The organism is Nocardia albiluteola (genome assembly GCF_018860155.1).
In the GTDB taxonomy this organism is placed as follows: Bacteria; Actinomycetota; Actinomycetes; order Mycobacteriales; family Mycobacteriaceae; genus Nocardia; species Nocardia albiluteola.
Window position 1 is genome coordinate 288,713 of record NZ_JAHKNI010000002.1, and the last position, 115,343, is coordinate 404,055.

The 115,343-nt window shown below is 69.3% G+C and carries 85 protein-coding genes (1 of these 85 cut by a window edge); 53 read left to right on the top strand and 32 right to left on the bottom strand.

The window, feature by feature from the left end:
- Positions 1-104 precede the first annotated feature (104 nt).
- Positions 105-674, bottom strand: a complete 570-nt coding sequence (locus KO481_RS07325; protein ID WP_215916225.1) for a TetR/AcrR family transcriptional regulator — start codon at positions 672-674, stop codon at positions 105-107.
- Positions 671-1,897, bottom strand: coding sequence for a cytochrome P450 (locus tag KO481_RS07330; RefSeq protein ID WP_215916226.1), 1,227 nt, complete (start codon positions 1,895-1,897; stop codon positions 671-673). Before KO481_RS07330 ends, KO481_RS07325 begins: the two co-directional genes overlap by 4 nt.
- A 227-nt stretch (positions 1,898-2,124) precedes the next feature.
- Between KO481_RS07330 and KO481_RS07335 the strand changes: the two genes are divergently transcribed.
- The 7 genes from KO481_RS07335 (at position 2,125) to KO481_RS44265 (ending at position 11,127) form a co-directional block, all read left to right on the top strand.
- On the top strand, positions 2,125-3,351 hold the full coding sequence (locus KO481_RS07335; RefSeq protein WP_215916227.1) for a GlnX family signal transduction membrane protein: 1,227 nt from the start codon (positions 2,125-2,127) through the stop codon (positions 3,349-3,351).
- Positions 3,348-4,319, top strand: coding sequence for a glutamate ABC transporter substrate-binding protein (locus KO481_RS07340; protein ID WP_308166401.1), 972 nt, complete (start codon positions 3,348-3,350; stop codon positions 4,317-4,319). The genes KO481_RS07335 and KO481_RS07340 overlap by 4 nt, the downstream gene beginning before the upstream one ends.
- Before the next feature lie 5 nt (positions 4,320-4,324).
- On the top strand, positions 4,325-5,503 hold the full coding sequence (locus KO481_RS07345; protein ID WP_215916228.1) for a hypothetical protein: 1,179 nt from the start codon (positions 4,325-4,327) through the stop codon (positions 5,501-5,503).
- A 152-nt stretch (positions 5,504-5,655) separates the two neighbouring features.
- Complete coding sequence (locus KO481_RS07350; protein ID WP_372451975.1) at positions 5,656-8,136, top strand: serine/threonine-protein kinase; 2,481 nt, start codon at positions 5,656-5,658, stop codon at positions 8,134-8,136.
- A complete protein-coding gene (locus tag KO481_RS07355) occupies positions 8,133-9,167 on the top strand; it encodes a PP2C family protein-serine/threonine phosphatase (protein WP_215916230.1) in 1,035 nt (344 codons plus the stop codon). The genes KO481_RS07350 and KO481_RS07355 overlap by 4 nt, the downstream gene beginning before the upstream one ends.
- Entirely contained in the window at positions 9,164-10,450 is a 1,287-nt protein-coding gene (locus tag KO481_RS07360; RefSeq protein WP_215916231.1) for a vWA domain-containing protein, read from the top strand. The genes KO481_RS07355 and KO481_RS07360 overlap by 4 nt, the downstream gene beginning before the upstream one ends.
- Entirely contained in the window at positions 10,450-11,127 is a 678-nt protein-coding gene (locus KO481_RS44265) for an FHA domain-containing protein (RefSeq protein ID WP_215916232.1), read from the top strand. Before KO481_RS07360 ends, KO481_RS44265 begins: the two co-directional genes overlap by 1 nt.
- Positions 11,128-11,147: 20 nt before the next feature.
- Here the strand turns inward: KO481_RS44265 and KO481_RS07370 are convergent, their stop codons facing one another.
- Positions 11,148-11,786, bottom strand: a complete 639-nt coding sequence (locus KO481_RS07370; protein WP_215916233.1) for a DJ-1/PfpI family protein — start codon at positions 11,784-11,786, stop codon at positions 11,148-11,150.
- Between the two features lie 27 nt (positions 11,787-11,813).
- Entirely contained in the window at positions 11,814-12,791 is a 978-nt protein-coding gene (locus KO481_RS07375; RefSeq protein WP_215916234.1) for a GlxA family transcriptional regulator, read from the bottom strand.
- A gap of 208 nt (positions 12,792-12,999) precedes the next feature.
- Here KO481_RS07375 and KO481_RS07380 point away from each other — a divergent pair, with 208 nt between their 5' ends.
- Complete coding sequence (locus KO481_RS07380; RefSeq protein ID WP_215916235.1) at positions 13,000-14,439, top strand: amino acid permease; 1,440 nt, start codon at positions 13,000-13,002, stop codon at positions 14,437-14,439.
- 77 nt (positions 14,440-14,516) lie between these two features.
- On the opposite strand, the gene KO481_RS07385 is transcribed toward KO481_RS07380, so the two are convergent.
- The gene (locus KO481_RS07385; protein ID WP_215916236.1) at positions 14,517-15,635 is read right to left on the bottom strand and encodes an amidase family protein; all 1,119 of its coding nucleotides are present in this window, start codon (positions 15,633-15,635) and stop codon (positions 14,517-14,519) included.
- Entirely contained in the window at positions 15,632-16,714 is a 1,083-nt protein-coding gene (locus tag KO481_RS07390) for an acetamidase/formamidase family protein (RefSeq protein WP_215916237.1), read from the bottom strand. Before KO481_RS07390 ends, KO481_RS07385 begins: the two co-directional genes overlap by 4 nt.
- 294 nt (positions 16,715-17,008) lie before the next feature.
- On the opposite strand from KO481_RS07390, the gene KO481_RS07395 reads away from it, so the two are divergent.
- A complete protein-coding gene (locus KO481_RS07395) occupies positions 17,009-18,304 on the top strand; it encodes an amidohydrolase family protein (RefSeq protein WP_215916238.1) in 1,296 nt (431 codons plus the stop codon).
- The gene (locus KO481_RS07400; RefSeq protein WP_215916239.1) at positions 18,297-18,839 is read left to right on the top strand and encodes a DUF1097 domain-containing protein; all 543 of its coding nucleotides are present in this window, start codon (positions 18,297-18,299) and stop codon (positions 18,837-18,839) included. The genes KO481_RS07395 and KO481_RS07400 overlap by 8 nt, the downstream gene beginning before the upstream one ends.
- 235 nt (positions 18,840-19,074) lie before the next feature.
- Here KO481_RS07400 and KO481_RS07405 read toward each other — a convergent pair whose 3' ends face one another.
- Together KO481_RS07405 and KO481_RS07410 are read right to left on the bottom strand one after the other, a co-directional pair.
- A complete protein-coding gene (locus KO481_RS07405; RefSeq protein WP_215916240.1) occupies positions 19,075-19,971 on the bottom strand; it encodes a DMT family transporter in 897 nt (298 codons plus the stop codon).
- A 337-nt stretch (positions 19,972-20,308) separates the two neighbouring features.
- Complete coding sequence (locus KO481_RS07410) at positions 20,309-20,689, bottom strand: nuclear transport factor 2 family protein (protein ID WP_215916241.1); 381 nt, start codon at positions 20,687-20,689, stop codon at positions 20,309-20,311.
- An 88-nt stretch (positions 20,690-20,777) separates the two neighbouring features.
- On the opposite strand from KO481_RS07410, the gene KO481_RS07415 reads away from it, so the two are divergent.
- The 4 genes from KO481_RS07415 (at position 20,778) to KO481_RS44695 (ending at position 25,007) form a co-directional block, all read left to right on the top strand.
- The gene (locus tag KO481_RS07415; protein ID WP_215916242.1) at positions 20,778-21,338 is read left to right on the top strand and encodes a TetR/AcrR family transcriptional regulator; all 561 of its coding nucleotides are present in this window, start codon (positions 20,778-20,780) and stop codon (positions 21,336-21,338) included.
- 191 nt (positions 21,339-21,529) lie between these two features.
- The gene (locus KO481_RS07420; protein WP_215916243.1) at positions 21,530-22,306 is read left to right on the top strand and encodes a ParA family protein; all 777 of its coding nucleotides are present in this window, start codon (positions 21,530-21,532) and stop codon (positions 22,304-22,306) included.
- Positions 22,307-22,329: 23 nt separating this feature from the next.
- Positions 22,330-23,181, top strand: a complete 852-nt coding sequence (locus KO481_RS07425) for a hypothetical protein (protein ID WP_215916244.1) — start codon at positions 22,330-22,332, stop codon at positions 23,179-23,181.
- 1,223 nt (positions 23,182-24,404) lie between these two features.
- Positions 24,405-25,007 (top strand): C40 family peptidase, encoded by a 603-nt coding sequence (locus KO481_RS44695; protein ID WP_215916668.1) that lies wholly within the window; start codon positions 24,405-24,407, stop codon positions 25,005-25,007.
- Here the strand turns inward: KO481_RS44695 and KO481_RS07435 are convergent.
- The 5 genes from KO481_RS07435 to KO481_RS07455 form a co-directional block, all read right to left on the bottom strand.
- Positions 25,004-26,233: an amidohydrolase gene (locus KO481_RS07435; protein ID WP_215916669.1), complete on the bottom strand. Its 1,230-nt coding sequence runs from the start codon at positions 26,231-26,233 to the stop codon at positions 25,004-25,006. The genes KO481_RS44695 and KO481_RS07435 overlap by 4 nt on opposite strands.
- 188 nt (positions 26,234-26,421) lie before the next feature.
- On the bottom strand, positions 26,422-27,912 hold the full coding sequence (locus KO481_RS07440; RefSeq protein ID WP_215916245.1) for an aldehyde dehydrogenase family protein: 1,491 nt from the start codon (positions 27,910-27,912) through the stop codon (positions 26,422-26,424).
- Positions 27,909-29,531, bottom strand: coding sequence for a GMC family oxidoreductase (locus KO481_RS07445; protein WP_215916246.1), 1,623 nt, complete (start codon positions 29,529-29,531; stop codon positions 27,909-27,911). Before KO481_RS07445 ends, KO481_RS07440 begins: the two co-directional genes overlap by 4 nt.
- A gap of 143 nt (positions 29,532-29,674) precedes the next feature.
- Positions 29,675-30,187, bottom strand: a complete 513-nt coding sequence (locus KO481_RS07450) for a MerR family transcriptional regulator (protein WP_215916247.1) — start codon at positions 30,185-30,187, stop codon at positions 29,675-29,677.
- Between the two features lie 103 nt (positions 30,188-30,290).
- On the bottom strand, positions 30,291-30,659 hold the full coding sequence (locus tag KO481_RS07455; RefSeq protein ID WP_215916248.1) for a VOC family protein: 369 nt from the start codon (positions 30,657-30,659) through the stop codon (positions 30,291-30,293).
- Positions 30,660-30,742: 83 nt separating this feature from the next.
- Between KO481_RS07455 and KO481_RS07460 the strand changes: the two genes are divergently transcribed.
- Complete coding sequence (locus KO481_RS07460; RefSeq protein WP_215916249.1) at positions 30,743-30,943, top strand: hypothetical protein; 201 nt, start codon at positions 30,743-30,745, stop codon at positions 30,941-30,943.
- Between the two features lie 13 nt (positions 30,944-30,956).
- Here the strand turns inward: KO481_RS07460 and KO481_RS07465 are convergent, their stop codons facing one another.
- Entirely contained in the window at positions 30,957-31,448 is a 492-nt protein-coding gene (locus KO481_RS07465) for a SixA phosphatase family protein (RefSeq protein ID WP_215916250.1), read from the bottom strand.
- Between the two features lie 244 nt (positions 31,449-31,692).
- Here KO481_RS07465 and KO481_RS07470 point away from each other — a divergent pair, with 244 nt between their 5' ends.
- Positions 31,693-33,360, top strand: a complete 1,668-nt coding sequence (locus KO481_RS07470) for an FAD-dependent oxidoreductase (protein WP_215916251.1) — start codon at positions 31,693-31,695, stop codon at positions 33,358-33,360.
- 36 nt (positions 33,361-33,396) lie between these two features.
- On the opposite strand, the gene KO481_RS07475 is transcribed toward KO481_RS07470, so the two are convergent.
- The gene (locus KO481_RS07475) at positions 33,397-34,170 is read right to left on the bottom strand and encodes an acyl-[acyl-carrier-protein] thioesterase (protein WP_215916252.1); all 774 of its coding nucleotides are present in this window, start codon (positions 34,168-34,170) and stop codon (positions 33,397-33,399) included.
- 950 nt (positions 34,171-35,120) lie between these two features.
- Between KO481_RS07475 and KO481_RS07480 the strand changes: the two genes are divergently transcribed.
- Positions 35,121-35,546 carry a hypothetical protein gene (locus KO481_RS07480; protein WP_215916253.1) on the top strand — a complete coding sequence of 142 codons (426 nt, stop codon included), beginning with the start codon at positions 35,121-35,123 and terminating at the stop codon, positions 35,544-35,546.
- 423 nt (positions 35,547-35,969) lie between these two features.
- Here KO481_RS07480 and KO481_RS07485 read toward each other — a convergent pair whose 3' ends face one another.
- Both KO481_RS07485 and KO481_RS07490 read right to left on the bottom strand, forming a co-directional pair.
- Positions 35,970-37,091, bottom strand: a complete 1,122-nt coding sequence (locus tag KO481_RS07485) for a lytic transglycosylase domain-containing protein (protein ID WP_215916254.1) — start codon at positions 37,089-37,091, stop codon at positions 35,970-35,972.
- Positions 37,088-37,375 carry a hypothetical protein gene (locus KO481_RS07490; protein WP_215916255.1) on the bottom strand — a complete coding sequence of 96 codons (288 nt, stop codon included), beginning with the start codon at positions 37,373-37,375 and terminating at the stop codon, positions 37,088-37,090. The genes KO481_RS07485 and KO481_RS07490 overlap by 4 nt, the downstream gene beginning before the upstream one ends.
- A 139-nt stretch (positions 37,376-37,514) precedes the next feature.
- On the opposite strand from KO481_RS07490, the gene KO481_RS07495 reads away from it, so the two are divergent.
- Positions 37,515-38,489, top strand: a complete 975-nt coding sequence (locus tag KO481_RS07495) for an NADPH:quinone oxidoreductase family protein (protein ID WP_215916256.1) — start codon at positions 37,515-37,517, stop codon at positions 38,487-38,489.
- Between the two features lie 45 nt (positions 38,490-38,534).
- Complete coding sequence (locus KO481_RS07500) at positions 38,535-39,647, top strand: winged helix DNA-binding domain-containing protein (RefSeq protein WP_215916257.1); 1,113 nt, start codon at positions 38,535-38,537, stop codon at positions 39,645-39,647.
- Between the two features lie 7 nt (positions 39,648-39,654).
- Here the strand turns inward: KO481_RS07500 and KO481_RS07505 are convergent, their stop codons facing one another.
- Positions 39,655-40,170, bottom strand: a complete 516-nt coding sequence (locus tag KO481_RS07505; protein ID WP_215916258.1) for an Lrp/AsnC family transcriptional regulator — start codon at positions 40,168-40,170, stop codon at positions 39,655-39,657.
- 137 nt (positions 40,171-40,307) lie between these two features.
- Between KO481_RS07505 and hppD the strand changes: the two genes are divergently transcribed.
- The 9 genes from hppD to KO481_RS44700 all read left to right on the top strand — a co-directional run bounded on the left by hppD (position 40,308) and on the right by KO481_RS44700 (position 47,888).
- Complete coding sequence (gene hppD, locus KO481_RS07510; RefSeq protein WP_215916259.1) at positions 40,308-41,492, top strand: 4-hydroxyphenylpyruvate dioxygenase; 1,185 nt, start codon at positions 40,308-40,310, stop codon at positions 41,490-41,492.
- Positions 41,493-41,532: 40 nt separating this feature from the next.
- Positions 41,533-42,066, top strand: a complete 534-nt coding sequence (locus KO481_RS07515) for a DUF3558 domain-containing protein (protein WP_215916260.1) — start codon at positions 41,533-41,535, stop codon at positions 42,064-42,066.
- 5 nt (positions 42,067-42,071) lie between these two features.
- Positions 42,072-42,620 (top strand): DUF3558 domain-containing protein, encoded by a 549-nt coding sequence (locus tag KO481_RS07520; RefSeq protein WP_215916261.1) that lies wholly within the window; start codon positions 42,072-42,074, stop codon positions 42,618-42,620.
- A gap of 306 nt (positions 42,621-42,926) precedes the next feature.
- Positions 42,927-43,301, top strand: a complete 375-nt coding sequence (gene rpsL, locus KO481_RS07525) for a 30S ribosomal protein S12 (protein ID WP_215916262.1) — start codon at positions 42,927-42,929, stop codon at positions 43,299-43,301.
- Between the two features lies 1 nt (position 43,302).
- Positions 43,303-43,773: a 30S ribosomal protein S7 gene (rpsG, locus tag KO481_RS07530; RefSeq protein ID WP_215916263.1), complete on the top strand. Its 471-nt coding sequence runs from the start codon at positions 43,303-43,305 to the stop codon at positions 43,771-43,773.
- Positions 43,774-43,934: 161 nt separating this feature from the next.
- On the top strand, positions 43,935-46,040 hold the full coding sequence (gene fusA / locus KO481_RS07535; protein WP_215916264.1) for an elongation factor G: 2,106 nt from the start codon (positions 43,935-43,937) through the stop codon (positions 46,038-46,040).
- Positions 46,041-46,171: 131 nt separating this feature from the next.
- Positions 46,172-47,362, top strand: a complete 1,191-nt coding sequence (gene tuf, locus KO481_RS07540; protein WP_215916265.1) for an elongation factor Tu — start codon at positions 46,172-46,174, stop codon at positions 47,360-47,362.
- Positions 47,363-47,394: 32 nt separating this feature from the next.
- Positions 47,395-47,709: a DUF433 domain-containing protein gene (locus KO481_RS07545; RefSeq protein WP_245400541.1), complete on the top strand. Its 315-nt coding sequence runs from the start codon at positions 47,395-47,397 to the stop codon at positions 47,707-47,709.
- Entirely contained in the window at positions 47,706-47,888 is a 183-nt protein-coding gene (locus KO481_RS44700) for a DUF5615 family PIN-like protein (RefSeq protein WP_215916266.1), read from the top strand. The genes KO481_RS07545 and KO481_RS44700 overlap by 4 nt, the downstream gene beginning before the upstream one ends.
- Positions 47,889-48,162: 274 nt before the next feature.
- Here KO481_RS44700 and KO481_RS07555 read toward each other — a convergent pair whose 3' ends face one another.
- The gene (locus KO481_RS07555) at positions 48,163-48,921 is read right to left on the bottom strand and encodes a hypothetical protein (RefSeq protein WP_215916267.1); all 759 of its coding nucleotides are present in this window, start codon (positions 48,919-48,921) and stop codon (positions 48,163-48,165) included.
- Between the two features lie 541 nt (positions 48,922-49,462).
- Between KO481_RS07555 and KO481_RS07560 the strand changes: the two genes are divergently transcribed.
- Positions 49,463-49,915, top strand: coding sequence for a hypothetical protein (locus tag KO481_RS07560; RefSeq protein WP_215916268.1), 453 nt, complete (start codon positions 49,463-49,465; stop codon positions 49,913-49,915).
- Positions 49,916-50,678: 763 nt separating this feature from the next.
- Here KO481_RS07560 and KO481_RS07565 read toward each other — a convergent pair.
- The 4 genes from KO481_RS07565 to KO481_RS07580 form a co-directional block, all read right to left on the bottom strand.
- On the bottom strand, positions 50,679-51,659 hold the full coding sequence (locus tag KO481_RS07565; protein WP_215916269.1) for a type IV toxin-antitoxin system AbiEi family antitoxin domain-containing protein: 981 nt from the start codon (positions 51,657-51,659) through the stop codon (positions 50,679-50,681).
- Between the two features lie 136 nt (positions 51,660-51,795).
- Entirely contained in the window at positions 51,796-53,010 is a 1,215-nt protein-coding gene (locus KO481_RS07570; RefSeq protein ID WP_215916671.1) for a lipase family protein, read from the bottom strand.
- 167 nt (positions 53,011-53,177) lie between these two features.
- On the bottom strand, positions 53,178-53,807 hold the full coding sequence (locus KO481_RS07575; RefSeq protein WP_215916270.1) for a TetR/AcrR family transcriptional regulator: 630 nt from the start codon (positions 53,805-53,807) through the stop codon (positions 53,178-53,180).
- A complete protein-coding gene (locus KO481_RS07580; protein WP_215916271.1) occupies positions 53,807-54,154 on the bottom strand; it encodes an SPW repeat protein in 348 nt (115 codons plus the stop codon). Before KO481_RS07580 ends, KO481_RS07575 begins: the two co-directional genes overlap by 1 nt.
- A gap of 209 nt (positions 54,155-54,363) precedes the next feature.
- Between KO481_RS07580 and KO481_RS07585 the strand changes: the two genes are divergently transcribed.
- Entirely contained in the window at positions 54,364-55,599 is a 1,236-nt protein-coding gene (locus tag KO481_RS07585; protein WP_215916672.1) for an NAD(P)/FAD-dependent oxidoreductase, read from the top strand.
- 69 nt (positions 55,600-55,668) lie between these two features.
- Positions 55,669-56,445, top strand: a complete 777-nt coding sequence (locus tag KO481_RS07590; RefSeq protein WP_215916272.1) for a glutamate racemase — start codon at positions 55,669-55,671, stop codon at positions 56,443-56,445.
- A gap of 31 nt (positions 56,446-56,476) precedes the next feature.
- Here the strand turns inward: KO481_RS07590 and KO481_RS07595 are convergent, their stop codons facing one another.
- On the bottom strand, positions 56,477-57,550 hold the full coding sequence (locus tag KO481_RS07595; RefSeq protein WP_215916273.1) for a ferredoxin--NADP reductase: 1,074 nt from the start codon (positions 57,548-57,550) through the stop codon (positions 56,477-56,479).
- 58 nt (positions 57,551-57,608) lie between these two features.
- Entirely contained in the window at positions 57,609-58,232 is a 624-nt protein-coding gene (gene mftR2, locus KO481_RS07600; RefSeq protein WP_215916274.1) for a mycofactocin system transcriptional regulator MftR2, read from the bottom strand.
- A 459-nt stretch (positions 58,233-58,691) separates the two neighbouring features.
- Here mftR2 and mftF point away from each other — a divergent pair, with 459 nt between their 5' ends.
- Positions 58,692-60,068 (top strand): mycofactocin biosynthesis glycosyltransferase MftF, encoded by a 1,377-nt coding sequence (mftF, locus tag KO481_RS07605; protein ID WP_215916275.1) that lies wholly within the window; start codon positions 58,692-58,694, stop codon positions 60,066-60,068.
- Positions 60,069-60,286: 218 nt separating this feature from the next.
- Here the strand turns inward: mftF and KO481_RS07610 are convergent, their stop codons facing one another.
- Positions 60,287-61,210, bottom strand: coding sequence for an esterase/lipase family protein (locus KO481_RS07610; protein WP_215916276.1), 924 nt, complete (start codon positions 61,208-61,210; stop codon positions 60,287-60,289).
- Between the two features lie 781 nt (positions 61,211-61,991).
- On the opposite strand from KO481_RS07610, the gene KO481_RS07615 reads away from it, so the two are divergent.
- From KO481_RS07615 to KO481_RS07630, 4 genes are all read left to right on the top strand, one after another.
- On the top strand, positions 61,992-62,276 hold the full coding sequence (locus KO481_RS07615) for a hypothetical protein (RefSeq protein WP_215916277.1): 285 nt from the start codon (positions 61,992-61,994) through the stop codon (positions 62,274-62,276).
- 34 nt (positions 62,277-62,310) lie between these two features.
- Positions 62,311-63,027: an NUDIX hydrolase gene (locus KO481_RS07620; protein WP_215916278.1), complete on the top strand. Its 717-nt coding sequence runs from the start codon at positions 62,311-62,313 to the stop codon at positions 63,025-63,027.
- Positions 63,028-63,196: 169 nt separating this feature from the next.
- Entirely contained in the window at positions 63,197-65,347 is a 2,151-nt protein-coding gene (locus KO481_RS07625) for an ArnT family glycosyltransferase (protein ID WP_215916279.1), read from the top strand.
- A 207-nt stretch (positions 65,348-65,554) separates the two neighbouring features.
- Positions 65,555-66,208 (top strand): hypothetical protein, encoded by a 654-nt coding sequence (locus KO481_RS07630; protein WP_215916280.1) that lies wholly within the window; start codon positions 65,555-65,557, stop codon positions 66,206-66,208.
- Between the two features lie 22 nt (positions 66,209-66,230).
- Here KO481_RS07630 and KO481_RS07635 read toward each other — a convergent pair whose 3' ends face one another.
- Positions 66,231-67,454: a TetR/AcrR family transcriptional regulator gene (locus KO481_RS07635; RefSeq protein WP_308166410.1), complete on the bottom strand. Its 1,224-nt coding sequence runs from the start codon at positions 67,452-67,454 to the stop codon at positions 66,231-66,233.
- 544 nt (positions 67,455-67,998) lie between these two features.
- On the opposite strand from KO481_RS07635, the gene KO481_RS07640 reads away from it, so the two are divergent.
- Positions 67,999-68,442 carry an SRPBCC family protein gene (locus KO481_RS07640; protein ID WP_215916282.1) on the top strand — a complete coding sequence of 148 codons (444 nt, stop codon included), beginning with the start codon at positions 67,999-68,001 and terminating at the stop codon, positions 68,440-68,442.
- Positions 68,443-68,509: 67 nt separating this feature from the next.
- On the opposite strand, the gene KO481_RS07645 is transcribed toward KO481_RS07640, so the two are convergent.
- Both KO481_RS07645 and KO481_RS07650 read right to left on the bottom strand, forming a co-directional pair.
- Entirely contained in the window at positions 68,510-68,836 is a 327-nt protein-coding gene (locus KO481_RS07645) for a glycine zipper domain-containing protein (protein WP_215916283.1), read from the bottom strand.
- 161 nt (positions 68,837-68,997) lie between these two features.
- Entirely contained in the window at positions 68,998-69,594 is a 597-nt protein-coding gene (locus tag KO481_RS07650; protein WP_215916284.1) for an SACE_7040 family transcriptional regulator, read from the bottom strand.
- Between the two features lie 94 nt (positions 69,595-69,688).
- On the opposite strand from KO481_RS07650, the gene KO481_RS07655 reads away from it, so the two are divergent.
- The 8 genes from KO481_RS07655 to KO481_RS07690 all read left to right on the top strand — a co-directional run bounded on the left by KO481_RS07655 (position 69,689) and on the right by KO481_RS07690 (position 79,494).
- Positions 69,689-71,275 carry a carboxyl transferase domain-containing protein gene (locus tag KO481_RS07655; RefSeq protein WP_215916285.1) on the top strand — a complete coding sequence of 529 codons (1,587 nt, stop codon included), beginning with the start codon at positions 69,689-69,691 and terminating at the stop codon, positions 71,273-71,275.
- A 23-nt stretch (positions 71,276-71,298) separates the two neighbouring features.
- Entirely contained in the window at positions 71,299-73,365 is a 2,067-nt protein-coding gene (locus KO481_RS07660; RefSeq protein WP_215916673.1) for an acetyl/propionyl/methylcrotonyl-CoA carboxylase subunit alpha, read from the top strand.
- Between the two features lie 91 nt (positions 73,366-73,456).
- Positions 73,457-74,617, top strand: a complete 1,161-nt coding sequence (locus KO481_RS07665; protein ID WP_215916286.1) for an acyl-CoA dehydrogenase family protein — start codon at positions 73,457-73,459, stop codon at positions 74,615-74,617.
- Positions 74,614-75,123, top strand: a complete 510-nt coding sequence (locus KO481_RS07670) for a MaoC family dehydratase (RefSeq protein ID WP_215916287.1) — start codon at positions 74,614-74,616, stop codon at positions 75,121-75,123. The genes KO481_RS07665 and KO481_RS07670 overlap by 4 nt, the downstream gene beginning before the upstream one ends.
- Positions 75,120-75,935, top strand: a complete 816-nt coding sequence (locus tag KO481_RS07675; RefSeq protein WP_215916288.1) for an HpcH/HpaI aldolase/citrate lyase family protein — start codon at positions 75,120-75,122, stop codon at positions 75,933-75,935. Before KO481_RS07670 ends, KO481_RS07675 begins: the two co-directional genes overlap by 4 nt.
- A gap of 97 nt (positions 75,936-76,032) precedes the next feature.
- A complete protein-coding gene (locus tag KO481_RS07680; RefSeq protein WP_215916289.1) occupies positions 76,033-77,976 on the top strand; it encodes an acetoacetate--CoA ligase in 1,944 nt (647 codons plus the stop codon).
- 115 nt (positions 77,977-78,091) lie between these two features.
- Positions 78,092-78,739 carry a type IV toxin-antitoxin system AbiEi family antitoxin domain-containing protein gene (locus KO481_RS07685; protein WP_215916290.1) on the top strand — a complete coding sequence of 216 codons (648 nt, stop codon included), beginning with the start codon at positions 78,092-78,094 and terminating at the stop codon, positions 78,737-78,739.
- On the top strand, positions 78,736-79,494 hold the full coding sequence (locus KO481_RS07690) for a nucleotidyl transferase AbiEii/AbiGii toxin family protein (protein ID WP_215916291.1): 759 nt from the start codon (positions 78,736-78,738) through the stop codon (positions 79,492-79,494). Before KO481_RS07685 ends, KO481_RS07690 begins: the two co-directional genes overlap by 4 nt.
- Positions 79,495-79,551: 57 nt before the next feature.
- Here the strand turns inward: KO481_RS07690 and KO481_RS07695 are convergent, their stop codons facing one another.
- A complete protein-coding gene (locus tag KO481_RS07695) occupies positions 79,552-80,280 on the bottom strand; it encodes an ABC transporter ATP-binding protein (protein WP_215916292.1) in 729 nt (242 codons plus the stop codon).
- Positions 80,281-80,306: 26 nt separating this feature from the next.
- Positions 80,307-81,356 (bottom strand): ABC transporter permease, encoded by a 1,050-nt coding sequence (locus tag KO481_RS07700; protein ID WP_215916293.1) that lies wholly within the window; start codon positions 81,354-81,356, stop codon positions 80,307-80,309.
- 129 nt (positions 81,357-81,485) lie between these two features.
- Here KO481_RS07700 and KO481_RS07705 point away from each other — a divergent pair, with 129 nt between their 5' ends.
- From KO481_RS07705 to KO481_RS07715, 3 genes are all read left to right on the top strand, one after another.
- Positions 81,486-82,835 (top strand): sensor histidine kinase, encoded by a 1,350-nt coding sequence (locus KO481_RS07705; protein WP_308166413.1) that lies wholly within the window; start codon positions 81,486-81,488, stop codon positions 82,833-82,835.
- The gene (locus tag KO481_RS07710; RefSeq protein WP_215916294.1) at positions 82,832-83,449 is read left to right on the top strand and encodes a response regulator transcription factor; all 618 of its coding nucleotides are present in this window, start codon (positions 82,832-82,834) and stop codon (positions 83,447-83,449) included. Before KO481_RS07705 ends, KO481_RS07710 begins: the two co-directional genes overlap by 4 nt.
- 254 nt (positions 83,450-83,703) lie before the next feature.
- Positions 83,704-84,129 carry a PPOX class F420-dependent oxidoreductase gene (locus KO481_RS07715; protein WP_215916295.1) on the top strand — a complete coding sequence of 142 codons (426 nt, stop codon included), beginning with the start codon at positions 83,704-83,706 and terminating at the stop codon, positions 84,127-84,129.
- A gap of 2 nt (positions 84,130-84,131) precedes the next feature.
- Here KO481_RS07715 and KO481_RS07720 read toward each other — a convergent pair whose 3' ends face one another.
- Positions 84,132-84,728, bottom strand: a complete 597-nt coding sequence (locus KO481_RS07720; protein ID WP_215916296.1) for a TetR/AcrR family transcriptional regulator — start codon at positions 84,726-84,728, stop codon at positions 84,132-84,134.
- 337 nt (positions 84,729-85,065) lie between these two features.
- Here KO481_RS07720 and KO481_RS07725 point away from each other — a divergent pair, with 337 nt between their 5' ends.
- The 5 genes from KO481_RS07725 to KO481_RS07745 form a co-directional block, all read left to right on the top strand.
- Positions 85,066-85,422, top strand: a complete 357-nt coding sequence (locus KO481_RS07725; protein WP_215916297.1) for a YidH family protein — start codon at positions 85,066-85,068, stop codon at positions 85,420-85,422.
- Entirely contained in the window at positions 85,419-85,739 is a 321-nt protein-coding gene (locus KO481_RS07730; RefSeq protein WP_215916298.1) for a DUF202 domain-containing protein, read from the top strand. Before KO481_RS07725 ends, KO481_RS07730 begins: the two co-directional genes overlap by 4 nt.
- A 46-nt stretch (positions 85,740-85,785) precedes the next feature.
- Positions 85,786-87,687, top strand: coding sequence for an alkyl/aryl-sulfatase (locus tag KO481_RS07735; RefSeq protein ID WP_215916299.1), 1,902 nt, complete (start codon positions 85,786-85,788; stop codon positions 87,685-87,687).
- 330 nt (positions 87,688-88,017) lie between these two features.
- Positions 88,018-88,773, top strand: coding sequence for a precorrin-4 C(11)-methyltransferase (gene cobM, locus KO481_RS07740; protein ID WP_215916300.1), 756 nt, complete (start codon positions 88,018-88,020; stop codon positions 88,771-88,773).
- A 450-nt stretch (positions 88,774-89,223) separates the two neighbouring features.
- Positions 89,224-115,343 carry the 5' portion of a non-ribosomal peptide synthase/polyketide synthase gene (locus KO481_RS07745; RefSeq protein ID WP_215916301.1) on the top strand. The gene runs 25,354 nt beyond the window's last position, so 26,120 of the gene's 51,474 nt are visible here — the first part of the coding sequence; its start codon is at positions 89,224-89,226; the stop codon falls past the right edge of the window.

The window sequence follows — 115,343 nt, forward strand, 5'->3', positions numbered from 1 at the left end:
ACCACCCCCGCTATGCCCCCACCCGCCCTCTCCGGGGGGGCGGGGGGCGCCCCCCCCCCCCCCCCCCCCCCCCACCGCTCGCTCTCGCGGGTGAGCCGGCGCGTTCAGGGCTGGGCGGGGATGAAAAGCGGGGCGATGAAGCGGCGCAGCATCTCCCGCTCGTGCGCCTCGTCGTGGCCCGGGACCGTCAGCAGCGAGACGATCACCCGGGTCAGCCAGCGCGCCAGCATCGACAGCTCGCCCTCGTCGGGCAGGGCGTCCGTGCCGAACAGCGAGGCGGCGATGCCCTCGATGACCTGCGAGGTCTGCGCGATCTCGAGGGTCAGGCCCGCGTCGTCGGGGCGGAACCAGGCGATCAGCAGCGGATCCGCGCGCACCTCCCGCAGGCTGGCCGCGATCCCCGCGACGGCCCGCTCGCCAGGATCGGCGATGTCCCGGATCTCCTGGCTCACCCGGGCGCCGACGCGACGGGCCTCGCGGTGCACGAAGGCCAGCTGCACCGCCTGGCGGCTGTCGAAATAGCGGTACAGCGTCGCGCGCGAGCAGCCGGCGGCCTTGGCGATGTCGGCCATCTGGGTGGCGGCGACCCCGCGTTCGGCGAACAGCCGCGCCGCGGCGTCCAGGATGCGTTCGGCCGCGCGCAGCGACCGCGGTTCGCCCAGCCAGTCCGTCATGCGGCAACCGTAAACGGCACGCTGATCGGCCACCGCACGTAACTGCCGTCCGAATACCGCACATTCTCGATGTCGACGGTGAAATCCGGGCAGCGGGCCAGCAATTCGGTCAGCGCGATCGTGGCCTGCATGCGCGCCGCGGCCGCGCCGAGACAGTGATGGTTGCCGTTGCCGAAGGTCATGATGTTGCGCGGGTTCCGGGTGATGTCGAGTTCGGCCGCGTCGGAACCGAATTCGCGCTCGTCGCGATTGGCCGAGGCGTAGAGCAGCAGCACCCGCCGGCCCGCGGGGATGACGCCGTCGTCGAGCTCGACGTCGCGGGTCGTGGTGCGCGCCAGGCTCTGCACGGGCGAGGTGAGCCGCAGGAACTCGTCGATCGAGCCGGGGATCAGACCCGGGTCCGCGAGCAACCGCGCGCGCTGTTCGGGGTAGCGGGTCAGCAATTGCACCGCGCCGCCGAGGTTTCCGGTGGTGGTGTCGTTGCCGCCGCTCACCATGGTGAAGGCGAACCCGATGATCTGCAGGATCTCCCCGATGTCGCCGTCCGCGCCCAGCCCGGAGGCCACCAGGTGGGAGATGGTGTCCTCGCCCGGCGCGGCGCGGCGCTTGTCGATCAGTCCCGTGAAGTACTGCATCAGCTCGGTCACCGCGGCCTGCGCGTTCAGCACGCCGTCCGGTCCGGTCGCCGACGCCGCGACGATCGCCTCGCTCCACTCGTCGAACTTGGCCCGATCCTCCTCGGGCACACCGAGATAGTGCGCCACGACCATGGTGGGCAGCGGTTTGAACAGCTCGGCGGAGATGTCGCCGCCGCCCGCGGCGCGCAGCCGCTCGATCCGCTCGACGACGAAATCCCTTACCGCGGGGCTGATCTCCTGGACCTGGCGCGGGGTGAAGCCCTTGGCGACGCGGCGGCGGAATACGGTGTGATCCGGCGGATCGGTGAATACGAACGGCCGGTTGTCCCCGAGGCCGATCTCGCTCAGGTTGTTGTAGTCGACGGTCAAACCCTGTGCCGAGGAGAAGGTTTCGGGATCTCGCACGGCCTCGTAGATGTCGCGGTAGCGCGACAGCACGTAGTAGTCCTCGTTCTCGCGCCCGGTGGGGACGACGTGATGTACCGGATCGTGCTCCCGCAGCGCGGCGTACATCGTCCAGGGGTCGTGCCAGGTGTCGCCGGAGCGCAGCTCGAAGCGCGCTCCGTGAGACAAAACATCACTCATGTCTCGACGTTAAGGCAGATGACATCATCTGTCTACAGTTGAAATCGTTCGGCGAACCCTCAGCCGCTCCCGTACGATCGCGTTCGAGACTCCGGCGCCGGGCGGGGAGCCGGATGACGCGATCGTCCGGCCTGCCCTCGGATCCGGATGTCGCGCACGGCATGTCAGGAGGGGGAGGGAGCTTGGGACCTCGTCTACCAGCACCGGTTCGCAGGGGTGCGAACTGGTTGCGGCGGATCGCCGCGACCACCCCCGGGGTGATCGTGGCAATCGCCGCTGCCGCGGTCGTGCTGTGCCTGGTCACCGGCCTGGTGTGCGCCAACGAGCTGAGCGGTAAGATCAGTCGCCGCGACACCACCCTGGCTCGCTCCGAGCCGCTGGACAATGCGGCGCAGAACCTCTACGTGGCGCTGTCGCAGGCCGACGCCTCCGCGGCCACCGCATTCCTAACCGGCGGAATCGAATCCCCGCAGATCCGGTCGCAGTACCAGCAGGCCCTCGCCGACGCCGCCGATGCGCTGGCCACCGCGACCGCCGGGGCGAACGACCCGCAGACCCGGCGCATCGTCGGCGAGATCGACGCGGACCTGCCCGCCTACGCCGGCCTCGTCGAATCGGCGCGGGCGAACAACCGGCAGGGCTTCCCGGTCGGTTCGGCGTACCTGCGCGAGGCCTCGGGGCTGATGCAGAAGTCGCTGCTGCCCAGCGCCGCCGAGCTCACCACCGATCGTTTCGCCGCGGTCCGCGCCGACCAGCGCGCCCTCACCGGGCTGCCGTGGCTGGCGATCGGGCTGCTGATTCTGGTGCTCGGGGGCGCGGTCCTGGGCACCCGAATCCTGCAGCGGCGCACCAACCGCCTGTTCAACCTCGGCCTGCTCGCCGCCGCGGTCGCCGCGGCGGTGGCGCTGCTGTGGATCGTCGCGGCCACCCTCGTCTCGACCACCTCGGTCGACACCGGAGGGTCCGGCCCCACCACGCGCACCGAAAATCTGGCCCAGGCACGAATTCTGGGGCAGCAGGCCCGCACCGACGAGACCCTCGAGCTGATCACCCGCGGCGATACCACGACCACCGAGGCCGACTTCACCGACAAGACCACCCAGCTGCGTGCCCGGCTGACCGCCGGAGCCGGGGCGAGTTCGCCGCTGCTGGGCCAGCTCTCGGACTGGATGACGGGGCACGGCAGACAGGTTACGAGCTACAACGCGGCGAACTTCCCGGCCGCGGTCGACCAGGCGATCGGCGCCGCGCCCAAGGCTTCGGTCACCACCTTCACCACCCTGGACACCTCCGTGCGCGATCACCTGGACCAGACCCGGGTACAGCTGCGCGGGCAGATCTCCGCGGCCGGAGACGCCTGGATCGGCAGCGCCGAGGGCACACTGGTGTTGATGATAATCGCGGCCGCCGCCGTCGTCGCCGGACTGTGGCCGCGGTTGAAGGAGTTCCAGTGAGGCGCGCACGACTGGGCCGGTCGGTGGCCGCGCTGGTGGCCACCGGGCTGCTGGCGGGCTGCGGCGCGTACGCGGCGGTGCCGAACAACCCGTCGATGGCGCCGGTGCGGCCGCTGCCGCCCGACAGCCAGCCGATCACCCCCTCCGCCGACGCCGGCGGACACTGCTCGGATTTGACGGCCAGCTACCCGCCGACCTCGGGCGACTTCGCGCCGGACAGCACGATGGCGCGGATCGTGGCCAAGGGCCGGCTCACGGTCGGGGTCGACCAGAACACCTATCTGTTCGGGTTCCGCAATCCTGCCACCGGACAGCTGCAGGGCTTCGACATCGACCTGGCGCGCGAAATCGCCCGGGCCCTGTTCGGCGACCCGAACCGGATCGAGCTGCGCTCGGTGTCCACGGCCCAGCGGGTACCCTCGCTGACCGACCATCAGGTGGACCTGGTGGTCCGCACGTTCTCCGTCACCTGCGACCGGCGCAACGACGTCGACTTCTCGGGTGTGTATTTCACTGCGCCGCAACGCATTCTGGCCGCGCGCAATTCCGGCATCAACTCCGCGGCCGATCTGAGCGGCAAGCGGGTGTGCGTCACGGTGGGTGCCGACTCGGCGGATCGGCTGTTCGCGCTGCATCTGCCGAAACCGCCGAGCGTGCTGGGCGTGACGAACTGGACCGACTGCCTGGTGGCGCTGCAGCAGGGCCAGGTGGACGCGGTCAGCACCGATGAACCGATTCTCGCCGGGCTGGCCGCGCAGGACGGCAACCTCCAGATCGTCGGCGGCGCACTGGGATACGAGGACTACGCGGTCGGGGTGCCGAAGGGCGAGCGGGACATGGTCGGCTACGTCAACGGCGTGCTCGACCGCCTGCGCGGGAACGGCACCTGGCAGCGGCTGTACGATGCAGACCTGAGCGCGCTGGGCCCCTCGCCCGGCCCGCCCCAGCCCGATTACAGCCGGCGATGAGACCGATGAACGCGCTGACGGCCATCGAGATCGACAACGAATTGGCCGCGCGCGGTAGGGAAATCGAGGCGATCACCGCCACCCTCCTGGAACTGGACAAGCATCCGGGGTTGGTATTGTTGCGCGGATTTCCGCCCACCGGCGAGACCCAGCGGCGCTGGCGCCCGATCGAGCAGGCGCTGGAACTGATGTGGGAGGACTTCGGCCGGGTGCGGGATATCCTGGAGGCCGCGCGCGCGATCCGGGCCCGCCGCCACAAGCCCACCGATGCCGATCGCACCGAACTCACCCGCCTGCTGCGCGATCGCCCGCACGAGGTGTCGCGGACCCCCATCCCCATGGCACAGCGCACCCTGACCGGGCCCACGGAGCAGGTGCTCTTCGTCGGCATCGCCGACACCCTGGACCGCATGCGCACCACCTTCCCGGAGATCGCGGAATTCCTCGACGCGGTCGACGCGGTCAATACCCGTGTGCTGGCCGCGCTGACCCCCGTGCAGACCAGGCTGGACGAATTCGGCGGCGTCACAGCCGAATTGCGTGCGATCGCCGAGGGCGTCACCGATCTGCTGGGCCGCTCGGCGACCGACCCACTGGCGCTCACCCCGGACCGAATCGATGCCCGTGCGGCGGAGCTGGCGCGGCGGCTGGATCGAGAGGCCCGGGGCCTGGCCGAGCTGCGCGAGCTGAGCGCGGACTGGCCCGCCGCGATTGCTCGGACCCGGTCTCGCCTGGATTCGATCGGGGACGCGGTCGAACGGGCCGCACGGGCTCGGGAGCAGGCCCAGGAGAAGATCCGCACCGCGCCACTGCCCGTGCCCGCCGACGAGACCGGCACGCTGCGCGCCGAACTCGACGCGCTGGCCGCCGGGCCGTCCGGCGGGCCCGCCGCGCTGTCCCTGCTGGAGTTACGCCGCCGGATCGATGCGGCGCTGGCCCGCGCCGAGGGGGCGGTGGACCTGGCGCAGGGCCTGTTGGACCGGCGCGCAGAACTGCGCGGCCGGCTGGCCGCCTACCAGGTCAAGGCCGCCCGCCTGGGGGTCAGTGAACAGCAGGATGTGTTGTCCGCCAACAGGATTGCTGCGGGCCTGCTCGATCGCCGACCCTGTGATCTGGCGGCGGCGACCAGGGCGATCACGGATTATCAGCAGGTCATCGCGGAGGTATCGGGGAGGCCGGGATGAGTCGGAGGGGCAGGAAGAGTCCGGGCGGCGGGTCGAACTCGCGCCCCGGTAGCGGCCGCCGCAGCGGTGAGCGGGAAACCGGTGGCGGTCTGCGGGCGGGCGGAATTCCGACGGGTCCGACGAAGTGCGCCGAACTCGGTTGTGGGGGAACGATTGTCGGGGGCTATTGCGATGTCTGCGGCACGGCGCCCGAGTCGGCCGCGCCGCACGCACCGCCCGAGCCTGCCGCGGCGGGCCGGGCTACCGCACCGGCACACGGTGCCGCCGCGGCGGGTGAGCGTTGCGGCGAACACTGTTGCGGCGGAACGATTTCCAACGGGGTGTGCGATACCTGCGGGATCGCGGCTTCGACCAGTCGGCCCGGCGGCGGCGTGTCCACCCCGGCGACCGGGGGGATCGCTGGGGCCGGACGCACCGGCACCAGAACCGTCCACACCCGATCCACCACGTCCCGGTCTCGCCGCGGCCGTCTCGGCGCCGGGATGGTCGAGGTGCCGCGGGTGCCGCGGGTCGACCCGTCCACCGCCGTGCTCGCCGACCCCCGGGTGCCCGAGGGCAAGCGCTTCTGCTCGAATTGTGAACGCCCGGTGGGGCGTTCGCGGGACGGCACGCCCGGCCGTGCCGAGGGATTCTGCTCGCACTGCGGCACCCGGTACTCGTTCACCCCGAAACTGAGGCGCGGCGAGCTGATCGGACAGCAGTACGAGGTCCTCGGCCCGATCGCGCACGGCGGGCTGGGCTGGCTCTATCTGGCGGTGGACCGCAACGTCAGCGACCGCTGGGTCGTGCTCAAGGGCCTGCTGAACTCGCAGGATCCGGACGCCATGGCCGCGGCGCTGGCCGAGCGCCGGTTCCTGGCGCAGGTCGAGCACCCCAATATCGTGAAGATCTTCAACTTCGTGGAACATGCGGGGCCGGAGGGGATTCCGGTCGGCTACATCGTGATGGAGTACGTCGGCGGCGCATCCCTGAAGCAGCTGCTGCGCCGCCGGCGCGAGGCCACGGGCGCGTTCCTGCCGCCCGAGCAGGCCATCGCCTACATCCTGGAGATGCTGCCCGCGCTGGGATACCTGCACGCGCTGGGCCTGGCCTACTGTGATTTCAAGCCGGACAACGTGATGCAGTCCGACGAGCAGTTGAAGCTGATCGATCTGGGTGCAGTCATCTCGATGGACGACCGGGACAGCCCCCTGTACGGCACCACCGGATATCAGGCGCCCGAGATCGCCGAGACCGGGCCGACGATCGCCTCGGAGGTGTACACCGTCGGGCGCACCCTGGCGGTGCTGATGCTGGCCGTGCCCCAGCGCGACGGCCATTTCGCGGAGTTGCCGGGTCCGTTGTCCGAGCCGCTGCTCGAGGCGCACGAATCCCTCCACAGATTCCTGGTGCGCGCCACCGATGCCGATCCCGAGGCGAGGTTCGCCTCCATGGAGGAGATGGCCGATCAGCTGACGGGCGTATTGCGCACGGTGCTCTCGGCCACCAGCGGCGTGCCGCATCCGGGATTGTCGGTGAACTTCGGTCCGCCGCGCGGGGTGTTCGGCGTCGATGCCGGCGCCGACGAGAATTCGAATCTGACCGCCGCCCGGGCTGATTCGCCTGCTCGATCTGCTGTCGAATCCTTCGGTGGCGGCGATGCGGGGCGCGGTGCCGCAGTCCTGGGAGGTGAGGCTCCGGCCGGACTCGGTGCCCGCGATGTCGTTGCGGCGCTGCCCGTTCCGCTGGTCGACCCCTCCGACAGCGGCGCGGCGCTGCTGGCCACGACGAGCGGGGTCACCCCGGCCGAGCTCGGGCCCGCGCTCGAGGCGGGCCTGCGCGCGGTGGTGACGGGGGAGGGCGAGTCGGTCGAGATCCCGCTGCGGTTGATCCGTGCCGCCCTGGAGACCGGCGATGCCGTGGACGCTCAACGCCGCATCGACGAACTGGCCGCGCGGATCGACGAGGACTGGCGGCTCACCTGGTACCGCGGCCTGGCCAGGCTGCTGGTCGGTGAATTCGATGCCGCCGCAGCGGAATTCGACGCCGTGCACGGTGCGCTTCCGGGGGAGACGGCCCCGCAGCTGGCACTGGCCGCCGCGGCCGAGCTCTGCGCCGCCGCCGATATCGACCCAGATGTCGAATCGGCGAGGGCCGCAAGGTATTACGAATCGATCTGGCGCACCGATCACGGCTTCGTCAGCGCGGCCTTCGGCCTGGCCCGGCTGCGCCGCGCGGCCGGGGATCGCGAGGCGGCGGTCGCGGTGCTCGATCAGGTCGACCCCTCCTCGGCGCGGCACACCGACGCGGCGATCGCCGCGGCACAGACCCTGTTGGCGGGCCGGGATCCGGCCGATATCACCGAAGAGCTGCTGCGTGAGGGCGGCAGCCGAGTCGAAAGGCTTGTCATCGAATCTAAATATCGTGCGGCACAGGTACGCCGGGGGGTGCTGGACGCGGCACTGGACTGGCTGTCCGCGGGTAATGCCGCCACCGAGCCCGCTCCGCTGCTCGGCCACGCTCTGACCCACGCCGGCGTGCGCACCGGACTGGAGGGCTGCTACCGGGATCTGGCCCACGATGCCGGTGACATGTGGGGCCGGATCGCACTGGTCGACCGCGCCAACCAGGTTCGGCCCAGGACGACGTTATGAGCGCGATGGTGGGGCTGCACTGCCCGGGCTGCCGGTCCAGAATCGGTGTCGCGGACCGGTTCTGCGAGGAATGCGGTCGCGAACTGACGATCAGCCGCGCGTTGCTGCCGGATCGCAGCATCGATCCCGCGGCGGCCTGCGCCGAATGCGGCGCCCGGGATTTCGACGCCGACGGCTACTGCATCGCCTGCGGCGCGCTGCTACGCCCGCCGGACCGCAGCGAGTCCGATCTCGGTGCGGTGCAGCTGATCACCGATCGCGGCCTCGTGCACGCGCGCAACGAGGACGCCGTCGCCGCGGCAGTGCTCGACGACGCGTCCGGCCCCGCGATCGTGATCGCCGTGTGTGACGGGGTGTCCACCTCGGAGGATCCGCAGCTGGCCGCAACCGCCGGCGCGCGCGGCGGCGTCGATGCCTGTATGGCCGCGCTGGCCGCCGATCGCGCCGCCCCCGACGCCGTCATGGCGGGACTCGAGGCGGCCTTCGATGCCGTGCGGGGGACCTCCCGCGGGGCCGGGCACGCCCCGTCCTGCACCTACGTTGCTGCGGTGCTGCGGGCCAGCGGCCCAGGGGAATTCGAGATCACCGTCGCGAGTGTCGGTGACAGCCGGGCGTATTGGTTGTGCCCGGACGAGGCCCGCGGCATGCCGCCCTCGCGCCGGCTCACCGTGGACGACTCGTGGGCGCAGGCCCTGGTGGCGCACGGGGCGATGGATGAGGCCGCGGCCATGCAGGATCCGCGCGCGCATGCGCTGGTCCGCTGGCTGGGCGCCGATTCCGAGCACCGGGCCGCCGACACCGCGGTGACCACCGTGCAGGTGCGCGGCCCCGGCGTGCTGCTGCTGTGCAGCGACGGGCTCTGGAACTACCTGTCCGATGCCGTCGGCCTGGCCTCCATCGCGACGGCCGCGCCGGCCCGGCAGGCGGCCCGGGGTCTGGTCGAGTACGCCCTGCGCGCCGGCGGCGGCGACAACATCACCGTCGCGCTCGCGCCCGTGGGTATGTCGGAGTGGCGAGGAGTGGAAAGTTGAGTTCGGAAGCAACCAAGGGGATTTCGGTCGACATCGACCAGAACCAGTATCTGGCCGAGGGCGTCGACACCGTCGATGCCATCGTCACGGTGCAGGTCGGTGCCGACTTCTCCGCGCCCGCCCCGGTGCAGGAGCGCCTGGAGATCATCATCATCGACTGTTCGGGGTCGATGGCCGCGGGCGACCGGTTCGCCGGTGCGCGCGAGGCCACCCTCGCCGCCCTCGACGAGATGGCCGAGGGCACCCTGTTCGCACTGGTGAAGGGCACCCACGAGGGGGAGGTGATCTTTCCCACGCGCGGGCCGCTGCGGCGCAAGGATCCCGAATCCGTCTTCGCCGCCCGGCATGCCCTGGACACGCTGCGCCCCTACGGCGGCACCGCCATGGGGAGCTGGCTGGGGGTGGCGCGCCAGGTCGCCGGCCAGTATCCGCAGGCGATGGCACACACCATCCTGCTCACCGACGGCAAGAACGAGCACGAGGAGCCCGCGCATCTGGACGAGGAGATCCGGTTGTCGCAGGGCAAGTTCACCTGCGACTGCCGCGGCGTCGGCGGCGGCGACATGGTCAAGGAGCTGCGCACCATTTCCTCGGGGCTGCTGGGCGGCTACGACGTGATCAAGACGGGTTCGGAACTCGTGGCCGACTTCCGCGCGATGATGCAGGTGTCGATGGGCCGCGCGATTCCGGACCTGACGCTGCGGGTGTGGAATCCGGCAGGGGCGACGGTGCGCTTCGTCAAACAGGTCGCCCCGAACATCGAGGACCTGACGGGCCGCCGCACCGAGACCGGGGCGCAGGTGGGGCAGTATTCGCTGGGTGCGTGGGGTGCGGAGGATCGCGACTACCACGTGCAGGTGCGGGTCGACCCGGCCGCGCCCGGGCGGGAGAAACTGGCCGCGCGCATCAGCGTCGTCGCCGGCGACGAGGTCATCGGCCAGGGCCTGGTGAAGGCGACCTGGACCACCGATTCGGAGCTGTCGGCACGGATCAGCCGCCGCGTCGCGCACTACACCGGCCAGGCCGAGCTCGCGCAGGCGGTGCAGGAGGGGCTGGCCGCGCGCAAGGAGGGCGATCTGGATACCGCGACAGCCAAGCTGCAGCGGGCGGTGGAGCTGGCCGCGGAGTCCGGAAACGAGGGCACCGCAAAGCTTTTGCGCAACGTCGTCGAGGTGGACGACCACACCGGAACCGTCCGGCTGCGCCGCAATGTCGACACCTTCGACGAGATGGCCCTGGACGCGCGATCGACCAAGACCGCCCGGGTTCGAAAGGAGTCCTAGTGCTCACCTGTCCCGACGGCCATCAGACCACCGCCACCGACTACTGCGACGTGTGCGGCGCGGCGCTCGGCGGTGCGGTGCAGGCAGCGGCGCCGCAGGCCGCGGCGCAGTGCCCGGCCTGCGGCGCGGCGATCTCCGGGCGGTTCTGCGAGGTGTGCGGGCACGATTCGGCCCTGCCCTCGCCCGGGAGCGTCGTCGCAAACGCCGTCGCCGAGACGGTGATCGCGCATCCGGACGGTGAGGTGTCCGCGGATCCGTCGTCGGCCACAGCGGGCTGGATGGCCACCATCGCCGCGGACCGCGAATTCTACGAGCGCGTACTGGCCCGCAAGGGCCCCGACGCCGAGCGCGTGGAGTTCCCCGGCTACTACCCCGAACGCCGGATTTCCCTGCAGGGCACCGATTTTCTGATCGGCAAGCGCAGCGTCTCGCAGGGCGTCGAGCCCGACATCGACCTCGGCATCGCCCCGGTCGATATCGGCGTCTCCCGCTCCCACGCCCGCATCCACCTCGCCGCCGACGGCCTCACCGTCACCGACCTGGGCTCCACCAACGGCACCAGCCTCAACGGCACCGACGACCTGATCCCGCCCCGCACCCCGATGCCCCTGCGCAGCGGCGACCGCATCCACGTCGGCGGCTGGACGACGATCACGGTCACCGCCGAGCCCGGCTGAGATCGGCCCGTTTCGACGGCTCAGGACATGATGAAACGGCTTGCGGCGCGGGCATTCTCGACCAGATGGGCGGGCGCCTTCAGCGGCGACCCGGCGTCGTACGGCGGCTGCGGATCGTATTCGGTCAACAGCTGCACGGCCATGGCATGGTCGTCGCCGCAGATCCGGCCGAGCAGCGCCAGACCCATATCGATCCCGGACGACACCCCGGCCGCCGTCACGTATTTGCCGTCGAACACCACCCGCTCGGAGGTCGGGGTCGCGCCGAATTCGGGGAGCGTGTCCAGTGCGAGCCAGTGCGAGGTGGCCCGGCGGCCGTCGAGCAGCCCGGCGGCGGCCAGCAGCAGCGAGCCGGTGCACACCGACGTGGTCCAGGTGCTGGCGGCGTCGGCGGCGCGCAGCCAGTCCAGCAGGCGAACGTTGTCCATCTGCGCGATCTGCCCCGGTCCGCCGGGGACCAGGACGATGTCGGGCCGGTCCACCTCGTCGAGCGTGCGGTCGGCGACCAGGCCCAGGGTACCGCCGTTGTCGTTGCGCACGGGACCGGCCTGCTCGGCCACGAAAACCGTTTCCGCGCCGGGGATCCGGCTGAGCACCTCGTAGGGGCCGACCGCGTCGAGGGCGGTGAACCGGTCGTAGAGGACGATGGCGATTTGCATGATTGTCTCCCGGTTGGGTTGTGATTTCTAAACCGCTGTAGGACTGTGTGATTCGGTGTTCGGATGCATCGGCCGGAAGCGGCGGCGATACTCGGCCGGCGCGGCGCCCAGCGCCCGAACGAACGCGCGTCGCATGGCCTCGGGCGTGCCGTACCCGCAGGCGCGCGAGATTGCGCCGATGCTGTCGGTAGTGTCCTCGAGCAGCCGGCGGGCGTGCTCGAGCCGGATCCGCTCGACGTACCGCCCGGGCGTCATCCCGGTCTCGTGGTGGAAGGCGCGCGCGAAATGACGCGGGGACAATCTGGCGCGGGCGGCCAGGGCCTCCACCGACAGATCCTCGCCGAGGTGGTCCCCGATCCAGTGCTGGACCTCGCGCAGCGGCTCCCGGTGCGCGGTCTGCGCGGTCAGTCGCGCGCTGAACTGGGACTGGTTGCCGGGCCGGTGCAGGAAGACCACGAGGTGCCGCGCCACGGTCAGCGCAACCTCGCGGCCGAGGTCCTCCTCGACCAGCGCCAGGGCCAGATCGATGCCGGCGGTGACCCCGGCCGAGGTGGCGATGTGGCCGTCGCGGACGTAGATCGGCTCGGGGGCGACCCGGACACGCGGATAGGCACGCGCGAGTTGGTCGCACTGCGCCCAGTGCGTGGTGGCCCGGCACCCGTCCAGCAGGCCGGCCGCGGCGAGCAGGAACGCGCCGCTGCACACCGAGACGAGCCGCTCCGGCCGCCGCTCCCGGAGCCAGTCGATCAGCCGCGGATCGGGCGTCGATGTGCCCTGACCGCCCGGAACCACCAGCGTGTGCGGGGTTTCGGCCGCGGCGAGCGAGATGTCCGGCACCAGCCGCAGGCCGCTGAAGGTGCGGACGGGCGCACCGTCGAGCGAGGCGGTGCGGATCCGATAGCTGCCCGGAACCGCGAGCTCGGCGCCCGCGAACGTCTCGAGCGGGCCGGTCACGTCGAGGCCCTGCACGTCGTCGAAAAGCACGATCAGGACGGTGCGCGTCATAAGTCGATCGTCGATCGCCGCACGGATGTCCGCAATGACGAAGTTCCCACCTTTCCTGCCATCGGAGGACGGCACGCCACGCACAGTCGTAGGACGTCATGCTTGTCCCGTCGGACGAAATCGTGCGAATTTATTCATGAACCCGGACAATCTGGGTGCTATCGCTCACACTTACACTGCCCCGAGCAGGTAGTACAAGGAGCAACGCATGCCAGGTAGTTCAGCAAACAGCGCTCTCTTCCGGCGCAAGCCCATCGATCAGATCGAGGAGCAGGAGTCCAGCGGGCTGCAACGGGTCCTAGGCCTGTGGCAGCTGACCGCGATCGGCGTCGGCGGCATCATCGGTGCGGGCATCTTCGCGCTGGCCGGATCGGTGGCCCACGGCACGGCGGGTCCGGCCGTGCTGATCTCGTTCCTCATCGCCGGCGTCGCCAGCGCCGCGGCCGCACTGTCCTACGCCGAGTTCGCGGGCCTGATCCCGAAGGCGGGTTCGGCCTACACCTACGGGTACGCGGTGCTGGGCGAGCCGGTCGGCTGGTTCATCGGCTGGGATCTGTTGCTGGAGTACACCGCGATCGTCGCGGTGGTCGCCATCGGCATCTCCGGATATATCGAATATCTGTTGGAGCAGCTGCACGTTCACCTGCCTACGGCGATCCTCGGTGCGCCGGGCACGGGCTCCGGGCACAAGGTGGACCTGTTCGCGGCGCTGCTGTGCCTGTTGATCGCCTTCCTGCTCAACATGGGCATGAAGGCCGCGGCGAAGTTCGAGACGGCCGTGGTGGCGATCAAGGTCGTGGTCGTGCTGATCGTGATCGCGGTCGGCGTCTTCTACATCAAGTCCGGCAATTACCACCCGTACTTCCCGTTCGGTTTCGGTGGTGCGGTGACCGGAGCCTCGACGGTGTTCTTCGCAGTCTTCGGTTACGACGCGATGTCCACCGCGGCCGAGGAGTCGGTGGACGCCAAACGCCATCTGCCCAAGGCGATCATGTACTCGCTGGGCATCTCGATGGTGCTGTACGTGCTGGTCTGCCTGGTGCTGACCGGTATGCAGCACTACACGGACATCAACCCCAAGAGCGGGCTGTCCACGGCGTTCAAGTCCGTCGGACTGAGCGGTCTGGGCAGCCTGATCGCGGTGGGCGCGATCGTCGGCATCACCACGGTGTTGTTCACCTTCATGCTCGGCGTCACCCGCATCTGGTTCTCGATGAGCCGTGACGGCCTACTGCCGCAATGGTTCGCCAAGACCCACCCGACCCGGCACGTGCCCACCCGCATCACCTGGATCGCGGGCGCGGTGTCGGCGCTGATCGCCGGGTTCATGCCGATCGGGTCCGCGGCCGAGCTGACCAATATCGGCATTCTGCTGGCCTTCGTGGTGGTATGCGCGGCGGTGATCGTGCTGCGCTACCGCCAGCCGAATCTGCCCCGTACCTTCCGCACCCCGCTGATGCCGATCGTGCCCCTGGTCGGTATCGCCTTCTCGATCTGGCTGATCACCTATCTGCAGCCGATCACCTGGATACGGTTCGCGGTCTGGTTCGTGATCGGCATGATCATCTACTTCGGTTACAGCCGCCGTCACTCAGTGCTGGCGCGCAACGATGCGCCGGGGACGCCGGAGACCACCACGGTCTCCTGAGCCGTTCCACAACGGCCCGCCGCGCGAATCTCCTTCGCCCGGTGGGCCGTTGCGGTGCGCGGGCCGCAACGGCCTGCTCAGCTCAGGAGCTCCGCGGTGGCGAGCAACGATTCGTCGTGCCCCGGCGGAGCGATCAGCGAAAGCCCCAGGGGCAGGCCGTCGATGCGGGCGACCGGCAGGCTCAGCGCTGGTGCACCGAGAATCGGTGCGAGGCAGGTGAGCTCGACCACCGCGGCGCGGCCGGATCCCGGATCCTCCAGCAGTGGTGCGGGATACGGGGTGGCGGGCAGCGCCAGCACCCGGTCGTCGCCGAGGGCGCGCAGGACGCGGTCCGAGGCCGCGCGCAGTACCGAGCGCGCCTCGCTCGCCATCCGCGCGGTAACCGCCGAGGCCAGCTCGAGGCGCGCGGAGACGTTGCGGCCGAAGATCGGCCGCTCCCGGCGCACCCAATCGCCGTGCTGCTCCCACACCTGGGCGGCCTGCGCCGTGCTGAACGCGGCGCGGACACGGTCCCAGCCGCCGGCCTCGAACAACGGCGCGGTCGTGAGCTCGAATCCCGCACCGACCAGCCGGGTCAGGGTGCCGCGCAGCACCTTTCGCACCGGATCGGCGACCGGGATGTCGGCGGGCCACCAGATGGTGTGTGGCCGGGTGTCCGCGCCCGTGCCCGCGAGCAGTAGCCGGGCGCCCGCCCGCAGCGTGCCCAGCTCGCGGGCGAGTAGCGCGGGTACGTCGAAGGACGGTGCCAGCGGGACGATTCCGTCGTGTGGTGCGCGAGAGTGCGTGGGGCGCAGCCCGAAAATGCCGGTATAGGAGGCGGGTACGCGGATCGACCCCGCGGTGTCGGTGCCCAGGCCCAGATCGGCCAGCCCGGCCGCGACGACGGTGGCCGCGCCGCTCGACGAGCCACCCGGCATCCGGTCCGGCGCGGCCGGATTCACCGGCGTCCCGTAGTGGGCGTTGGTTCCGGTCAGGCTGTAGGCCAGCTCGTCGGTGTGCGTCTTGCCGACGACGGTGAATTCGGCGCGCAGCGCGCGCACCGCGGCGGCATCGCGCTGCGGAATGGGATGCGTGGCCAGCCAGCGCGGATTGCCCGCACCGGTCGGCATGCCCGCGACGTCGAAGACGTCCTTCACGGCCAATCGCATGCCCACGGGCGCGTCGATGACCGGTAACCAGGATACGAAGCCGTTCACAGTCCCTCGAGATCGCTCTTGCGGATGCAGCAGTGCACGCCCTTGACGAGGTCGACGACCTGGGAGATGCGGAAATCCGCCGTGGCCGACAGGTAGGCCAGCGCGACGGGCGCCGGAATGCGGTGCCGCTCACCGAGATACGCGATCGCGTTGCGGGTGGCCTGCGCGACGGCCGCGTCCAGGTCGCGGTCCAGCCCGATCAGCAGGTGATCCTCGCGGGTCTCGGCGAACGGGGTCGCCAGCACCTTCGCCAGGGTGCGCATCTGTGGATCGCTGTGCACACGCAGCCGAACCGTCGCGCGCAGCGGCGCCTCGAACGCGGTCAGCGCGACCTCGCCGTCGCCCATCGCGAAGTGGGGATCCCCGGCGTAGAACATCGCGCCGGAAACCTGTACCGGCAGATACAGCTTCGCGCCCACGCCCAGCATCCGGATATCGAGGTTGCCGCCGTGCGGGCCCGGCGGGACCGAATGCACCGGATCCTCGGTCGCGGCGGCCACGCCCATGATGCCCAGGAACGGGTTGAGCGGGAACCGCAGCGAGCGCCCGTCGCCGATCGCGATGACGCCGCGCTCGGCCTCGTCGACCGTGGCGATCGTGCACACGGGCGGCACCGGCTCGCCGGGGGTGTGACCGGCCGGCGCCAGCGGGTATTCGCCGGGCAGCGCGCCCCGGCCGTGCCGGTTGCTGATCACCCCGTAGTCGGTGCGGCGCAGCAGCTCGAGTACCTCGACCTCGAGCACGTCGCCGGGCCGGGCGCCGGTGACCGCGATCGGCCCGGTGAGTACGTGCGGCCCCTGTGTGGCCGGGTCGTGGCTGCGCGATGCGGCGACAATGGCTGTGTCGGAGAGGATTTCGGCGATACCCGCCGCGGCGAAGAAGGCCGCCGGGTCGCGGCCCTGATCCTCGAGAATGCCCTCGTGGCTGATCGTGTCCAGGCACACCGCGGTGCCCGAGTCGACGGTCAGCACCGGCTCGGACAGGGCGTTGGGCAGCAGACCCCACGAAATCCGATCGGGATCGGCGTCGAGGTAGATATCGCCGGAGCGGGGACCGGAGCGGGGCTGCACGAGAGTCATCGACCATCCTTCGAGCGCGGCGGGAAGAGTGGGTCGTATACAACCATCGCGAACCGGGGCACCGCTAGGTCCTGTGAATAGTCCCACCCGGTAGATAGCTGGTGAATTGCCATCTCTCCGAAAGGGGTGCACGCATCCAGTCGGTGAATCGGCATATGCCTGATGGACGCCCCGTTCGGCAAATATCCGGCCTGCCCGGGGAGGACTTGGTAACGCGCCGGACAAATTTCCGGCGGGCGGGCGAAACACGGCCTTCATATACAGAACGGGCCCCTGCTCTTTCTGGAGGTTCTCATGGCGGATCTCGTACTCCGCACCGCCCGCATCGCCGACGACACCGGTCCGGTCGATATCGCCGTCGACGATGGGCACATCACCGAAATCGGTCCAGCCCTGGCGATTTCGGGCGACGCCGAGATTCCGTGCGATGGCCGCGTGGTCATCCCCGGGCTCGTCGAGGCGCATCTGCACGTGGACAAGGCGCTGCTGGACCGGGAACGGGCCGATCCGGACGGCACGCTGGCCGGTGCGATCGCCGTGACCGGGGAGCTCAAGCGCGGCTTCACCCCCGAATCGGTGTGCGCGCGGGCCCGGCAGGTGCTGGATCTCGCGATATCCCACGGCACCACCGTGATTCGCGCCCACCCGGACGTCGATCCGATCGTCGGCCTGCTGGGCGTGCACGTCCTGCTCGAGCTGCGCGAGGAATACCGCGACCGGCTCGATCTGCAGATCGTGGCGTTCCCGCAGGAGGGCATCCTGCAGGCGCCCGGCACCCTGGAACTGCTGCGCGAAGCGCTGCGCCTGGGCGCGGACGTGGTGGGCGGCTGCTGCTATAACGAGGCGGATCTCGCCGGTTGCCATCGGCACATCGATATCGTCTTCGAGCTGGCCGCCGAATTCGGTGTGCCGATCGATATGCACGCCGATCTGGCCGACGACGACGCCGATCCGCGGTTCGCGCTGGCCGACCGCATCGCCGAGATCACCGCGCGGACCGGCATGTCGGGACGAGTCGCGCTGGGGCACATGACATCCCTCGCGGGCCGCCCCGCGGCCGAACGCCGGGCGACGATGCTGCGGCTGTCCGAAGCCGGAGTGGCCGTGGTGCCGCTGCCCGCGACGGACATGCATCTGGGCGGCCGCCGCGACACCGTCGCCGTCCGCCGCGGCGTCGCGCCGGTCCGCGAGCTGTGGGAGGCCGGGGTGCGTACCGCGGTCTCGTCCAACAATGTCCGAAATGCGTTCACGCCCTTCGGCAATGCCGATCTGCTCGACATCGGGCTGTTTCTGGCGCAGACCGGGCATCTGTCGGGGGAGCGGGATATGGCCGGGGTGCTGGCCATGGTCACCGAGGGACCCGCGCGCATCCTGGGCATCGGCGACCGGTACGGACTGCGGCCGGGCGCGGTGGCCGATCTGGTGGTGCTGTCCACGCGGCGGGTGTCCGATGCACTGCTGGACCGGCCGGACCGCTGTTACGTCATCAAGCGCGGCCGGGTGGTGGCGCGCACCACCGTCACCCGGGAGCTGTTGCGCCCCAGTTCTGTTACCACTGATCTCGATTCCGGAGTGCTGTCCCATGCGTGAACGCGTCCCCCACGAAATCGCCGCCTCCCTGCTGGCCGGGCTGACCGCCTTCATCGGCGGCACCGCGCTGAATCTGCCGCCGTGGGCGATATTCATCAGCTGGGCGGGCACCTTTCTGGCCGGCGGCCCGTCCGTGGCGGTGGCGCGCCGGCTGTGGGCCGCCATGCCCGCCGGATCCACGTTCGCTCTGCTCATCGTGCTCGTCGATCAGCAGGTGGGCACGGCGTTCGGCCACTCGCGTATCGCACAGGACGCGGTGCTGGCCCTGATCATCCTGGTGGTCAACAGCGCGCTGATGTACACCGGCAGGCTCGGCCCGTTCTCCCTGATACCCGGAATGTTCTTCGGATTCGCCTCCTACTTCGCCACCTATTTCGGCGGATTCGGCTTCCACGGCGGCAATCCGCTCGCCGCCTGGGTCTCGGTCGTCGCCATGAACTTCCTCGGCCCCGTCTTCGCCTACCTGTCCACGAAATTCACCTTCCCCCGCCGGGCGGCCGATCCGGCGCCCGCCGCCGTGCCCGAACCGGCGTAATGCGGACCCGCACCCAGCTCCGTCTACCGCTCCGATCCACTTCGTGAGCATTCGCGCATCCATGAGGGGACACGCGAATGCCGGGCGCCACCTCGGCCCTGCTGGCGGTGGCGGCCGCTGGGTGTCCACCCCGGCAGCATTGGCGGACCACATGATCGGCGGGGCAGGACCGGGCGGCCGGACAGCTCGCTGCAGCGGGCCGGACCGAAACGCCCGACGGCATGGCCCGGCTCGATCAGCGGCGTGAGGTAACCGCCAGGGCGGCGATCAGCAGGGCCGCCCCGCACCAGCCGAGTACGGTCAGCCGGTCGCCGAGCACCACCGCCGACAGCACGGCCGAGGTGAGCGGCTCGAGCAGCGCGGCGATGGCGGCGAAAATGGGTGCCGCCGTGCGCAATCCGCGAAAGTAGGCGGTGTACGCGATTGCCGTTGGCACGCTGCCCAGGTAGGCGGCCGTCGCCAGCGTGCCGGGATGCAGGGGGAGGGCCATCCCACCCGCAAGTCCTGCCGGCAACAGCAGTAGGCCACCGGTGAGCATGCCGAATGCGGTGGTGCGCAAGGGATCCAGCCCCTCGACCGGTGTGGGGGTGAGCAGGGTGAGCACCGCGAATCCCGCCGCCGCCAGCAGTGCGAAGCCTACGCCCGCAACGAGTTTCCAGCCGCTGGCGATGCCGCCCGGCGACCAGGTGATCAGGACCAGTCCGGCGACCGCGGCGGCGATCGCCGCGAGCGTCGCGGCGTCTGGTCGCCGCCGGGTGCGTATCGCGGTGCCGAGGGCGACGAAGACGGGCAGCGTCCCGATCGTCGCCATCGTCGCGATGCTCACCGAAATATAGTGCACCGCAACGAAATAGCTGCCCTGAAAGAATCCGAGCAGCGCCCCGCTGAGCAGGATCCGGCGCAGTGCGGCCCGGGAGCGCGGCAGCCCGCGCAGCCCGCCGGATACGGCGAGCAGCGCGATCGCGATGACCCCGCCCAGCAGCAGTCGATAGGTCGCGACCGACAGTGGCTGCAGATGCGCCTGCCGAGCGAGCAGCGAACCGGCGAGACCTCCTGTGCCCCAGAGTATTCCGGCCGCGATGAGGGAAATGGCTGATCGGTCGCGCGTGGGCGCGACGAGATCGACGGGCATGATGTGTTGTGCTCCTGCGTCGAAGAGAGGGAAGACTTCTCGGCGCGGGGCAGTTGTCACCCGGGTTCGTGTGATGAACCGGTATCAGGAATCAGCCGGGCAGCCTCGACGGCCCGGCCGGTGAACCACCCCGCTCAGGAGGCAGGGGGCGGAGTGACGGTGAAGATTCGGTGCACGCAGTCACTGTACCCGGCGCGTTCCCGGCGTCGACAGGCATGCCCGGCCCCCGGATCGGTTCGATCGTGTGGGACACGAGTTCTTGCCGCCTGATGCCCGCTCGCCCCGATCCGCACTGTCGGCATGGATGAGTGCGGGCGGGGTGCGGTTCGTGGTGGGCTCAGACGAAGAACGCGTTCATGCCGGGCACGTCCGACAGGTAGGTCTCGATCGCGGCGATCTTGCCTTCGCGCAGGCGGCACACCGTCGACAGGTACTCGTCGAGCACGGCATCCCCGCGCCGGGCGGTGTTGTGCAGGGACAGGGCCACGTTCTCGCGGCTGACCAGGATGTGCAGCAGCTCGAAGTGCAGTCCGTAGCCGGCGATCGTGCGGGCCCGCTCGACCACTGCGTCGCCGCCGACGGCGATACCCGAGACGGTGTTGTCGCCGGGGAGGGACCAGATGGCGTCGTCGTGCAGCAGGGCTCGGATGGCGGTCCAATCGCCGGTGGACAGTGCCGCGTGGAACTGCTTGCCGAGGGCGTAGGCGGTGTCGGTCATGAGATCTCCTTAAAACAAATATGTTTGCTTTAGTGACCATACGACGGGATTTTAATTAATGCAAACATCTTTGCGTTAGGATGGCTGGGTGAACGCCGAGATCCGCACCCGCCGCCCAGGGGGCCGCAGTGCCCGGGTGGGGGAGGCGGTGCATCGGGCCGCGACCGAACTGGTCGCCGAGCTGGGGGCGGACCAGGTGACGGTTCCGGCAGTCGCCGCGCGCGCCGGGGTCACCGCCAGCACGGTCTACCGCCGCTGGGGTGGTCTGCCCACACTGCTCGCCGAGATCGCCACGCGGCAGTCCGAATCGGCCCCCGAACCGATCGGCGAGCTGCACGCGGACCTGGCCGGCATTGCGGTATGGACACTGGCCGACCTGAGCCGCCCGGGCGGTATCGCATTCTTCCGCGCCGAAGTGGCCTCCGATATCGATGAGCGCCGGGCCGGAATGCGGGAATGCCTACGCCGGGTGAGCGATCGTTTCGAACCCGTTCTGGTCGCCGCCCGCGAGCGCGGCGAGAATCCGCCGTCGCTCGACACGGTGCTGGACCGAATCGTCGCGCCGCTGTATTTCCGGGTGGTGTTCTCGGTGCCGGGTACGAACGAGGAATTCGCGCGCCGACTCGTAGACGCACTACTCGACGATTGATTCGCGGTGACCGCCCGGGATTCGGATCGGACCCGGCTGTGTCCAATTGGATACACCGGAGCGTTCGTTCGGGTGTGGTGCGGCAGTACATCGTGTCCAATTGGACACGCCGCGTAAATCGAACGTTCCGGAGTTCGCGGGTGTAAGACTGCTCCCGCACAGTTTTACTCCTCACTACGGGAGGACCGTCCATGACGAATTCTGTTGCTGAACTCGATCTACCCAAACCCCTGGTGGTGACGCTGGGGAATCTGAAGGGCGGAGTCGGTAAAACCACGTCCGCCTTCTTTCTCGCCGGATATTTCGCGCGGGTGCATCGCCTGCGCGTGCTGGTGATCGACGCAGACCCGCTGAGCCAGACCGGATATTCCTGGTACCGGCGCCTGAACCGCGCCGAGGTGGATATGCCGTTCGCGCTCATCGCATTCCCGTCCCGGCACGTCGCCGATTGCATCGCCGACAATGCCGCGGACTACGACGTCGTGATCGTGGACGCCGGGGGAGAATCCGCGGATATCTTCAAGGCCGCCATTCCGTCGACCGATGAGCTCGTCCTGCTGACGAGCGTGAGTCCCTCGGAGGTGAAACGAGTGCCCAGCACCTATCGGGCCGCCGAGGAGGCGGCCGCCGACGCGGCGCGGGAGATCCGGGTCCGGGTTCTGATGACGAAGGTCCCGGTGACCATGAAGAACGGTGTCAACGTCTCCACCGAATATCGCACGCAGCGCGCACATCTGGAGAACGCCGATTACGAGGTGTTCGAATCCTATGTGAGCGCCTGGAAATGGTACCGAGAGGCCGCCGATGGGGAAGTCGGCGAAGGCGCAGAGAATCCGCTGCTGGATCTCGGCGAATACCGGCGGGTGGGCGACGAACTCGTGGCGCCCTATCGCGTCGCGCTGGGCTTACCCGCCCCGCCGGTTCCGCAAGCTTCACCGGCTCTCCATCCCCGAGGGGTGCCCGCCTGATGCCTCCGCAACGCAGGAAATCCATGATCGGCGGGTCCGCGCCCGCCGCCAATCCGCTGGCCGATTCCGCCGAGCACACGCCCGCGGTATCGCCGCTGCGCGATGCCGAGTGGAGCCGGCAGGTCCGTTCGGGGGCCGCGCTGACGGCGGTGTCGAAGCTGGGGCTGTCCGGGGCGGCGTTGGAGATCATTGCGCCGCAGCCCGATTCGGATGCCAATGTGCTCACCATGCCGCTGCCCGCGGCCGGGGCCGGGCCGCTGTCCACCGGCGAGCAGACGCAGCTCTCGGCGTGCGAGTCCTCGATCGGGACGTTGCGTATCGCCTTCTGGGCCGCCGGTCGGGCACTGCAGATCGTGCGCGACGGCCGCCTCTACCGCAACGCGTACGCGAGTTTCGACGACTATGTCGAGCAGCGGTGGGACATGCAGCGTTCTTACGCGCACAAGCTGATTCGCGCCTGGCCGCTGGCCGCACGGCTGCATCCGATGGCGCCGGGCATCAACGAGGGGCAGATCCGCGAACTGCTGCCGATAGCGGCCGAGCACGGCGAGGACGCCGCGGTCGCGGTCTATGCCACGCTCGCGAGCGGCGATGTGAAGATCACCGCCGGCAAGCTGCGCGAGGCCGTCGCCGTGCTGCCGGGGGAGTTCGACACCGAGCGCGCGGTGCAGCGGCTGCAGGCCTGGTTGCGCGGCGAACTGACCGGTGAGCCGGCCGAACGGCCCGTCGACGTGTTCAGCACCGCCGAATCCCGGCTGGCCGCGCTCACCCGCCGGGTCGTCCAGGGGTCCGGCGGCGATCCCGCCGCGGCCCGCGAATTCGCCGCGAAGCTGCGCGGGCTGGCCGAGCAGATCGAGCAGCAGATCAGCGCCTGAAATATCCACTGAAATGCCCCCGTGATGCAAAGAAAACGCATTACGGGGGCCTTTCATATATATGATTCGGTTTTCGAATGTTTATAGTCCCGTTATCGTAAAATGGTGTGTCCGGCTTCGCATTTGTTTGTTCGCGGAGGATCGTCTTTCCTCGGATCCGCTCCAGCGTGGTGTTTTTCGAATCTGTTCGAGGAGTTCGGCGGGAGTCACTCGCGTCACATGGCGCGGGGTCGCAAGGCCCCGACCGACCCTCGGTGTGAGGATCGGAGGACCGCAACATGAGTGCAGGAACCGACGAAGTTAGATATATCCGCTGTCTGCGGCGAATACTCTGGTTCATGCTGGCCGCAGGGGCGGCCACTCTCGGCGCGATCGGCGCCATGCTCGTTACCACCGGCCAGGCCTTCGCGCAGCCGGTGACCGTTCCCGGAATCGGCGTGATCGAGGTACCGCACTCGAGCGATGTGCCGCGCGCCGGGCTCCCCGGCGCAGCGCCCGCAGTCGAATCATGCGGCCCGGCGCCCACCCGCAACGTGCTCGGCATCGAATCCTTCGGCCCCGCACCGTCGCCCGCCGCATCCGCGCCCCCGCGCGCCACGGTCCTGCCGATTCCTGCGGCTTCCGCACCCGCACCCACTTTCGTCGTGCCCGCAGTCGAGTCGGCCGTGCCCGTCCGCGAGGCGATTCGGTCCCTCCGGCCCTCGTTCGAGGCGACCCTGCCGGTGCGCGAAGCGATTCTGCCCGCGCCCGCCGCTGTTGGGCCCGCGGCCGAGTCGGCCCTGCCCGTCCGCGAGGCGATTCGATCCGCACGCCCCGCGGCCGCGCGCACTGCGGTCCTGTCGATTCCCGCGGCGTCTTCGCCCGGGTTCGCTTCGGTGGTCACCGCGCTCGATTCGGTTCTGCCGCTTCCCGCGCAGTCACGTGCGTCGGTGCTTCCGGCGCTCGAATCGGCCCTACCTATGCGCGAGGCGATTCTGCCCGCACCCGTTTCGGTTGTGCCGGCGGCCGATTCGGCGCGGCCCGCACACGAACCGACGCTGTCCACACGCGCTTCGCTTGTGCCCGCCGCTGATTCGATCCCGTCCGCACGTGAGGCGATTCGACCCGCGCAGGCAGCGATGGCGGCCTCGGTCGAATCGGTCTTACCGACCCGCGAGGCGATCCTGCCCGCACGCGCAACGGCTGTGCCCGCTGCCGAATCGGCCCTGTCTGATCGCGAGGCGATGGCATCCACGCCCGCCTCGGCGCGACCCATTCCCGCTTCGGTTGTGCCCGAGCTCAACTCGGGCCTGCCGGCCCCGGCCGAACTGCCGGCGGTCGTGGATTCGGCGCGCAATGCCATCGCCTCCCTCGCGGCCGCCGCGCTCCGGCAGCCGCTCACCCTCCCGCAGTTCGATGGGCGGGCCGCGGCGACGCTGGCGAGCATTTTGCACTCGGCTCCGCTCGCGCCGCCGGCCTCGGCCGTGCACGTCGCGCCCCGCAAGACCGTCGGCGAGCGGGCCGCCGAGGCCGCGAAGTCGAAGATCGGGGCCGCCTACGAGTATGGCTCGGCGGGGCCCAACGCCTTCGACTGCTCCGGCCTCGTGCAGTGGTCCTACAAGCAGGCCGATGTCGATCTGCCCCGCACGAGTTACGCGCAGCTCCGCTCCGGCACCCCGGTCTCGATGAACGATCTGCAGGAGGGTGACATGGTCTCCTTCTACGGCGGCGAGCATTCGGCCATCTACATCGGCGACGGCAAGGTCGTGCACGCCTCCACCTACGGCCGCGGCGTGGAGGTCTCGCCGCTCTCGGAGATGCCGGTCTGCGGCGCGCGGCGGTTCTAGTGAGCGAGCTTGCCGCGGGCCGCAACCACCAGCGCGTTGATCGCCGGGCCGAGCGCCCGGTCCGGATCGGGCGCGAACCTGGGGGAGTGGTTGGAGGCGGTCCCGGCGGGCAGCACCATCTCCTGGTGCATCCGCCCCAGATCGTCGGCGCTGTACCGATCCAGGTCGAAGCCGCCGATGTGCCAGAACACCGACGGACAGCCCGCCGCGGTGGCGAAGGCCCCGAAATCCTCGCTGCCGGTGACCGGATTGGGCAGCGGGATCGCCAGGAAGCCGCTCGCGGCGAAGGCGCCGAGCAGCCGGGTGGTGTCCTGCTCGGTATTGACGGTCAGCGGAAAGCTGTCGAACACCTCGACGATCGGATCCTTCGGCGCCCCAGCGGATTCGGCCTCGGCGGCGGCCATCCGGCGGATGCCCGCCAGGACGGTCTCGCGCGAGGTCTCGGTGAAGGTCCGCAGGCTCAGCAGCAGTTCGGCGTCCTCGGCGATGATGTTCGCGCGGGTGCCCACGTGCAGCGATCCGGGCGTGAGCACCGGCGAGGCCGGCAGCGAGGACTGCTGGGCGGCCAGGCCCTGCAGCCGTTGTACCAGCGAGGCGGCCATGATCAGCGGATTCACCGCGGCGTGCGGCATCGAGGCGTGCCCGCCCGCGCCGAACAGCCGCACCCGGATCGAATCGGACGCCGCCATCAGCGCCCCGCCCCGGCTGACGATCACCCCGGCGGGAAGTGGGGCAACATGCTGGCCCAGCACGATCCCCGGGCGCGGAAAACGATCCAGTATCCCGTCGGCGATCATGCCCTCCGCCCCGGAGCCGACCTCCTCGGCGGGCTGGAAGACCGCGACGACGGTGCCGGACAACGCCGGTTCCACGGCCAGCCGCGCGCACGCGCCCAGCAGCGCGGTGACGTGCACATCGTGCCCGCACGCGTGCATGACACCGGGATTGCGCGAGGCGTAGTCGAGCCCGGTCTCCTCCTGCACCGGCAGCGCATCCATATCCGCGCGCAACCAGACCACCGGCCCGGGCCCGCCGCCGAGCACGCCGACCACCCCGGTACCGCCCACGCCCTCGGTCACGTCCCAGCCCGGCATCGCCCGTAGCTCGTCCGCGACCAGCTTCGCGGTATCGAATTCGGCATGGGACAGCTCGGGGTGCGAATGCAGCTGCCGATAGATCTGCTGCCAGTGCTCCTCCGCGGCGGGCATGGCATCGATGCCCGCCATCGCCGCGCGTAGGGCGTCATGGATTTCGGTGGAGGTCACTTGTGGCGTCTCCTTCGCTGCTGACGGGCGTTCATGCCTGCGCACACTCACGGTGTATTCCTCCCGAGGATATGGGAGCGTGATTCGGGCTGCGGTGCGCCGAGGATGGGCGCACCACCCGGGATGCGGGTGGTGCGCCGAGTCCAGCTCTATTTCCTCCCGTGCAACAGCGTCAGCATCTTGGCGACCTTCTGATCGGTTTCGGCCGTGCGGGCGAAGGTGGTCAGCGCCATCAGCGGCGCGAAGCGCTGCCGGGCCACCGCGTGCGCGTAGGTGAACTCGCGCAACCCGTCCGGGCCGTGGATGCGGCCGAATCCGGAATCCCCGACGCCGCCGAAGGGGAGCGAGGCGATGGACGGGAAGTTGAAGACGGCGTTGACGCTGACCATGCCCGTGCGCAGCCGGTCGGCCAGCTCCCTGCCGCGGCTCTTGGAGAACACGGCCGCCGACAGTCCGTACCGGGTGGCGTTGGCCCGGGTGACGGCCTCGTCCATGTCCCGCACCTTGGCGACGGTCAGGGTGGGACCGAAGGTCTCCTCGGTGATCGCCGGCGCGTCCTCGGGCACGTCGACCAGCACGGTCGGCTGCACCACCTGTCCCTGGATCTCGGCGCCGCCGACCAGCGCCCGGCCGCCGCGTGCGAGCGCGTCCTCGATGTGGTGGCGGATGACCTCGACCTGCTTGGGCATGGTGATCGGGCCGATCTTCGCCTCCGTATCGACGCCGGCCCGTAGCTCCCCGGCGCGCGCGACCAGCTTGTCCAGGAAGGCGTCGTAGACCCGTTCGTGCACGTAGACCCGCTCGGTGCCGATGCAGGACTGTCCGGCGTTCGCCATCCCCGCCCACACCCCGGCCTCGGCCGCGGCGTCCAGATCGGCGTCGGCGTCGACGATCAGCACATCCTTGCCGCCGCACTCGGCGACCAGCGGCGTCAGCGATTCCGCACAGACCGCCATGACCTTCTTGGCGGTCGCGGTCGACCCGGTGAACGCGATCTTGTCCACGCCGGCCCGGCACAGCGCCGCGCCGGTCGACCCGTCGCCGGTGAGCAGTTGCAACACCGGCCGTTCCGGGACGATCTGGGCGAACATGTCGACCAGCCACCGGCCGACGCCGGGGGTGAACTCGCTGGGCTTGAACACCACGGCATTGCCCGCTGCCAGCGCGTAGACGATGGAGCCTAGCGGGGTGAACACCGGATAGTTCCACGGGCCGATCACCCCGATGACGCCCAGCGGCTTGTGTTCCACCGAGGCGGCATTGTTGATACTCAGCAGGCCGACACGAGAACTCTTGCGGCCCAGCACCTTTCGTGCATTCTTACCGGCCCAGACCAGATGCTCGATGGCAAGGGCGGCCTCCAGGCTCGCGTCGGAGTAGGGCTTGCCGGTCTCGTCGTGGATGAGCGCGGCCAGCTGCTCCAGCCGGCGCACGATCAGCCCGGCGAACTTCGAAAGCCGTTCCGCCCGTTGTGCATAGGTGAGCTCGCACCACCAGCCGAAGGCCTCGCGGGCGTGGTCGACCGCCGCGACGGCCTCCTCCTGGGTCTGGATCGGATAGGTCCCGACGACCTCGCCGGTACCCGGGCTGTGAACATCGAAAGTTGCTGTGGCAGTGGTGATTTCATGTGTAGCGGTCATCGGTTGCTCTCCTTCGCGGCAGCGGCGGACACGGGCTCGGAGTGACGCCCGCGGATGAGATCGGCGGCCTTCTCGGCGATCATCACCGTCGGCGCATTGGTATTTCCCCGCACGACGCGCGGCATGATCGAGGCGTCCACGACGCGCAGCCCATCAATCCCTCGCACGCACAACTCCGGATCCACCACCGACAGCTCGCCCGTGCCCATCGCGCAGGTGCCGGCGGGATGGAACAGGGTCTGGGTGAAGCGCTCGACGTGGGTGCGCAACGCATCTTCGGTATCCGATTCGGGGAGGTGCATGCGCTCGAGGTAGCGGGAAAGCGGTGCGTGCGAGGCGATCTCGACGAGCTGGCGACACGCCGCGACGAGTGCGTCCATATCGCGCGGATCGGACAGGTACGCCGGATCCAGGGCCGGTCGCCACTGCGGATCGGCCGACCGCAGCCGCAGCCGGCCGCGGCTGTGCACCTCGACGAGCGTCGCCCCGGCGGTGAACGTCGCGGCCGTGCGCTCGTTGAATCCGTTGTCGTAGAACTCCGTCGGGGCCACGTGGTACTGCATGTCGGGGGCCTCGAGACCGGCGCGGGTGTGCACGAATCCGCCGCCCTCGCCGATATTCGACGTCAGCGGCCCGCGCCCGCCCAGCTGCCACTGCAGCAGCCGCAGCGGGGTCTCGAAATCGCCCAGGTCCGAGATGCCCTGGGTGCGCCACAGCATCGGCGTCACCGGATGATCGTGCAGATTCTCGCCGACCCCCGGCAGGTCCAGCGCCACGTCGATGCCGAATTCGCGCAGCTGCGCGGCCGGGCCGATGCCCGAAAGCAGCAGCAGCTGTGGCGAATTGATCGCTCCGCCCGACAGCAGCACCTCGGCGCCGGCCCGCGCGGTGTGCGCCGCGCCCGCCCGCAGATAGTCGACGCCGATCGCGCGGCCGCCGTCGAGCACCACCCGGGTGACGAGCGCGTCCGTGTGCAGGGTGAGGTTGGGCCGGGACAGCGCCGGGCGCAGATACCCGTCCGCGGTGGACCAGCGGCGTCCGTTGCGGTGGGTCACCTGGAAGCGGCCCGCGCCCTCCTGGGAGGCGCCGTTGAAATCCTCGGCGCGGGGCAGCCCGGCGGCGACGGCGGCATCGACCCACGCATCGGTGAGGGGGTGGGTGTACCGCCGGTTCTCCACATGCAGCGGGCCGTCGGTGCCGTGATACTCGGAGACGATGCCGGTATTGGTCTCCGACTTGCGGAAGTACGGCAGTACCTCCTCGTATCCCCAGCCCTCGGCGCCGAAATCGCGCCGCCAGCCGTCGTAGTCGGCGCGATTGCCCCGCATGTAGATCATCGCGTTCATCGAGGAGCAGCCGCCCAGGGCCTTCATGCGCGGCCAATAGACGGGCCGGGAGTTCAACTGCTTCTGTGGGGTGGTCTCGTAGCGCCAATCCCAGCGGGTGCTCAGCAGCTTGCCCCAGGCCGCCGGAATGGTGATCTCGTCCGCGGCGTCGACCGGACCCGCCTCGAGCAGCAACACCGACACCGCCGGATCCTCGCTGAGGCGGTGGGCCAGAACGCATCCGGCGCTGCCCGCGCCGACGATGATGTAGTCGAAGGTTTCCCGGTCGGGCACGGCGGCCTCCAGACGATGTGGTTCAGGGTTATCGATCAGGCCCCAGTGTTCGCCACATCGCCTGCCCCCACAGCGTTTTCACGTTACTGCCGGTTCGATATATCGCCGCGCCGCCGGGACGACGCGGATATGCGGTTGCGGTATCAGACCGTCGCCATGGGCGCGGCGGACGGGATGGCAGCCGACGGTGCACAGTTCGCCACGCTCAGATCCATGCACCCCGCCGCGGCCTGCTGTTCTGTCGGCACATTGCTCTCGTACAGCGCAATCTTGCGGTCCAGCACCGCCACGGTCTGCTTCAGCTCTTCGATCTGGGCCAAAACCTCGGCCCGGGTGTGCCGGAACATCTCGAGGCGCTCGGGATAGGTGGCCTCCCCGGCGCGGACCAGTTCGGCGTACCGGATCATGTCCGCGACCGACATCCCGGTGAGGCGCAGCCTGCCGATCAGCGACAGCCAATTCAGGTCCCGATCGCTGAATCGGCGCTTACCGGTGTGATCGCGGCCCACCGAGGCGAGCAGGCCGATCCGCTCGTACCAGCGCAACGTGTCACGGGTGAGGCCGGACAGCTCGGAGGCCTCACCGATCGAGTAACGCGGCCGCTCGTAGTCGGGATGACCGCTCTCGGTGATCGTGTCCCACGTGGCCACGCCCATAATTCGTCCTTCCCTCGACCCCACCACCGTAGTCACCTGGAGTGCACTCCAAGCAACGTCCAGCGCCGCCGGACTTGTTCCGGACCGCCGGGGAAGCGGCGGCTCAGCCGCGCTGGGGGATCTCCTGGACCGCCCACTTGTTGCCGTCGGGGTCGGCGAAGTAGGTGAACAGGCCCCAGCCCTCGTCCTTGACCGGAGAGGCCTCGACGCCCGCGGCGATCAGCTGCTGATAGGCCTGCTCCGCACTGGAGACGACCATCTGCATGCCGACCACGCTGCCCGGTGCGGCATCGGTGATGCCCTTGCCGAGGCAGATCGAACAGCCCGACCCCGGCGGGGTGAGCTGGACGAAGCGGATGTCCTCGGTGGGGGTCTCGTCGAAGTCGGCATTGAAGCCGATGGAGGTGTAGAAGCTCTTGGCGCGATCGACGTCGGTGACGGGGATCGCGACGAGTTCGATTTTCCAGTCCATGGGCATCAGCATGGCACCGGGCACCGACAAGTTCGGGGTCTTCACCCATGCCCAATCGGGGGGTGCGCGCCTACCCTGAAGACATGTCCAAAGAGATCGATCGGATCAGGGCGCGTTCGGCGCTGGAGACACTCAGGGAGAGCCCGGTCATCGCCGCGATCGCGCTGCTGCCGGTGCTCGCGGTCCTGGGGGTCGTGTGGTGGCTGACCAACTGGTTCGTGGCCCTGGTGCTGCTGATCGTGCTCGGCGTGGTCGTCGTCGTGCGCGGCCGCCTGCTGCACTGAGGCCCAGCCGCGCCTAGCGCGGCACGTGAAACGTCACCAGCTCGCCGGTTCCCGTATCCACCCGCGCCCACGGCAGGTCGAACGTGAGCACAGCCAGCGCCGAGGTGGGGAACTTGCGGCTCAGCTCGGTGGCGGCCGTGCCCGTGCGGTCCGCGGCCAGTTCCCATGCCGTCTGCGGCATTCCCGGCGCGTGTCCGATCAGCAGTAGCGTGCCGACCTCGTCATCGGTGAGCTGGATCAGCTCGAGCAGTGCGTCCGGCGTCGCGTCGTAGATGGAGGACTCGAATTCCACCGGCGCGGTGATACCCGTCGCGGCGAGTGTCTGGCGGGTGCGGACCGAGGTCGAGCAGCGCACCGCATCGATCGGCGGTTGCGTCGCGCGTAACCACTCTCCGGCCAGCCCGGCCTCCCGCCGCCCGCGCGGGGCCAGCGGGCGCTCGTGGTCGATGACACGCTCGGGGTAATCCGACTTGCCGTGCCGCATCAGAATGAGGGTCCGCGCCATGGCACTACCGTAGGCCGCCGTCGCGAACACCCAAGGTAGGCATCGGCGTTTCTCGGCCGCTCGGGCGTGCCCGGGGTGTCGCCGACCCGCCCCGGGCACCTCCTGATGAGAGATCGCGCTCACTCTCGAGGCACACTGGGAGTGACGTCACGTCCATTGCTCATGGGCGAGGGGTGTGACGCATGCCCTGCTCCGACCCCGGGGCGGGGATCAGCCCGAGGATGTTTTCGAGGATCTGCGAGATATGGCCTATGTGATCACGCAGCGTTGTTGCAACGATGCCAGCTGCGTACCCGAGTGCCCGGTCGATTGCATTCGTCCGACTCCGGAACAACCCGAGTTCGCGACGACCGAGCAGCTCTACATCGACCCCGACACCTGCATCGACTGCGGCGCCTGCGTGGATGCCTGCCCGGTGGAGGCCATCTTCTCCGAGGATGATCTGATCGCCTCCCTGGGCCGGTTCAGTGACATCAACGCCGCGTACTTCCAGCGCCATCCGCTCGAGTCGAATTTCGATCCGCTGGTGACGCCCGCGCGCCCGCCGAAGGAACTGGGCACGCTGCGGGTCGCGATCGTCGGGGCCGGTCCCGCGGCCTGCTATGCGGCCGACGAGCTGCTGCGCCGCGCGGACGTCGAGGTGGAGATGTTCGACCGGCTGCCCACGCCGTGGGGGCTGGTGCGCGCGGGCGTCGCGCCCGACCATCCCGGTACCAAGGGGGTATCGAGCATGTTCGAGAGCGCATTCCGCCGCGACACCCTGCAGTACCACCTGAATGTCGAGGTGGGGAAGCATATTTCGCACGAGGAGCTGCTGGAGCACCACCACGCGGTGATCTACGCGGTCGGCGCCTCCACCGATCGCCACCTGAACGTGCCCGGTGAGGATCTGCCCGGCAGCCATTCCGCGACCGAGTTCGTGGCCTGGTACAACGGGCATCCCGACTACGCCGAGCGCACCTTCGACCTGTCGGGCGAGCGTGCGGTGATCGTCGGCAACGGCAACGTCGCACTGGACGTGGCGCGCGTGCTCACCCTGTCCCCGGACGAGCTGGCCAAGACCGATATCGCCGATCACGCCCTGGATGCGTTGCGGCAGAGCAACATCCGCGAGGTCGTCGTGCTGGGCCGCCGCGGCCCGCTGCAGGCCGCGTACACCTCCTCGGAGTTCCTGGCGCTCGGTCACCTGAAGGGCATCGACGTCGTCATCGACCCCGCCGAGCTGGAACTGGATCCGGAAAGCCGAGCGCTGCTGAATGATCCGGAGATCGAGCCCTCGCAGCGCCTGAAATACGAACTCGCGCAGGAGTATGCCGCCAAGGCGGCGAATCCGGCCAACAGGCGCATCGTCTTCCGCTACCTGACCTCGCCGACCGCGATCACCGGCGCCGACCACGTCGAGGGAATCGACTTCGTCCACAACGAATTGGTCAGCGAGAACGGGCAGCTGGTGGCCCGTGCCTCGGATCGCACCGAGTCACTGCCCGCCTCGCTGGTGCTGCGGTCGATCGGCTACCGCGGTCAGCCCGTCGGCGCGCTGCCCTTCGACGAGCGCAGCGGCACCATCCCGAACGAGCACGGCCGGGTCGTCGCGGACGGCTCGCACCTGGCGGGGATCTACGTCTCCGGCTGGATCAAGCGCGGCCCGCGCGGCGTCATCGGCTCCAACCGGGTCGATGCCACCGAGACCGTCGAGCAGCTCCTCGCCGATTTCACCGCGGGCAAACTCGAGGCGCCGCAGGGTGATCGGGCCGCGCTGAAGGTGCTGCTCGAGCAGCGGCAGCCGGAACGGGTGGACCGCGAGGGCTGGAAGGCCATCGACGCGGCCGAGAAGAGTGCGGGCAAGTCCGGCGGGCGGCCGCGGGTCAAGCTCACCTCTCGCGAGGATCTGCTCAAGGCCGCCCGGGGGTAAATCGCCCCCCGGCCGGCCGGGAATGGTCGTGCTCGCTCAGGCCGGGAGCGGGCCGATCCGCACCACCGTGGTCGTGGTGCCACCGACGACGAACCACAGGCGAAGGGCCGGATTGCCGGTGTGGTCGCCGGATTCGAAACGGCTGCGCACGTTGATGTGCTCGCGTGCCAGCACCGGCGCGACGTATTCGATGACCGCCCGATGTGGCCCGGCCACGAGCTTGGGGTGGTCGATCAGGGAGTGCTCCACGGCCTGCCAGTAGACGGCATTGTTGACGTGGTTGAACTGGTCGATGTCGGTGGCGCGCACCGGGAACGGCAGATCGACATCCGATTCCGGCGGTGTCGCGTCGGTCAGCCACGGCCGCCAGCGCAGCCGCGTCTCGGTGGTGGTGCGGGACAGGTGCGCCAGGCCCTCGTCACTGATCCGCGTGGGCATCATGGTCGATTCGTTCAGATTGATCCAGAAACCCTCGGTCTCGATGAGACCGCCGTTCTCGCTGGTGATCCGGACCCGCATATTGGTCCACCGCGTGGACATCGCCGAGCACCAGCGCCGAAGCTCCACCCGGTCCGGCCACAGAATCGGCCGCACCACATCGATGACCGTGCGCCGCACCACCCACACCGGGTCCGTCCGCTGGAAGAAGCCGCTCTGCAACTCCTCCCACGCCACGTCCTGCAGGTACCGCGCGACCGCGTCGAGCCGTAAACGGTTGTAAGGATCCACATCACCAGCCCGGATGGGCCACGCCGTGGCGAAGCCCATGCCCTCCTGGGGAAGCGGGGCGAGTGGCTGATCGAGTGACACTGGTGCTCCTCGCGCTGCACGGTGTGCCGCGTTCTTCATGCGGTGCTACTTGTGAATGACTTTACGGCTCGCACCCCACTTCGTTACGCCGAGATCTCCGTACTCGCCCGTAGGGGATGTCCGATTTGCCTCGATGTCGAGGGGAGGTGTGCGGATGCCCTGGGCTTGGCGGCTGCCGATCGGGCTGAGCGCGATCATGGAGGTTACTGCGGCGTAGCGACGGCACATCGCGGCCTCCGTGACGCGCGGGTGGCGTGATCGGGCCTCGGCGCATCGAGGCACAGCCGGCTGCCGGACCGGATTCTATGGTGACGGCTGATCGCGTCGCGAAGGCTCATCGCAGCCGCGTTGCTGAGCGTGGACGTGGCGCCTGAGGTGAGTGGTTCTCGTGACCGTGTGGTGGCCCGCCCAGCCCCGGGCGCTACGGATCGAGCGCTCGGCCGCGCCCGCCTGTCCGATCGCGGGGTCGCCGCCCAGCTATGGAAGCGGGACATGATCACTTCGATCCCCGTGACGAGTTGTCAAGGCGTACAGTGCATTTACTGGGGATACCGAGTAGCCGGTATCAACAGCACATTTCGTGATGCTCCACCGAGGGGGAGCATGGATTGCTGGGGGACGGATGGCATTCCGTTTGTGGCGTCGCGTGGTGTCCGATAAGCGAGCTCGGGTCGTGCTGTGCGCCGTGATCGCGGTGCTGGCGATGGCTTTGACCGTTCGGGTCGTGCAGGTGCTACTCACGCCGACGGCGGCGAGCAGGCACGGGATCGATGCGGCACGGCGCCTGCCGGTGCTGGCGCCGGTGAACAACCCGAAGCCGTTGCCACACGGTCCAGCCCACCCGGCGCCACGGGCCGATGCAGTTCTACGAAAATCAGCAACCCATACCAAACCCATATGGATAGCTGAGGTTCCTGCAGCTTCTAGATGAAACTTTGAAAGGGTGCGTGATGAAGATTGTTCCAGGTGAGCTGCCGATTGGATTCGGTCGAAAGTTTCATTTGAGTTACATTGGGAGCCATGCTCAATTATTGTTTCGCAGCGGCAGGGGCGGCTATCATCAAGGTTGCACTTTGAAGTACGATTCGGTTGTTGATGTTCTGTTCAAGAATGTCGGCGCTATTGCAGTTGCGGAAAATTACATGCCCTTGAAGGTGTCCCTTGCTGACGAGGCTGAGACCGAAGAGTTCATCCGATTTCTAAACTGCGAGATCGGCAACCGGAAGCTATATGTCTTGCGGGGTGGCGACGAAATCGGTTATGTGCTCGCTGGCGCGCTATATTGGGTCGACGATCATGAAGGGTCCACCGAAGAGCCCGGTGTTCTCATTGCAGCGCCGCAGCGTTCGGATGACCTGGTGGTGATGAGTGCATAATCCGGTGGGTAGATCCGATTCGGAGCACCAGCCGATTTCACTGCCATATGATGTTCACTAGTGCTATCCGCCACCCCATAGGTCGTCGATTGGTATGCGTATGAGCGTGTTGTGGACGCCGGGCATCTTCGAGCGGTTGGGCGGCGTGTCGTCCGTGCTGATCGCTGGTGCCGGTGGCGGGTTCGATGTTTATGCCGGGCTGCCGATCTATTTTGCGCTGCGAGATTCGGGCGTGACCGCGCATCCGATTTGCAGAGCAGTGGGAGTGAGGATCAGGGGGGCTGCGGGCGAGGCTTTGACAGCCAGGAAGCGCACTACGGTGGCGAGGTCGGTGGGATCGAAAGCGCGCTTAGGAACGATGTAGGCGCGGTGGGGTGAGAATCCTGGAATTCTCGGTTTGTGTGATCTCCACGGAACTCTCTGTCAGTAGCCGTGGTATCCGTTGCCGTTCAGGTAGGAGACCACGCCGGGGTGTTCGAGGGTGCCGTATCTGCCGATCGAATAGCGGGCCCCGGCGACGATGTTGTCGACCGGGTTCCAGATATCGGTGTGGCCGGGGGCGGCCCACTGGTTGAAGGTGCTGTCGATGGTTTGCATCAGGCCCTTGGAGGGGTGGCCTGCCGCGGCGTTACTGTCGTAGTTGTTGATGGCGTTGGGGTCGCCGCCGGATTCGCCCTGGATGATGATCTCCAAGGCCTGTTCGTTGATCTGATCGGGGGAGTAGCCCATGGAGATCAGGATCTGCTTGGCCTGTTCGATCCATTCCTTCTCGGTGCCGGACGGTTTGATCGTCGGGGCGTTACCGCTGGAGGGGGTCGAGTAGGAGATGTTGCTGTTGTGGGTGCCGCCGTGCGAGGTCGTGCTGTTGCCGTTGGAGGTGTACTGCGAGGTGTCGTTCGCGGTTGACGGGGCGGTGACGGAACTCGGGACCGTGGGAGCTGGAACCGTCACGCCCAGGCTGGGATCCCCGAGCCCGTTGTAGGCCGCGTCCACCTTCACCTTGGCGTCGTTGACGGCCTTGACTGCGTCGTTGGCGGCCGATTCGGCCTGCGCCAGCGCGCCGACGATCGCAAGGTGATGGTTCGCGGCGAGGAGGTCCTGAATCCATTTCTGTGTGGACTTCTCGTCGTCTCGCAGGTTCTTCTGATTGTCGAAGTAGGTCTTTCGGGCGGTCGCGGTGACCTCGCCGGTGTCGGCGACCTCGAACGGATCCGAGGGCACCGCCTCCTTGCCCGTGGGATGGATGGCCGCGTCGCGCGCGTCCAGCACCGCCTTCTTCGTGTTGTTCAGCTGGTCCACATGCAGATTCAGCGCCTTCTGCAGGTCCAGCAGCGCGGCGCTCACGGGAGATGCGCGCGTCTTCTCCGTGTCCATGCGGGTGCGGGCGGCCGCGGCCGCGTTGCCGTCCCACTGCAGGTTGGTGATTGTGTTGTAGGCATTGCCTATCGCCGTGTCGAGGCTCGTGCTGGTGGTGCCGACGGTTCCGCTCGCCGTACCGAGCTTGGACGGGTCCCACTTCTCGACATCGGAAACTGTGAGTGTCATGCGTGCATTCCGATCTTGCTCAGATCGTCGGCGAACTGCTGGTCCGTCATCGTGAGGGCCTTACCGGCCTGCTCCACCGAATTGGCGAGATTGGTCACGCGGTCCGAAATACGGTGCAGCGCATTGTCAACGGAGGTCTTGGTGGCGGTGCACGTCGTTTCCCAGTCGGTTCCCGGAAGCGCTCCGACGGCTTGGTCCAGACCGGGATTCAGCTTGCCGATCGCGCCCGCCTCGTCGGTCAACGCCTTGGCGAAGTTGCTCAACGCGGTGATATCGACGTTCATCGAAGGTTCCGGTGCCAAGACATCCCCCTTGTTCACAGTTCGGCGGGCCCAAGCGTAGCAAAAGGCGGTCCCGTGGACAGCCCGCCGCGAAGAGCGGTTAACTTGATTTCCACACCCCGCGGATGTGAGGAGTCGATTCATGCGTGCAGCCCAGGTGAGCAAGCTCGAGGGGCCCGAATCCATCGAAGTGGTCGAGATCGCGGAGCCGCAGGCCTATGCCGGTGGCGTGGTGATCGACGTGCACGCGGCGGGGGTGGCGTTTCCGGACGTGCTGATGACCCGGGGGCTGTATCAGATGAAGCCCGAGCTGCCGTTCGTGGTGGGCGGGGAGGTCGCCGGGGTGGTGCGGTCCGCGCCCGATGATGCGCACGTGCGGGCCGGCGATCGGGTGGTGGCGTTGACGCTGCTCGGCAATGCCATGGCCGAGGTCGCGGTGGCGCCGACGCAGATGGTGTTCGCGCTGCCGGACAACATTTCGCTCGAGGCCGGCGCCGGAATCCTGTTCAACGACTTGACTGTGCACTTCTGCCTGCGCAACCGCGGGCGGCTGGCCGAGGGCGAGTCGGTGCTGGTACACGGCGCGGCCGGCGGCGTGGGCACTTCGACGCTTCGACTGGCCGCGGCGCTGGGCGCGGGCCGGGTGATCGCGGTGGTCAGCACGCCGGAGAAGGCGGAGGTGGCCCGGGCAAACGGCGCGACCGACGTGGTGCTCACCGACGGATGGCTGGCCGCGGTCAAGGAACTGACCGGCGGGCGCGGGGTGGACATAGTGCTGGATCCCGTTGGCGGAGACCGCTTCACGGACAGCATTCGCAGCCTCGCCGCGGGCGGGCGGTTGCTGGTGGTCGGCTTCACCGCGGGGGAGATCCCGACGGTGAAGGTGAACCGGCTGCTGCTGAAGAACGTCGAGGTCGTCGGCGCGGCCTGGGGCGAATGGGTGATGACGCATCCCGGCTACCTACAGGAACAGTGGGCCGAGGTCGCGCCGCTGCTGGCCGCCGGGAAGATCGCCCCGCCCACGCCGGTGCTGTACCCGCTGGATCGGGCCGCGGAAGCCGTTGCGTCGCTGGACAACCGGACGGCCACCGGCAAGGTCGTCGTCACGCTGCGCTGACGCCTCGGTGTGCCGGTCGGACCCCCCGACTACCGTGAGCGAATTATGAAGCTGTCCGAACGAACCCTGAACCGGACGCTGCTGACCCGGCAGCATCTGCTGGAGCGCTCGAAACTGTCCGTTCCGGACATGTGCGCCCACCTGGTGGGCCTGCAGGCGCAGGACGTGCCGCCGCCGTTCATCGGATTGTGGAGTCGCATCCAGGATTTCGATCCGGCGACGGTGTCCGGGGCGCTGCTGGATCGGTCGCTGGTCCGGATCACCCTGATGCGGGCGACCATTCACATGGTCGTCCCCGCGGATGCGCTGCGCATCGCGCCGCACATCCAGCCGGAGCTGGAGAAGATTCCGTTCCGCGCGGGGTTCAATTCCGGCGCGATGCTCGGGCTCGATCCCGAGGAGGTGCGCCGCCGGGGCGAGAAGGCCCTCGGCGACGAGCCGTTGACGGCCGCGGAGCTGCGTTCGATCGCCGCGCGGGAGTTTCCCGACCGCAATCCGTCGGCGGTGCTGCAGACCTGGCTCTATCAGCTGCCCGTGCTGCAGACCCCGCCGCGCGGCCTCTGGAAGAACAACAGCCGCCCGGTGTGGTCCCGTATCGAGCCGTGGCTGGGTGCGCCGCTGGACGACGGTTATCCGCTGGCGGAGTTGGTCATTCGCTATCTGCGCGCATTCGGTCCCGCGACGACCGCCGACGTGCAGGCCTGGTCCAGGCTCACCGGCATCGCCGAGGCCGTCGCGCAGCTGGGTGACCGGGTCCGCACCTACACCGACGAGCGCGGTCGCACCCTCTACGACCCCGCCGACGCCGAACTCGCCGATCCGGACCTGCCCGCCCCCGTGCGGTTCCTCGGCTGGTACGACAACGCCATCCTGTCCCACAAGGACCGCAGCCGCATCGTCCCCGACGGCGCCGCACCCCCGCTGCAGCACATGGCGGCCCAGGTCTCGCCCATCCTGCTCGACGGCTACCTCTCGGGCATCTACAAGATCTTCCCCGACCGCGGGCGCGCCCGCCTCCGAATCGTCCCGGGCCGCACCTGGTCCGCGGCCGAACGCGCGGCCGTCGAGGCGGAAGGTGCCGCGCTGCTTGCCTTTGTGGAACCGGACCTCGACCCGAACATCGAAATACTCACTCAGGGAGCGGATCTGCGCATCTGACGTCGGCCTACGAATGCCGGTACGCCGGAGCCTTGCTCGTCCCGGCGGGCGTCAGCGTCCGCAACAACGGCAGCGTCCGCGGCGCGACGACCGTCGACAGCACGATCACGCTGTGCGAGCGCACCACTGCCGCGCTGCGGTCGATGCTCAGCAGCACCGTCTGCAGCCCAGCATGCGAGTCGGCGCCGATGCGGCACAGCACATCCTGCGAACCGGTGGTGGCATATGCCTCGAGCACACCGGGGATCGCGTCCAGGTCGGCGGCCACCGCGTCCAGCGCGCCCTGTGCGATCTCCAGGGTGACGAACGCCTGCACGTCGAACCCGGCGGCGGTGACGTCGATGTGCGGATCGTAGGAGGCGATCACCCCCGCCTCCTCCATCCGTGCGATGCGGGACTGGACGGTGGCCCGGGCGACGCGGGTGCGCCGCGACAGCTCGAGGATGCCGGCCTTCTGGTATTCATGCATGGCGGTCAGGATCGCCAGATCCAGCTCGTCCAGCCTGGTCTCGGTGCGGCTCATCGATAGTCTCCCCTTCGATCCGGTGTTCTAGGCAGATTGTCCAGCATTTCTGTGGTTTTGGTGGCGTATTTCACCATCGTGTTCAGAGAATTACGGCGATATTGCTCAGTCTCACCGGTCGGCGATTACCTGGGGACATGACTACCGAATACGCGACCCGTGAGACCGAGCCGTCGGACACCCAACTGGTCGGCCTGATCGACCACGACTCCGAGCGCGACCCGTTCCCCGTGATCGGCTGGGACGCGCTGGTCTGGGTGGTGGGCAACGCCACCCAATTCGCCCACTATCTGCAGTCGGCATTCGGGATGCGGCTCGAGGCCTACTGCGGCCCCGAAACCGGCGTCCGCGACCGCAAGGGCTTCGTCCTGCGCAGCGGCAGTGCGCGTTTCGTGGTCACCGGCGCGGTGGATCCGGACAGCCCGCTGGTGGCGCACCACAATCACCACGGCGACGGCATCGCCGACATCGCGCTAGAGGTGCCGGACGTGGACCGTTGTGTCGAATGGGCCCGCACCCACGGCGCGACGATCCTGGTCGAACCGCACGACGACACCGACGAATTCGGCACCGTCCGCTCGGCCAGCCTGGCCACCTACGGCGACACCCGCCACACCCTCGTGGACCGCTCCCGCTACGAGGGCCCCTATCTGCCCGGCTACGTGGCCCGCACCTCCAGCTTCGTACCGCGCGAGGATGCGCCACGCAGGCTCTTCCAGGCCGTCGATCACGTCGTCGGCAATGTCGAGATGGGCGAGATGGACACGTGGGTCGATTTCTACCGCCGCGTCATGGGTTTTCAGAACATGGCCGAATTCGTCGGCGACGACATCGCGACCAACTATTCGGCGCTGATGAGCAAGGTCGTCGCGAACGGCAACCACCGGGTGAAGTTCCCGCTGAACGAACCGGCGGTGGGCCGCAAGCGTTCTCAGATCGACGAGTACCTGGAGTTCTACCGCGGCCCGGGCGTGCAGCACATCGCGCTGGCCACCGGCGACATCCTCACGACCGTCGACATGCTGCGCCGCGAGGGCGTGGAATTCCTCGACACCCCCGACGCCTACTACCAGGACGCCGAGCTGCGCGAGCGGATCGGTCACGTCCGCGTCCCGGTGGCCGAGTTGCAGTCCCGCGGCATCCTGGTCGACCGTGACGAGGACGGATATCTGCTGCAGATCTTCTGCCGTCCGCTTACCGACCGTCCCACGGTCTTCTTCGAACTCATCGAGCGCCACGGCTCGCTCGGCTTCGGCAAGGGCAACTTCAAGGCGCTGTTCGAGGCGATCGAGCGCGAGCAGGAGGCACGCGGGAACCTGTGAGGGCGGGTGCATTCGCGGGGTCGTCGGTAGACTCCGCGCCATGCGGAGGATCACGTCGGCGGTAGTCACGGGCGCGGCCATCGCGGCGCTGTTGACGGCGTGCGGGTCGGGGAGCAATTCGACCGACGACAGCTCGTCGGTGCGGCCGCCGATGAAGGTGGCCGCACCGGGACCCTTCGTCGGCGAGTGCGGCGGCGTCACCGATCAAGAGGTCAGTGACATCGGCGGCCTGGGCCAGATTTCGGAGCAGTACAAGAACGCCGTCGGCTGTAGTTGGCAGGCAACGGGATTGGGCGCGGCGAGTGTGACCTTCGCCTCCTACCGTGGCAGCCCGCTCGGGCGCGAGAAGGCATGGGTGACCGCGCAGGGGCGCAACCCGGAGACCATCGACGTGGGCGGGCACTCGGGCTTCCAGGACGCCACCCCCGACGGCAGCATCTGCGATTTCGCGGTGCAGCTCGGCGACGACTTCTTCGAATGGTCCACCTCCTCCGGTGTGTTCGGCGGCCACGACGCCACCCCGTGCGACAAGAACCGCAAGCTGGCCGAGCTCACAGTGCAGCGCATGAAATGAGGGGTATGAGAGGCGCCAGGAAGGCTCGCGCGGCGATCGTCGCCACGGTGGTGCTGGCGGTGGGGCTGACCGCGGCCGGCTGCGGCAAGACGATCACCGGCCACGCCCAGCCCGCCGGCAGTGGCGGCGGGCTGAATACGAACTTCGACAAGCTGCTCCGCGAATGCAACGTGGTGCAGAACAGCGAGATCGTGAAGGCGACCGGTGCGCAGGACGCGAACTCCTCGTTCAACGGCGCGGTCTGCATGTGGCTGCTGGACGGCACGCCCAGCGGCGACGGCATGGTCACGCTGAACTGGTACGAGATGGGCTCGCTGAGCAACGAGAAGGCGACGAACGCCAAACTCGGCTATCCGACCAACGACATCACTGTGCAGGGCCGCCGTTCGCTGGAGATTCACCGGCCCAACGATCCGGACTCGTGCGGCGTGGAGGCCCCGGCCGCCGATACCGGGATCATCGGCTGGTGGGTCAACTATCACCCGGGCAGTCACCCGGATCCGTGCGCCGCGGCCAGCAAGCTGGTGTCGCTGACCCTGAATCTGTCCCGCTGAGTCCGCGGCGGGGGTGGGTGAGTGGCCGTGCGAACGGGTACGTAAGTGACCCTGTTTTTGCCCCGACTCGCGTCGGCGGGTATCGTGGATCGCTGTGCCCGGAGCGTGCGGGCAAGCTTGTGTGCAGGACGTAAGCCAGCGAAAGCGGCCGAACGTTCAGACATGCCCGGAAAACGGGTCCTGACCTGCGCGCGACACGCCCGACCTCGGGATGCGCAACGACGCGTTCCGGACGGGCGGGTGAAAGCTCGATGACACACACATGAAGTTCCAGACACCTGGTTACTAACTGAGGAAAGCCGGTCTATGCCAACCATCAACCAGCTGGTCCGCAAGGGTCGCAACGACAAGGTCTCCAAGACCAAAACTGCGGCACTGAAGGGGAGCCCGCAGCGTCGTGGCGTGTGCACCCGTGTGTACACCACGACCCCGAAGAAGCCGAACTCCGCGCTGCGTAAGGTCGCGCGTGTTCGCCTGACCAGCGCGGTCGAGGTCACGGCCTACATCCCGGGCGAGGGCCACAACCTGCAGGAGCACTCGATGGTGCTCGTGCGCGGCGGTCGTGTGAAGGACCTCCCCGGTGTGCGCTACAAGATCATCCGCGGTTCGCTCGACACCCAGGGCGTGAAGAACCGCAAGCAGGCCCGCAGCCGCTACGGCGCCAAGAAGGAGAAGAGCTGATATGCCACGCAAGGGCCCCGCTCCCAAGCGCCCGCTGATCAACGACCCGGTTTACGGGTCGCCGCTGGTCAGCCAGCTGGTCAACAAAATCCTGATGGACGGTAAGAAGTCCGTCGCCGAGCGCATCGTGTACGGCGCGATGGAGCAGGCACGCGAGAAGACCGGCACCGATCCGGTCGTCACCCTCAAGCGCGCGCTCGACAACGTCAAGCCCGCCCTCGAGGTCAAGCCCCGTCGTGTCGGTGGCGCCACCTACCAGGTTCCGGTCGAGGTCCGTCCGGGCCGCGCCAACACCCTGGCGATGCGCTGGCTGGTCAGCTACTCCCGCGCCCGTCGTGAGAAGACCATGGTCGAGCGCCTGGCCAACGAGCTGCTGGATGCCAGCAACGGCCTGGGTGCTTCGGTGAAGCGCCGCGAGGACACCCACAAGATGGCCGAGTCCAACCGGGCCTTCGCGCACTACCGCTGGTGACCTGCCGCCCGGATCGCCGCTGAAGGAACGGCGCCGCCGGGAGGTCGAGTCACAGCCGGGCGCGGCACTTACCAGCCGCGTCCGGCGTTTGAAAATAGTGATGACCCCCGACAGGGTCGCTCCAGAAAAATCCCAACTAGCTACGAGCGGGGAAGATTTCCGTGGCACAGGACGTGCTCACCGACCTCAACAAGGTCCGCAACATCGGCATCATGGCCCACATCGATGCCGGTAAGACCACGACAACCGAACGCATTCTCTTCTACACCGGTATCACCTACAAGATCGGTGAGGTCCACGACGGCGCGGCCACGATGGACTGGATGGCTCAGGAGCAGGAGCGCGGCATCACGATCACGTCGGCCGCGACGACCTGCTTCTGGAAAGACAACCAGATCAACATCATCGACACGCCCGGACACGTCGACTTCACGGTCGAGGTGGAGCGGTCGCTGCGCGTGCTCGACGGTGCGGTCGCCGTCTTCGACGGCAAAGAGGGCGTTGAGCCGCAGTCCGAGCAGGTCTGGCGGCAGGCCGACAAGTATGACGTCCCGCGCATCTGCTTCGTCAACAAGATGGACAAGCTGGGCGCGGACTTCTACTTCACCGTGCAGACGATCAAGGATCGCCTCGGCGCCAAGCCGCTGGTCATCCAGCTGCCGATCGGCGCGGAGAACGACTTCGAGGGCATCGTCGACCTGGTGGAGATGAATGCCAAGGTCTGGAAGGGCGAGACCAAGCTCGGCGAGTCGTACGAGGTCGTCGAGATCCCGGCCGATCTGAAGGAGCGCGCCGAGGAGTACCGGCAGGCTCTGATGGAGACCGTCGCCGAATCCGACGAGGCGCTGCTCGAGAAGTTCTTCGGCGGCGAGGAGCTCTCGATCGAGGAGATCAAGGGCGCCATCCGCAAGATGACGGTCAACTCCGAGCTCTACCCGGTGCTGTGCGGTTCGGCGTTCAAGAACAAGGGCGTGCAGCCCATGCTCGACGCCGTGATCGACTACCTGCCGAACCCGCTGGACGATGGTGGCACCGACGGCCACGTCCCGGGCAAGGAGGACGAGATCCTGCACCGCGACGCGAGCGTCGATGCGCCGTTCGCGGCGCTGGCGTTCAAGGTTGCCACGCACCCGTTCTTCGGCAAGCTGACCTACGTGCGCGTGTACTCGGGCAAGGTCGACTCCGGCGCCCAGGTCATCAACTCGACCAAGGGCAAGAAGGAGCGCCTGGGCAAGCTGTTCCAGATGCACTCCAACAAGGAGAACCCGGTCAACGAGGCCCAGGCCGGCCACATCTATGCGGTCATCGGCCTGAAGGACACCACCACCGGCGACACCCTGTGCGATCCGCAGAACCAGATCGTGCTCGAGTCCATGACCTTCCCGGCCCCGGTCATCGAGGTGGCCATCGAGCCGAAGACCAAGGCCGACCAGGAGAAGCTGGGCTCTGCCATCCAGAAGTTCGCGGAGGAGGACCCCACCTTCAACGTGAAGCTGGATCAGGAGACCGGCCAGACCGTCATCGGCGGCATGGGCGAGCTCCAGCTCGACATCTACGTGGACCGCATGAAGCGCGAGTTCAAGGTCGAGGCCAATATCGGTAAGCCGCAGGTGGCCTACCGTGAGACCATCACCAAGAAGGTCGAGAAGCACGAGTACACCCACAAGAAGCAGACGGGTGGTTCCGGCCAGTTCGCGCGCGTGATCATCGCCCTGGAGCCGCTGGTCGACGCCGAGGACGGCGCGACCTACGAGTTCCAGAACAAGGTCACCGGCGGCCGCGTTCCCCGTGAGTACATCCCGTCCGTAGACGCCGGTATCCAGGACGCCATGCAGTACGGTGTCCTCGCCGGTTACCCGCTGGTCAACGTGAAGGCCTCGCTGCTCGACGGCGCCTACCACGAGGTCGACTCCTCGGAAATGGCGTTCAAGATCGCCGGCTCGGCGGCCTTCAAGGAAGCGGCCCGCAAGGCCGGTCCGGTGATCCTCGAGCCGATCATGGCCGTCGAGGTCACCACGCCCGAGGAGTACATGGGCGATGTGATCGGTGACCTGAACTCCCGCCGTGGCCAGATTCAGGCCATGGAGGAACGCAGTGGTGCCCGTGTCGTCAAGGCGCAGGTCCCGCTCTCCGAGATGTTCGGTTACATCGGTGACCTGCGGTCGAAGACCCAGGGCCGGGCGAACTTCTCGATGGTGTTCAACTCGTACGCGGAGGTCCCGGCCAACGTGTCGAAGGAGATCATCGCCAAGGCGACCGGCGAATAGTCCGATCGGGGGCAGGTGGCACACTTGCCCCCATCAGCCGGGAGTCAGTAAGACCCCAGTCTCCGCATACGCGGAGATTATCCACGCACTGCTGCACATGCACGCACCAACAAGTCCAGGAGGGCCCTAAAGTGGCGAAGGCGAAGTTCCAGCGGACGAAGCCGCACGTCAACATCGGCACCATCGGTCACGTCGACCACGGCAAGACCACGCTGACGGCGGCTATCACCAAGGTTCTGCACGACAAGTACCCGGACCTCAACGAGAGCTTTGCGTTCGATCAGATCGACAAGGCGCCCGAGGAGAAGGCCCGCGGTATCACGATCAACATCTCGCACGTCGAGTACCAGACCGAGAAGCGGCACTACGCGCACGTCGACGCCCCCGGGCACGCCGACTACATCAAGAACATGATCACCGGTGCGGCGCAGATGGACGGCGCCATCCTCGTGGTCGCGGCCACCGACGGCCCGATGCCGCAGACCCGCGAGCACGTGCTGCTCGCCCGTCAGGTCGGCGTGCCGTACATCCTGGTTGCGCTGAACAAGGCGGACATGGTCGATGACGAGGAGATCCTCGAGCTCGTCGAGATGGAGGTCCGCGAGCTGCTGGCCTCGCAGGAGTTCGACGAGGATGCGCCGGTCGTGCGTGTCTCCGGCCTGAAGGCCCTCGAGGGCGACGCCGAGTGGGCCGAGAAGATCGTCGAGCTGATGAACGCGGTCGACGAGTCGATCCCGGACCCGGTCCGTGAGACCGACAAGCCGTTCCTGATGCCGATCGAGGACGTCTTCACGATCACCGGTCGTGGCACCGTCGTCACCGGTCGTATCGAGCGCGGTGTGATCAACGTGAACGAGGAAGTCGAGATCGTCGGCATCCGCCCGACCACCACCAAGACCACGGTCACCGGTGTCGAGATGTTCCGCAAGCTGCTCGACCAGGGCCAGGCCGGCGACAACGTCGGTCTGCTGGTTCGTGGCATCAAGCGCGAGGATGTCGAGCGCGGCCAGGTCGTCGTCAAGCCGGGCACCACCACCCCGCACACCGAGTTCGAGGGCCAGGCGTACATCCTGTCGAAGGACGAGGGCGGCCGCCACACCCCGTTCTTCAACAACTACCGCCCGCAGTTCTACTTCCGCACCACCGACGTGACCGGTGTCGTTACCCTCCCCGAGGGCACCGAGATGGTCATGCCGGGCGACAACACCGAGATGAGCGTCAAGCTGATCCAGCCGGTCGCCATGGAAGAGGGCCTGCGCTTCGCGATCCGTGAGGGTGGCCGTACCGTCGGCGCCGGTCGCGTCACCAAGGTCGTCAAGTAAGACCTGCTTGTAGCCGAAAAGGGCCGTTCCCGTTGGGGGACGGCCCTTTTCGCTTCCATCGCTTAGCCAAGCTGGCGGCGGCGGTATTCTTTGCGGTCCGCCTGACCATCGGCCGGTATGTTTGCCCGGTGACCAGGATTACGTTCGATCCGAACCAGCTCGGGGGCAGGCCCTGTATTCGTGGTATGCGGATCCGGGTGAAGGATGTGCTCGAGCTTCTGGCCGCCGGTGAGACCGAAGATTCGATCCTCGAGGACTATCCCTACCTCGAGCGCGATGACATCCGTGCTTGTCTAGCCTTCGCGGCGGCCGAATCGGATCATCCAATCCTGCGAACAGCTTCGTGAAGTTTCTTATCGACGCGCAGTTGCCTCCGGCATTGGCGCGGGCGATAACGAGCGAGGGACACGAGGCCGTTCACGTTCGCGACGTCGATCTGACTTCCGCTTCGGATCACGCCGTGTGGGATGAGGCGTTGCTTCGAGGCGGTTCTTCCAGTCTTGCCGACCGTTGTGGCGATGGTTGAATCAGGTGAAAAGCTTATTGAGGTGCGCTGAACACCCCCTTAGCGCCGTTGCTCGGCAATGGGCTAGGTGACCTGGCCCCGAATCCGTATGGATTCGGGGCCGGTTGTTGGGCTCGCGTGCCGGTTGAATGCGACCTTCGGCGATCAGGCTCTGCATTGTGTGTTCCCGAGTTGGTCGACGGGCCGTTGAAAGCCATACGGCTCGGCTTCGTCTGAACGAGGCGCAACACGGTTTTGATCGTTGACTATCCACGACCGGCTCGTGCGCTGCGACCTATGCCGAGTCGGAGGCGGCCAATAGCGCCTCGGCGAATTGGCGCATTTGGGTGGTGCCGCCGAACCAGGCGGAGACCAGGTCGACGGTGGCCGTGCGGGTGCGGCGGGCCGCGCGGATGAAGTCCTCGAGGGTGGCCTCGCCGGCTTCGGCCTTGTCGGCGACGGATTCCAGGGTGTGACTGGCCAGCAGGAGCTGCATGACCAGGTGGACGTCGACGGTGGCGGGGGTGTCGTCGGTGGTGGCGGCGCGGCGGCGGGAGCGGCGAGGGGTGGTCGCGAGGGACGCGCCGAGGCGGGAATTCGGGCTGGGGGAGGACATGGGCGCGTCTTCGGTGGGTGAAGGGTCGGCCGGATCGGAGTGACGGGCGGCGCCGGCGGGACGCGAGTCCGCGGAATCGGACGCTGATTGCCCTGTGCGGCGGGCGAATTCGCGTGCACTTCGGCTGGGGAGGCTGGTGCGCGATGCCGGTGCGGCCGGGGTGCCGCCCGGCTCGAGTGCCGTGGGCTCGGATTCGGCCTCGGTCTCGGTTGCGTGGTTATTGGACATCGCCGCGCGACCATCGGATACAGCCGCGTGGTTATCGGACGCGACCGCGTGGCGATCGAATGCGGCCAGGTTGGGATTGGTCGCAGTCGCGTTGCGATCGGATGCGGCGAGGTTGCGATCGGCCGCGGCCGCGTGGACATCGGTTGCAGCCGCGTCGCGATCGGTCGCAGCTGCGTGGGTATCGAATGCCGCCGCGTGGGGAGCGGACATCGCCGCGTGGCGATCGTATGCGTCCAGGTTGGGATCGAGCGCAGCCGGTTGGCGATCGGTCGCAGCTGTGTGGGGATCAGATGCAGCTGTGTAGAGATCGGGTGCGGTCGTGCGGGGATCGGGTGTAGCGACTTGGTTATTGGACGCAGCTCCGAGAATGTCGGATGCAGTTGCGCGGCTATGTGGTTCGGCCGTGTGGTGATCGGATGCGATCGAGTGGTTGTCGTCGGACACGGCCGCACGACCATCGGAAACCGCCGGTTGGATCCAGGGTGGATTCGGGGCGGCGGTGGGCGGCGCCGGGTTGATGACGAGGCGCGCCGAATTGATTGTGCCGAGGACCGGTTCGGATGGGGTCGGACCCGTGAGTTGTCCAGTGCGGGAAGTATTTTCGGATGCGGCGGGCGGGACGAGCCCGAGCGCCGGTGGGGTGAAAGCCGAATCGGTGGCGGGCGGTCGAGGCTGCGCCGATGCCGCGGCGCGGTCGGCGATGTGATCGGAAAGGGATCCCGGTTTCGCGCCGCCGCCGAACGCCGCCCCGGTGGCTTCCGGCCCGGACGAATCGACCGGAAGCGCGCTGTGCGCGCCAGAGCTGAATGCCGCGCCGTTGGTGAAGGGAGCGGAATCACCTGAGCTGAACGCCGTGCCGTTGGTGGAGCGAGCCGGATCGGCGGGGCTGAATGTCCCGCTGTTGATGGAGGGGGCGGAATCGCCGGAGCGGAGTGCTGCGCCGTTGGTGGAGAGAGCGGAATCGTCGGAGGCGAATGATGCGCCGTTGATGGAGGGGGCCGGATCGACCGAGCTGAATGTTGTGCCGTTGGCGAAAGGAGCTGAATCGGCGGAGCTGAATGTTGTGCTGTCGGTGAAGGGAGTGGGATCGCCGGGGCTGAATGTTGTGCCGTTGGCGAAAGGAGCCGAATCGTCGGAGGCGAATGGCGCGCTGTGGGTGGAAGGAGCGGACTCACCAGAGGTGAATGCCGAACCGTTGCTCTGAATTCCCGGTTCGGGGGATTCGGCGAACAGGGATTGCTCCGCGGTGGTGTGCATGAAATCCGGTGTGTGCTGCGGTAGTCCCGGTTTGCGCCGGGGTAGTTCGGGCGGGCTCGGCGCCGGTACGGGATCGCCGCGGAAACCGGAGTCGGCCGGCCCGGGCGATGCGGGGGACGGACTCGAGCCGAATTCAGCTGCCGGAGTGCCGGTCCCGGGGACGGGAGTGGTTCGCTCCCGGGACGGGAGCGGGGGCAGGGGATCGGAGGGGGAGAGGAAGGCGGAGAATTCCGAGCCGGTCTCGGTCGGCCAGGGGACGCCGGAACCGAACTGGCCGGATTCGGGTGCGGCATGCGACGTTTGCCGTGGAATCGCTACCGAATCGGCTATCGAGGTGCTCGGCTCGGAGCCGATCGCCACCGAATCGGGCGTGCCTCCGGTGGCCCAGTCGGGCGCGACATCGGCGGGGGTCCATGCGACCGCCACCCCTGGCGTGCCCAGGCTGCCACGGCCCGGATCGAATCCCGTGAGCGCGGTGGACGATCCCGATTCCATCTCACTGTGCGGAGCGGTCCCGTTGCGCGGATGGGTGAGGCGAGATCCCTCCGGGCGCGAGCGACTGGGCTCTCCGAAACGGGCGAAATCGGGGTCGGTCATACTGGTCATTGTTACCTCCACCTGGATGGTGTGCGACTCCCCGGGGTCGTCCGATATTCGTCGCGAACGCGGGATCCGCTTGGTAGCTGGGCAGATACAGACCATGCGGACAATCAGATCCGGGCGGCCGGTAGCCAGCGGCCGCTGCGCGTGCAGTGCGCCGCGGCCGCCGTCGCGGCCTCGATCCGGCGGGGCACCTCCCCGGGCTCGTCGAGTTCGCTCCAGGTCCACCGGACCGGAATCCAGCCCAGCGCGCGCAGCCTGTCCTCGCGCAGCTCGGCCGCGATGCGCGCCCCCTCGGCCGGGCCGGTGTGCGCGCGCACGGCCGGAGCGAATGCGGAGGTACGCATACCGTGCCCGCCGAGCGGGTCGAAGTCGGCCGCGACACCCAGGCTGGGGAACAGGCAGTCGACCCGGGCGACGAAGCTGCCGTCGGGGCTGAGCACGCGGGCCGCGAGTTCCGGCCCGGGGAGCCCGGCCGTCGCGATCGCCACCCGCAGACGCGATTCCCCGATTCCCGGGCAGCGGCCGTCGAGAAACGACACGACCTCCGCCGCGCGCTGGTATCCGGGCCGGGCCCGTGCCCGGCGCAACTGTTCGTGGAGCTGTGCGGTTTTCGCCGCGCCGCGGTGCAGGGCGGCATCGCCGACGGCCACCGCCTGCGGGAAATTCTCGGTGCGCGCGATATCGACGACCGTGCGCGCGACCGTCGTGTGCCGGATGCCCTCGACCAGCGTGACATCGTCGTGCTCGAGCCGGCCGGAGTGCACCACGATGACCCGGCCCAGCCGCGACCCGCCGCGCCGGGGGCGGGTGAGATGGGCGCGGTCCAGCGGGATGTTCCAGGTCGGCAGGCCGTGCCCGATCAAGGCCGAAACATGGCTCACCACGGCTGTTTCGGAGGTTGCCGCAACGGTCGCCCGGATCAGCGCCCGGTGCCGCTCCGGCGCGGTCAGCGCCGTAGCGGGGGCCGCGACGTAGTGTCCGTTCCGGATGCGATGCCAGGATCCGTGGCGGCACAGCCGCCGCAGATCGCCATCGGACAGGCCCGCTGCGAGGGCGTCGCGGCGGGAGATCGGTTGCGGGGTTCCCATGCCTCGATCATCGGCGCGCTGCACGCCCACCGCCGCTGTCGTCGAGCGATTGTGGATAACTCGGGGGGTGTGAGCAACTTGCCGACCGAGGGCTCGGTCGTGGCGCCGCCTCGATGGCGCTCCGTCCCGGATCCGCTCAGACCGCGGGACAGTTCGACGGCGCCGGTTCGCCGCGGAAGCGGGCGTCGAGCCAGGCGACCACCTCCGGCAGCCCGGCTACGGCCGCCGTCAGATGGTCCGGGGCGGGGGTTAGCTCGGCCTGCAACCGCACCCCGGTCGCACAGTAGCGGCGGTCGGTATTGCGGATCGCATCGAGCGGAATCAGCGAATCGGTCGGCGAATGCCATTCGTACATCGGAATTTTCGGCACGCCGTCGAACAGTTCCAGGCTGTTCTCCTCGACGACCCGCCGCGCCTCCACGCTGTTGATCAGGTCGGTGCTGGCCGCGAAATCCAGCGCGCTGCGCCCGGCCCCGGCGGCGATGATCTCGTTGGTGCAGCCGTTGGCCATGGCGTGTGCCGCCGCGAGGCCCTGGGCGTTCATGTAGTGACTCACCGGCAGCCGGTCGGGGTATTCACGTTCGAGCCCGATCGCCGCGGCCATCGCCAGGCCGAAGGCCGGATGCCGGTGGTCGCCCAGCACCCGGACCATGGTCTCCAGATTCATCGGCACCCCGCCGGCGGCGGCTCCGGCGAGCGCGAGGTCGGGGGCGTACTTCGGCTGCAGGGCCGCAGCCCACGCGGTCGCCATGCCCCCGCCGGAGTAGCCGGCCAGCGTGACGCGGCTGTGGTGCAGTGTCAGCCCGGGCACCCGCTCGACCGCTCGCACCCCGTCCAGGGTGATCTGCCCGCCCAGACGGGCCGCGCCGTAGGCGAATTGCGGCCCCAGGTGATCGGGCAGCGCCACGCTCCACCCGTGCACCAGCAGCAGGTTCAGCGCGGGGGCCTCGCGGATGACCAGATTCGGGTCGGTTGCGTAGAGCGCGTGTGAGACCGCGCACTCGGTGCCCAGCGCGTTGATGATGTGCTGATAGGACAGGAGCGGACCATCGGGCCGATGGCCGGGCGGGGTCAGCACCGTGGTCGTTGCTGCGATGGGCTGATTGCGGGAGTTGCTGGAGCGGAACTTGACCAGCGTGACGGCGGTCCCGGGAAAGGTGAGCAGCGGCGGCATGGGCCGTACCCCGAGCACATCGCCGAGCCGGTGTGCGGCCAAATCTGCCGGGGCGGCATAGAAGGGATCGGGATCGGGACGGGGGTAGATCGGTTCCGCCGTTGCCGTCGCTGCCGGCACGCATCCGAGAATGAGGATCGCGAGGGCAGCCAGCAGACATCCGGGAACTTCGTGCAGTCGTGCCGAACCGAGCGCAAAACGAGTCACCGCATGACCTCCGAAAGTGGCATCGGTATTGGGGTCGTCCAGGCTGTATTCAAGTGCTGCGAGCCACGCGGCCGGGTAGGACACGCCGACCGAGGACAGTCTCGACCGATTTGTGTTGTTCCGGCGGCGGCGTTGATTCAGCCGAGGTGTGTCATTCCGGCGGCGACCACTTGGGAGATGTTGAAGATCTCGTCGGCGGTGGGGAGGGTGAGCCCGTCGAGGGCGTGCAGCCGATCCGTGGTGGCGATGGCGAGCATGGCGGATACCCAGGCGCCCGCACAGGCCCGGAGGGTGCCCGGCTGGACCGGGCCCGGCGCGCTGGCCTGCAGGACTCGCGCGGTGATGTCGAGCAGCTGATCGCGCACGCGCCGCAACTGCCTTCGGACATCCGGGTGGGTGTCGGCCTCGCGCCACATGATGACGCGCAGCACCGAGGAGTGATGGTTGCGCAGGTTGAGCGCGGCGTCCAGGGCGACCAGGCTCTTGGCGGGGTCGCCCGGGGAGACGACGGAATCGATGTCATCGAGCGGGGTCGGGGGCACTCGCTCGGACATCAGCGCCGAGAGAATCGAATCCTTCGTGGGGAAGTAGTAGAACACCAGTCCCTTGGGCACATCGGCGGCCGCGGCAATGGCCGCGGTTGCCGTGGCATCGAATCCATTTGTCGCGAAGAGGTTTTCGGCGGCATCCAGGATGAGGGCACGGGCGTCGCCGTCGACTTTCCTGCTGCGGCGACGCCCGGCTCGATGGGGTTTCGGTACGTGCATCAGTGAGCAGTATGCAGCCGCGCCGTGACTTGGGGAAGTGCGGCCACCGCGACGACGACCGTCAGGACGCCGATGATCCAGGAGGTCCACGAGGCGCCGTTGAAGGCGTGGAAGTTCATGACCCACGGGGAGATGAACAGCAGCACCCCGAACAGGCCCATGGCGTAATCCAGTTCCGCCATTGCCGGACGCGACAGCTGCGCCAGGCCCGTGAGCGCGATGAGCACGCCGAGGACGATGAGCGTCCACATGGCCCGGCCGTTGTTGTCGACCCAGATCGGCGACAGCGCCGCGACGACGCCGAGTATGACGGCGACGAAGTCCTGAGCACGGGATTCGTTGAACATGATGTGCCTCCTGAAGAGGTTGATGGACTGTCACCTCTCGGTATAACTCTGATTGACCGCCCGATCAATACCTGGTCCGGCACGATTGCGCGGCGATCTCGGAGTGGTGGTGATCACACGGTGGAAATTAGAACGCGTTCTAGAATAGATTGGAACTCGTGCAGCCATCCCCACTCGCGATGACCGTTGTCCCGACCGCATCGGCGGCGATGCAGGCCTCACCCGCCCCGTCGGCTGCGCCTTCGCACCATCCCCGGGGGGCCGGCCGTCCGATCGTGATCGCCGGGGCAGGCCTGGCGGGTCTGCGCGCGGCGGAGGAGCTGCGCCGCGCCGGATACGAGGGTCCGCTGGTGCTGCTGGGCGAGGAGGCGCGACTGCCCTACGATCGCCCGCCGCTGTCCAAGCAGTTTGTGCGCGGCGATACCGACGACACCACCCTGCGCCCGGCCGAATTCTTCGCCGAACAGCGGATCGAGCTGCGGCTGGGCGTGCGCGCCGACGGGGTCGACACGGTCGCGCGCCGGCTGCTGCCGGCCGATGGCGCCGCGCTGGATTACGAACACCTCATCATCGCGACGGGCCTGCGTCCCAGGCGCATTCCCGGACTGCCGCAGGCGTCGGGGGTGCACGTGCTGCGCAGTCACGACGATGCGGTGGCGCTGCGCGCCGAGCTGTCGGGCGCGACCCGCGCGCTGGTCGTGGGCGCGGGATTCATCGGCTGCGAGCTGGCGGCCAGCTTTACCGCGCGCGGCGTGCCGGTGGTACTGGTGGAGCCGCAGCCGACGCCGCTTGCCGCCTCCCTCGGCGAGCAGGTCGGTGCGCTGGTCGGCCGCATGCATCGCGAGGAGGGCGTGGATCTGCGCTGCGGTGTCGGCCTGGATTCGCTTGTCGCCGAGGGCGATTCGATCAGGGCCGCGCGGCTGTCCGATGGCAGCGAGATCGAGGCCGACCTGGTCGTGATCGGCATCGGCTCCGCGCCGGTGACCGACTGGCTCGCCGAATCCGGTGTCCCGCTGGCCGATCCGGCCACGGGCGGCGGCGTGCTCACCGACGCGGTCGGACGCACCGCGGTCGACAACGTCTGGGCGCTGGGCGATGTCGCGGCCTGGCGGCAGCCGTCCGGACGGCAGCGGCGCGTGGAGCACTGGACCAATGCCGGTGAGCAGGCCCAGCTGCTGGCCGCGGCGCTGCTGGGCACCGAGCCGCCCGCGCCCGGGGTGCCGTACGTGTGGAGCGATCAGTACAACGTGAAGATCCAGGTGCTCGGCACCACCGTCGGCGCCGACGAGGTGCGCATCCTCGAGGACGACGGCCGCAAATTCCTCGCGCACTACCTCACCGACGGGCTGCTGACGGCTGTGGTCGGCGCGGGCAAGACCGGCAAGGTGATGAAGGCGCGCGCCCAGCTGGCCGCCAATGCGCAGGCGGTGGCCGAGGTCGGCTGACGGGCGGGTCATGCGCCCGTGGCGGGTGCGGCGGGTGGCGGATCGTCGCCCACTAATACAGTGGTCGCTGTGATCGTCACGCTCATCGATTCCGGCCTGGGGATGCTGACCACGGGTGCGTGGTTACGTCGATTGCGGCCCGAGCTCGATCTGCTGCTGCAGCTGGATCCCGACGGCGCGCCGTGGGGCCCGAAATCCGAACCGTGGCTGGTCGATCGGGTGCTCGGGGCCACGCGCCGGGCGATCGATCTGGGCGCGGAGGTGATCGTCATCCCGTGCAACACCGCGAGCGTCTCCGCGCTCGAGCAGGTGCGCGCCGAGGTCGGTCCGGCCGTCCCGGTGATCGGGACCGTCCCGGCGATCAAGCCCGCGGCCGCGGCCTGCGCGACGGTGGCGGTCTGGGCGACGGCCGCGACGACGGCCAGCCGCTATCAGGCCGACCTGATCGCGCGCTTCGGGGGCGATGCCGAGGTGACCGGCGTGGCCTGCCACGGACTCGCGGACGCCATCGACCGCGGCGACCTGGCCGGCATCGGGGAGGCGATCGAGAAGGCCGCCGCCCTGACCCCGCCCGGCACCGAGGGCGTGGTGCTCGGCTGCACGCACTACCCGCTGGTGATGGACGAGATCCTGGCGGCCCTGCCCCCCGGGCTGCGGCTGTTCGACAGCGCCGAGGCCGTTGCGGCGCAAACCCTTCGCCGCATCGATTCCCTCGGCCGCCCCGCCGCCGGATCGGGCACGGTCACGGTCCTCAACAGCGGCCGCCCCGGCGGGTTACCCGCCAGCGCCGCGGCCTTCGAGGCGGGCCGTGTACTGGGCGCGGTCGCCGAGGTCACCGCGAGCTGAAGCGAATCGCCGTGCGGGCGCAACGATCCCGTCAAAATTGGATCTTCAGGTGGTCGGTGACCGGTTTCGCCTGGCAGCCCAGGATGTATCCGGCCTCGATGTCCTCGGGGTCCAGGATCTCCGAGTTGCCCATCTCGACCTTGCCCTCGAGCACGGTGCAGGCGCAGGAGCCGCACTCGCCCTCCTGGCAGGAGTACGGCACGTCCAGGCCCTTGCTCAGCATAATGTCGACCAGGGTCTGGCTGCGGGGCCAGTTCAGGTTGTGCACCTCGCCGTCCAGTTCCACCTCGACGGTGGCGGCGTCGGCGGCCTCCTCGGCGCTCACCTCGACCGGGGCGACGTCCGCGAACGGGTCTCCGGCAAGGGAATTGAAGACCTCGGCGTGGGTGCGGTTGCGCGGCACCCCGAGCTGGGCCAGGGCGTCGTGCACCCCGTCCATGAAGGGCTTGGGACCGCACATGAAGGCGCGCCGGTCGGCGAACGGCTCCGCGAGCGCGGCCAGCTTCTCCACGCTCGGCAGGCCCTGCACGGCCTCGAGCCAGTGCACGACGACCAGCCGCTGCGGGTGCTTGTCGACCAGCTCGCGCAGTTCGGCCGCGAAGATCACCGATTCCGGATCGCGGTTGGCGTAGATCAGCGCGACCTTGCCGCTGCCGCTGGACAGGGCCGACTTCAGGATCGACATCACCGGCGTGATGCCGCTGCCCGCACCGAACAGCAGCAGATCCTCGTCCAGATTCTTGGGCGTGAATACGCCCGAGGGGGGCAGCAGTTCGAGCTGATCGCCCGCGCGGACGTTGTCGCACAGCCAGTTCGAGGCGTATCCGTCGGCGGTTCGCTTGACGGTGACCTTGGGTTTGTCGTCGGTGTGCGGCGAGCTGGCCAGCGAATAGCAGCGCGCCACCGAGCCGGTCAGCTCGCTGGGGATGCGCAGGGTGAGGAACTGACCGGGCTGATAGTCGAACCGCTCGCGCAGTTCAACGGGCACCTCGAACACCAGCGAACAGGCATCGGCCGTCTCGGTGATGACCTCGGAAACGCGCAGCACCACGGAACGCGAGCCGTGCGGTTCGATGGGGTCACGTCGAGGGTCGACGGTAGTCATAGCGTCCTCTCGGGCCGGGTTGTCACACAGAACACAGAAAGTAGAACGTGTTCTAATTTTATAGTACGTGGCCCTCGTGCTGCCGGACAAGCTGGGCCTCCAGCCCGGCGATCAACACGTCCATGCCGAAGTCGTACGAGTATTTACCGCGCAGATCGCCCATGTGCTTCACCGCACGCGCGACCGCATCGGGGAGCGCGGCCTCGGACAGCGCGGAGCGATCGCGGGGATTGACCCGGCCGCGACCGAACAGATAGGTGTGGATCGTGGCATACGACGCGAGCACATTGCGCTCGTCGAATCCCGCGTCGAACAGGATCTCCATTACCGCGGCGATCAGATCGAGCTGCTTTCCCAGCATCTGTTCGATCAGTACATCGCCGAGGCCCGGATGCTTGCGCAGTTTGTCGTCGATTTGATCGATGAGTTCGCGCAGCCGCTGCTGCCAGGGACCGGATTCCGGTGAAGGCTTGCGCACGCCGGTCAATGCCGCGGTGGCGACGAGGTCGAGCAGTTCGCGTTTGTCGGCGACATAGTAATAGGGGGCCATCGGCGAGACGCCGAGCTCGCGGGACAACCGGCGCATGGACAACTTCTCCACGCCATCTTCGCGCACCACACGCAGCGCGGCCTCGACGATCTCGGATTCCGAGAGCGTATTACCGCCTCCGCTGGTCTGCATCCGTCCGACTCCCGTGTCGCCTAGAGATTGTGCCGACGGACGCCATGCGGCGATGTTCCCGTCCTGCGCTGTTCATCGTGTTTTCCCCTCCGCAGTCTAGAGCGCACATCTCGGCGCAGGTTCGCATGTGTATCACTCACCGGGCCGCCGCACTCCTGCGAATGCACAGCGCCTTGCGCATCCGAGGCTCGGAAGCGGTAGCGCGGTGTAACCACGAGGGGGCTCGACGACCCATGGCACATTCCACCTGGCAGTAACCGATGGTGAACTGTGCGGTGGCGCAATTCGATCGAGTCGCGTCGCGGAGTCTGTTTGCGACGCGATTGCCAACCATGTTCCGGTGGGACGGGTCTCGCGGTGCTCGAGGCCGCGTCCCGGTGAGCGGGTATTCGCATCGATTCGATCCGTTTTTTCCGACACGCTAGGACGGAAGCACAGACAGCGCATAACATTCCACGAATGCGCCATGATCGACTGCCCGACGGGTTCGGGGTGCGAATCGATCCCAGGGTGCGCGCATACTCCGGTGGGCGGTTCCTGGTCGGCGATTCGCCGACGCGGTTGCTGCGACTCGCGCCAGAGGCTGCCGCCCTGATCGGTGACGGATATCTCGAGGTGACCGACCGCAAGTCTGCTGTGGTTGCCAGGCGGCTGCTCGATGCCGGTGTGGGCAATCCGCGTCCTCGGCTGCTGCCGCGTCCGGAGGACGTGACGGTGGTGGTGCCGCTGCACAACGACGCCGAGGGGCTCGGGCGGTTGCTTCGCACGCTGCGCGGACACAGCGTGGTCGTCGTCGACGACGGCTCGGACCGTCCGGTGCGCATCCCGCCGACCGGCGGCCACTGCCGGGTGACCGTGCTGCGCCTGGACCGCAGGCGGGGCCCGGCCGCGGCGCGCAATGCCGGGCTGCGGGCGGCCACAACCGAATTCGTGGCCTTCCTGGACTCCGACGTAGTGCCGCGGGCGGGCTGGCTCGAGGTGATGCTCGGGCACTTCAGCGATCCGGAGGTCGCGCTGGTGGCGCCGCGCATCGTCGCGCGGGACCGCGCGGTCACCGTGCTGGGCCGGTACGAGCAGACCCGCTCGTCGCTGGACCGCGGGCGGCGCGAGGCGGCGGTGACCTCGCGCGGCGCGGTGCCCTATGTGCCGGGTGCGGCGATGCTGGTGCGGCGGCGCGCGGTGCTGGCCGAGGACGGATTCGACGAGCAGATGTTCTCCGCGGCCGATATCGATCTGTGCTGGCGGCTCGAGCGCGCCGGCTGGCGGCTGCGCTACGAGCCGGCCGCCCACGTGGCGTGCGAGCAGCCGGTGTCGTTCGGGAAGTGGTTCGGGCGCAAGGTGTCCCACGGCGCCGGGGCCGCCCCGCTGGCTCGCCGGCACGGCTCGCCGACCGCGCCGCTGTCGGTGCCCCTGTGGACCGTGGTGGTCACGGCGCTGCTGGGGATCGCCTCGCGCGGCAGCGTGCTGGGCGCGGCGATGACACTCGTCGCCGCGCTGGTGCGGCTGCGGCGGGTGTTCGCCGAGCTGGACAATCCGACCCAGGTCGCGGCGATCGCGCTGGCGCGCGGATTCTCCGGCGGAGTATGGCGCCTGGTCTCGGCGATGTGCCGGGACTACTGGCCGGTGACCGTGCTGGCGATGATCGCCTCACGGCGCGTGCGGCGGATCGCGGTGACCATGGCCGTCGCCGACGGCCTGGCCGACTGGTTCACGCACCGCGACGCCGGCGGGCTGGATCCGCTGCGCTATCTGATGTGCAAGCGGCTCGACGATCTGGCCTACGGCACCGGACTGTGGTGGGGCGCAAGGGTGCGCGGGGTCCAGCGCGAAAAGTGATCGGAGATACCGCCGGGTACGGCGGGCCTTGCGGGTACCCTGGACATCGAGCGGGCGAACGCAATGTTGTGTGCGGACAGTCGCTCACCATTGCTTCGCCGGTGCCGGTCCCGGGGAAGGTCCGGCACCGGCGGGGGTTCGGCCGCGGTTCGTAGCGGCGAGCCCGTCGGGGGCAGCGCGGCATCCCACCAGGTCATCGGGGTTTCATCCGGGCGAAATCACGAATGCAACTGCTGCAGTACCCAATTCGTGGTCGCCGGGCTCGAGCGCAGAGTGGAATGGTCGACCGCGGGAGCGTCGTGGAACTGGTCCTCGTAGACGGCATTCACCACGCCCGGTTCCTGGATCAGTGAGCAGGTGACCGCGGGGGTGGCGATGTGGTCGTTGCGGGTGGCCAGGACCGAATAGTGCACACCCGGCTGGGTCACCCGTCCGCCGAATACGGACTGGTACACCGCGGAGGTCGGCGACATCTGCATTGCGGGGGCCATGCCCGGGAACATGACCGTCAGCAGGGACACCAGGTACGGCGCGGCCTTGGCCGCCTGCACGGGGGTGATGGGCGGATTCGTGATCCCGTACTGGGCAAGCAATCCCGCGCCGTCGCAGCCGCGCGACTCCGGGGCGAGAAGGATCGCATCGCGCACCGATGACGCGCCGCCGAGCACCTTCAGGTAGTAGTTGGCGACGAAGGTGCCCGCCGAATGCGCGACGATGTCGACCTGGTCGGCGCCGGTCGCTGCGCGCACCTTCGCGACGAAGTCCGCCACCTGACGGGCCTCGCCGGGGACATCGCCGGCCCAGCGCTGCCCCTTGATGATGCCGCCCTGGAACAGGAACGCGCAGTCGCCGTCGGACCGCAGCGCGGTGAGCATCGGATTCCACTGTGCGGCGGTCTGATCGGTGGTGCCGTCGGCGCCGGGCAGCACGACCACCGGATGCGGGTGCTGGCCATTCGGTGTGCAGTCGAGCGGGGGCGCTATGACCGTTCCGGCGGGGATGACGGGTGAACTGCCGGGCGTCGGCGGGCCGACCGGATCCGCGACCGCGGGTGCGACCGCTACGGCTCCCGACGGCATCGCCAGCGCGCACACCGCGGCGGCGCACAGTAGCCCCGTGCGAACGGCTTGCATGATCCTCATCTGCGGCACAGCCTTTCGATACTGTCCGATCATCCCGGCCCCTGTGTCGGGGTGCACCAGCCTGTCTGTACGGGATCGGCCCCCTGAGAGACTGCATCGGCCACCCCCCGAGCAGTCCCTATCGCACCAGCGTTGTCCCGTCCCTGTCAATGCCATCCGGTGTGGTGACGCAAACGCGCCGGGGGGAGGTGCTGATCAGGGTGTGGTCGAGGGGGTTCGCTGGACGGGGCACGCTGCGCCGGCCTCGCCCTCGCGACGGCGGCGGGTTGGTTCGGTCGCAGGGGATCCCGCAGGAGTGGACGGAGTGATCGGTCACTGTGACGGAGTGCGGTTGTACGTCGGGGCCATGCATATTCGGATTGTTGAACGTTCGATTGAAACGAATTTATAAACGGCACCCCCCACTATGAATGCTGGATGTTTGCCGAACAGTTATTAAGTTGTGACATTTCAGATTATGTCCGGTGTTGCGCGTCGTGTCTGCAATCGCGTGCCTGCAATGTAGAGCAAAGTGGGATGCGAGTCACTTCGGCCGGTAGGATGCCTGTTCTGTCATATCTCCGACCGCCTTGCTTTTGCATTACCGGGCCCACGGGCGGGTTGGGTCGTTGTCCGGCGGTTCGATGTATCGGATCCGTAACCTCAGGTACGGCTCATTTTTGTCAATGTCTGGCTTAGGCTGTAGATCCCAACTGGAACGTTGTATTAATTCGATCGGGAGCAGCCCGGAAGCGTGTCTCGGAATACTTGCCGAGAGAGTCGTACGAAGGGGAATGCTGATATGAGCCAGAGCTGGAACCGGCGGCGTCCCGAGACGCCCGCACTGCTGGAGATCCTGGAAGGACGACAGGCGGGAGATATGCTGGTGTTCAACGAGAATTCCTCCATCGAGCCCCGGACGGCGGGCTATTACCTGGATCGCGACGGGGATATCTGGGAGAAGGAAGAGCAGGGCTGGCGGCTGATTCTGCAGCGCGGGGTCGCGGTGGATCCGGTCTCGCTCTGGGATTGGGTCGAGGGGCACGTGCGCGACTACGCACCGTTCATGCCGGTCGCAACGAACTGATGTTATCGTCAAGCTGACGATTACAATCTCGGTCATGGCCAATGCTTTTCGCTTCAATGCAGCGGTCGCGGTCGATCTGGTCGTGCTCACCCTCGGCGCCCGTACTGCGCCCAACGACACCCTGTGCGCGCTGCTGGTCCAGCGCCTGTATGCGCCCTATCGGGGCAGGTGGGCCCTGCCCGGCGGATTCGTGCAGACCGACGAGAGCCTGTCCGCGGCGGCGGTGCGGGAGCTGCGGGAGGAGACCGGCATCCGCGCCGACCGACTGCATCTGGAACAGCTGGCCACGTACGGCGAGCCTGGCCGCGATCCGCGCGGCCGGGTCATCAGCACCGGCTATCTCGCGCTGGTACCGCATCTGCCCGCGCCGACCGCCGGCGTCGATGCCACCGCGGCGGCGATCTGGTCCGTCGAGCAGCTGCTGGCCGATCCGGGCCGGCTGGCCTTCGATCATCACCGGGTCCTGGCCGACGGGGTCGAGCGCGCCCGGGCCAAATTCGAGTACACCTCGCTGGCCACCGCGTTCTGCGGCCGCGAATTCACCGTCGCCGAGCTGCGGCGGGTGTACGAGGTGGTGTGGGGCACCGACATCGATCCCCGCAACTTCCATCGCAAGGTAACCAGCACCGCCGGATTCGTCGAGGCGACAGGGCGCACCAGCACCCGTGACGGCGGCCGACCGGCGCAGCTGTACCGGGCCGGTCCGGCCGAGGCGCTACACCCGCCGATGCTGCGCCCGCAGGCCGCGTGATCCGCCCCGACCGATCGCGCGGCGGCCGGGGCGGCGGCATCGGCACCTCGAGCCCCGCCTGAGGATTCGCCTCCCACAGGGAGTTCCCAGCGGCGGCACAGCCCGTCTGCCAGCCGGCGTTCCTACGCTCGTCGGCGACAAGGGGAAATCCGTGGAGAAAGGCGGGAACATGGTCTCGATCAGCGCCGAGGGCGCGGACGTGGTGCAGGAGCAGCCAGTCCGACCGCCGGCGGAGGCGATCGCAGACGCGGCGGACCGGCCGCGCTGGGTACGGCCGAGCCTGGCGGCGCTGCTGGTCACCACCGCCGTGCTGTACCTGTGGGGCCTGCGCTCGGCGGGCTGGGCCAACAACTTCTACGCCGCGGCCGTGCAGTCCGGCACCAAGAGCTGGAAGGCGCTGCTGTTCGCCTCGCTCGACCCGGGCAACTCCATCACCGTGGACAAGCCGCCCGCCAACATGTGGCTGATGGCGCTGTCGGGGCGCGCGTTCGGCTTCAGCGCGTGGTCGATGCTGGTGCCGCAGGCGCTACTGGGCGTGGCCACTGTCGCGCTGCTCTACGGCGCCGTGCGGCGCACCAGCGGATACGGCGCAGGGCTGCTGGCGGGAGCGGCCATGGCGGCGACGCCGGTGGCGGCGCTGATGTTCCGGTACGACAACCCGGACGCACTGATGGTGTTCCTGATCGTGGCCGCGGCCTACTGCGTGGTGCGGGCGCTGCAGGCGCCCCGGGCCGGGTGGCGGTCGGCCGGCACCGGATGGCTCGCGCTGGCCGGCGTGGCGATCGGCTTCGGCTTCCTGACCAAGATGGGCCAGGCGCTGCTGGTGCTGCCGGGCCTGGCGCTGGTGGTGCTGGTGGCGATGCCGGGCGGATTCTGGTCGCGGATCGGCAAATTGCTGACCGCGGGCGTCGCGGTCGTGGTCTCCGCGGGCTGGTTCGTCGCGCTCGTGGCGCTCTGGCCCGCCGGATCGCGGCCCTTCATCGGCGGCTCGACCACCAACAGCCTGTGGGAGTTGGCAGTCGGCTACAACGGCCTGGGCCGGTTGCTGGGCAACAAGCACGGCGGCGGCGCAAAGGCCCCGGCGCACCCGGCGGCATCGACGGCGCATGCGGTCGCCACCCATGCCGTACCGCATGGCGGCGGCGGGTTCGGCGGGATGGTCGGCGGCAGCAACGGCCTGTCGCGGCTGTTCCAGCCGTCGCTGGCCACCGAATACTCCTGGCTGCTTCCGGTCGCGGTGATCGGGCTGCTGGCCGGGCTGTGGCTGACCCGGCGTGGGGCCCGCACCGATGCCGACCGGGCCGGGCTGATCCTGTGGGGTGGCTGGCTGCTCGGCACCGGGCTGGTGCTCAGCTACATGAGCAGCGGGTTCCACACGTACTACACGATCGAGCTGACCCCGGCCATCGCGGCGCTGGGCGCCATCGGGGCCACGCTGCTGTGGCGGCGGCGCTCGCACTGGGGCGCGCGGCTGACCCTGGCCGCGATGTCGGTGGCGACCGGGGCCTGGGTGTTCCACCTGCTCGGACTGACGCCGAATTGGTTGCCGTGGCTGCGGTGGACGCTGCTGATCGGCGCGGTGGTCGCGGCCGTGGTGCTGGTGGCGTTCGGTGCGGCCGGGACGTCGGCGGCCGCCGAGGGGCGCGGCCGGCCGGGCCGGGCCGGAGTCGCGATCGCCGCCGCGGCGCTGATCTTCGGTCTCGCCGCGCCCGCGGCCTATGCCGTGGAGACGGTCGCGCTGCCGCACAGCGGCGGCAGCCCGTACAGCGGTCCCGCGCGGGGCAGTGGCGAGCACGGCTGGGGCGACGAAAGCACCGCCGCGACACCGCAACTCGACGCCATGCTCGGCACCGCCTCCGGAAGCCGTTGGGCTGCGGCGGCGATCGGATCCCAGCAGGTAAGTTCGATCGAATTGCGTACGGGCGCTTCGCTGATGGCCATCGGCGGATTCAGCGGCCGGGATCCCTCGCCGACGCTGGCGCAGTTCCAGCAGTACGTGGCCAACGGGGATGTGCACTACTTCCTGCTCAGCTCCCGCTCGCAGGGTCACGGGGCGGCCCCCGCCACGGATACCCACGGCTCCGCCACGGGCACGCATACGGGTACACACGCCCCCGGAACGCACGCCAACGGCCAGACGACGAACCCGGCGTCCGAGCAGAACACCCAGCCCGGCGCGAACTTCGGCGGCTGGCAGGGCTTCGGCTCGAGCGCCAACACCACCGGCGGCCAGATCACCGCGTGGGTCCAGGCGCACTACACCCCGACCACGGTCGACGGTGTGCAGGTCTACGACCTGACGACGCCGCCGAAGGCATAAGCGCCGCCGGATAACCGGTGGAAGGCCGGGATCCCGCACCGGATCCCGGCCTTTCCCTGTTCGGGCTATCGGTAACTATTCATTCGGGCACATGGCCTTTCGGTGTGGAAGCCGCTGGTGGGCCGAGATATTGCGGGTCGGTGTCGGTGTGGCAACCGGTCGGCCATGAGGCGCATATTCCGTTCCCGCCGGTGGTATATCGGGAATATGACCGAGGTTACGGCCGGGGCTCGCGAGACTGGTGGGCGGTCGGCGGAGTTCTGGGGATATCTGATGTGGGGGCTCGCGGCGCTGGCCGTGGCGGGCCCGGAGCTGGCGGCCGTGTTCAAGGTCGGCGACTGGCCTACGATCTCGGCGACGGTCGGGCATCTGGAGTCGGCGCACTCCTGGGTGCGGCTCGTGGTTACCTTCGTGATCGTGGTGCTGGGTTATTACGCTGTGCCACAACTGATCATGCATCCGGATGTGCGGCAGGACGTGCTGGCCGGGCGGCAGTACACCGCCAACGGCCGCGCCACCCGCGATGCCGGGGCCGTGCGCTCCGAGGGGACGGGCGGGTATCTGGTGGTCGGGCTGGCCGGGCTCATCGTGGGGGTGGTGTTCGCGGTGAGCGCGCGGCACATCCACCCGGGCACCTTCGTAGGCGCGTACGTGATGTACGGGCTCATCGCGGTGCTGTGGGTGATCGTGCCGAGCGTACTGGCGATGTTCTTCGCGCGAGAGGTGCCGTTCCCCACGCTGTTTCGCACCATCGGCTATCTGGAGCGGCGGGCGCATCCGCTGGCCGCGGTGCTGCTGGCGCTGCTGGTGATCCTGCTGCTGCACCTGACCCTGTATCCCTGGCCTACCTTCCGATCCTGAAGCGGCACAGGAATTCCGGCCCTCAGCGGTCGCCGAACAGCGTGGTCTCGAGCAGCCTGGTCACCCGGTCCTGCGAGCAACTGCGCGAGTCGTCGCCGAAGACCCGTCCGAGGTCGACGACCAGGCTGAACGCGCCCTGCACCAGGATGCGGGCCTGCGCCTGCGACAGCTCCGGGCGCACCTCCACCAGCAGCTTGACCCATTCGGCCACGATGAGCCGCTGGACGTTGCGCAGCATGGTCCGCTCCTCGGCGGGCACATGGCCGAATTCCGCGTAATAGACGTAGGTCAGCTCGCGCTCGGCGAAACAGCCCGCGACATACAGGTCGATCAGCTTGGACAGCACCTCGGCGGGGCCGCTCGACGACGTCGTCGCCGGACCGATCGCCCCGGCCATCCGGTCGGCCGCGCGCCGGAACGCCGCGGCCAGCAGGTCGCTCTTGCTGCGGTAGTAGCGGTACACCGCCGAGGCCGCGGACAGCTCCGCGGCCATCGCGATGTCCTCCACGCTGACGTTCGGGTAGCCGCGCTGATGGAACAGCTCGACCGCCTTCCGCAGCAGCAGCTCGTGCTTGAACGCCTGCGGAATCTCCGCGGCGCGGGGCGGGTGGGCGGCGGCGGCCGGTTCGGGCAGCTCGGCCCGCGCGATCGACCAGGCGGCCGAATGCAGCACGGCGGTCAGGGATTTCACCGGGAGCGCGGCATGGTGGTCGCCGATGCTGCTGATCACGCTGAAGATCGTCACCGAGAGCACCCGGAGGTCGCGGTGCGCCACGTCCGGGCGTAGCTCGCCGATCAGGTCCGCGACCACGCCGACCGCGGTGCCGAACTGCTCCTGCAGGGCCGCGCCGTCGGCCTCGTCCAGGTAGCGCTGCTCCCACCGGGCCAGCCCCACCGTCGAGCGGTTGGTGACGGTTGCGGCGATGACCGCGTCGATCACCGAATCCAGGCGCCGCTGCGCCGTCCAGTCCGACGCTTCCTCCGGCAGGGCGACCGCCGCGACCGTGGCCGCGCCCAGTCGCTGCAGCTCCTCCCGGAACAGGGCGTACTTGCTCGGATAGTGCCGGTACAGCGCGGCCGAGGAGATGCCGACGCGCGTGGCGATGTCCTCCATGCTGACGCCGTGGTAGCCGAGTGAGCCGAATGCGGCCGCCGACGTCGCCGCGATCTGCGCCCGGCGATTCTTGGGTCGGCGCCGGATGACGCGCTCGGGCGTGCTCGTCGACGCCTTTGCTGGCTCACTCACTATCAGGCCTGTCCTTCGGTGACGGCGCATACGCACCGGGTTGCGGTGCGCACGCGCGAGTGGCGGGGCGCCGGAGCGGTCGGTGTCATCGTGGCGGCGCTTCCTGGGTATTCCTGGTCGCCATCGTAGCTAGCAGGCGGTATTCGGCCGTTCAGTGTTACGGCCGGTATCGGTTTGTTATTGCCGGTTCTGGGACGCTGAGGCCTGGTCGGCGGAGGATCGCCCGTTCTTCAGGTGCCGATCGGGATCCGGGGGATAACCGTTTCGACGACCGCTGGGGCCTGCGAGACGACGCCTCCAGTTGATCATGGTGTTGGACGGTCACATTCGTCGTGCTGTCCGGACCGGTTTGCGTCGATCGGCCCCGATACCCTTCTGCCGGTGATCTGAAAAGGTCCCTGCCGCATGCTGATCCGTGATCGCCGCGAGAAGGGCCGATATCGAAACCGCATCGATTCGGCCGATTTGTCTGGCCGAGTGCGGGATTCACACCGTAGGCTGCGCAGCGAATCAAGCCCCCCGCCCAGCCCGAAACGGAGTCCCGATGCGCACGGTGACGCTCGAGCGCACCATCCGTGCGCCCGCGGCAGACGTCTTCGACTGGCTCACCGACGCGACGAACTACCAGCGTGTTCCGGTCATCCGGCGGGTGATGCTGGTGCGGCCCGGCGACGTGGCCGAGCATGGCGTCGGCGCGGTGCGGCTGCTGGTGACGCCGTTCGTGCGGGTCACCGAGGAGATCGTCGAATACGACCCGCCGCGGATGATGCGCTACAAGCTGCTCAGTTCGTACCCGACGCTGCGCTATCTGGACGGGCTCATGACGTTCCGGGATGTCGCGCACGGCACCCGGATGTGCTGGCGCACCGAATTCGAGGTTGCCGCACCGATATTCGGCGATCTGTGGACACTGGCGATGGCGCCCATGGTGGTTCTGGGCATCAAGAACGTGATGGCGACCGCCGAGCGCGAACTGCGGCGCGACTGAGACGGGGAAAGCACCGGGGCCGGGCAGCGCATGCCGCCCGGCCCCGGTGGTCCTGGGGTCTACCCGATCAGGGCAGCACCTGCGGGACCACCTGAGGGTCGACCGCACCGATGCCGGCGCCGATCGCCGCGCCCAGCAGGGTGGGCAGCGGGTCGACGAACGATCCCGTGGCCGAGCCGATCGCCGCGCCCGCCGCCGCGCCGTTCAGCGTCGGATCCGGGTACTTCGCGTGCGGGTTCGTGGCCACCGGCTCCAGCGGAATCGTGTTGGCAACCGGGTGAGCAACCGGCACGTTCGCATCGGCGGAGGCACCGCCGGCGAAGACGGCCATGGCGGCCAGCGGTGCGGCGATGACCGCCAGCGCGCTTCCGGTCTTGATCAGGGCACGACGCATATCTTTACTTTCCTGTCTTTTCTGATCCCCGAGGTAGTCCGGAGATCACTCCTTCATCGGGTGGTCGGCCGCGGGAGCCGACCGAGTGAACGGACAGCTTCGCCGTGGCCAACAACGAGCACCGCGCCCGACACTACTGCGGCCGAGTCGAATTCGCTGAGTTACTGCCCGAGGGCGGCCAATGCCATGGCGCGCAACACCGGACGCGCGCGGGTGGCCAGGGCCGCGGGGGCACTGTGCGGGGTGGAGTTGATCAGGCCGAACGTCGCGTGGGCCTGCACGCGGGCGGTCGACTCGCTCAGCTCCGGATCGACACCGCACAACACGCCGACCCAGAGTTCGACATAGCTGCGCTGGGTGCGGCGGACCTGGCGGCGGGCCGAATCGGGGAGATTGTCCAGGTCGCGGTCCTGGATGCGGATGAGCTCCGGCTCGCCGAGGGCGAAATCGAGATGGAAGTCGATCAGGCCCGCCAGCGCCTCCTGTGGCGAGAGAGCCTGTGCGGCAACGGTTCTGCCGCCCTCGAGCAGGCGCTGGCTGATGCCGACCAGCAGCTCGACCAGCAGGGCCTCCTTGTTCGGGAAGTGCCGGTAGACCGCCGGGCCGCTGATTCCGGCGGCCGCACCCAGATCGTCCAGGCGCACCCCGGGAAAGCCGCGATCGGCGATGAGCCGGGCCCCGGCCTCCAGCAGCTGTGCGCGCCGCTGCGCCTTCAGCTGCTCGCGCCGGGTGGGCGCGATCGAATCGCTGCTGGTCATCGCGCCTCTTTTCGGAAATCCTGGACATCTCGGTTAATTGAGATTAGCTTGAATTCCAGTTATTGGCGACTAACCGATCGAGCAGGATGGTGTGATGACGGTTACTCGGGACGCGGATGCCACGGCGACGGGCTACCGCGCCGAACATCTCGACCTCGTGCGGGATCTGCGGGAGCGGCTGGCCACGGCGGCGCTCGGCGGACCCGCCCGGGCGCGTGAGCGGCACGTGGCGCGGGGCAAGCTGCTGCCGCGCGAGCGGGTGGACCGGCTGCTGGATCCGGGCAGCCCGTTCCTGGAGCTCTCGCCGCTCGCGGCCACGGGCATGTACGACGACGAATGCCCGGGCGCGGGAGTCATCAGTGGCATCGGCCGGGTGTCCGGGCGCGAGTGCGTCATCGTCGCCAACGATGCGACGGTCAAGGGCGGCACCTACTACCCGATCTCGGTCAAGAAGCACCTGCGCGCACAGGAGGTGGCGCTGCAGAACCGCCTGCCCTGCATCTACCTCGTCGATTCCGGCGGCGCCTTCCTGCCCCGGCAGGACGAGGTCTTCCCGGACCGGGAGCATTTCGGGCGCATCTTCTACAACCAGGCGACCATGAGCGCCCAGGGCATCGCGCAGATCGCCGCGGTGCTGGGGTCGTGCACCGCGGGCGGGGCGTACGTGCCGGCCATGAGCGACGAGGCGGTCATCGTCCGGGATCAGGGCACGATCTTCCTGGGCGGCCCGCCGCTGGTGAAGGCGGCCACCGGCGAGGTGGTCACCGCCGAGGAGCTGGGCGGCGGCGCATTGCATTCCCGCACTTCGGGAGTCACCGATCACCTGGCCGACAGCGACGAGGACGCGCTGCGGATCGTGCGGCGGATCGTGGCCACGCTGCCCCCGCGCGAGCCCGGCCCCTGGGCGATCGAGCCGGTCGCCGAACCCGTTGCGCCGCAAGACGAGCTGTACGACGTGGTGCCGGTCGATCTGCGCACGCCGTACGATGTGCGCGAGGTGATCACCCGGCTGGTCGACGGCGGCGAATTCGGCGAGTTCAAGGCCGAATACGGCCGCACCCTGGTCACCGGCTTCGCCCGCATTCACGGGCATCCGGTCGGCATCGTGGCGAACAACGGCGTGCTGTTCAGCGAATCCGCGGTCAAGGGAGCGCATTTCATCGAGCTCTGCGACAAGCGCAAGGTGCCGCTGCTGTTCCTGCAGAACATCACCGGCTTCATGGTCGGGCGCGACTACGAGGCCGGGGGCATCGCCAAGCACGGCGCCAAGATGGTGACCGCGGTGGCCTGCGCGCGGGTGCCGAAGCTGACGGTGGTGATCGGCGGATCCTATGGCGCGGGCAACTATTCGATGTGCGGGCGCGCGTATTCGCCGCGCTTCCTGTGGATGTGGCCGAACGCGCGCATCTCTGTGATGGGCGGCGAGCAGGCCGCCTCGGTGCTGGCGACGGTGCGCGGCGAGCAGGTCGGCGAGTCCTGGACCGAGCAGGATCAGGAGGCGTTCAAGGCGCCGATCCGCGACCAGTACGAGCGGCAGGGCAATCCGTACTATTCGACCGCGCGGCTCTGGGACGACGGCGTCATCGATCCCGCCGACACCAGAACCGTACTGGGCCTTGCCCTCTCGGTGTGCGCGCAGGCGCCGCTAGATCCCGTTTCCTACGGCGTGTTCCGGATGTGAGGGTGATGATGGACAATTTGCAGATGGAGGGGGGCGGTCCCGTGCCATTCGATACCGTTCTGGTCGCCAACCGGGGCGAGATCGCGGTGCGGGTGATCCGCACGTTGCGCGCCATGGGAATTCGTTCGGTCGCGGTCTACAGCGACGCCGACGCGGGTTCGCGGCACGTGCGCGACGCCGACGTGGCGGTCCGGCTGGGGCCCGCGCCCGCACGCGACAGCTACCTGAACATCGAGCGCGTCGTCGAGGCCGCCGTACGCACCGGTGCGCAGGCCGTGCACCCGGGATACGGGTTCCTGTCGGAGAATCCGGCCTTCGCGGCCGCGCTGGACGCGGCCGGAATCGTCTTCCTCGGGCCGCCCGTCCGGGCGATCGAGATCATGGGCGACAAGATCGCCGCCAAGAACGCCGTCTCCGCCTTCGGCGTTCCGGTGGTCCCCGGCATCGCGCGTCCCGGCCTCACAGACGCCGAATTGATCGATGCCGCAACCGAAATCGGCTATCCCGTGCTGGTCAAGCCGTCCGCCGGCGGCGGCGGCAAGGGGATGCGGCGGGTCGACGAGCCGGGACAGCTGGCTGCGGCGCTGGTGAGCGCGCGGCGTGAGGCCGCGTCCGCGTTCGGCGACGACACGCTGTTCCTGGAGCGGTTCGTCACGCGCCCGCGCCACATCGAGGTGCAGATCCTCGCCGACCGGTTCGGCCACGTGCTGCATCTCGGCGAGCGCGAATGCAGCCTGCAGCGGCGGCACCAGAAGGTGATCGAGGAGGCGCCCTCGCCGCTCTTGGACGCCGCCACCCGGGCCCGGATCGGCGCGGCCGCCTGCGCCACCGCGCGCAGCGTCGACTACGTGGGCGCCGGCACGGTGGAGTTCATCGTCTCGGCCGAGCGGCCGGGCGAGTTCTTCTTCATGGAGATGAACACCCGGCTGCAGGTGGAACATCCTGTCACCGAACTGATTACGGGCGTCGACCTGGTGGAGAGCCAGGTGCGGATCGGCGCCGGGCAGAAGCTGGCCGTCGAGCAGTCCGACATCCGCCTGAGCGGGCACGCGATCGAGGCGCGCGTCTACGCCGAGGATCCGGGCCGGGACTTCCTGCCCACCGGCGGCACGGTGCTCGCGCTGTCCGAGCCGGACGGCGCGGGCGTGCGGGTGGATTCGGGCTTGCGCGCGGGCGCGGTGATCGGCAGCGACTACGACCCGATGCTGGCCAAGGTGATCGCCCACGCGCCGGATCGAGCCGGGGCGATAGCGGCACTGGATCGGGCGCTGGGCGATACGCAGGTGCTCGGCGTGCAGACCAATGTGGATTTCCTGCGATTCCTGCTCGCCGATGCGGATGTTGTTGCCGGACGGCTGGATACCGCGCTGCTGGACGAGCGCGCGGTGGATTACGCGCCCGCGCCGGCGCCGGACGACCGCTTCATCGCCGCGGCGGTGCTCGACTGGCTGCGGCGCTGGCCCGCGGATCCGCAGGGGCCCTGGGATATTCCGGACGGCTGGCGGATCGGCGCACCGGCCCCGACGACCATCCGCCTGAGCGACGGCGACCGCAGGGCGCACGTGTACATCGCGGGCCGCCCGGATCGGGCGGAGGCGTGGATCCAGGATGAGGCCACCGAGCAGGCTCCGGCTACTCCCGCGCGGCACACGCTGTCCGCCACCCTGGAGGGCACGGAGCTGACCCTCGTGCTCGACGGCGTGCGCCGCGGCTATCGGGTGGCCGAGGGAGAGGGCCGGCTGTGGATCGCGGCGGACCGGTCCGGGGGCGTGGCGAGCCTGCGCATCGTCGCCGAGATCGCGGCACGCGCCGCGGCCGATCACGTCGGCGAGGCCGAAATCCGCAGCCCCATGCCGGGTTCGGTGATCGCGGCCCCCGCCGCGTCGGGCGCGGTGGTAGCGGCCGGAGATCCGATCGTGGTCGTCGAGGCCATGAAGATGGAGCACACCCTCACCGCGCCGGCCGCGGGAACCGTTGAGCTGCTGGTGGATCCGGGCACGCAGGTGCAGCTGGACCAGCTGCTGGCCCGCATCGTGCCCGCCGATCAACCCGAGGCGTCGTCCGATCAGCCGGCCGGGGAGTCCCGGTGAGCAGACATGGCCGCCGCTCACGGCGCCACAACCGACCACCATTGCGCCGCAGCACACCTCGCGCGGCACAGAGTACGAAGGGTATCCGCGCATGACCGATTTCCTGTCCACGGGCACGCTGCCCGAGGAGTACCGCGACCTCGCGCTGACCGTCCGGGACTTCGCGCGCCAGGTCGTCGCCCCCGTCGCCGCGAAACACGATGCCGAGCACACCTTCCCGTACGAGGTGGTCGCCGGGATGGCCGAGATGGGGCTGTTCGGGCTGCCCTTCCCGGAGGAGTACGGCGGCATGGGCGGTGACTACTTCGCGCTGTGCCTGGCCCTCGAGGAGCTGGGCAAGATCGATCAGAGCGTGGCGATCACGCTGGAGGCCGGGGTTTCCCTGGGCGCCATGCCGATTCACCGGTTCGGCACCGAGGCCCAGAAGCAGCAGTGGCTGCCGCAGCTGGCCAGCGGCCGCGCCCTGGGCGCCTTCGGGCTCACCGAACCCGGCGCGGGCAGCGATGCCGGCGGTACCCGCACCACGGCCGTGCTCGACGGCGGGGATTGGATCATCAACGGCAGCAAGCAGTTCATCACCAATTCGGGCACCGACATCACTCGGTTGGTGACCGTGACCGCGGTGACCGGCGAGACCGAGGGGCGCAAGGAGATCTCGACCATCCTCGTGCCCGCGGACACCCCGGGCTTCGTCGCCGAACCGGCCTACAACAAGGTCGGCTGGCACGCCTCGGACACCCATCCGCTCAGCTTCACCGACGTCCGTGTGCCGCAGGAGAATTTGCTCGGCGAGCGCGGCCGCGGCTACGCCAACTTCCTGCGCATCCTGGACGAGGGCCGCATCGCGATCGCGGCGCTGTCGGTCGGCGCGGCGCAGGGCTGCGTGGACGAGAGCGTGCGCTACGCGGGCGAGCGGGAGGCCTTCGGGCAGGCGATCGGGCGCAATCAGGCCATCGCCTTCAAGATCGCGCGCATGGAGGCCCGCGCGCACGCGGCCCGCACCGCGTACTACGACGCCGCCGCCCTGATGTTGGCGGGCAAGCCGTTCAAGAAGCAGGCCGCGATCGCGAAGCTGGTCGCCAGCGAGGCCGCGATGGACAACGCGCGCGATGCTACGCAGATCTTCGGCGGCTACGGATTCATGAACGACTACGCGGTGGCCCGGCACTATCGCGACAGCAAGATCCTGGAGATCGGCGAGGGCACCACCGAGGTGCAGTTGCTGCTGATCGGGCGGGAGCTGGGGCTGTGACGTCGCCGGAGCCGGTGCGCCGGGTGGTGCAGCGCGGGCTGTGGTTCGAGGAATTCGAGATCGGCGTGCTGTACGAGCACCGCCCCGGCCGCACCATCACCGAGGCCGACAACGTGCTGTTCACGACGTTGACGATGAACACTCAGGCGCTGCACCTGGACGCCGCGTTCGCCGATGCGCTGCCGCCGTTCAATCAGCGCCTGGTCAATTCCATGTTCACCCTCTCCACCCTGGTGGGATTGTCGGTGGCGCAGCTGACGCAGGGCACCATCGTGGGCAATCTCGGCTTCTCCGATATCGCTTTCCCCAAGCCGCTGTTCCACGGCGACACGCTGTACGCGGAAACCGTGATCACCGAGAAGCGGCCATCGAAATCCCGTCCCGGAGAGGGCATCGTGACCTTCGCCCACACCGGCCGCAATCAGCACGGCGACGTGGTCGCCACGGCCTCGCGCAAGACGATGGTGCGCCTGGCGCCGAAGGACGACGACGGGGTCACGGCGTGAGGTGGGAGCCGCCCGGACCGGCGTGGCTGTTCTGCCCGGCGGATCGGCCCGAACGGTATGCCAAGGCCGCGGCCGCCGCCGACGTGGTGATCATCGATCTCGAGGATGCCGTCGCCCCGGCGGACAAGGCGGCGGCCCGGGCCGCGCTGATCGCCACGCCGCTGGACCCGGAGCGCACGGTGGTGCGCGTCAACGCCGCGGCGACCGCGGATCACGCGCCCGACCTCGCCGCTCTCGCCGAGACCGCGTACCGGCGGGTGATGCTGCCCAAATGTGAGTCCCTCGAACAGGTTTCGGCGCTGGCCGAGTTCGAGGTGATCGCGCTGGTCGAATCGCCGCTGGGCGCGCTGACGATCAACGAGACCGTCCGCGCCGGCAATGTCATCGCGACGATGTGGGGCGCGGAGGATCTGGTCGCCGGGCTCGGCGGCACCGCCAGCAGGCATGCGGACGGCAGCTACCGCGACGTCGCCCGGCATCTGCGGTCCACCACGCTGCTCGCGGCCAAGGCGTACGGCAGGCTCGCCCTGGACGGGGTGTACCTGAACTTCCGCGATCTCGACGGGCTGCGTGCGGAGTCCGAGGACGCGGTGGCGGTCGGCTTCGATGCCAAGGTGGCGATCCATCCGAGCCAGGCGCCGGTGATCCGCGCGGCCTATGCGCCCACCGCCGAGGAGGCGGAGTGGGCGCGCCGGGTGCTGGCGCAGGTGCCGGAGAATCGCGGCGTCTTCGCCTTCGAGGGCCGCATGATCGACGGACCGGTCATCCAGCACGCGGAACGGATACTTCGGCGCGTCCCCGGGGACCACTGATGGGCACTGCGTGGGTGGGCCTATCGCACCGAACCCGGCCCGCGTCGGCGGGCAACGGGCATGATCGGTGATGTTCGGTACGCAGGAAGGAAATGGCATGGAGCCGCAGTGGGTGCCCAGTGACCAGGACATCGCCGGCGCGCGGATCACGGACTTCGCGCGCTTCGTGACCGGCCGCACCGGCCTGGATTTCCCCGACTATCACGCGCTGTGGCAGTGGTCGGTCGAGGATCTGCCGGGCTTCTGGGGCGCGCTCTGGGAGTACTTCGAGCTCGGCCCGGCCCCGGAGCAGGTGCTGACGGACACCCGGATGCCCGGGGCGCGGTGGTTCCCCGGGACGCGGCTGAACTATGTCGATCAGATCGCGCGCCACGCCACCACGGAGCGTCCCGCGATCGTGTCCGCCGCCGAGGGCGGCGAGCTCACCGAGCTGTCGTGGTCCGAATTGCTGGGCAGGACGGCGGCATTCGCGCGTACCCTGCGCGAGAACGGTGTCACGCAGGGTGATCGGGTGGTCGGCTATCTGCCCAATATCGCCGAGGCCGTCATCGCGTTCCTGGCGACCGCGAGCATCGGCGCGGTCTGGAGTGCCTGCGGGCAGGACTATTCGGCCAAGGCCGCGCTCGACCGGCTCGGGCAGCTCGAGCCGGTGGTGCTGGTGACCGCCGACGGCTACCGATACGGCGGCAAGTCCCACGACAAGCGCGAGGACATCGCCAGCCTGCGTGCGGGACTGCCGGGCCTGCGGGCCACGGTGGTCGTCTCGCGGCTGGGCGGCGCGGTGCCCGGTGCGCTGGACTGGGAATCGGCCAGCGCGCCCGACGGCGCCGAAATATCCACCGAGCCGGTGGCATTCGACCATCCGCTGTGGATCCTGTTCTCCTCGGGCACCACCGGCCTGCCCAAGGGAATCGTGCACGGCCATGGCGGTGTCGTGGTCGAGCATCTCAAATCCAGTGCGCTGCAGTCGGATATCGGCCCCGGCGACGTGTTCTTCTGGTACACCAGCCCGTCCTGGATGATGTGGAACTTCCAGGTGGCCGGGCTGCTGGTCGGGGCGACCATCGTCTGCTACGACGGCAGCCCGGCTCATCCGGCCCCGGATGCGCTGTGGGACATCGCGGCTCGCACCGGCACCACGGTGCTGGGCACCAGCCCCGGCTACGTGCTGGCCTGCATCAAGACCGACGCCCATCCCGCCCGCGATCATGATCTGTCCGCGCTGCGCTCGGTCGGCATCACCGGGGCCTCGCTGCCGGAGTCCTCCGCGCTGTGGCTGCGCGACGTGCTCGGTGAGCGAGTGCAGGTCGCCTCGATCAGCGGCGGCACCGATGTGGTGTCGGCGTTCATGGGCGGCGCGCCGACGGTCCCGGCGTGGCCCGGCGAGCTGTCCGTGCCGTTCCTGGGGACGGCTGTGGATGCCTGGGACGAGGCGGGCGCGCCGGTGCGCGGGGAGGTCGGCGAGCTCGTCATCACCGCGCCGATGCCCTCGATGCCGATCCGTTTCTGGAACGATCCGGACGGATCACGGTATCGCGCCGCGTATTTCGAGACGTACCCCGGCGTGTGGCGGCACGGGGACTGGATCACCCTGACCGAACGCGGCAGCGTGGTGGTGCACGGCCGCTCGGATTCGACGCTGAACCGGCACGGCATCCGGATGGGCTCGGCGGACATCTATCAGGCGGTGGAGTCGCTGCCGGAGATCGCCGAGGCGCTGGTGATCGGCGCCGAACAGCCCGACGGCGGCTACTGGATGCCGCTGTTCGTGACCCTGGCGCCCGGGGTCGAGCTCACCGAGGAACTCGTGGGACGGATCAAAGGCGTTGTCCGCACCGACGTGTCGCCGCGGCACGTGCCCGACGAGGTCATACTCGCGCCCGGCATCCCGCACACCCGCACGGGCAAGAAGCTCGAGGTGCCGATCAAGAAGCTGTTCCAGGGTGCGGACGCCGCGCGCATTGTCGAACGCAGCGCGGTGGACGATCCAGCCCTGCTGGATTGGTATGCGGCGGTGCAGATGCCCAAGCCCGCGGAGTAGTCCTGCTCTGCTCCTGGTCGTTGGAGCGCACTGGTAGACAAGAAGGCGGTCAACGGTCCGGTAGTATGCATTGCATTGGGTTATGCCCAATAATATGCATACTCCCCGGGAGGTGATGTTGGTGGCCGAGCGTCGCAGCACCTTGCTGCCCAGTGAGCTATGGAGGGCGCCGCTTCGCACCGTGCGTCCGCAGGATTTGGCCGGAATCTATGCCCAACCAGGGCCCGAGATCGCGCGGCTCGTCGATCGGGGTGTGCTGTACCGCGTTGCTCACGGTTACTACATCATCGTCCCACCGGACTACGTCGGCCGGACCTGGCTGCCTGGCCTCGAGGCGGCTGCCGCAGGTATTGCGGCCTCGATTTACGGGGCGGATCAGACCATTGTCATGGGCATCAGCGCTGCCCGCGTGCTGGGAGCCGTACCTCGTGCGCTGGCGTCCGCGGTTGTCGCGGTCCCGAGCCAACACCGGCCGATCCCACTGATCGACCGCCCGGCGCAGGTGCGGTTCGTTCGCCGCGACACCCAGGCACTCGACGCTGAGCGTGTGGAAACGCCCCTGGGCCCAGCGCTGGTCACGACTCCGGAACAGACCGTGCTCGATCTTGCCCGGCGTCCGGAGCTGGGCAATGCCGAGGCGGAGGTTCGTCCGGCGATCGAGACGCTCTACCGGCGTAGCGATTCGGCAAGACTTGCCCAGCTCGCCAGGGATCAGCGTCTGGGTGTGGCGCTTCGACGTGCGGATAGTTGGGTGGGGGCATGAGTATCGACGAACGTGACAGTGTCGCAGTTCAATTCGGGGTTTCCCCGGAGCAGGTTGAGCGCGATCATCTGATCTCCCATCTGCTGGCGGCAATCAGCCGCGGGTTCGGCGACCGGCTGCACTTCATTGGCGGAACTGCGCTTGCTCGTACACATCTGGTGTGCGGCAGGCTCAGTGAAGACATCGATCTGGTTGCGTTGGGCAACCGAACGGAGCTGGCAGCCGAACTCGACGCTGCTTTGCCGCGATCTGTCGCGCGGAGCTACGGTCGGCTGGAATGGGCACCGGCACTGAGCGATGTCCCGGATACCGGGGCCGCCATTCTACGCTCCGTAGCCGGTGCGTCGGTCAAGGTCCAGTTGCTGTCGGCCCGGGGCCGAACGGTGTGGCCGACTGAACTCCGCGGTCTCGAGCAGCGATACAGCGACGTGCCACCGGCCGAACTGTTCGTGCCCACTTTGCCGGCCTTTGCTGCGGGGAAGACCGTGACATGGCACGACCGGCACGCATCACGCGACCTGTGGGATCTTTGGGCGCTGAGCGGGATCGGCGCGATCGACGGTGCTGCGGGGGCGTTGTACCGGAAGTACGGTCCGACCAACCGGCTCCCTGCCCCGCAATTGTTCGATCGTGCGCCGGACGAAGACGACTGGAACGCACAATTGGCCGGGCAGACTCGGCTGGTGATCAGCGCTGAGATCGCGCTGGCAGCTGTTCGAGATGCCTGGGCGCGTACCACGCAGCGACTGTTGTAGCTGTGGGTCGCCCGACGCACTGCCGGTCACACCCAGGTAGGCGTGGGACGTTGATTGTCAGACAGTCACTTCGGCGGTTTGCTCAACCGTGAGCATCCCGTCCACCATGCGATACACCGCATCCATCAGGTGAAGGTGGGAGCGATCGTGGGTGACCAGCAGGGTGGCCGCGGCATGCTCGTGTACCACCCGCAGGATCAGGTCGATGACGGCCGCGCCGCGTTCGGTGTCCAGGGCGCTGGTGGGCTCGTCGATGACGAGCAGGGCCGGATCGTTCATCAGGGCGCGGGCGATGTTGACGCGCTGGCGCTGGCCACCCGAGAGCTGCCCCGGACGCTTGTGCTCCTGCCCGGCCAGGCCGACCGCATCGAGCAGATCCATTGCCTTGGTATGTGTTTCGCGACGGATCCGGCGCGGGGTGAACGCCCGCTGGCCCAGCTGTCCCATCGCCTCCAGCTGCTCGACGGCGGTGAGGGCGGGAATCAGGTTGGGCTGCTGGAAGACGATGCCGATCTCCTCCCGGCGCAGCGCCGCGGCATCGCGACGGTTCAGTGCGGCCAGATCGACACTGCGGCCGGCGGTTTCGAGCAGTACCCGCCCGGCATCCGGGCGCTGCAGCGTCGACACCACGGCCAGCAGACTGGATTTGCCCGAGCCCGAGGGCCCGGTGATGGCGGCGATCGCGCCGCCGTCCACCCGCAGGTTCACCCGGTCCAGGGCGGTGAGGCGGTCGCCGCCGTCGGGGTAGGTGAGGGTGACGTCGGTGACGGTGAGTGCGGTGGTCATCGAAAACTCCTGTGGATCAGCGTGATTCAGCGGGCCTGGTTGAGCGCGGTGAGCGGGTCGGTGGTGGCCAGGAAGCGCAGCGCGAACGCGGCGCCCAGCAGGCCCAGGCCGATCAGGGCCGCGGCGGGAAGGACGGTTGTGGTGGCGCTGAGCACGAACGGCATCGCCGAGCCGATCGCCATTCCGGCGATCGTGGTAACGCCGACGCCGATCCCGACGCCGATCACCAGCACGATGAGCGCCTGGCCGAGCGCATCGCGCACCAGCGAGCCGGTGGTGGCGCCCAGCGCCTTCAGCGTCGCGATATCGGGGGTGCGCTGAATCGTCCACACCGTGAAGAAGGCGCCGATCACCAGCGCGGAGATGGCGAACAGCATGACCGTCATGAGGGTGAGCGAGCTGTTCTCGGCCTTGTAGGAGCCGATCGCCTGCAGCGAGCCTTTCGCGCTCGTCGTGGCGGTGTGCGCGGCGGAATTCACCGCGGCGGCGTCGTGCACGCCGGAGGCGACCAGGATCGTCGCGGCGCCGCCGTGTGGAACCGCCGCCTGCCAGTCGGCCAGCGACATCCATACCACCGGGGTGTGCGCGTACCAGTCGTCGCCGCCGATCGCCGCGACGGTGAAGGTGCCGGTCCCGAGGCCGATGCGGTCGCCGGCCGACGCGCCGAGGGTCTTCGCGGCGGGCGCGCTCAGCTCGACCGTGCCCGGTGCTGTTGCCGTGTGGCTGCCGAACGCGTTCCCGTCGACGCCGAACAGCGCCACCTGGGCCGGAGCCGAGCCGGTCCGGGTGGCCTGGGAGTGGCTGATGCCGACCGGGTCGACGCTGCCTCCGGCCCGCTGCCAGGTGCGTACCTGATCCGCGGTCAGTGCCGAGGAATCGAACGACGGCGCGGAACCGGTGTCGGCGAACACGACCGTGTCGCCGGACATCCGCTGCAGTGCCGATATGTTTTGGTGTGCCAGGCCCGCCGTCAGGCCGCTCAGAAAGCTCACGAGCAGGGCGACCATGACGACGACCAGCGTGATGAGCCCGAAGCGGCCGCGGGCGGCTCGCAGATCTCTCAGTGCTACGAACATGACTACAGCCTGTTCCGGATGCGGCCCGGAATCATCGCCACTGCGATCGGATCTCGCCCCTGCCGAGGGAGGGGTGCGTTTCCACCTTTCGATGGATGCCGCGGCGGTAACCCTGCATAAGCTGGCACTGTGCACCGCTCACCCCTCGCCCCCGTCTTCGCCGCCCTGCAGGCCTGCCTGCACGGGCTGATGGTGGCGCTGACGGCGTACGTGGTGGTGCGGGCGCTGGTGCCGGGCGGGGAGCACCGGGTGCCGGTGCTGGTGCTGGCCGTGTTGTTCCTGCTCACCTACTTCGGCGGGGCGGCGCTGCGCAGCAGGCCCGCGGCCGCGCGGGTGTGGCTGGGCGGGCTGACCGTGATGTGGCTGGGGCTCGTCGCCCTGCAGCCCGAGGCGGTCTATCTGGTCTTCGGGCTGTTCTTCCTCTATCTGCACCTGCTGCCGCGGAACTGGGGCCTGACGGCGGTCGTGGCCGCGACCGCGATCTCGGTGGTCGGATTCAGCGCGCACCGGGGGTGGACAGCGGGCGGGGTGATCGGTCCGGTGCTCGGCGCGGCCGTCGCGGTCGCCATCGGCATGGGGTATCGGGCGCTGTACCGGGAGGCCACCGAACGGCAGCGCCTCATCGACGAGCTGCTGGCCACCCGCGCCACCCTGGCCGAACGCGAACGCACCGCAGGGAAGCTCGCCGAGCGCGAGCGCCTGGCCAAGGAGATTCACGACACGGTCGCGCAGGGGCTGTCCAGCATTCAGATGCTGCTGCACGCCGCGGAGGGCGTGGCCCCGGATCATCCCGCGCGGCAACAGATCCGGCTGGCGCGCGAGACCGCGGCGGACAATCTCGCCGAGACCCGCCAGCTGATCGCCGAGCTCACCCCGGCCGCCCTCGAGGGCCAGTCGCTGGTGGGCGCGCTCGAGCGAATCGCCCAGCGCGCCAGCGCGCCCGGGCTCGATACCCGGGTGTTGGTGGAGGGCGAGCCGGAGCGGCTGCCGATGCCGATCGAGGCGGCGCTGGTTCGCGTCGCGCAGGGCGCGGTCTCCAATGTCGTGCGGCACGCCCGCGCGCAGCGCATGCGGATCACCCTCACCTACGCGGAGGACGGCGTGCATCTGGACGTCGTCGACGACGGAATCGGCATCGATCCGGCGGTTTTCGCGCGCGGTACGTTCGGGCTGAACGCCATGCGCAGCCGCGTCGAGCAGCAGGGCGGGAGCATGGACGTGGAAAGCGAGCCGGGCCACACGGCGGTCACCGTGTCGTTCCCGATGCCGGCGGGCGGCACGAATGCGGAGGCCCGTCTCGGCTTGGCCGATGCGGACGCACCTCGTCCCGGGGGCATGTCCGATTCCGCTGCTGCTGAACCGAATCCGGGCAATACCGAGGCGGATCCCGGGGGTGGTGCGGCGATACCCGCGCCCGGCACGGTCGGGTGTCCGGTCGGCCAGGCGCAGCCCGCGGACGGTCCGCGGGAGGCGCGATGATCCGCCTACTGCTCGCCGATGATCATGCGATCGTGCGGGCCGGGTTGCGTGCGCTGCTCGACTCCGCCGCGGACGTCGAGGTGCTGGGCGAAGCACCCACCGCCGAGGAGGCCGTATCCGTCTGCAGCACAACGGAAGTGGATCTGGTGCTGATGGATCTGCGGTTCGGGCAGGGGAAGTCGGGGGTCGACGCGACCAGTGCCCTGCGCGCACTGCCGGATCCGCCCAACGTGCTGGTCGTCACCAACTACGACACCGATGCGGATATCCTGGGCGCCATCGAGGCCGGCGCCTGCGGCTACATCCTCAAGGACACTCCGCCGCCGGAGCTGCTGGCCGCGGTGCGGGCGGCCGCGGCAGGGGAGAGCGTGCTGTCGCCCTCGGTGGCCTCGCGCCTGATGACCCGGGTGCGCAAACCCGATACGACGTTGAGCCCCAGGGAGATCGAGGTACTGCGGCTGGTCGCCGACGGGCACTCCAACCGGGAGATCGGCAAGAGCCTGTTCCTGAGCGAGACGACCGTGAAATCCCATCTGGTGCATATCTATTCGAAGTTGGGCGTGAAGTCGCGCACCTCGGCGGTGGCCCGCGCCCGCGAACGGGGCGCGCTGTGAGGCCGGGCTCTTCGCCTTCGCTCGGCTCCGGCGTCCGTGCGGTGCCTCGGTGAGTCACCTCGGCTCGCGCTCGCCTGGCTTACCTCAGGCCCATGCCGCCTCACTGCGCTCGCCGTGCGCCCGGGCTCATACCCGCTCGCTGCGCCGCATCCCCTGATGAGTCGCGTCCGGTGACGTGTCGGCCACCGCGCAGGGCGGACATGGCGTGCTCGTGTCGACGCGGGCTCAGGCGATATCCCCGTACGCTCGTGCCCATGTTGTCCATATCCGATCCAGAAGTACGGCAATTCCTGACGCACGGCACGCGCACGGGGAAGGTCGCCTTCGCGACCGCCGACGGCCGGCCGGTCATCAATCCGGTCTGGTTCATCCTCGAGGGTGACGAGCTGGTCTTCAACACCGGCAAGGAGTCCGCGAAGGGCCGGGCGATCCTGCGCGACCCCCGGGTGGCGGTATGTGTCGATCTTGACGAGCTGCCGTACGGCTACATCCAGGTCCAGGGCATCGCGACGGTCTCCGAGGATCCGGGCGAGCTGCTGCGCACGGCCACCGAGATCGCTGCTCGGTACATGGGCCGGGACAGGGCCGACGAATTCGGCAAGCGCAACGGCGTACCCGGCGAGCTGATCGTCCGGGTGCGCCCGGCCAAGGTGCTGGGCGGACTGAACCAGACCGGGTAGCCTCAGCCGGCCAGCAGCGCGGTGAGGCTGCGGCGCACCGCGTTCGAGGCGGCCTCCCGCGAGAGCCGGCGGCGCTCGATCAGGTAATGCTGTGCACCCCAGCCGATCGCGGCCTCGACGAGGTCGAGCAGCTGCTCGTCCTGGGCGAGCTCGGGGGCGAAGGTGTGCGACAGCGACTCCCGAATCCTGTGCTCCGTCTCGTGCATTCGCGCATCCACGCCCGGCACCGTGTGCGCCTCGATCAGGCCCGCCAGGCGGGGGAAGCGCTGCAGCTCGTAGACCGCCGCGCTTCCCCGCACCACCTCGTCGATGCGCTGGGACAGCGGCAGGACGGGGTCGATGTCCTCGATCAGCGCCTCGACCCGGCTCGCCTGCTCCTCCACGACCGCCAGCCGCAGATCGTCACGTCCGGGGAAATGCACGAAGATGCTGCGCTCCGAGGCGCCCGAGCGCGCGGAGATGTCCTTCGTGGTGGGCAGGAACTGGCCCTCGGACAGGGCCGCGAGGGTCGCCTCGACGATGGCCCGCCGGGTCTGCTCCGGATTGCGGCGACGACGCGGGCGCGCGCCGTTGTCCGGCAGCGTTTTCCCCTCGACCATGACTACTCCACCTCTCCCACCAAATTTTTACATCATAACTGCAGTACAAGGGGTTTCTGAGAGGTGCCGTCCCCGCACCGGTGCTGTGGTGCGCGGCATAGTGCCGGGCGGGAGGGTTTGTATTACAGTAGAACTGCAATAAGGAAGACGACGAGGAGTGAGCGCATCATGGGAGATCATCCGATCATCGGCCTCGGTTCCGCGACGCTCGACCTCGCCCAGACAGTCACCTCGATCGCCGCGCAGGTTACCTACATCCGGCGGGCGTGGGGCCTGGCCTGATTTCGGCGCTATGCTCGGTTGCTGGAAGTTAGCATCGGCCGGAGAGGCGGTGTAGATGTCCTCGAGCACGGGCAATTCGGGTCCCGGCGAGCAGCTCGATTACCGATTCACCCTCGCCAACGAGCGCACGTTCCTGGCCTGGATTCGCACCGCCCTCGGGCTGCTCGCCGGCGGCGTCGCCGTGCACACGCTGGTTCAACCCTTCAAACATGCCGGATTGCGGCGGGCGCTCGCGGTCAGCTGCATCGTGCTGGCGGTGATGGTGGCCGTCGGCGCGTACCGGCATTGGCGCGGCATCGAGGCCGCCATGCGCCGCGGCGAACCCCTCGGCGGCACCGTCATGGTCCCGCTGCTGGCGGGGGGCATCGCGATCATTTCGGTATTGGCGGCCATAGCGGTGCTGATCGGGTGACTGCTCCCGCGCCGGATACCGGCATGGCGCGCGAGCGCACGGCGCTGTCGTGGCGCCGCACCGCGGTGTCGGCGATGGGCACGGCCGCGTTGTTCATCAATCACGCGGTCTCCAATGGCTGGCGCCACGCGGCGGCGGCGCCCTTGGCTGCCGCGGTCGTGCTCGGCGTGCTCGCGCTGATGTGTTTCGAGCGCAATCGTCTACTGCGAGAAGGGCAGGACGCACATTCCCGCCGCGCAGTGACGGTTACGACGGTGGTGATCGTGCTGGTCTGCGCGGTCGCCCTCTATATCGGCCTGCGCGATCCCCTGCGATAGGCCCTGCGGCCGACTCGGGTCGGTCATCCACAACAGGAGGTAGGAAATGAGTGGGGCAACCGAGCCCAGTGCCCACATCGTCGCCGGGCAGGATCCCGTGCGCGAGGAACTGCCGTTCAACGACGCCGCCGATATGGAGGATGCGCGGCGCGGATTCGTCGCCGCCCTGGAGCCGGGCGTGGTGCGCGACGCCGAGGGAAAGATCGTGTGGGACAACGACTCCTACCGCTTCCTGCAGGGTACCTGTCCGTCGTCGGTGAATCCGAGCCTGTGGCGGCAGTGCGGGCTCAACATCGAGCAGGGCCTGTTCGAGGTCACCGAGGGCATCTACCAGATCCGCGGCCTGGACCTGTCCAATATGACGATCATCGAGGGCGCCTCCGGCGTGATCGTCATCGATCCGCTGATCTCCACCGAGACCGCGGCCGCGGGCCTGGCCCTGTACCGGGCGCACCGCGGCGACCGGCCGGTGACCGGCATGATCTACACCCACTCGCACGTCGACCACTTCGGCGGCGTCATGGGCGTGATGACCGAGGACGACGCCACCTTGGGCCGCGTTCCGGTGCTCGCGCCCGCCGGATTCCTCGAACACGCGGTGGCCGAGAACATCTATGCCGGAACCGCGATGGCACGCCGGGCCACCTATATGTACGGCGCGGCGCTGCCCCGCGGTCCGAAGGGCGCGGTCGGCGCGGGCCTGGGCCAGACCACTTCCACCGGCACCGTCAGCCTCATCGCCCCGACCATGGACATCACGCACACCGGGCAGGAGGAGACGATCGACGGGGTGCGGATCGTCTTCCAGATCACCCCGGGCACCGAGGCGCCCTCGGAGATGAACTTCTACTTCCCGGACATGCGGGCGCTGTGCATGGCCGAGAACGCCACCCACACCCAGCACAACCTGCTCACCCTGCGCGGCGCGCTGGTGCGCGACCCGCACGTGTGGTCGCAGTACCTGACCGAGTCGATCAACATGTTCGGGCGCAAATCCGACGTCGTCTTCGCCTCGCACCACTGGCCGACCTGGGGCACCGAGCGCCTCGTGGAGTACCTGTCGCTGCAGCGCGATCTGTACGGCTACCTGCACGATCAGACGCTGCGGCGGCTGAACCAGGGCCACACCGGCATCGAGATCGCCGAGACCTTCGAGCTGCCCCCGGCGATCGCGGGCGCCTGGCATGCGCGCGGGTACTACGGGTCGGTCTCGCACAATGTGAAGGCGATCTACCAGCGGTACATGGGCTGGTTCGACGGCAATCCCGCGCACCTGTGGGAACATCCGCCGGTCGAATCCGCCAAGCGCCACGTGGATTTCATGGGTGGCGCGCAGGAGGTGCTGCGCAAGGCCGAAAGGGCCTACGACACAGGCGATTACCGCTGGGTCGCACAGGTGGTCAACTACGTGATCTTCGCCGACCCGACCAACCGGGCCGCAATCGAGTTGCAGGCCAGCACCTATGAGCAGCTCGGCTACGGCGCGGAGAACGCCACCTGGCGCAACTTCTATCTGATGGGCGCCTACGAACTCCGCAACGGCAAGGTCGGTACGCCGACCCGCGCCAACTCGCCGACCATGCTGGCCGCGCTGACCGTCGAGCAGCTCTTCGACGCGGTCTCGCTGCGCATCGACGGTCCCCGGGCCTGGCACGAAAAGGCGGTGTCCGACTGGCGGATCACCGACGAAAACCGCACGCACCGAGTGGAATTGCGCAACGGCCTGCTGCTGCACTACGACCGCTTCGACGGCGACGACCTCCCCGCCCCCGAGGTGACATTCTCGCTGACCCGACCCACCCTGATCGGCATTCTGCTTGCCGGACAGGACATTACGGCCGCCGCGCAGTCCGGTGTCGTGCGAATCGAGGGCGACCCGTCGGGTCTGGGCAAGATTGTCTCCCTGCTCGACACTCCGGACCCGGCGTTCAACCTGGTGACGCCGTAACAACCGCGCGTATTCGTGACTACGGGCCCGATCGTATGCCGGGCCCGTAAGTTCGCTTACGCCAAGCCATTCCTGTGCTGTGTTCCGGCCCCCGCGCCGAGCCCCCGCTGCTGCCCTGGAAAGACTGGCCCGCACAACAGAATTCGACTGTCATGGCCGTCCTGCTTACCATGCTCGGCACCGCGTCGGTCGGCTCCGGCCTCGTCATGCTGTCCACGTGAGGCGTGCTTGCGCGAGGTGTGATGAGCCGGACGGGACCCCGAGCGCGGTTCGGCGCCGGACGCGGAGGTCGTCCGGCGACGCGGGCGGGCGCCGCTTACACTCGCCCGCATGACCGTGCACTTCATCGGGGCGGGGCCTGGGGCCGGGGATCTGCTGACCGTGCGGGCAGTGCGATTGATCGCGGAGTCGCCGGTGTGCCTGTACGCGGGGACGTATCTCGATCCGGAGGTGCTGGGGCACTGCGCGCCGGATGCGGAGATGATCGACACACAGCGGCTGGATCTGGACGAGATCATCGGGCACTGTGCGCGGGCGCACGCCGGAGGGAAGGATGTGGCGCGGCTGTGCTCGGGTGATCCCTCCCTCTATTCGGCCCTGACCGAGCAGACCCGCCGGCTGGACGCGCTCGGGATCGGGTGGGACGTTACTCCCGGCGTGCCCGCGTACGCGGCCGCCGCCGCGGTGCTCGGTACCGAGCTGACCGTCCCGGAGCTGGTGCAATCGGTGGTGCTCACCCGGACCCGGGCCCGGTCGACGGCGATGCCCGAGTCCGAGGCGCTGGCGAACTTCGCGCGGACCCGGGCGACGCTGGTGCTGCATCTGGCGATCACGCGCATCCGGCCCATCGCCGCGGAGCTGACCGCCGAATACGGGGCGGACTGTCCGGTTGCGGTGGTCTACCGGGCGAGCCAGCCCGGGGAGCTGGTGCTGCGGGGCACCCTGGCCGACATCGCCGACCAGGTCGAATCCGCCGGGCTGCGGCAGGCCGCGGTCGTCCTCGTCGGCCGCGCGATGGCTGTATTACCGGGTTGCGCGCAATCGCACCTGTACGACCCGGCGCGCGAGCGGAGCGCCGCGGAGTGATCGCGGGTGATCCGCGCCACGCGACGGCGAGCCTGGCCGCGATGCTGCTGTGAATCGGATGGGACGCGGCTGTGCGCGCAATGCCCGGCCGACGCGATTGCGCTGCTGGTGAGGGGCGCGGCGCGGCGTTTCGCAAGCGGCCGCGCCGAGCCGACTTCGCTGATGCAGAGTGGCTATGAACCTTTTTGGTCGGATGCGGTGTGCGGACGGTAGATTGGTTCGGTGTTCAGCAGCGGAGTTCAGCAGAAGGCCGTGCCGTGGTCGGCGCGTGTGGTCGGTTCCATGTAACAAGATCGGCCTGAGCGACGGATTACTCCTTTGAACACACACATATGTCTGATTGAAATTCGAAGGCAGTCCCGACCGCTGGACGCCGCATCCGGAAGATGCGCGTTCGCGTCGGTGTGCCATGGGGAGCGCCACACGGTGTTCCGGAAGTGAGGTTGTGGGTTGGACCGGCTGGATTTCGGCGGAAACGGCGAAGCTGGCAGCGAGATCGCGGCCGCGCCAATAGCCGGGGACGAGCTCTTCCCGCTGTCGCCGGCACAGCTGGGCATCTGGTATGCCCAGCATCTGGACCCACATGTGCCGGTCACCATTGCCCAGTACGTCGACCTGCACGGGCAGCTCGATCGCGCCGTGCTCCGGCAGGCCAGTATCGACGCCTCGGAGGAGTTCGGATCCGGCTTCCTGTGCATCGTCGAGCACGACGGTGAACCCCGCCAGTACATCGACCCCACGATCCCGGACCGCGACGACATCCATTACCTGGACCTGCGCGCCGAGGACGACCCGGAGGCCGCGGCGCTCGAGTGGATGCGCGCGGAGTACAGCCGTCCGCTGAACATGGTCACCGACCGGCTGATCCGGCTCGCGGTGCTGCAGCTGCGCGAGGATCACTGGTACTTCTACCTGCGCGCCCACCACATCGTGCTGGACGGCTTCAGCGCGATGAACTACCTCGGCCGCCTGGCCGAGCACTACACCGCCGCCGTGAACGGCACCCAGGTCGCCCCGCTGAAGGTCTCGGACCTGCGCAGCCTGGTCGAATCCGAATACGAGTACCGCGAGAGCACCCGTTTCCAGTCCGACCGGGAGCACTGGGCGCAGCGGGTGACCGGACTCGAGAGCGGCACCAGCCTGGTCGGCAACTCCGCTCCGCCCGCCCCGCTCAACGGCCTGGCCAGCGACGTGCTCTCCGACGAGCGCAACGCGCTACTGGAAGCCTCGGTGGCCCGTCACGATTCGACGCCGGCCGCGCTGCTGATCGCGGCCTTCGCCGCCTATCTGGCGCAGTGGACCGGCACCGAGGACGTGATCCTGAGCCTGCCGGTCACCGCGCGCACCACCGCGGTGATGCGGCGTTCGGGCGGTGTGACCTCGAACATCGTGCCGCTGCGACTGCACGTCGGCTACGGCACCACCGTCACCGACCTGCTCAAGGCCGTGACGGTCGAGGTCTCCGGCGCGCTGCGGCATCAGCGGTACCGGCACGAGGACATCCGCCGCGACAGCGCCGACGGCGGCGTGGTCACCCGGGAATTCTTCGGCCCCTGGGTCAACATCATGCTGTTCCACGACCAGATCGCCCTGGGCGACATGGTCGGGCAGATGCACGTGCTGTCCACCGGCAGCATCGAGGACCTGGGCGTCAACTTCTATCAGACCGAGGGCGGCGCGCGCTCGCGCATCGACTTCGAGACCAACCCGAATCTGTACTCCGAAGACCTGACGCGCCGGCATCACTCGCGTTTCCTGGAGTTCTTCGACCGGTTCCTCGCCGCGGCGGCGGACCAGGTGCTGTGGGCGCTGCCGATCACCGGCGACGACGAGCTCGACCGGACGCTGGTCGAGTGGAACGAATCCGGGCACGAGGTGCCCGAGACGACGCTGACCGCGCTGCTGGACGAGCAGATGCGGCGCACGCCCGGCAATGTCGCACTCGACTACGAGGGCGTCACGCTCACCTACGGTGAGTTCGCCGCGCGGGTCAACCGCCTGGCCCGTCGCCTCATCGCCGATGGTGTCGGCCCGGAATCCCTTGTGGCCCTGGGTATGCGGCGCTCGCTGGACCTGGTCGTCGGCATGCACGCCGTGCTGGCCGCCGGTGGCGCGTACGTGCCGATCGATCCCGATCATCCGGCCGAGCGCACCGCCTACATCCTGGAGTCCGCGGCACCGGTCTGCGTGCTGACCGTCTCCGGCGACGAGGTGGATCTGCCCGGCGAGGTGCGCGCCGTGCCGATCGACGCACTGGACCTCTCGGAGTTCTCCTCCGATCCGGTGACCGACGCGGATCGCCTTGCGCCGCTGCGTGATTCGAACACCGCCTACGTGATCTATACCTCCGGTTCGACCGGCCGCCCCAAGGGCGTGGCCGTCACGCACCGGGCGATCGTGAACCAGCAGCTGTGGATGCTGGACCAGTACGGCCTCACCGCGGCCGACGTCTACCTGCAGAAGACCGCCACCACCTTCGACGTGTCGCTGTGGGGCTACTTCCTGCCGCTGATGGTCGGCGCGAAGCTGGTCATCGCCACCCCGGACGGCCACCGCGACCCGGTCTACGTCGCGGAAACCATTGCGCGACAAGGCGTGACGGTCACCGACTTCGTGCCGTCCATGCTCACGATCTTCACCGGCCAGGCCACCCGCGAGCAGTGCGCCTCGCTGCGAGCGGTGTTCGTCATCGGCGAGGCGCTGCCCCCGGAGACCGCGGCCGCCTTCCGGGCGATCAGCGACGCCGGGCTACACAACCTCTACGGCCCCACCGAGGCCGCGGTCTCGGTGACCCGGTGGCAGGCCACCACGGCCGACGTCACCGTGGTGCCGATCGGTGTTCCCGAGTGGAATGTCGAAGTGTACGTGCTGGATTCGCGGCTGCGCCCGGCCGCCATCGGCGCCTCGGGCGAGCTGTACCTGGGCGGGCGGCAGCTCGCGCGCGGCTACCGCGGTCGCGCCGATCTGACCTCCGACCGGTTCGTCGCCAATCTGTACGGGCTGCCCGGCGAGCGCATGTACCGCACCGGCGACCTGGTGCGCTGGAACTCCGCCGGCGCCCTCGAGTACGTGGGCCGCACCGACTTCCAGGTCAAGTTCCGCGGCCAGCGGATCGAGCTCGGCGAGATCGAGACCGACCTGCTCGCGCATCCGGCCGTCAACCAGGCCGTCGTGCTGGTCGCCGACACCGCGACCGGGCAGCAGCTCGCGGCGTATGTCGTTGCCGCGCAGGGGATGTCGATCGATCCGGCCGAGCTGACCAGGTTCGTCGCCGAAAAGCTGCCCGCCTACATGGTGCCCGCATCGATCATGGTGCTGGACGCGTTGCCGCTCAACACCTCCGGCAAGCTGGACCGCAAGGCCCTGCCCGAGCCGGTGTTCAGCGTGGACGCCGCCGGATACCGGGCCCCGCGCAAGCATTCCGAGGAGATCGTCGCCGGCATCTTCGCCGACGTGCTGAGCCAGGACCGGGTCGGCATCGACGACAACTTCTTCGACCTGGGCGGCAACTCGCTGGTCGCGACCCAGGTGGTCTCGCGCATCTCCGCCGCCTTCGGCATCACGCTGGGCGTGCGGGCGCTGTTCGAGACGCCCACCGTCGCCGGCCTCGCACTGCGGGCCGAATCCGCCACACCCGCAGAGATTTCCGTTCGGCCGCCGCTGGTCGCCCGCGATGAGGAGCCCGGCGCCCGGGTGCCGCTGTCGCTGGCCCAGCAGCGGATGTGGTTCATCAACCAGTTCGATCCGTCCGCGCCCACCTACAACCTGCCGTTCGTGGTGCGGCTGCGCGGCGCCGTCGACATCGCGGCGCTGCAGGCCGCGCTGCTGGATGTGTTGACCCGCCAGCAGTCGCTGCGCACGATCTTCCCCGAGGCGGGCGAGGGCGGCGGCTACCAGCAGGTGCTCCCGGTCGACGAGGTCGACCTGGGCGTCGCGGTGCTGCCGATCGCCGAATCCCAATTGCTACCCGCGCTGGCCGATTTCGCCTCGACCGGCTTCGATGTCACCCGCGAGCTCCCGATCCGGGTCCGGGTCTACCGGGTCTCGAGCGGCGGGGGCCGGTCCGGCTCGCGCGGCACCGACTACGCGGTCGCCTTCGTGGTGCATCACATTGCGGCCGACGGCTTCTCGTTCGGGCCGCTGGCCCGCGACGTCACCGCGGCCTACCTGGCGCGCGCCGCCGGGCAGGATCCGGCCTGGTCGCCGCTTCCGGTGCAGTACACCGACTTCAGCCGGTGGCAGCGCGCGGTGCTGGGCTCGGAGGACGATCCGCAGTCGATGGCCGCGCGCGAGATCGCGTACTGGCAGGGCGCGCTGGCGGGCCTGACCGATCAGCTGGACCTGCCGACCGATCGCCCGCGCCCGCCGACGCAGAGCTTCCGCGGTAACCGCGTCACCTTCGAGATCGATCCCGACCTGCACGTCGAGCTGTCGAAGCTGGCTCGCGCACAGGGTGTTTCGCTGTTCATGGTGCTGCACGGGGCGCTGGCGGTGCTGCTGGCGCGGATGTCGGGCACCCAGGACATCGCGATCGGCACCCCGATCGCGGGGCGCGGCGAACAGGCCCTGGACGACCTGATCGGCATGTTCGTCAACACCCTCGTGCTGCGGACGCAGGTCGAGGGCGGCGAATCGTTCGCCGAGCTCCTCTCGCGCACCAGGGAAACCGACCTCACGGCGTTCGCGCACGCGAACGTGCCGTTCGAGCGGCTGGTCGAGGTGCTGAACCCGGCCCGCTCGCAGGCGCGGCACCCGCTGTTCCAGGTGATGCTGTCCGTGCAGGAGCTCTCGCACGCCACCATGGAGATGGACGGGCTGTCGCTGACCGCGGACGAGCTCGACGTCGACATCGCCAAGTTCGACCTGCAGTGGACGCTCACCGAGCAGCGGGGCGCCGACGGCGCCCGGGCCGGTGTGTCCGCGGTGCTCTCCTACGCCACGGATCTTTTCGATGCCGCCACCGTCGCCGAGTTCGGCGACCGGTATCTGCGGATGCTGCGCGCCGTCGTCGCGGATGTGACCGCGCCGGTGGGGGATATCGAACTGCTCGACGAGTCCGAGCGGGCGCTGGTGCTGGACGCCTGGAACGCCACCGCCTGGACCCCGGAGCGCACCGGCACGGCCCCGGTCACGCTGGCCTCCCTGTTCGCCGAGCAGCTCGCCCGCACGCCCGAGGCCCCCGCGCTCACGTTCGAGGGGACAACTCTGTCCTACGGCGAGTTCGCCGACCGCGCGCACCGCCTGGCCCGGCATCTGATCTCCCTCGGTGTCGGCCCGGATTCGCTTGTCGCACTGGGCATGCGGCGCTCGCTGGACCTGGTCGTCGGCATGTACGCGGTGACGCTGGCCGGTGGCGCGTACGTGCCGCTGGATCCGGATCACCCGGCCGAACGCACCCGGTACGTGCTCGAGACCGCGCGCCCGGTCTGCGTGCTGACCACGACCGATGACGAATTCGAGGCCGAGGCGCACACCCCGGTGCTCGAGCTCGACCTGCTCGACCTCGACGAGTACTCCGGCGATCCGATCGACGATGCCGATCGTGTTGCGCCGCTGCGTGATTCGAATACCGCCTACGTGATCTTCACCTCGGGTTCGACCGGTCGCCCGAAGGGCGTAGCGGTCTCGCACGGGGCGATCGTGAATCGCCTGGCGTGGATGCAGGCCGAGTACGGCCTGACCGCGAGCGATGTCGTGGTGCAGAAGACCCCGGCGACGTTCGACGTGTCGGTGTGGGAGTTCTTCTGGCCCTTGCAGGTCGGCGCGCGCCTGGTGGTCGCGCGGCCGGAGGGCCATCGCGATCCGGCGTATCTGGCGCGGTTGATCACCGCCGAGGGCGTGACGACGGCGCACTTCGTGCCGTCCATGCTCTCGGTGTTCGTGGCCGAGCTGGCCGCGAATTCCGGCACCCCCGAGGACATCGCCTTCGCGGGCTGCACCGGACTGCGCAACGTCTTCGCCTCCGGTGAGGCGCTGCCCGCGCCCGCCGCGCAGCGGTTGCGCGAGCTGACCGGCGCGCGGGTGCACAACCTGTACGGTCCCACCGAGGCCGCGGTCGACGTGACCTATCACGAGGTCGTCGACGCCGACGCGGTCTCCGTGCCGATCGGCCGCCCGGTCTTCAACACCGCTGTCTACGTGCTGGATTCGCGGCTGCGGCCGGTTTCGGTGGGTGTCGCGGGTGAGCTCTATCTGTCGGGCGTTCAGCTGGCGCGCGGCTACGTGACGCGTCCGGACCTGACCTCGGATCGCTTCGTGGCCAACCCCTTCGGGGCGGGGCGCATGTACCGCACCGGCGACCTGGTCCGCTGGAACTCCGCCGGTGAGCTGGAGTACCTGGGCCGCACCGACTTCCAGGTGAAGTTGCGCGGTCTGCGCATCGAGCTGGGCGAGGTCGAATCGGCCCTGGCCGCCCTGGATTCGGTGGATCAGGCCGCGGTGGTGGTGCGCTCGGACAAGCACCTGGGCGATCAGCTCATCGGCTACCTGGTCGCAGCGGGCGAGGGACTCGACGTCGACGCCGTGCGCGCCGAGCTGGCCGAGACCCTCCCGGCATACATGGTGCCCGCGGCCTTCGTGGTGCTGGATGCCTTCCCGCTCAACGCATCCGGCAAGCTCGAGCGCCGCGCGCTGCCCGCACCGGTGTTCGAGGTGCGCAAGTTCCGCGCCCCGGCCACGCCGATCGAGGAGATCGTGGCCCAGATCTTCGCCGAGGTGCTCGGGGTGGCCCGGGTCGGTGCGGACGACGACTTCTTCGAGCTCGGCGGCAACTCGCTGATCGCCACCCAGGTCACCGCGCGCCTGGGCGGTGAGCTCGACACCCGGGTGCCCGTGCGCATGCTGTTCGAGGCCAGCACCGTGACCGCGCTGGCCGCCCGCGTCGAGTCGAATGTCGGTGTGGGCGGGCGCAATGCGCTGACCGCGCGCGAGCGGCCGGAGGAGATTCCGCTCTCCCCGGCGCAGCAGCGCATGTGGTTCCTGAACCGCTTCGATGTGGACTCCGCGGCCTACAACGTCACCGTCGCGGTGCGGCTGTCCGGCGAGCTGGACATTCCGGCGCTGCAGGTCGCGCTCATCGACGTGATCGACCGGCACGAGTCGCTGCGCACGGTGTTCCCCGAGACCAGCCGCGGCCCGGTGCAGGTAGTGCTCGACGCCGCGCGGATCGTGCCCGACCTGACCCCGGTCGAGGTGCCGGTGGGCAACCTGGTCGCCGAGCTCGTCGAGCTGGCCTCGATGTCGTTCGACGTGACGACTGAAGTTCCGTTGCACGCCAGGCTGTTCGAGCTCAGCGAGACCGAATACGTGCTGTGCATGGTGGTGCACCACATCTCCGCCGACGGCTGGTCCATGGGCCCGCTGGCGCGCGACGTGATGGTCGCCTATGCCGCGCGCACGCTGTGGGAGGTTCCCGTCTGGGAGCCGCTGCCGGTGCAGTACGCCGACTTCGCACTGTGGCAGCACGAGCTGCTGGGCGACGAGTCCGATCCGGAATCCCTGGGGCACCAGCAGATCGACTACTGGCGCAAGGAACTCGCGGGCCTGCCGGATCAGCTGGATCTGCCCTCGGACCGGCCGCGCCCGGCCGTGCAGTCCTTCGTCGGCGGCCGGGTGTCGCTGGAGATCGACGCCGAGACCCACCGCGCGCTGGTCGATCTCGCGCGCGAGCGCAACGCGACACTGTTCATGGTCGTGCACACCGCGTATGCGGTGCTGCTGTCGCGGCTGTCGGGGACCGATGACGTCGCGATCGGCACGCCGGTGGCCGGTCGCGGCGAGAACGTGCTGGACGAGCTGGTCGGCATGTTCGTCAACACCCTGGTCTTCCGGTCGCGGGTGGATCTGGGCGAATCCTTCGCCGATCTGCTTGCGCGCCAGCGTGAGACCGATATCCAGGCCTTCGCCAATGCCGACGTCCCGTTCGAGCGGCTGGTCGAGGTGCTGAACCCCGCGCGGTCGACCGCGCGGCACCCGCTGTTCCAGGTATCGCTCTCGTTCGAGAATCAGCCGCACGCCGAATTCGAGCTGCCCGGCCTGCATGTCGAGGCGATCGACACCGACATCACCACCGAGAAGTTCGATCTCTCGCTGACCGTGCGCGAGCTGAATCCGAATGAGATCGCCGGCATGTCGGCGGTGTTCTCCTTCGCGCGCGACCTGTTCGACGAGGACACCGTCGCGGTGTTCGCGCGCCGGTTCCAGCTGTTGCTGGCCGCGATCACCGCCACGCCGGATACGCCGGTGGGCGAGCTGCCGCTGCTGGACGACTCCGAGCTCGCGATGCTGACCACCATCCGCGGCGACGGCGCGCCCGGTGGCGGCGTGCTCCCCGACCTGCTCGCCGCGGGCCTGCGGCGGGATCCGAACAGTCCCGCGCTGTTCTTCGAGGGCGTCGAGCTGAGCTACGCCGCGTTCGACGAGCGGGTGAACATGCTTGCGCGGCACCTGATCTCGGTCGGCGTGGGCCCGGAATCCCGGGTCGCGGTGTGCATCCGGCGCTCGCTGGATCTGGTGATCGCCCTGCACGCGGTGGTCGCGGCGGGCGGTGCCTACGTGCCGCTGGATCCCGATCACCCGGCCGAGCGCACGGAATACATTCTGCGCACGGCCGATCCGGTGGGCGTGCTGACGGTGTCCGGCATGGATGTCGCGCTGCCCGCCGGCGTGCCGCTGATCGAGGTCGACCGCCTGGATCTGGCCGGGCGCTCCGACGAGCCGGTGACGGACGCGGATCGCGTTGCGCCGCTGCGTGATTCGAACACGGCGTACGTCATCTTCACCTCCGGCTCGACCGGTCGCCCGAAGGGCGTGGCGGTCTCGCACGGCGCGATCGTGAACCGCCTGCTGTGGATGCAGGCCGAGTACGGCCTCGAGGCCTCCGATGTCGTGATGCAGAAGACCCCGGCGACGTTCGATGTGTCGGTGTGGGAGTTCTTCTGGCCCTTGCAGGTCGGCGCTCGCCTGGTGATCGCGCGGCCCGACGGGCATCGCGATCCGGCGTATCTGGCGCGATTGATCACCGCCGAGCGCGTGACGACGGCGCACTTCGTGCCGTCCATGCTCTCGGCCTTCGTCACCGAGCTGGCCTCCTACCCGGACGCGGACGGCGCGATGTGCGCGAGCCTGCGCAACGTTTTCGCCTCCGGTGAGGCGCTGCCCGCCGCGACCGCGCGCCGGCTGCGCGAGCTGACGGGCGCGCGCCTGCACAACCTGTACGGCCCGACCGAGGCCGCGGTCGATGTGACCTACCACGAGGTCACCGACGCGGACGCGGTCTCCGTGCCGATCGGCGTGCCGGTGTTCGGCACCGCCGTCTACGTGCTGGATTCGCGGCTGCGGCCGGTTCCGGTGGGTGTCGCGGGCGAGCTCTATCTCGCGGGCGTGCAGCTGGCGCGCGGCTATATGACGCGTCCGGACCTGACCGCCGACCGCTTCGTGGCCAACCCCTTCGGGGCCGCGGACACCGCGGGCGAGCGCATGTACCGCACCGGCGACCTGGTCCGCTGGACCGCCGCCGGTGAGCTGGAGTACCTGGGCCGCACCGACTTCCAGGTGAAGCTGCGCGGTCTGCGCATCGAGCTGGGCGAGATCGAGGCCGCCCTCACCGCCCTGGATGCGGTCGATCAGGCCGCGGTGGTGGTGCGCTCGGATCAGCATCTGGGTGAGCAGCTCGTCGGCTACCTCGTTCCCTCGAACGGCGACATCGACACGGCCGCGGTGCGTTCCGAGCTCGCCGCGCGGGTGCCGGAGTACATGGTCCCGGCGGCGTTCGTGACGCTGGCGGCGTTCCCGCTGAACGCCAGCGGCAAGCTGGACCGAAAGGCACTGCCGGAACCGGTGTTCGAGGCCGCGGAGTTCCGCGCGCCGGTCACGCCGGTGCAGGAGATCGTCGCCGAGGTCTACGCCGAGGTGCTGGGCGCGGCGCAGGTCGGCCTGGACGACGACTTCTTCGCGCTCGGCGGCGACAGCATCCTGTCGATCCAGCTGGTCTCGCGCGCCAAGGCGCGCGGCGTGATCTTCACTCCCCGTGAGGTTTTCGAGCGGCGCACCGTCGCCGGCCTGGCCGAGGTCGCCGATCGCGGCGAGGCGGCGCAGCCGCAGCTGGCCGAGCTGCCGGGCGGCGGCGTCGGCGAGGTCGCGGTGCTGCCGATCATGTCGCAGTTCCTGGGCGGTGAGCGGCCGTACCCGCGGTTCTCGCAGGCGCTGGTGCTGCGGCTGCCGGTCGGGCTCGACCGCCCCACCCTGGTCGCCACCTTGGCCGCGGTCTTCGACCACCACGACGTGCTGCGCGCGCGGCTGCGCAACGACGGCGGCGAGCTGAACTTCGAGGTGCGCGAACAGGGTTCGGTCGATCCCGGCGAGCTGCTGCACCGGGTGGAGCTCGATGCCGACCTGCCCGAGAGCGAGCTGTCCTGGATCACCGGGATGGAGTACGACGCCGCGCTGGGCCGCCTGGACCCCGAGCAGGGCGTCATGGCGCAGTTCGTGTGGTTCGCCTTCGCGGGCGAGCGTCGCGACCTGCTGCTGGTCGCCGCGCATCACAGCGTGATGGACGGCGTGTCGTGGCGCATCGTGATCCCGGATCTGGCGCTGGCCTGGTCGCAGGTGGTCGCCGAGCAGCCCGTCGCGCTGCCGCCGGTGGGCACGTCCCTGCGGCGCTGGGCGCACGGCGTGGCCGAGGCCGCCCTGACGCCCGAGCGCGCGGCGGAACTGCCCTACTGGCAACAGGTTTCGGCGACGCCGGATCCGCTGCTGGGCGACCGGGCGTTCGACCCGGCCCGCGACACCCTGGGCACGGTCGAGCGGATCGAGGTCACGGCCTCGGCCGAGGTCACCGACGCGGTGCTGACCCGGGTCCCGGCGCTGTTCCGCGCGGGCGTCAACGACGGCCTGCTGGCCGCGCTCGCCCTGGCCGTATCCCGGTGGCGCGGTGCGGAATCCGGCGGTCACGCGCTGATCAAACTGGAGGGCCACGGCCGCGAGGAAGAGCTCGTGCCCGGCGCGGACCTCTCGCGCACGGTGGGCTGGTTCACCTCGGCGTTCCCCCTGGCGCTGACGCTGCCGGACGCCGATCTCGCCGAGGCCTTCGCGGGCGGCGAGATCCTGGGCTCGATCCTGAAATCGGTCAAGGAGCAGGTGCTCGCCGTGCCGGACAAGGGTCTGGGCTACGGCATGCTGCGGTACCTCAACCCGGAGACCGGCGCGCTGCTGCCCCGGGACGTGCCCGGCCAGATCGGCTTCAACTACCTGGGCCGGATCTCCGCCCCGGGCGTGCCCGCCGAGCTCACCGAGCTGGGCTGGCTGCCGTCCGGTGAGCTGGGCCGCCTGGACGCGGTGATGGATCCGGAGATGCCCGCCCCGGCGGTGATCGACATCAACGCCGCCGTCGACGACGGCCCCGAGGGCGCGCAGCTGGGCGCGAGCTTCGCCTTCGTGCCCGGCGTGGTGAGCCGGGAGCAGGTGCAGCGGTTCGCGGACCTGTGGCTCGCGGCGCTGGCCGGATTGGCCACCTATGTGCAGCGTCCCGACGCGGGCGGCCTCACGCCCTCGGACATGCCGCTGGTGCGGGTCCGCCAGACCGACATCGAACGGTGGGAGCGCGAGTATCCCGCGCTGGCCGAGGTGTGGCCGCTTTCGCCGCTGCAGACGGGCCTGCTGTTCCACGCCCAGCTCAGCCGCGCGGGCGAGGACGTCTACACCGTCCAGGCTCTGCTGGACCTGAGCGGCGAGCTGGACCGCAACCGGCTGCGCGCGGCCGCGGCCGCGCTGATCGACCGGTACCCGAACCTGCGCGCCGGCTTCGTCACCGACACCCTGGGCCGCTCGGTGCAGGTGGTTCTCGACTCGGTCGAATTGCCCTGGCGCGAGCTGGATCTGCGCGATGTGCCCGAGGCCGAGCGCGCGTCCGAGCTGCGCCGCCTGACCGCCGCCGAGCAGACCGCCGGATTCGACATGGCCGCGCCGCCGCTGCTGCGGTTCAGCCTGTACCGCACCGGCGATGCGACGTATCGCCTGGCGATCACCTCGCACCACGTGCTGGTCGACGGCTGGTCGATGCCGCTGCTCATGCGCGATCTGCTGGTGCTGTACGCGCTGCGCGGGGACACCACCACGCTGCCGCGAGTCACCCCGTATCGGAACTTCCTGGCCTGGCTGGGCGAGCGCGACCGGGACGCCTCGGTGGCGGCCTGGGCATCCGCGCTGGCCGGGGTCGAGGAGCCGACCCAGCTGGCGCCGGTGGCGCACGGGCCGGAAGCCAATGAGATCGCCACGCGGACAATCGAACTCGGTGTCGAGCGCACCGAGCGGCTGAGCGCGCGTGCGGCCGAGCTCGGCATCACCGTGAACACCCTGATGCAGGCGGCCTGGGGCATCCTGCTGGGCCGCCTGACCGGTCGCGACGACGTCGTGTTCGGCATGACCGTCTCCGGCCGCCCGGCCGAGCTGCCCGGCGTCGAGTCGATGGTGGGCCTGTTCATCAACACCCTGCCGGTCCGCGTGCGGATCGACGAGCGCGCGAGCGCCTCCGAGCTGCTGACCGGGCTGCAGCGCGAGCAGATCGAACTGCTCGATCACCACTACCTCGGCCTCAGCGACATCCAGCGGGTCGCGGGCGCGGGCGCGCAGTTCGACAGCCTGCTGGTCTTCGAGTCCTATCCCGTGGACAAGGACGCGCTGGCCGCCGCGAGCTCGATCGACGGCATGTCCGTCACCGATGCGGCGATGGTCGACAACGCGCACTACCCGATGACGATCGTGGTGCTGCCCGAGGCGGCCCTCGAGATCGAACTGCGCTATCTGACAAGCCATTTCGAGGGCGATCAGGTGCAGGTGCTCGGCCGGCGGCTGGTGCGCATCCTGGAGGCGCTGATCGAGGCTCCGCAGGATGCGGTCGCCGACATCGACATCCTGGACGCGGCCGAATTCGCCGATCTCACCACCCGGACCGGCGGCCCGGCGGAAGCCGCGCGCACCCTGCCCGAGTTGCTGGCCGCGGCGGTGGCCTGGAACCCGGACGGCGTTGCCGTTGTCGCGGACGGTGTCTCGTACAGCTACGCCGAGATCGACGCCGAGTCGAGTCGTCTGGCGCGGGCGCTGATCGAACGTGGTGCGGGCCCGGAGATTCCGGTCGCGGTGGCGCTGCGGCGTTCGTGGCAGTCGTCGCTGGCGCTGTGGGCGGTCGCCAAGACCGGCGCGGTGCTGGTGCCGGTCGACCCGGCGTATCCGGCCGACCGGATCGTGCACATGATCACCGATTCCGGCGCGGCCTTCGGCCTGAGCAACCTGGCCGAGATCCCGGACCTGCCCGAGCTGGACCGCGCGTGGATCGCGCTGGACGACCCGGAATTCGCCGCGGACGTCGCGGCCCGGTCCGCCGAGCCCGTCGCGGATTCCGAGCGGCTCTCGCCGCTGCGCGTGGCCAACGCCGCGTACATGATCTACACCTCCGGCTCGACCGGCCTGCCCAAGGGCGTCGTGGTCTCGCACCGCGGCCTGGCCAACTACAGCGAGGAGCAGGTCGCCCGGTACGGCCTCGAAAGCTCCACGCGCACACTGGGTTTCTCCTCGCCGTCGTTCGACGCGTCGATGATGGAGCTGCTGCTGGCCATCGGCCGGGCCGGCACGCTGGTGCAGGTGCCGCCGTTCACCTTCGGCGGTGAGGAGCTCGCCGAGCTCATGCGCGCCGAGGGGGTGAACCTCGCCTTCCTCACCCCGCTGGTCGTGGCATCGCTGAACCCCGATGCGCTGCCGCGCCTGCAGACCGTCGCCGTCGGCGGCGAGGCCATTCCGGCCGAGCTGGCCGCCCGCTGGATCGGCGCGGGCCGGGCGTTCCACAACGTCTACGGTCCGACCGAGACGCAGATCGTGACGAATATCGGTGCGCCCCTTGCCCTCGGCGAGGCCGTCACCATCGGCGGCCCGGTGCGCGGCATGCGCAACCTGATCCTGGACGATCGGCTGCGCCCCGTGCCCGAGGGTGTCACGGGTGAGCTCTATCTCGGCGGTATCCAGCTCGCGCGCGGCTATCACGAGCGCGCCGAGCTGAGCGCGAGCCGGTTCGTGGCCGACCCGTACGGTGCGCCCGGCGAGCGGCTGTACCGCACCGGCGACCTGGTGCGCTGGTCCGGCGAGCGGCTGGAGTACGTGGGCCGCAACGACTTCCAGGTCAAGATCCGCGGCCTGCGCATCGAGCTGGGCGAGATCGACAGCGCCCTGACCGCGCAGCCGGGCATCGAATTCGCCGTGACCGTGGGCCACAAGGCCGATTCCGGCGCCACGGTGCTGGTGTCGTACGTCGTGCCGTCGGCCGGCGCGGCCCCCGACACCGCCGAGCTCACCGAGGCGGTGGCCCGGACGCTGCCGGAGTACATGGTGCCCACGGCGATCGTGGTGCTCGACGAGGTGCCGCTGACCCCGACCGGCAAGCTGGATCGCCGGTTGCTGCCCGAGCCCGAGCTGGGCCCGCGCGAGTTCCGGGCGCCGGTCGGCGCGACCGAGACGATCATCGCCGAGGTCTTCGCCGACGTCGTCGGCTCGGACCGGGTCGGCGTGGACGACGACTTCTTCGCCCTGGGCGGCGACAGCATCCTGTCCATCCAGCTGGTGTCCCGGGCCAAGGCCCGCGGCGTGATCTTCTCCCCGCGTGATGTTTTCGAGCGCCGCACCGTCGGGGCGCTGGCCGAGGTGGCCACCTCCGGCGCGGCGACCGAGCAGCCGGTGCTGGCGGAGCTGCCGGGCGGCGGCGTGGGCGAGGTTCCGCTCACCCCCGTGCTGGCCCAATTCCTGCGCAACGGCACGCCGTTCGGGCGGTTCTCGCAGTGGATGGCGCTGCGCCTGCCCGCGGGCATCGACCACGACACCCTGGTCGCCACCCTCGCGGCCGTGCACGATCGCCACGACCTGCTGCGTGCGCGCCTGGTGATCGACGGCGGCGCAACCATTTTCGAGGCCCTGGAGCCCGGCACGGCCGACATCGCCGCGCGGGTGCATCGGGTCGAGGTCGACGCCGACATCAGCGACACGGCGCTGGCGCGGATCGCGAATGCCGAACTGGACGCGGCGCTGGATCGCCTCGATCCGGCGCGGGCGCTGATGACGCAATTCGTCTGGTTCGCCTTCCCCGCCGACTCCGCGCGCCGGGACGTATTGCTCGTCGCGGCACACCATTTCGTGGTCGACGGCGTCTCCTGGCGCATCGTCATTCCCGATCTGGCGATGGCCTGGTCGCAGCTGGCCGCCGGTTCGCCGGTCGCGCTGCCGGAGGTCGGTACCTCGATGCGGCGCTGGGCGACCGGCCTCACCGAGGTCGCCCGGGCGCCCGAGCGCGTCGCGGAACTGCCCTACTGGCAGCAGGTTTCGGCCACTCCGGATCCGCTGCTGGGCGAGCGTGCGTTCGACCCGGCCGTGGACGTCGAGGCCACGGCCGAGCGGGTCGAGATCACCGTGCCCGCCGACATCACCGAGGCGGTGCTCACGACCCTGCCCGCGCGTTTCCGGGGCGGCCCCAACGACGGCCTGCTCTCGGCCCTGGCGCTGGCCGTATCGCGGTGGCGCGGTGTCGAATTCGGCGCCCGCACGCTGATCAAGCTGGAGGGCCACGGCCGCGAGGAGGGCGTCGTGCCCGGCGCGGACCTCTCGCGCACGGTGGGCTGGTTCACCTCGGTATACCCGGTCGTGCTGGATCTGCGGGGCGCGGACCTGGACGAGGCGTTCGCCGCGGGCCCGGTGCTGGGCGCGATCGTCAAGTCCGTCAAGGAGCAGCTGCTCGCCGTGCCCGACAAGGGCCTCGGCTACGGCATGCTGCGCTACCTGAACCCGGAGACCGGCGCGGAACTGCCCGCGACCGTGCCCGGCCAGATCAGCTTCAACTACCTGGGCCGTCCGGGCGAGGCGCCGGCGGAGCTGGCGGAAATCGGCTGGATGCCCACCCAGGACCTGGGCGCGCTCACCGCGCCCATGGACGCGCAGACCCCGGTCAACGCGGCGCTGGACATCAACGCCATCGTCGCCGACGGCCCCGACGGGCCGGTGCTGAACGCGACCTTCGGATTCCCCTCGGGCCTGCTGACCCGGGACCGGGTGCGCGAGCTTGCCGAGCTGTGGGTGGCCGCGCTGGGTGCGCTGGCAACCCATGTGCGGCAGCCGAATTCGGGTGGTTACACCCCGTCGGACATGTCGCTGGTGCGCGTCGGCCAAGCCGATATCGAGCGCTGGGAGCGCCGCTACCCGGCGCTGACCGAGGTGTGGCCGCTCTCGCCGCTGCAGGCCGGTCTGTTCTTCCACGCGCAGTTCATGCGCGAGGGCACCGACGTGTACACGATCCAGGCCGTCCTGGACCTGAACGGCGAGCTGGATGCCGCGCGCCTGCGCCGCGCCGCGATCGCGATGATCGAGCGGTACCCGAACCTGCGGACCGCGTTCCTCACCGATTCCGTGGGCCAGCCGGTCCAGGTGGTGCTCGACAAGGTCGAGGTGCCGTGGCGCGAGGTGGATCTGCGCACGGCGGCCGATCCCGCCGCCGAGCTGGAGCGGGAGATCGCGGCCGAGCAGGCCGACCGCTTCGATCTGGCCCAGCCTCCGCTGGTGCGCTTCACCGTGTTCCGCACCGGAGAGGACGCCTGGAAGCTCGCGATCACCACCCACCACATCCTGGTGGACGGCTGGTCCACGCCGCTGCTGCTGCGAGACCTGCTGGTGCTGTACACGACTCGCGGCGATCAGTCCGTGCTGCCGCGGGTGAGCTCCTACCGCACGGTGCTCGAATGGCTGGGCGGCCGCGATCGCGACGCCTCGCTGCGGGCCTGGGCCACGGCGCTGGAGGGCCTGGACGAGCCCACCCAGCTGGCCCCGTCCGGGGGCGCGCAGACCGGCGAGATCGGCCGCGTCGTCACCGAGATCGACGCCGAGCGGACCCGCCGGATCACCAACCGCGCCGCCGAGCTGGGTGTCACGATGAACACCCTGCTGCAGGCCGCGTGGGGAATCCTGTTGGGCCGCATGACCGGACGCGACGACGTCGTCTTCGGCACCACGGTGTCCGGACGCCCGGCCGAGCTGCCCGGCGTCGAGTCCATGGTCGGCCTGTTCATCAACACCGTGCCGGTGCGCGTGCACCTGGACGACACGGCGACCGCGGCCGAGCTGCTGACCGGGCTGCAGGGCTCCTGGGCCGATCTGCTCGAGCACCACTACCTGGGCCTGACCGACATCCAGCGGGTGGCCGGCGCCGGTGCGCTGTTCGACAGCATGCTGGTCTTCGAGTCGTACCCGGTCGACAAGGACGCCCTGGCCGCGACGAGCTCGATCGAGGGCATGTCGGTCGGCGGCGCGCAGGTCAACGACAACACCCACTATCCGCTGACCCTGGTCGTGATGGCCGAGTCGACGATCGAGCTGTCGCTGCGCTACCAGAGCGGCAGCTTCGCCGCCGCCGAGATCGAGGCCCTCTCCGCGCGGTTCCTGCGGGTGCTGGATGCGCTGGTCGACGCTCCGCGTCAGCGCGTGGGCGCGATCGACATCATGGTCGACGACGCCGAGCGCGCGGAGCTGCTGGGCCGCACCGGCGGTCCCGCGGTGCCCCCGGTGCTGCTGCCGGAGCTGATGCGGGCCGCCGTCGCGGCCAACCCGGACGGCCAGGCGGTCGTGTTCCGGGATCGCTCCCTGACGTATGCCGAATTGGATTCCGCGGCAGCGCGATTGGCGCGCGTGCTGATCGAGCGCGGCGCCGGTCCCGAGACGATCGTGGCCGTGGCGGTGCCGCGTTCGATCGAATCGGTACTGGCGATCTGGGCCGTGGCCTATGCGGGCGCGGCCTTCCTGCCGGTGGATCCGGCCTACCCGGCCGACCGTATCGCGCACATGATCTCCGATTCCGGTGTGCGCCTGGGCATTACGGTCTCCGCCGAGGCCGCGGCGCTGCCGCCGGTGGCGGGCGGTGACTGGCTGGTGCTCGACGATTCGCCGGTGGTCGCCGAGATCGCCGCTCAGGCGGGCGATCCGGTCGAGGTGGCCGCGTTGCGGCCCGGGCATGCCGCGTATGTCATCTACACCTCCGGCTCCACCGGTCTGCCCAAGGGTGTCGTGGTCACCCATGCGGGTATCGCCAACTTCACCGCGGAGCAGACCGAACGCTATGGCCTGGACCGCGATACGCGCGCGCTGGCCTTCGCCTCGCCGTCGTTCGACGCCTCGGTGCTCGAGCTGCTGCTGGCCGTGGGTCCGGCCGGTGCGCTCGTCGTGGTGCCGCCGGGCACCTACGGCGGTGCGGAACTGGGTGAGCTGATCGCGCGCGAGGGCGTGACGGTCGGCCTGATCACCCCGTCGGTGCTGGCCTCGCTGGACACCGCGGATCTGGCCGGTATGCGCGTGATCATCGCCGGCGGTGAGGCCGTTTCCGCGGAACTCGTCGCGAAATGGTCCGTGGCGCAAGGGGACAGCTCTGTCCAGCGCCGGTTCTTCAACGCCTACGGTCCCACCGAGGCGACGATCGCGACCAACATCAGTGGCGCGCTGCTGCCGGGCGACCGCATCACCATCGGCGGCCCGGTGCGCGGCATGCGCGCGCTGGTCCTGGATTCGCGACTGCGCCCGGTGCCCGAGGGCGTCGTCGGCGAGCTGTACGTGGGCGGCATCCAGCTGGCCCGCGGCTATCTCGCACGCGAGGCCCTGACCGCCGAGCGCTTCATCGCCGATCCGTACGGCGCGCCGGGCGCGCGGCTGTACCGCACCGGCGACGTGGTGCGCTGGTGGCGCGACGGCGCGGGCGAACCCGCGGTGGAATACGTGGGCCGCAACGACTTCCAGGTCAAGATCCGCGGCTTCCGCATCGAGCTCGGCGAGATCGACGCCGCCCTCACCGCGCATCCCGACGTCGACTTCGCGGTCACCGTCGGCCACCGGCTGCCGACCGGCTCTTCGGTGCTGGCGTCCTACGTGCTTCCGGTCGCAGGCGCGGCGATCGACACCGCCGCGCTGTCAGCGCACGCCGCCGGGCGGCTGCCGGACTACATGGTGCCGACCGCGATCACGGTGCTGGCCGAGATCCCGCTGACCCCGGGCGGCAAGCTGGACCGCCGGGCCCTGCCCGCGCCGGATCTGGCCTCGCGTGAGTTCCGCGCCCCGGCAACGCCTTCCGAGGAGCTGGTGGCGGGCATCTTCGCCGAGCTGCTGGGTGCCGAGCGGGTCGGCGCGGACGACGACTTCTTCGCCCTGGGCGGCAACTCGCTGATCGCCACCCAGGTCGTCGCGCGCCTCGGCAGCGCCCTGGACACCGAGGTCGGCGTGCGCGCGCTGTTCGAGCACGGCGCGGTCGCCGCGCTGGCGCGGCACGTGGAATCGGCCGCGGGACAGGGCGGTCGCGCGCCGCTGGCGCCGCAGGAGCGCGGCGAGCTGGCTCCGCTCTCGCTGGCCCAGCAGCGGATGTGGTTCCTGAACCGCTTCGACAACCGCACCGCGGTGAACAACATCCCGATCGCCGTCCGGCTGACCGGCGAGCTCGATCTCGCGGCCCTGAACGCGGCCATGGCGGACGTGCTCGCCCGCCACGAGTCGCTGCGCACCGTGTATCCGGAGGTCGACGGTGTCGGCTACCAGCGGGTGCTGCCGGTGGCCGAGGCGATCACCGAGATCTCGCCCGAATCGGTTGCCGCCGAGGAACTTCCGGCCCGGGTGTTCGAGTTGGCGAGCGTGTTCTTCGACGTGACCGCCGAGCCGCCGTTCCGCGCGCACCTGCTGCGGATCGACGAGCACGACCACGTCGTCGTGCTGGTCGTGCACCACATCACCGGTGACGGTTTCTCCATGCGCCCGCTGCTGCGGGACGTCGTGGTGGCCTACACCGAGCGCAGCCGCGGCATCGCGCCGCAGTGGTCCCCGCTGCCGGTGCAGTACGCCGACTACGCGCTCTGGCAGCGCGCGGTGCTCGGCGCCGAGGACGATCCGGAATCGGTTGCCGCACAGCAGATCTCCTACTGGCGCGACCGCCTGGCGGACCTGCCCGAGCAGCTGGAGCTGCCCGCGGACCGGCCGCGGCCCGAGGTCGCGTCCAACCGCGGCGCCACCCACGTGTTCACCGTCGACGCCGAGTTGCGGGCCGCGCTGGAGGAACTGGCGCGCGCCCACAACGCCACGCTGTTCATGGTGGTGCACGCGGCGCTGGCCACCTGGGCCGCGCGGCTGTCCAGCAGCACCGATATCGCCATCGGCGCCCCGATCGCGGGCCGCGGCGAGGCTGCCCTGGACGACCTGGTCGGCATGTTTGTCAACACCCTGGTGCTGCGCACCGAGGTCGCCCCAGCCACCCCGTTCACCGAGCTGCTCGCGCAGTCCCGGCGCACGGATCTGAACGCCTTCGCTCACGCCGACGTGCCCTTCGAGCGGCTGGTCGACATCATCAGCCCGGTGCGCTCCCAGGCGCGTAACCCGCTGTTCCAGCTCGCGCTGAGCTTCGACGCCGCCTCCGCGGCCGATCTGGGCACCGTCTCGCTGCCGGGCCTGGATCTGGACGTGATCGAATTCGACGCGGGCACCGCGAAATTCGATATTCAGCTGTCGGTCGACGTGCCGGCCGCGGCGGCGGCCGGGCTACGCCTGTCCTGGAACTACGCCACAGATCTGTTCGATCCCGAGACCGTAACGGTCTTCACCGAGCGGCTGCTGCGCGTCCTGCGCGGGGTCGCGGGGCAGCCCGAGATCGCCGTCGGTGACATCGATCTGCTCGGCGAGGACGAGCGGCTGGACGTTTCGCAGCGCTGGGTGTCGTCCGGAAACGACGCCGACACCGGCGTTTTCGGGGCGTCCGGTGCCACGCTGTCCGATCTGTTCGACACCGTGGTCGCCGCGCACAGCGACCGGATCGCGGTGAAGTTCGGCGACGACCGGCTCACCTACGCCTCGCTGGATCAGCGGGCGAATCAGCTGGCGCGCAGGCTCATCGATCAGGGCGCCGGACCCGACACGCTGGTCGCGGTGATCCTGCCGCGCTCCTCGGATCTGGTGGTCGCGGCCCTGGCGGTCGTGAAGTCCGGCGCGGGCTATGTGCCGATCGACCCGAGCTACCCGGCCGAGCGCATCGCCTACGTGCTCGAGGATTCCCGCCCGGCGGTGGCGATCGTCGACAGCACCGTCGAGGTGGAATTCGCCGCGCGCGAGGACGGCTCGAAGCTGCCGGTGGTCCTGATGGACTACTACGGCATCGACGTGCCCGATCTGCTGGACTCCGGCGAGCATCCGATCACCGACGCGGACCGGCTCGCGCCGCTGCGCCCGTCGAGCATCGCCTACGTCATCTACACCTCCGGCTCCACCGGCCGCCCCAAGGGCGTCGCGGTCGAACACCGGAATGTGCTGCGCCTGTTCGCCAATACCGATCGCGAGTTCGGTTTCGGGCCGCAGGACGTGTGGACGCTGTTCCACTCCTTCGCCTTCGACTTCTCGGTCTGGGAGCTATGGGGCCCGCTGCTGTTCGGCGGCACGCTTGTCGTGGTGGACTACTACACCTCACGGTCGCCGGAGCAGTTCCTCGAGCTGCTGCGCACCGAGCGGGTGACGGTGCTGAACCAGACGCCGTCGGCGTTCTACCAGCTGGCCGAGGCCGAGCGCGTCTCCGGTGACTCCGCCGGGGACCCGCTGTCGCTGCGCTACGTCGTGTTCGGCGGCGAGGCGCTCGAGCTGCGCCGCCTGGCGGGCTGGGTGGACCGGCACGGCGATTCGACGCCGCGGCTGGTCAACATGTACGGCATCACCGAGACCACGGTGCACGTGTCGTACCGCGCGCTGGACGCGGCCACCATCGCCGGCGCCGCGGGCAGCGTGATCGGCAGATCCATTGCCGGACTGCGGGTCTACGTCCTGGACGACCGGCTGCGGCCGGTGCCGGTGGGCGTCGCCGGTGAGCTGTACGTCGCCGGTTCCCAGCTCTCGCGCGGCTACCTGGGCCGTCCGGACCTGTCCGCGGCACGGTTCGTGGCGAACCCGCTGGCCGATGCGGAGGCGGCCGGTTCCCGGCTGTACCGCTCGGGCGACGTGGCGCGCTGGAACTCCGCCGGTGAGCTGGAGTACCTGGGCCGCGCCGACGATCAGGTGAAGGTGCGCGGCTTCCGCATCGAGCTCGGCGAGATCGAGGCGGCGGTGCTGGCACAGCCCGGCGTCGCGCAGACCGCGGTGCTCGTGCGCGAGGACCGGCCGGGCGATCAGCGCATCGTCGCGTACGTGGTGGCCGATCCCGAGGCCGCGGCGGTGGATCCGGACGCGGTGCGCCGGGGCGCGGGCGAGCTGCTGCCCTCGTACATGGTTCCCTCGGCAATCGTTGTGCTGGAAGCGATTCCGCTGACCGTCAACGGGAAGCTGGACCGCCGCGCGCTGCCCGCGCCCGACGCCGGTTCGAACGCCTACCGCGCGCCCTCGACGCCCGCGGAGGAGACCGTCGCGGCGGTCTTCGCCGAGGTGCTGGAGCTGGAGCGGGTCGGCGCGGACGACGATTTCTTCGCCCTGGGCGGCAACTCGCTGATCGCCACCCGGGTCGCCGCCCGGCTGCGGACCGCGTTCGACGCCGAGATCGGCGTGCGAATGCTGTTCGACGCGCCGACGGTGTCCGGCCTGGCCGCGCTCATCGGCTCGGCGGCCGGTCTCGGTGCGCGCTCGGCGCTCGCGGCGCTCACCGCGCGCACCCGGCCCGAGCGGCCCCCGCTCTCGCCCGCCCAGCAGCGCCTGTGGTTCCTGAACCGCTTCGATGCGACCTCCTCGGCGAACAACATCGCCGCCGGGGTGCAGCTGTCCGGCGAGCTCGATATCGCGGCGCTGCGCGCCGCGGTCGCGGATGTGATCGCGCGGCACGAGTCGCTGCGCACGATCTACCCCGCCCACGACGGCGTCGGCTATCAGAAGGTGCTGCCCGCCGCGGAGGCGATCCCGTCGTTCGACGTGCTCGACGCACCCGAATCCGATCCGGCGGGAATGATTTCCGTCATCGCGGAATTCGTCGACCGGGGCTTCGACCTCACCACCGAACTGCCCGTGCGGCTGCGCCTGTTCCGCCGCGCCCCCGCCGAGCACGTCGTGGTCGTGGTCACGCATCACATTGCCGCCGACGGTTTCTCGATGGGCCCGCTGGTCCGCGACCTAATGACCGCGTACGTGGCCCGTGCGGCCGCGGCCGCGCCGGAATGGGCGCCGTTGCCGATCCAGTACGTGGATTACGCGCTGTGGCAACGGGACACCCTCGGCTCCGAGGACGATCCCGCCTCGCCCGTGGCGCGAGAGCTGGAGTACTGGCGCACCACCCTGGCCGGGCTGCCCGAGGAGCTGCGGCTCTCGGCGCGCCCGCGCCCGGCCGTCGCCTCGAATGCGGCTCGTACGCACCGGTTCTCGATCCCGGCCGAGGTCGTCGACGCCGCCAACGAGGTCGCGCGCGCGAACGGCGCCACGTTGTTCATGGTGCTGCACAGTGCCTTCGCGGTCCTGCTCGCACGGTTGAGCGGCACGCAGGACATCGCGGTCGGCGTGCCGGTCGCGGGCCGCGGCGAACAGCAGCTCGACGATCTGGTCGGCATGTTCGTCAACACCGTCGTGCTGCGCTCGCAGGTGGCGCCGGACGCGAGCTTCGGCGAGCTGCTCGGCACCGTCCGCGAGGGCGATCTGGCCGCGTTCGCGCACACCGGCGTTCCGTTCGAGCGCATCGTCGAGGTCCTGAATCCGGCTCGCTCGCAGGGACGGCACCCGCTGTTCCAGGTGATGCTCTCGTTCCAGAACCAGGACTCCGGGACGTTCGAGCTGCCCGGGCTGTCGGTCTCGGAACTGCGTGTCGACCCGCCCACCCTGCCCTTCGATCTGCAGCTGGTGCTCAGCGAGGGATCCGCGTCGGGTATGACCGCGGAACTTGTCTATGCGACAAGCATTTTCGACACCGAGTTCGCCGAGGGCTTCGCCGCCCGCTTCGTGCGGGTGCTGCAGGCGGTCGCCGAGCGTCCGGAGACCGCGGTGGGCGACATCGAGCTGCTCGGACAGAGCGAACGGCAGCGCATCCTGCGGCGCTGGAACGCCACCGAGTTCCCGCTGGACGCGGCGCTGACCGCGCCCGACGGTGTCGCCGCCGCGACCCTGGCCTCGCTGTTCGAGGCGCAGGTCGGGCGCACGCCCGACGCGACCGCGATCACGTTCGAGGGGACGAGTCTGTCCTACGAAGGGTTCGCGCGGCGCGCCCGCGGCCTGGCCCGGTGGCTGATCGCCGCCGGTGTCGGCCCGGAATCCTTTGTGGCCCTGGGCATGCAGCGCTCGATCGACCTGGTCGTCGGCATGTACGCGGTGACCATCGCGGGCGGCGCGTACGTGCCGCTGGATCCGGACCACCCGGCCGAGCGCACGCAGTACATCCTCGATACGGCGAAGCCGGTGTGCGTGCTGACCTCCGGCGAGGACCTGAACGTCGACACCGCGGATTCCCGGCAGGTGCGCATCGACGAGCTGGACCTGTCCGGCCTGAGCGACGCGCCGCTGACCGACGCCGACCGCATCCGGCCGCTGCGCCCGGACAACACCGCCTACGTGATCTTCACCTCGGGCTCCACCGGCCGCCCCAAGGGCGTCGCGGTCTCGCACATGTCGATCGTGAACCGGCTGGTGTGGATGCACGCCGAATACGGCCTGGCCGCGGACGATGTGGTGCTGCAGAAGACCCCGTCGACCTTCGACGTGTCGGTGTGGGAGTTCTTCTGGCCCCTGCAGGTCGGCGCGCGCCTGGTGGTCGCGCGGCCCGAGGGGCACCGCGATCCGCGCTACCTGGCGCAGCTGATCGAGGAGGAGGCCATCAGCGCGGCGCACTTCGTGCCGTCGATGCTCTCGGTATTCGTCGGCGAGCTGGAGGATTCCGGCGACGCGGCGGGTTGCGCCAGCCTGCGTAACGTCTTCGCCTCCGGTGAGGCGCTGCCCGCGAACGCGGCGCGACGCCTGCGGGAGCTGACCGGCGCCCGCCTGCACAACCTGTACGGCCCGACCGAGGCCGCGGTCGACGTCACCTTCCACGAGGTGACCGACGCGGATACCGTCACGGTGCCGATCGGCGCACCGGTCTTCAATACCCGTGTCTACGTGCTGGATTCGCGCCTGCGGCCGGTTCCGGTCGGGGTGCCCGGCGAGCTCTATCTGGCAGGTGTGCAGCTGGCGCACGGCTATGTGACCCGGCCCGACCTGACCGCGGACCGGTTCGTGGCGGACCGGTTCGCCGCGGGCGAGCGGATGTACCGCACCGGCGACCTGGTGGCCTGGAATGCCGCCGGCGAGCTGGAATACCTGGGCCGCACCGACTTCCAGGTCAAGCTGCGCGGCCTGCGCATCGAGCTGGGCGAGATCGAGGCCGCGCTCACGGCGCTGGAGCCGATCGCGCAGGCGGTCGTCCTCGCGCGCACCGACGAGCGCACCGGCGATCAGCTGGTCGCCTACGTCGTGCCGGAATCCGGCGCGAGCGTGGACATCGACGCCGTGCGCGGCGAGCTGGGCGCCCGCCTGCCCGGCTACATGGTTCCGGCGGCCTTCGTGGTGCTGGATGCCTTCCCGCTCAACGCATCCGGCAAGCTGGATCGCGGCGCGCTGCCCGATCCCGTGTTCGCCGCCGCCGAATTCCGGGCGCCGAGCACCCGCGTGGAGAAGGTGGTCGCGGCCGTCTTCGCGGACGTCCTCGGGGCCGAACAGGTCGGCCTGGACGACGATTTCTTCGCCCTGGGCGGCAACTCGCTGATCGCGACCCAGGTGGCCGCCCGGATCGGCGACGCGCTGAACAGCTCGGTGCCGGTGCGCGCCCTGTTCGATGCCCCGACGGCCGGGGCGCTGGCCGAGTGGGTGACCACGCAGGCACGCGCGGCCCGGGCCCGGCTGCGGCCGCGGTCCACCGATGCCGCGGTGCCGCTGTCCTACGCGCAGCAGCGCATGTGGTTCCTCAACCAGTACGACACGTCGTCCGCGGCATACAACCTGCCGCTGGCGATCCGGCTGTCCGGTGAGCTGGACATCGCCGCGCTCAAGGCGGCTATCTTCGACGTGGTCCGCCGGCACGAGTCGCTGCGCACCCGGTACCCCGAGCGCAACGGCGTCGTCGAGCAGCTCAGCTATCCGGCCGAGCGCATCGCCCTGGACCTGCACGCCTATCCGATCGCCGAGGCCGAGATCCTCACCGCGGCCGCGGAATTCGCCTCCGACGGCTTCGACGTGGCCGAAGAGGTCCCGCTGCGCACCCGGTTGTTCCAGGTGCAGACCGAGTCCGGCGCGGATGAGCACGTGCTGGTCGTCGTCGTGCATCACATTGCGGCGGACGGCTTCTCGATGGGCCCGCTGGCCCGCGACGTGATGACCGCCTACACCGCGCGCGCGGCGGGCGCCGAGCCCGGCTGGGCGCCGCTGCCGGTGCAGTACGGCGACTTCGCGGTGTGGCAGCGCGAGGTGCTGGGCGCCGAGGACGACCCGCGGTCGCTGCTGGCCGCGCAGGTCGGCTACTGGCGCACCACCCTCGACGGCATCCCGGACGAGCTGGGCCTGCCCACGGACCGCCCGCGGCCCGCGGTCACCTCGCACCAGGGTGCGAC

Excerpts from the sequence above, each read along its gene's own strand:
- KO481_RS07330 (WP_215916226.1), bottom strand. The coding sequence starts at position 1,897 with ATGAGTGATGTTTTGTCTCACGGAGCGCGCTTCGAGCTGCGCTCCGGC.
- KO481_RS07725 (WP_215916297.1), top strand. The coding sequence starts at position 85,066 with ATGTCCTCGAGCACGGGCAATTCGGGTCCCGGCGAGCAGCTCGATTAC.
- KO481_RS07455 (WP_215916248.1), bottom strand. The coding sequence starts at position 30,659 with ATGGACTGGAAAATCGAACTCGTCGCGATCCCCGTCACCGACGTCGAT.
- KO481_RS07665 (WP_215916286.1), top strand. The coding sequence starts at position 73,457 with ATGACCGATTTCCTGTCCACGGGCACGCTGCCCGAGGAGTACCGCGAC.
- KO481_RS07575 (WP_215916270.1), bottom strand. The coding sequence starts at position 53,807 with ATGCACGTACCGAAACCCCATCGAGCCGGGCGTCGCCGCAGCAGGAAA.
- KO481_RS07375 (WP_215916234.1), bottom strand. The coding sequence starts at position 12,791 with ATGACGCGCACCGTCCTGATCGTGCTTTTCGACGACGTGCAGGGCCTC.
- KO481_RS07420 (WP_215916243.1), top strand. The coding sequence starts at position 21,530 with ATGACGAATTCTGTTGCTGAACTCGATCTACCCAAACCCCTGGTGGTG.
- KO481_RS07345 (WP_215916228.1), top strand. The coding sequence starts at position 4,325 with ATGAACGCGCTGACGGCCATCGAGATCGACAACGAATTGGCCGCGCGC.
- KO481_RS07460 (WP_215916249.1), top strand. The coding sequence starts at position 30,743 with ATGTCCAAAGAGATCGATCGGATCAGGGCGCGTTCGGCGCTGGAGACA.
- KO481_RS07690 (WP_215916291.1), top strand. The coding sequence starts at position 78,736 with ATGAGTATCGACGAACGTGACAGTGTCGCAGTTCAATTCGGGGTTTCC.
- KO481_RS07490 (WP_215916255.1), bottom strand. The coding sequence starts at position 37,375 with ATGAACGTCGATATCACCGCGTTGAGCAACTTCGCCAAGGCGTTGACC.
- KO481_RS07655 (WP_215916285.1), top strand. The coding sequence starts at position 69,689 with ATGACGGTTACTCGGGACGCGGATGCCACGGCGACGGGCTACCGCGCC.
- KO481_RS07425 (WP_215916244.1), top strand. The coding sequence starts at position 22,330 with ATGATCGGCGGGTCCGCGCCCGCCGCCAATCCGCTGGCCGATTCCGCC.
- KO481_RS07355 (WP_215916230.1), top strand. The coding sequence starts at position 8,133 with ATGAGCGCGATGGTGGGGCTGCACTGCCCGGGCTGCCGGTCCAGAATC.
- cobM (WP_215916300.1), top strand. The coding sequence starts at position 88,018 with ATGACCGTGCACTTCATCGGGGCGGGGCCTGGGGCCGGGGATCTGCTG.
- KO481_RS07440 (WP_215916245.1), bottom strand. The coding sequence starts at position 27,912 with ATGACCGCTACACATGAAATCACCACTGCCACAGCAACTTTCGATGTT.
- hppD (WP_215916259.1), top strand. The coding sequence starts at position 40,308 with ATGACTACCGAATACGCGACCCGTGAGACCGAGCCGTCGGACACCCAA.
- mftF (WP_215916275.1), top strand. The coding sequence starts at position 58,692 with ATGCGCCATGATCGACTGCCCGACGGGTTCGGGGTGCGAATCGATCCC.
- KO481_RS07520 (WP_215916261.1), top strand. The coding sequence starts at position 42,072 with ATGAGAGGCGCCAGGAAGGCTCGCGCGGCGATCGTCGCCACGGTGGTG.
- KO481_RS07495 (WP_215916256.1), top strand. The coding sequence starts at position 37,515 with ATGCGTGCAGCCCAGGTGAGCAAGCTCGAGGGGCCCGAATCCATCGAA.
- KO481_RS07715 (WP_215916295.1), top strand. The coding sequence starts at position 83,704 with ATGTTGTCCATATCCGATCCAGAAGTACGGCAATTCCTGACGCACGGC.
- KO481_RS07400 (WP_215916239.1), top strand. The coding sequence starts at position 18,297 with ATGCGTGAACGCGTCCCCCACGAAATCGCCGCCTCCCTGCTGGCCGGG.
- KO481_RS07325 (WP_215916225.1), bottom strand. The coding sequence starts at position 674 with ATGACGGACTGGCTGGGCGAACCGCGGTCGCTGCGCGCGGCCGAACGC.
- KO481_RS07640 (WP_215916282.1), top strand. The coding sequence starts at position 67,999 with ATGCGCACGGTGACGCTCGAGCGCACCATCCGTGCGCCCGCGGCAGAC.
- KO481_RS44695 (WP_215916668.1), top strand. The coding sequence starts at position 24,405 with ATGGCATCCACGCCCGCCTCGGCGCGACCCATTCCCGCTTCGGTTGTG.
- KO481_RS07505 (WP_215916258.1), bottom strand. The coding sequence starts at position 40,170 with ATGAGCCGCACCGAGACCAGGCTGGACGAGCTGGATCTGGCGATCCTG.
- KO481_RS07500 (WP_215916257.1), top strand. The coding sequence starts at position 38,535 with ATGAAGCTGTCCGAACGAACCCTGAACCGGACGCTGCTGACCCGGCAG.
- KO481_RS07645 (WP_215916283.1), bottom strand. The coding sequence starts at position 68,836 with ATGCGTCGTGCCCTGATCAAGACCGGAAGCGCGCTGGCGGTCATCGCC.
- KO481_RS07610 (WP_215916276.1), bottom strand. The coding sequence starts at position 61,210 with ATGAGGATCATGCAAGCCGTTCGCACGGGGCTACTGTGCGCCGCCGCG.
- KO481_RS07695 (WP_215916292.1), bottom strand. The coding sequence starts at position 80,280 with ATGACCACCGCACTCACCGTCACCGACGTCACCCTCACCTACCCCGAC.
- KO481_RS07480 (WP_215916253.1), top strand. The coding sequence starts at position 35,121 with ATGAAGATTGTTCCAGGTGAGCTGCCGATTGGATTCGGTCGAAAGTTT.
- KO481_RS07390 (WP_215916237.1), bottom strand. The coding sequence starts at position 16,714 with ATGACTCTCGTGCAGCCCCGCTCCGGTCCCCGCTCCGGCGATATCTAC.
- KO481_RS07595 (WP_215916273.1), bottom strand. The coding sequence starts at position 57,550 with ATGACTACCGTCGACCCTCGACGTGACCCCATCGAACCGCACGGCTCG.
- KO481_RS07465 (WP_215916250.1), bottom strand. The coding sequence starts at position 31,448 with ATGGCGCGGACCCTCATTCTGATGCGGCACGGCAAGTCGGATTACCCC.
- KO481_RS07685 (WP_215916290.1), top strand. The coding sequence starts at position 78,092 with ATGTTGGTGGCCGAGCGTCGCAGCACCTTGCTGCCCAGTGAGCTATGG.
- KO481_RS07720 (WP_215916296.1), bottom strand. The coding sequence starts at position 84,728 with ATGGTCGAGGGGAAAACGCTGCCGGACAACGGCGCGCGCCCGCGTCGT.
- KO481_RS07405 (WP_215916240.1), bottom strand. The coding sequence starts at position 19,971 with ATGCCCGTCGATCTCGTCGCGCCCACGCGCGACCGATCAGCCATTTCC.
- KO481_RS07625 (WP_215916279.1), top strand. The coding sequence starts at position 63,197 with ATGGTCTCGATCAGCGCCGAGGGCGCGGACGTGGTGCAGGAGCAGCCA.
- rpsL (WP_215916262.1), top strand. The coding sequence starts at position 42,927 with ATGCCAACCATCAACCAGCTGGTCCGCAAGGGTCGCAACGACAAGGTC.
- KO481_RS07515 (WP_215916260.1), top strand. The coding sequence starts at position 41,533 with ATGCGGAGGATCACGTCGGCGGTAGTCACGGGCGCGGCCATCGCGGCG.
- KO481_RS07620 (WP_215916278.1), top strand. The coding sequence starts at position 62,311 with ATGGCCAATGCTTTTCGCTTCAATGCAGCGGTCGCGGTCGATCTGGTC.
- KO481_RS07555 (WP_215916267.1), bottom strand. The coding sequence starts at position 48,921 with ATGTCCGCTCCCCACGCGGCGGCATTCGATACCCACGCAGCTGCGACC.
- KO481_RS07700 (WP_215916293.1), bottom strand. The coding sequence starts at position 81,356 with ATGTTCGTAGCACTGAGAGATCTGCGAGCCGCCCGCGGCCGCTTCGGG.
- KO481_RS07395 (WP_215916238.1), top strand. The coding sequence starts at position 17,009 with ATGGCGGATCTCGTACTCCGCACCGCCCGCATCGCCGACGACACCGGT.
- KO481_RS07585 (WP_215916672.1), top strand. The coding sequence starts at position 54,364 with ATGCAGGCCTCACCCGCCCCGTCGGCTGCGCCTTCGCACCATCCCCGG.
- KO481_RS07580 (WP_215916271.1), bottom strand. The coding sequence starts at position 54,154 with ATGTTCAACGAATCCCGTGCTCAGGACTTCGTCGCCGTCATACTCGGC.
- rpsG (WP_215916263.1), top strand. The coding sequence starts at position 43,303 with ATGCCACGCAAGGGCCCCGCTCCCAAGCGCCCGCTGATCAACGACCCG.
- KO481_RS07630 (WP_215916280.1), top strand. The coding sequence starts at position 65,555 with ATGACCGAGGTTACGGCCGGGGCTCGCGAGACTGGTGGGCGGTCGGCG.
- KO481_RS07450 (WP_215916247.1), bottom strand. The coding sequence starts at position 30,187 with ATGGGCGTGGCCACGTGGGACACGATCACCGAGAGCGGTCATCCCGAC.
- KO481_RS07485 (WP_215916254.1), bottom strand. The coding sequence starts at position 37,091 with ATGACACTCACAGTTTCCGATGTCGAGAAGTGGGACCCGTCCAAGCTC.
- KO481_RS07650 (WP_215916284.1), bottom strand. The coding sequence starts at position 69,594 with ATGACCAGCAGCGATTCGATCGCGCCCACCCGGCGCGAGCAGCTGAAG.
- KO481_RS07660 (WP_215916673.1), top strand. The coding sequence starts at position 71,299 with ATGGAGGGGGGCGGTCCCGTGCCATTCGATACCGTTCTGGTCGCCAAC.
- KO481_RS07565 (WP_215916269.1), bottom strand. The coding sequence starts at position 51,659 with ATGGGAACCCCGCAACCGATCTCCCGCCGCGACGCCCTCGCAGCGGGC.
- KO481_RS07435 (WP_215916669.1), bottom strand. The coding sequence starts at position 26,233 with ATGGCGGGCATCGATGCCATGCCCGCCGCGGAGGAGCACTGGCAGCAG.
- KO481_RS07735 (WP_215916299.1), top strand. The coding sequence starts at position 85,786 with ATGAGTGGGGCAACCGAGCCCAGTGCCCACATCGTCGCCGGGCAGGAT.
- KO481_RS07710 (WP_215916294.1), top strand. The coding sequence starts at position 82,832 with ATGATCCGCCTACTGCTCGCCGATGATCATGCGATCGTGCGGGCCGGG.
- KO481_RS07370 (WP_215916233.1), bottom strand. The coding sequence starts at position 11,786 with ATGCAAATCGCCATCGTCCTCTACGACCGGTTCACCGCCCTCGACGCG.
- KO481_RS07470 (WP_215916251.1), top strand. The coding sequence starts at position 31,693 with ATGGCCTATGTGATCACGCAGCGTTGTTGCAACGATGCCAGCTGCGTA.
- mftR2 (WP_215916274.1), bottom strand. The coding sequence starts at position 58,232 with ATGCAGACCAGCGGAGGCGGTAATACGCTCTCGGAATCCGAGATCGTC.
- KO481_RS07680 (WP_215916289.1), top strand. The coding sequence starts at position 76,033 with ATGGAGCCGCAGTGGGTGCCCAGTGACCAGGACATCGCCGGCGCGCGG.
- KO481_RS07410 (WP_215916241.1), bottom strand. The coding sequence starts at position 20,689 with ATGACCGACACCGCCTACGCCCTCGGCAAGCAGTTCCACGCGGCACTG.
- KO481_RS07615 (WP_215916277.1), top strand. The coding sequence starts at position 61,992 with ATGAGCCAGAGCTGGAACCGGCGGCGTCCCGAGACGCCCGCACTGCTG.
- KO481_RS07380 (WP_215916235.1), top strand. The coding sequence starts at position 13,000 with ATGCCAGGTAGTTCAGCAAACAGCGCTCTCTTCCGGCGCAAGCCCATC.